The 112,843-nt window shown below is 64.1% G+C and carries 107 protein-coding genes (1 of these 107 cut by a window edge); 52 read left to right on the plus strand and 55 right to left on the minus strand.

Features of this window, described 5'->3' with window-relative positions:
* The 4 genes from DV733_RS02775 to DV733_RS02790 all read left to right on the plus strand — a co-directional run.
* A protein-coding gene (locus DV733_RS02775; RefSeq protein ID WP_049993671.1) for an RNB domain-containing ribonuclease crosses the window boundary here: on the plus strand, positions 1-1,165 show its 3' portion. The gene continues 122 nt to the left of window position 1, outside the view; only the last 1,165 of its 1,287 coding nucleotides appear in the window; its start codon lies off the left edge, out of view; its stop codon occupies positions 1,163-1,165.
* Positions 1,166-1,391: 226 nt separating this feature from the next.
* Positions 1,392-1,637 carry a hypothetical protein gene (locus tag DV733_RS02780; RefSeq protein ID WP_049993672.1) on the plus strand — a complete coding sequence of 82 codons (246 nt, stop codon included), beginning with the start codon at positions 1,392-1,394 and terminating at the stop codon, positions 1,635-1,637.
* 61 nt (positions 1,638-1,698) lie between these two features.
* Positions 1,699-3,285 (plus strand): bacterio-opsin activator domain-containing protein, encoded by a 1,587-nt coding sequence (locus DV733_RS02785; protein ID WP_049993673.1) that lies wholly within the window; start codon positions 1,699-1,701, stop codon positions 3,283-3,285.
* A 401-nt stretch (positions 3,286-3,686) separates the two neighbouring features.
* Positions 3,687-4,637, plus strand: a complete 951-nt coding sequence (locus tag DV733_RS02790) for a phytoene/squalene synthase family protein (protein WP_049993674.1) — start codon at positions 3,687-3,689, stop codon at positions 4,635-4,637.
* Between the two features lie 91 nt (positions 4,638-4,728).
* Here DV733_RS02790 and DV733_RS02795 read toward each other — a convergent pair whose 3' ends face one another.
* The 7 genes from DV733_RS02795 to DV733_RS02825 form a co-directional block, all read right to left on the minus strand.
* Entirely contained in the window at positions 4,729-5,319 is a 591-nt protein-coding gene (locus tag DV733_RS02795) for a 50S ribosomal protein L15e (RefSeq protein ID WP_049994310.1), read from the minus strand.
* A gap of 154 nt (positions 5,320-5,473) precedes the next feature.
* Entirely contained in the window at positions 5,474-6,253 is a 780-nt protein-coding gene (locus DV733_RS02800) for a PHP domain-containing protein (RefSeq protein ID WP_049993675.1), read from the minus strand.
* Between the two features lie 58 nt (positions 6,254-6,311).
* Complete coding sequence (locus DV733_RS02805) at positions 6,312-6,773, minus strand: hypothetical protein (protein WP_049993676.1); 462 nt, start codon at positions 6,771-6,773, stop codon at positions 6,312-6,314.
* 68 nt (positions 6,774-6,841) lie between these two features.
* Positions 6,842-7,192 carry a VOC family protein gene (locus tag DV733_RS02810; RefSeq protein ID WP_049993677.1) on the minus strand — a complete coding sequence of 117 codons (351 nt, stop codon included), beginning with the start codon at positions 7,190-7,192 and terminating at the stop codon, positions 6,842-6,844.
* 33 nt (positions 7,193-7,225) lie between these two features.
* The gene (locus tag DV733_RS02815) at positions 7,226-8,941 is read right to left on the minus strand and encodes an L-lactate permease (protein WP_049993678.1); all 1,716 of its coding nucleotides are present in this window, start codon (positions 8,939-8,941) and stop codon (positions 7,226-7,228) included.
* An 86-nt stretch (positions 8,942-9,027) separates the two neighbouring features.
* Positions 9,028-10,860, minus strand: a complete 1,833-nt coding sequence (locus DV733_RS02820; protein ID WP_049993679.1) for a ribosome biogenesis/translation initiation ATPase RLI — start codon at positions 10,858-10,860, stop codon at positions 9,028-9,030.
* A 14-nt stretch (positions 10,861-10,874) separates the two neighbouring features.
* Complete coding sequence (locus DV733_RS02825) at positions 10,875-11,177, minus strand: EMC6-like membrane protein (RefSeq protein ID WP_049993680.1); 303 nt, start codon at positions 11,175-11,177, stop codon at positions 10,875-10,877.
* Positions 11,178-11,341: 164 nt separating this feature from the next.
* Between DV733_RS02825 and DV733_RS02830 the strand changes: the two genes are divergently transcribed.
* From DV733_RS02830 to DV733_RS02840, 3 genes are all read left to right on the plus strand, one after another.
* Positions 11,342-11,608 carry a MarR family transcriptional regulator gene (locus DV733_RS02830; RefSeq protein ID WP_049993681.1) on the plus strand — a complete coding sequence of 89 codons (267 nt, stop codon included), beginning with the start codon at positions 11,342-11,344 and terminating at the stop codon, positions 11,606-11,608.
* A gap of 105 nt (positions 11,609-11,713) precedes the next feature.
* Positions 11,714-12,955 (plus strand): NAD(P)/FAD-dependent oxidoreductase, encoded by a 1,242-nt coding sequence (locus DV733_RS02835; RefSeq protein WP_049993682.1) that lies wholly within the window; start codon positions 11,714-11,716, stop codon positions 12,953-12,955.
* 37 nt (positions 12,956-12,992) lie between these two features.
* Complete coding sequence (locus DV733_RS02840; protein ID WP_049993683.1) at positions 12,993-13,694, plus strand: TVP38/TMEM64 family protein; 702 nt, start codon at positions 12,993-12,995, stop codon at positions 13,692-13,694.
* Here DV733_RS02840 and DV733_RS02845 read toward each other — a convergent pair.
* On the minus strand, positions 13,643-14,284 hold the full coding sequence (locus DV733_RS02845) for a metal-dependent hydrolase (protein ID WP_202594274.1): 642 nt from the start codon (positions 14,282-14,284) through the stop codon (positions 13,643-13,645). The genes DV733_RS02840 and DV733_RS02845 overlap by 52 nt on opposite strands.
* 64 nt (positions 14,285-14,348) lie before the next feature.
* Between DV733_RS02845 and DV733_RS02850 the strand changes: the two genes are divergently transcribed.
* The 7 genes from DV733_RS02850 to DV733_RS02880 all read left to right on the plus strand — a co-directional run bounded on the left by DV733_RS02850 (position 14,349) and on the right by DV733_RS02880 (position 20,160).
* Complete coding sequence (locus DV733_RS02850) at positions 14,349-14,999, plus strand: hypothetical protein (protein WP_049993684.1); 651 nt, start codon at positions 14,349-14,351, stop codon at positions 14,997-14,999.
* A gap of 51 nt (positions 15,000-15,050) precedes the next feature.
* Positions 15,051-15,464: a DUF7124 domain-containing protein gene (locus DV733_RS02855; RefSeq protein WP_049993685.1), complete on the plus strand. Its 414-nt coding sequence runs from the start codon at positions 15,051-15,053 to the stop codon at positions 15,462-15,464.
* Between the two features lie 69 nt (positions 15,465-15,533).
* Positions 15,534-15,890, plus strand: a complete 357-nt coding sequence (locus DV733_RS02860) for a hypothetical protein (protein WP_049993686.1) — start codon at positions 15,534-15,536, stop codon at positions 15,888-15,890.
* Between the two features lie 132 nt (positions 15,891-16,022).
* A complete protein-coding gene (locus tag DV733_RS02865; RefSeq protein ID WP_049993687.1) occupies positions 16,023-16,865 on the plus strand; it encodes a hypothetical protein in 843 nt (280 codons plus the stop codon).
* A 110-nt stretch (positions 16,866-16,975) separates the two neighbouring features.
* Entirely contained in the window at positions 16,976-19,195 is a 2,220-nt protein-coding gene (locus DV733_RS02870; protein ID WP_049993688.1) for a cation:proton antiporter domain-containing protein, read from the plus strand.
* Between the two features lie 71 nt (positions 19,196-19,266).
* The gene (locus tag DV733_RS02875; protein ID WP_049993689.1) at positions 19,267-19,800 is read left to right on the plus strand and encodes a DUF5815 family protein; all 534 of its coding nucleotides are present in this window, start codon (positions 19,267-19,269) and stop codon (positions 19,798-19,800) included.
* A gap of 129 nt (positions 19,801-19,929) precedes the next feature.
* A complete protein-coding gene (locus tag DV733_RS02880; protein WP_049993690.1) occupies positions 19,930-20,160 on the plus strand; it encodes a hypothetical protein in 231 nt (76 codons plus the stop codon).
* Positions 20,161-20,239: 79 nt separating this feature from the next.
* Here DV733_RS02880 and DV733_RS02885 read toward each other — a convergent pair whose 3' ends face one another.
* Positions 20,240-20,437: a hypothetical protein gene (locus DV733_RS02885; protein WP_049993691.1), complete on the minus strand. Its 198-nt coding sequence runs from the start codon at positions 20,435-20,437 to the stop codon at positions 20,240-20,242.
* A 131-nt stretch (positions 20,438-20,568) separates the two neighbouring features.
* Here DV733_RS02885 and metG point away from each other — a divergent pair, with 131 nt between their 5' ends.
* The 5 genes from metG to DV733_RS02910 all read left to right on the plus strand — a co-directional run bounded on the left by metG (position 20,569) and on the right by DV733_RS02910 (position 25,627).
* Positions 20,569-22,665, plus strand: coding sequence for a methionine--tRNA ligase (gene metG, locus DV733_RS02890; RefSeq protein ID WP_049993692.1), 2,097 nt, complete (start codon positions 20,569-20,571; stop codon positions 22,663-22,665).
* Positions 22,666-22,737: 72 nt separating this feature from the next.
* Complete coding sequence (locus tag DV733_RS17590; protein WP_049993693.1) at positions 22,738-23,067, plus strand: DUF7312 domain-containing protein; 330 nt, start codon at positions 22,738-22,740, stop codon at positions 23,065-23,067.
* A 46-nt stretch (positions 23,068-23,113) separates the two neighbouring features.
* Positions 23,114-23,680: an NfeD family protein gene (locus DV733_RS02900; protein ID WP_049993694.1), complete on the plus strand. Its 567-nt coding sequence runs from the start codon at positions 23,114-23,116 to the stop codon at positions 23,678-23,680.
* A gap of 51 nt (positions 23,681-23,731) precedes the next feature.
* Positions 23,732-24,928 carry an SPFH domain-containing protein gene (locus DV733_RS02905; protein ID WP_049993695.1) on the plus strand — a complete coding sequence of 399 codons (1,197 nt, stop codon included), beginning with the start codon at positions 23,732-23,734 and terminating at the stop codon, positions 24,926-24,928.
* Positions 24,929-25,000: 72 nt separating this feature from the next.
* A complete protein-coding gene (locus DV733_RS02910; RefSeq protein ID WP_049993696.1) occupies positions 25,001-25,627 on the plus strand; it encodes a winged helix-turn-helix transcriptional regulator in 627 nt (208 codons plus the stop codon).
* 6 nt (positions 25,628-25,633) lie between these two features.
* On the opposite strand, the gene DV733_RS02915 is transcribed toward DV733_RS02910, so the two are convergent.
* Positions 25,634-26,314: a carbonic anhydrase gene (locus DV733_RS02915; protein WP_049993697.1), complete on the minus strand. Its 681-nt coding sequence runs from the start codon at positions 26,312-26,314 to the stop codon at positions 25,634-25,636.
* Positions 26,315-26,453: 139 nt separating this feature from the next.
* Between DV733_RS02915 and DV733_RS02920 the strand changes: the two genes are divergently transcribed.
* The gene (locus tag DV733_RS02920; RefSeq protein ID WP_049993698.1) at positions 26,454-26,627 is read left to right on the plus strand and encodes a DUF5786 family protein; all 174 of its coding nucleotides are present in this window, start codon (positions 26,454-26,456) and stop codon (positions 26,625-26,627) included.
* Positions 26,628-26,660: 33 nt separating this feature from the next.
* Here the strand turns inward: DV733_RS02920 and surE are convergent, their stop codons facing one another.
* Positions 26,661-27,482 carry a 5'/3'-nucleotidase SurE gene (gene surE / locus DV733_RS02925; RefSeq protein WP_049993699.1) on the minus strand — a complete coding sequence of 274 codons (822 nt, stop codon included), beginning with the start codon at positions 27,480-27,482 and terminating at the stop codon, positions 26,661-26,663.
* 118 nt (positions 27,483-27,600) lie between these two features.
* On the opposite strand from surE, the gene DV733_RS02930 reads away from it, so the two are divergent.
* On the plus strand, positions 27,601-27,975 hold the full coding sequence (locus DV733_RS02930) for a hypothetical protein (RefSeq protein WP_049993700.1): 375 nt from the start codon (positions 27,601-27,603) through the stop codon (positions 27,973-27,975).
* Positions 27,976-28,160: 185 nt separating this feature from the next.
* Entirely contained in the window at positions 28,161-28,544 is a 384-nt protein-coding gene (locus DV733_RS02935; protein ID WP_049993701.1) for a response regulator, read from the plus strand.
* A 26-nt stretch (positions 28,545-28,570) separates the two neighbouring features.
* Here the strand turns inward: DV733_RS02935 and gcvH are convergent, their stop codons facing one another.
* Together gcvH and gcvT are read right to left on the minus strand one after the other, a co-directional pair.
* Entirely contained in the window at positions 28,571-28,954 is a 384-nt protein-coding gene (gene gcvH, locus DV733_RS02940) for a glycine cleavage system protein GcvH (RefSeq protein ID WP_049993702.1), read from the minus strand.
* Positions 28,951-30,030 carry a glycine cleavage system aminomethyltransferase GcvT gene (gene gcvT, locus DV733_RS02945; RefSeq protein ID WP_049993703.1) on the minus strand — a complete coding sequence of 360 codons (1,080 nt, stop codon included), beginning with the start codon at positions 30,028-30,030 and terminating at the stop codon, positions 28,951-28,953. The genes gcvH and gcvT overlap by 4 nt, the downstream gene beginning before the upstream one ends.
* A gap of 103 nt (positions 30,031-30,133) precedes the next feature.
* On the opposite strand from gcvT, the gene DV733_RS02950 reads away from it, so the two are divergent.
* Positions 30,134-30,538, plus strand: a complete 405-nt coding sequence (locus DV733_RS02950) for a DUF7522 family protein (RefSeq protein ID WP_049993704.1) — start codon at positions 30,134-30,136, stop codon at positions 30,536-30,538.
* 6 nt (positions 30,539-30,544) lie between these two features.
* Here DV733_RS02950 and DV733_RS02955 read toward each other — a convergent pair whose 3' ends face one another.
* Complete coding sequence (locus DV733_RS02955) at positions 30,545-32,521, minus strand: 3-hydroxyacyl-CoA dehydrogenase/enoyl-CoA hydratase family protein (RefSeq protein WP_049993705.1); 1,977 nt, start codon at positions 32,519-32,521, stop codon at positions 30,545-30,547.
* A 137-nt stretch (positions 32,522-32,658) separates the two neighbouring features.
* Here DV733_RS02955 and DV733_RS02960 point away from each other — a divergent pair, with 137 nt between their 5' ends.
* Positions 32,659-33,816 carry an acyl-CoA dehydrogenase family protein gene (locus tag DV733_RS02960; RefSeq protein ID WP_049993706.1) on the plus strand — a complete coding sequence of 386 codons (1,158 nt, stop codon included), beginning with the start codon at positions 32,659-32,661 and terminating at the stop codon, positions 33,814-33,816.
* 305 nt (positions 33,817-34,121) lie between these two features.
* Here DV733_RS02960 and DV733_RS02965 read toward each other — a convergent pair whose 3' ends face one another.
* Positions 34,122-34,409 carry an amphi-Trp domain-containing protein gene (locus DV733_RS02965; protein WP_049993707.1) on the minus strand — a complete coding sequence of 96 codons (288 nt, stop codon included), beginning with the start codon at positions 34,407-34,409 and terminating at the stop codon, positions 34,122-34,124.
* Between the two features lie 174 nt (positions 34,410-34,583).
* On the opposite strand from DV733_RS02965, the gene DV733_RS17595 reads away from it, so the two are divergent.
* The 3 genes from DV733_RS17595 to DV733_RS02980 all read left to right on the plus strand — a co-directional run bounded on the left by DV733_RS17595 (position 34,584) and on the right by DV733_RS02980 (position 37,885).
* Positions 34,584-35,315 (plus strand): ATP-grasp domain-containing protein, encoded by a 732-nt coding sequence (locus DV733_RS17595; protein ID WP_237560482.1) that lies wholly within the window; start codon positions 34,584-34,586, stop codon positions 35,313-35,315.
* Positions 35,316-35,610: 295 nt separating this feature from the next.
* Positions 35,611-37,158 carry a protein kinase family protein gene (locus tag DV733_RS02975; RefSeq protein WP_049993709.1) on the plus strand — a complete coding sequence of 516 codons (1,548 nt, stop codon included), beginning with the start codon at positions 35,611-35,613 and terminating at the stop codon, positions 37,156-37,158.
* Positions 37,151-37,885 (plus strand): hypothetical protein, encoded by a 735-nt coding sequence (locus tag DV733_RS02980; RefSeq protein WP_049993710.1) that lies wholly within the window; start codon positions 37,151-37,153, stop codon positions 37,883-37,885. The genes DV733_RS02975 and DV733_RS02980 overlap by 8 nt, the downstream gene beginning before the upstream one ends.
* On the opposite strand, the gene DV733_RS02985 is transcribed toward DV733_RS02980, so the two are convergent.
* Positions 37,882-38,544, minus strand: coding sequence for a glycerophosphodiester phosphodiesterase (locus tag DV733_RS02985; protein WP_049993711.1), 663 nt, complete (start codon positions 38,542-38,544; stop codon positions 37,882-37,884). The genes DV733_RS02980 and DV733_RS02985 overlap by 4 nt on opposite strands.
* Positions 38,545-38,689: 145 nt before the next feature.
* Between DV733_RS02985 and DV733_RS02990 the strand changes: the two genes are divergently transcribed.
* The gene (locus DV733_RS02990; protein WP_079979412.1) at positions 38,690-40,438 is read left to right on the plus strand and encodes an outer membrane protein assembly factor BamB family protein; all 1,749 of its coding nucleotides are present in this window, start codon (positions 38,690-38,692) and stop codon (positions 40,436-40,438) included.
* 87 nt (positions 40,439-40,525) lie between these two features.
* Here the strand turns inward: DV733_RS02990 and moaA are convergent, their stop codons facing one another.
* A complete protein-coding gene (gene moaA / locus DV733_RS02995) occupies positions 40,526-41,533 on the minus strand; it encodes a GTP 3',8-cyclase MoaA (protein ID WP_049993713.1) in 1,008 nt (335 codons plus the stop codon).
* Between the two features lie 160 nt (positions 41,534-41,693).
* Here moaA and DV733_RS03000 point away from each other — a divergent pair, with 160 nt between their 5' ends.
* A complete protein-coding gene (locus DV733_RS03000; protein ID WP_049993714.1) occupies positions 41,694-42,734 on the plus strand; it encodes an Mrp/NBP35 family ATP-binding protein in 1,041 nt (346 codons plus the stop codon).
* 318 nt (positions 42,735-43,052) lie between these two features.
* Here the strand turns inward: DV733_RS03000 and DV733_RS03005 are convergent, their stop codons facing one another.
* Positions 43,053-43,931, minus strand: a complete 879-nt coding sequence (locus DV733_RS03005) for a cytochrome c oxidase subunit 3 (RefSeq protein WP_049993715.1) — start codon at positions 43,929-43,931, stop codon at positions 43,053-43,055.
* Positions 43,932-44,010: 79 nt separating this feature from the next.
* Between DV733_RS03005 and DV733_RS03010 the strand changes: the two genes are divergently transcribed.
* The 4 genes from DV733_RS03010 to DV733_RS03025 all read left to right on the plus strand — a co-directional run bounded on the left by DV733_RS03010 (position 44,011) and on the right by DV733_RS03025 (position 56,125).
* On the plus strand, positions 44,011-45,390 hold the full coding sequence (locus DV733_RS03010; RefSeq protein WP_049993716.1) for a hypothetical protein: 1,380 nt from the start codon (positions 44,011-44,013) through the stop codon (positions 45,388-45,390).
* Complete coding sequence (locus DV733_RS03015; protein WP_049993717.1) at positions 45,387-45,647, plus strand: hypothetical protein; 261 nt, start codon at positions 45,387-45,389, stop codon at positions 45,645-45,647. The genes DV733_RS03010 and DV733_RS03015 overlap by 4 nt, the downstream gene beginning before the upstream one ends.
* A gap of 219 nt (positions 45,648-45,866) precedes the next feature.
* On the plus strand, positions 45,867-50,447 hold the full coding sequence (gene gltB / locus DV733_RS03020) for a glutamate synthase large subunit (RefSeq protein ID WP_049993718.1): 4,581 nt from the start codon (positions 45,867-45,869) through the stop codon (positions 50,445-50,447).
* Between the two features lie 299 nt (positions 50,448-50,746).
* A complete protein-coding gene (locus DV733_RS03025; protein ID WP_049993719.1) occupies positions 50,747-56,125 on the plus strand; it encodes a glucodextranase DOMON-like domain-containing protein in 5,379 nt (1,792 codons plus the stop codon).
* Positions 56,126-56,221: 96 nt separating this feature from the next.
* On the opposite strand, the gene DV733_RS03030 is transcribed toward DV733_RS03025, so the two are convergent.
* Positions 56,222-57,667, minus strand: coding sequence for a single-stranded-DNA-specific exonuclease RecJ (locus DV733_RS03030; RefSeq protein WP_049993720.1), 1,446 nt, complete (start codon positions 57,665-57,667; stop codon positions 56,222-56,224).
* 219 nt (positions 57,668-57,886) lie between these two features.
* On the opposite strand from DV733_RS03030, the gene DV733_RS03035 reads away from it, so the two are divergent.
* On the plus strand, positions 57,887-58,510 hold the full coding sequence (locus DV733_RS03035) for a hypothetical protein (RefSeq protein WP_049993721.1): 624 nt from the start codon (positions 57,887-57,889) through the stop codon (positions 58,508-58,510).
* Positions 58,511-58,514: 4 nt separating this feature from the next.
* Here the strand turns inward: DV733_RS03035 and DV733_RS03040 are convergent, their stop codons facing one another.
* Positions 58,515-62,114, minus strand: a complete 3,600-nt coding sequence (locus DV733_RS03040) for an Eco57I restriction-modification methylase domain-containing protein (protein WP_049993722.1) — start codon at positions 62,112-62,114, stop codon at positions 58,515-58,517.
* A 100-nt stretch (positions 62,115-62,214) separates the two neighbouring features.
* On the opposite strand from DV733_RS03040, the gene DV733_RS17025 reads away from it, so the two are divergent.
* Positions 62,215-62,376: a hypothetical protein gene (locus tag DV733_RS17025; RefSeq protein ID WP_154019523.1), complete on the plus strand. Its 162-nt coding sequence runs from the start codon at positions 62,215-62,217 to the stop codon at positions 62,374-62,376.
* Here the strand turns inward: DV733_RS17025 and hemG are convergent.
* The 6 genes from hemG to DV733_RS03070 form a co-directional block, all read right to left on the minus strand.
* On the minus strand, positions 62,373-63,638 hold the full coding sequence (gene hemG / locus DV733_RS03045; protein ID WP_049993723.1) for a protoporphyrinogen oxidase: 1,266 nt from the start codon (positions 63,636-63,638) through the stop codon (positions 62,373-62,375). The genes DV733_RS17025 and hemG overlap by 4 nt on opposite strands.
* 88 nt (positions 63,639-63,726) lie before the next feature.
* Positions 63,727-63,933 carry a hypothetical protein gene (locus tag DV733_RS03050; protein ID WP_049993724.1) on the minus strand — a complete coding sequence of 69 codons (207 nt, stop codon included), beginning with the start codon at positions 63,931-63,933 and terminating at the stop codon, positions 63,727-63,729.
* 42 nt (positions 63,934-63,975) lie between these two features.
* Positions 63,976-64,731 carry a uroporphyrinogen-III synthase gene (locus tag DV733_RS03055; RefSeq protein ID WP_049993725.1) on the minus strand — a complete coding sequence of 252 codons (756 nt, stop codon included), beginning with the start codon at positions 64,729-64,731 and terminating at the stop codon, positions 63,976-63,978.
* Positions 64,724-65,494, minus strand: coding sequence for a uroporphyrinogen-III C-methyltransferase (gene cobA / locus DV733_RS03060; RefSeq protein ID WP_049993726.1), 771 nt, complete (start codon positions 65,492-65,494; stop codon positions 64,724-64,726). Before cobA ends, DV733_RS03055 begins: the two co-directional genes overlap by 8 nt.
* Positions 65,491-66,630 carry a hydroxymethylbilane synthase gene (gene hemC, locus DV733_RS03065; RefSeq protein WP_049993727.1) on the minus strand — a complete coding sequence of 380 codons (1,140 nt, stop codon included), beginning with the start codon at positions 66,628-66,630 and terminating at the stop codon, positions 65,491-65,493. The genes cobA and hemC overlap by 4 nt, the downstream gene beginning before the upstream one ends.
* Positions 66,631-66,699: 69 nt before the next feature.
* Positions 66,700-67,245 (minus strand): CDP-2,3-bis-(O-geranylgeranyl)-sn-glycerol synthase, encoded by a 546-nt coding sequence (locus DV733_RS03070; RefSeq protein WP_049993728.1) that lies wholly within the window; start codon positions 67,243-67,245, stop codon positions 66,700-66,702.
* Between the two features lie 832 nt (positions 67,246-68,077).
* Here DV733_RS03070 and DV733_RS03075 point away from each other — a divergent pair.
* Together DV733_RS03075 and DV733_RS03080 are read left to right on the plus strand one after the other, a co-directional pair.
* Positions 68,078-68,914 carry a proline dehydrogenase family protein gene (locus DV733_RS03075; RefSeq protein WP_049993729.1) on the plus strand — a complete coding sequence of 279 codons (837 nt, stop codon included), beginning with the start codon at positions 68,078-68,080 and terminating at the stop codon, positions 68,912-68,914.
* 52 nt (positions 68,915-68,966) lie between these two features.
* Positions 68,967-69,635, plus strand: a complete 669-nt coding sequence (locus tag DV733_RS03080; protein ID WP_049993730.1) for a DUF502 domain-containing protein — start codon at positions 68,967-68,969, stop codon at positions 69,633-69,635.
* On the opposite strand, the gene DV733_RS03085 is transcribed toward DV733_RS03080, so the two are convergent.
* From DV733_RS03085 to DV733_RS03115, 7 genes are all read right to left on the minus strand, one after another.
* On the minus strand, positions 69,626-70,558 hold the full coding sequence (locus DV733_RS03085) for a branched-chain amino acid transaminase (RefSeq protein WP_079979413.1): 933 nt from the start codon (positions 70,556-70,558) through the stop codon (positions 69,626-69,628). The two genes, DV733_RS03080 and DV733_RS03085, sit on opposite strands and share 10 nt — an antisense overlap.
* Positions 70,559-70,670: 112 nt before the next feature.
* Entirely contained in the window at positions 70,671-72,095 is a 1,425-nt protein-coding gene (locus DV733_RS03090; protein WP_049993731.1) for an outer membrane protein assembly factor BamB family protein, read from the minus strand.
* Positions 72,096-72,154: 59 nt separating this feature from the next.
* Entirely contained in the window at positions 72,155-73,042 is an 888-nt protein-coding gene (locus DV733_RS03095) for an NAD-dependent epimerase/dehydratase family protein (protein WP_049993732.1), read from the minus strand.
* 59 nt (positions 73,043-73,101) lie between these two features.
* Entirely contained in the window at positions 73,102-73,776 is a 675-nt protein-coding gene (ribB, locus tag DV733_RS03100; RefSeq protein WP_049993733.1) for a 3,4-dihydroxy-2-butanone-4-phosphate synthase, read from the minus strand.
* Positions 73,763-74,458: a DUF120 domain-containing protein gene (locus tag DV733_RS03105; protein ID WP_049993734.1), complete on the minus strand. Its 696-nt coding sequence runs from the start codon at positions 74,456-74,458 to the stop codon at positions 73,763-73,765. The genes ribB and DV733_RS03105 overlap by 14 nt, the downstream gene beginning before the upstream one ends.
* A 100-nt stretch (positions 74,459-74,558) precedes the next feature.
* Positions 74,559-75,542, minus strand: a complete 984-nt coding sequence (twy1, locus tag DV733_RS03110; protein WP_049993735.1) for a 4-demethylwyosine synthase TYW1 — start codon at positions 75,540-75,542, stop codon at positions 74,559-74,561.
* 74 nt (positions 75,543-75,616) lie between these two features.
* Positions 75,617-76,576, minus strand: coding sequence for a hypothetical protein (locus DV733_RS03115; RefSeq protein WP_049993736.1), 960 nt, complete (start codon positions 76,574-76,576; stop codon positions 75,617-75,619).
* Positions 76,577-76,800: 224 nt separating this feature from the next.
* On the opposite strand from DV733_RS03115, the gene DV733_RS03120 reads away from it, so the two are divergent.
* From DV733_RS03120 to argS, 3 genes are read left to right on the plus strand one after another with little or no spacing between them, the layout of a single operon-like run.
* The gene (locus tag DV733_RS03120; protein WP_136342270.1) at positions 76,801-77,256 is read left to right on the plus strand and encodes an HTH domain-containing protein; all 456 of its coding nucleotides are present in this window, start codon (positions 76,801-76,803) and stop codon (positions 77,254-77,256) included.
* Positions 77,257-77,295: 39 nt separating this feature from the next.
* A complete protein-coding gene (locus DV733_RS03125) occupies positions 77,296-78,171 on the plus strand; it encodes an RAD55 family ATPase (RefSeq protein WP_049993738.1) in 876 nt (291 codons plus the stop codon).
* Between the two features lie 45 nt (positions 78,172-78,216).
* A complete protein-coding gene (argS, locus tag DV733_RS03130) occupies positions 78,217-79,971 on the plus strand; it encodes an arginine--tRNA ligase (RefSeq protein WP_049993739.1) in 1,755 nt (584 codons plus the stop codon).
* Positions 79,972-79,989: 18 nt separating this feature from the next.
* Here the strand turns inward: argS and DV733_RS03135 are convergent, their stop codons facing one another.
* The 15 genes from DV733_RS03135 to pyrH all read right to left on the minus strand — a co-directional run bounded on the left by DV733_RS03135 (position 79,990) and on the right by pyrH (position 94,959).
* Positions 79,990-80,397 (minus strand): hypothetical protein, encoded by a 408-nt coding sequence (locus DV733_RS03135; protein WP_049993740.1) that lies wholly within the window; start codon positions 80,395-80,397, stop codon positions 79,990-79,992.
* Between the two features lie 48 nt (positions 80,398-80,445).
* The gene (locus tag DV733_RS03140; protein WP_079979414.1) at positions 80,446-80,835 is read right to left on the minus strand and encodes a VanZ family protein; all 390 of its coding nucleotides are present in this window, start codon (positions 80,833-80,835) and stop codon (positions 80,446-80,448) included.
* Entirely contained in the window at positions 80,832-81,791 is a 960-nt protein-coding gene (locus DV733_RS03145; protein WP_049993742.1) for a phosphotransferase family protein, read from the minus strand. The genes DV733_RS03140 and DV733_RS03145 overlap by 4 nt, the downstream gene beginning before the upstream one ends.
* Positions 81,792-81,861: 70 nt before the next feature.
* Positions 81,862-82,239 carry a DUF5518 domain-containing protein gene (locus tag DV733_RS03150; RefSeq protein WP_049993743.1) on the minus strand — a complete coding sequence of 126 codons (378 nt, stop codon included), beginning with the start codon at positions 82,237-82,239 and terminating at the stop codon, positions 81,862-81,864.
* Positions 82,240-82,301: 62 nt separating this feature from the next.
* Positions 82,302-84,050 (minus strand): archaeosine synthase subunit alpha, encoded by a 1,749-nt coding sequence (gene arcS, locus DV733_RS03155; RefSeq protein ID WP_049993744.1) that lies wholly within the window; start codon positions 84,048-84,050, stop codon positions 82,302-82,304.
* Positions 84,047-85,546, minus strand: coding sequence for a tRNA guanosine(15) transglycosylase TgtA (gene tgtA, locus DV733_RS03160; protein WP_049993745.1), 1,500 nt, complete (start codon positions 85,544-85,546; stop codon positions 84,047-84,049). Before tgtA ends, arcS begins: the two co-directional genes overlap by 4 nt.
* A gap of 51 nt (positions 85,547-85,597) precedes the next feature.
* Positions 85,598-86,278, minus strand: a complete 681-nt coding sequence (locus DV733_RS03165; protein WP_049993746.1) for a phosphoglycolate phosphatase — start codon at positions 86,276-86,278, stop codon at positions 85,598-85,600.
* 37 nt (positions 86,279-86,315) lie between these two features.
* On the minus strand, positions 86,316-87,152 hold the full coding sequence (locus DV733_RS03170) for an ABC transporter permease (RefSeq protein ID WP_049993747.1): 837 nt from the start codon (positions 87,150-87,152) through the stop codon (positions 86,316-86,318).
* Complete coding sequence (locus tag DV733_RS03175; RefSeq protein ID WP_049993748.1) at positions 87,152-88,057, minus strand: ABC transporter ATP-binding protein; 906 nt, start codon at positions 88,055-88,057, stop codon at positions 87,152-87,154. The genes DV733_RS03170 and DV733_RS03175 overlap by 1 nt, the downstream gene beginning before the upstream one ends.
* Before the next feature lie 42 nt (positions 88,058-88,099).
* On the minus strand, positions 88,100-88,936 hold the full coding sequence (locus tag DV733_RS03180; RefSeq protein WP_049993749.1) for an ABC transporter permease subunit: 837 nt from the start codon (positions 88,934-88,936) through the stop codon (positions 88,100-88,102).
* Positions 88,933-89,850: an ABC transporter ATP-binding protein gene (locus tag DV733_RS03185; protein ID WP_049994313.1), complete on the minus strand. Its 918-nt coding sequence runs from the start codon at positions 89,848-89,850 to the stop codon at positions 88,933-88,935. The genes DV733_RS03180 and DV733_RS03185 overlap by 4 nt, the downstream gene beginning before the upstream one ends.
* A gap of 65 nt (positions 89,851-89,915) precedes the next feature.
* Positions 89,916-90,989, minus strand: coding sequence for an SDR family oxidoreductase (locus DV733_RS03190; RefSeq protein ID WP_049994314.1), 1,074 nt, complete (start codon positions 90,987-90,989; stop codon positions 89,916-89,918).
* A complete protein-coding gene (locus DV733_RS03195; protein ID WP_049993750.1) occupies positions 90,986-92,527 on the minus strand; it encodes a succinic semialdehyde dehydrogenase in 1,542 nt (513 codons plus the stop codon). The genes DV733_RS03190 and DV733_RS03195 overlap by 4 nt, the downstream gene beginning before the upstream one ends.
* Before the next feature lie 64 nt (positions 92,528-92,591).
* Positions 92,592-94,259, minus strand: coding sequence for a lysine--tRNA ligase (lysS, locus tag DV733_RS03200; RefSeq protein WP_049993751.1), 1,668 nt, complete (start codon positions 94,257-94,259; stop codon positions 92,592-92,594).
* 1 nt (position 94,260) lies between these two features.
* A complete protein-coding gene (gene pyrH, locus DV733_RS03205) occupies positions 94,261-94,959 on the minus strand; it encodes a UMP kinase (protein ID WP_049993752.1) in 699 nt (232 codons plus the stop codon).
* A 98-nt stretch (positions 94,960-95,057) separates the two neighbouring features.
* Between pyrH and DV733_RS03210 the strand changes: the two genes are divergently transcribed.
* From DV733_RS03210 to DV733_RS03220, 3 genes are all read left to right on the plus strand, one after another.
* The gene (locus DV733_RS03210) at positions 95,058-95,882 is read left to right on the plus strand and encodes a molybdopterin synthase (protein WP_049993753.1); all 825 of its coding nucleotides are present in this window, start codon (positions 95,058-95,060) and stop codon (positions 95,880-95,882) included.
* 283 nt (positions 95,883-96,165) lie between these two features.
* A complete protein-coding gene (locus DV733_RS03215; protein WP_049993754.1) occupies positions 96,166-96,435 on the plus strand; it encodes a DUF7123 family protein in 270 nt (89 codons plus the stop codon).
* Between the two features lie 159 nt (positions 96,436-96,594).
* Positions 96,595-97,755, plus strand: a complete 1,161-nt coding sequence (locus DV733_RS03220; protein ID WP_049993755.1) for a site-2 protease family protein — start codon at positions 96,595-96,597, stop codon at positions 97,753-97,755.
* Positions 97,756-97,760: 5 nt separating this feature from the next.
* Here DV733_RS03220 and thiL read toward each other — a convergent pair whose 3' ends face one another.
* Entirely contained in the window at positions 97,761-98,636 is an 876-nt protein-coding gene (gene thiL / locus DV733_RS03225) for a thiamine-phosphate kinase (protein WP_049993756.1), read from the minus strand.
* A gap of 88 nt (positions 98,637-98,724) precedes the next feature.
* Between thiL and DV733_RS03230 the strand changes: the two genes are divergently transcribed.
* The 7 genes from DV733_RS03230 to DV733_RS03260 all read left to right on the plus strand — a co-directional run bounded on the left by DV733_RS03230 (position 98,725) and on the right by DV733_RS03260 (position 103,437).
* Positions 98,725-99,753: a lysylphosphatidylglycerol synthase transmembrane domain-containing protein gene (locus DV733_RS03230; RefSeq protein WP_049993757.1), complete on the plus strand. Its 1,029-nt coding sequence runs from the start codon at positions 98,725-98,727 to the stop codon at positions 99,751-99,753.
* A gap of 96 nt (positions 99,754-99,849) precedes the next feature.
* Entirely contained in the window at positions 99,850-100,311 is a 462-nt protein-coding gene (locus DV733_RS03235) for a 30S ribosomal protein S19e (RefSeq protein WP_049993758.1), read from the plus strand.
* A gap of 491 nt (positions 100,312-100,802) precedes the next feature.
* A complete protein-coding gene (locus DV733_RS03240; RefSeq protein WP_049993759.1) occupies positions 100,803-101,156 on the plus strand; it encodes a DNA-binding protein in 354 nt (117 codons plus the stop codon).
* Positions 101,156-101,746: a DUF7411 family protein gene (locus DV733_RS03245; RefSeq protein WP_049993760.1), complete on the plus strand. Its 591-nt coding sequence runs from the start codon at positions 101,156-101,158 to the stop codon at positions 101,744-101,746. The genes DV733_RS03240 and DV733_RS03245 overlap by 1 nt, the downstream gene beginning before the upstream one ends.
* Before the next feature lie 96 nt (positions 101,747-101,842).
* Positions 101,843-102,274 (plus strand): hypothetical protein, encoded by a 432-nt coding sequence (locus DV733_RS03250; RefSeq protein WP_136342271.1) that lies wholly within the window; start codon positions 101,843-101,845, stop codon positions 102,272-102,274.
* Between the two features lie 26 nt (positions 102,275-102,300).
* Positions 102,301-102,981 (plus strand): V-type ATP synthase subunit D, encoded by a 681-nt coding sequence (locus DV733_RS03255; protein WP_049993762.1) that lies wholly within the window; start codon positions 102,301-102,303, stop codon positions 102,979-102,981.
* A gap of 63 nt (positions 102,982-103,044) precedes the next feature.
* Positions 103,045-103,437: a DUF6276 family protein gene (locus tag DV733_RS03260; RefSeq protein ID WP_049993763.1), complete on the plus strand. Its 393-nt coding sequence runs from the start codon at positions 103,045-103,047 to the stop codon at positions 103,435-103,437.
* 176 nt (positions 103,438-103,613) lie between these two features.
* Here the strand turns inward: DV733_RS03260 and prf1 are convergent, their stop codons facing one another.
* Positions 103,614-104,867: a peptide chain release factor aRF-1 gene (prf1, locus tag DV733_RS03265; RefSeq protein ID WP_049993764.1), complete on the minus strand. Its 1,254-nt coding sequence runs from the start codon at positions 104,865-104,867 to the stop codon at positions 103,614-103,616.
* A 125-nt stretch (positions 104,868-104,992) separates the two neighbouring features.
* Here prf1 and DV733_RS03270 point away from each other — a divergent pair, with 125 nt between their 5' ends.
* Positions 104,993-105,808 (plus strand): MinD/ParA family ATP-binding protein, encoded by an 816-nt coding sequence (locus DV733_RS03270; RefSeq protein WP_049993765.1) that lies wholly within the window; start codon positions 104,993-104,995, stop codon positions 105,806-105,808.
* Between the two features lie 34 nt (positions 105,809-105,842).
* Here DV733_RS03270 and DV733_RS03275 read toward each other — a convergent pair whose 3' ends face one another.
* On the minus strand, positions 105,843-107,099 hold the full coding sequence (locus DV733_RS03275) for a DNA double-strand break repair nuclease NurA (RefSeq protein ID WP_049993766.1): 1,257 nt from the start codon (positions 107,097-107,099) through the stop codon (positions 105,843-105,845).
* Positions 107,100-107,105: 6 nt separating this feature from the next.
* The gene (locus DV733_RS03280) at positions 107,106-107,510 is read right to left on the minus strand and encodes a DUF7522 family protein (RefSeq protein ID WP_049993767.1); all 405 of its coding nucleotides are present in this window, start codon (positions 107,508-107,510) and stop codon (positions 107,106-107,108) included.
* Between the two features lie 109 nt (positions 107,511-107,619).
* Between DV733_RS03280 and gpmI the strand changes: the two genes are divergently transcribed.
* The gene (gene gpmI, locus DV733_RS03285) at positions 107,620-109,140 is read left to right on the plus strand and encodes a 2,3-bisphosphoglycerate-independent phosphoglycerate mutase (protein WP_049993768.1); all 1,521 of its coding nucleotides are present in this window, start codon (positions 107,620-107,622) and stop codon (positions 109,138-109,140) included.
* Here gpmI and DV733_RS03290 read toward each other — a convergent pair.
* The 3 genes from DV733_RS03290 to DV733_RS03300 all read right to left on the minus strand — a co-directional run bounded on the left by DV733_RS03290 (position 109,132) and on the right by DV733_RS03300 (position 112,566).
* Entirely contained in the window at positions 109,132-110,223 is a 1,092-nt protein-coding gene (locus tag DV733_RS03290; protein ID WP_049993769.1) for a zinc ribbon domain-containing protein, read from the minus strand. The genes gpmI and DV733_RS03290 overlap by 9 nt on opposite strands.
* A 22-nt stretch (positions 110,224-110,245) precedes the next feature.
* Positions 110,246-111,490, minus strand: coding sequence for an MFS transporter (locus tag DV733_RS03295; RefSeq protein ID WP_136342272.1), 1,245 nt, complete (start codon positions 111,488-111,490; stop codon positions 110,246-110,248).
* An 83-nt stretch (positions 111,491-111,573) separates the two neighbouring features.
* The gene (locus tag DV733_RS03300) at positions 111,574-112,566 is read right to left on the minus strand and encodes an aldo/keto reductase (RefSeq protein WP_049993771.1); all 993 of its coding nucleotides are present in this window, start codon (positions 112,564-112,566) and stop codon (positions 111,574-111,576) included.
* Between the last annotated feature and the right edge of the window lie 277 nt (positions 112,567-112,843).

A 112,843-nucleotide genomic window follows, 5' to 3' on the forward strand; every position in this document is an offset into this window, starting at 1 on the left:
CGACATCCGCGACGCCTTCCCGCCCGAAGTACTGGAGGAAGCAGAAGAGCGGACGACTGACGTCCAAGCGGAGATCCAGAGCGAGGTCGACGAACGCACCGACCTCCGGGAGAAGACTGCCTTTACCGTCGACCCGATCGACGCCCAGGACTTCGACGACGCCATCTCGATCGACGTTCGCGACGACGAGATCGTCCTCTGGGTCCACATCGCCGACGTCACCCACTACGTCAATCCCGAAACCGCGATGTGGAAGGAAGCCGTCGAGCGCGGGAACACCGTCTATCTGCCCGCCTACACGATCCACATGCTGCCGCCGATCCTCGCCGAGACGGTCTGCTCGCTCGTGCCCAACGAGGATCGACTCGCCCACACCGTCGAGATGCACCTCGACCCCGACAACCTGGGCTACGAGAACATCGAGATCTACAAATCCGTCATCCAGAGCGACGAACGCCTGACCTACACCCAGGCCGAGAACCGTCTGGACGATCCGGACGCCCCGCTGCACGACGAGCTCTCGGCAGTGTGGGAGCTGGCCGACTCGATGCACGAACAGCGCAAAGAGGACGGCTCGCTCGTGCTGAATCCCAAGCGCGACCGCGCCCACACGATCATCGAGGAGTGCATGCTCAAGGCCAACAAGGCCGTCACGCACGAACTCATGTGGGACCGCGGCGTCGAAGCGATGTATCGTGTCCATCCCCAGCCCGCGCCCGAGGAGTGGGACGAAGCCCTCACCGAGATCCAGGACCTCGACGGTGTCTCGATCCCCGGGAGCGCCTGGGACGACCCCCGGAAGGCCGTCAACGCCACCTTAGAGCAGGCCCCGGGTCGACAACTGGACAAGATCCAGTGGGCCGTGATGAAGGTCATGCCGCGGGCGAAGTACATGAACGACCCCTTCGGCGGCCACCACGCGCTGAACTTCGAGATCTACGGCCACTTCACCTCACCCATCCGTCGCCTGTCGGACCTCATCAACCACTGGATCGTCTACTCCAACGACGTTCCCGAGGACCTGGTCGCGCTGTGTGATCGGGCGTCCGAGCGCCAGCAGAAAGCCGAGAAGTGCGAACGTGAGTACAAGCAGTTCCTCGAAGAGGTCGGCCTCAATCCGTCGGCGGTCAACAACCGCGGGATCGAGGTCGTCGACGAAGAATAACGCGACCCACGAGACTCCCTGAGACGCTATTCTCGCCCCGTTTCGCGACGTTCGTATCGTCAGATCCACCCACAGTACCCTTGAAAATATTCTCGTATTATTTTCCTATACTATGGTTAGTTATTCTGTGTGTTTTGAGAATTCGTCAGATATGTTCGTTCGACTATCCCGTCGAAATATTTAATATCGAATTTCACAAACAGTATCGTGAGGAGGTGCATCGACCATGGCTACTAGTGACAACGCTGTCGACGCTGTGGAGAATCGCTGGAGTGACTGCTCGCTATTTGCTGCGATGACCAGATACGACCTGATACTCGCAGTGATCCCGTCGGTATTCGTCGTCTCGATGCTGGTCGGTCACCTGTTGGACCTGTCGGCCCAGGCGTCGATCGGCGTCGCGTCACTGCTGGGCGCGTTCGCCGTGGCTGATGCCCTGTTCGTCAATCCGCCCTGTACGGGCGAGCGGTAGCGGCCACCGGTGCGTTTAGGGGAACTCGGCGAGTAGTGGGGTGTATCGGGTTGAGGAGGGAATGGAACAGCACGAACCGCTCGCACGGCTGACACTGGATACGCTCCCGATGAATATCGCCGTCCTCGACGGTGACGGGACGATTCTCTTTACCAACCGGTCCTGGGACGAGTTCGGCGAAGAGAGCGCCGATGCGACGGGATCGAACTACTTCGCTGGAATCGACATGGCCGGCGACGAGACGGCGTCGAAAGCAGTCGATGGGATTCGCTCCGTGATGGACGGCGAGCAATCGCTGTTCAGTCTCGAATACCCCTGTGACACGGCCGACGGCTCGAAGTGGTTCTTGATGCGAGTCGTCCCGCTCAGTGAAGATGGCGAGGAAGTGGTCGTCGCGCACACCGATATCACCGAGCGGAAACTGGCGGAGTTACGCGCTCAAGAGCGTGCCAGAGAGCTGCAGGCCGAGCGCCAGCGGCTGGAACATCTCATCAGTCGCGTCAACGGGCTCGTCAGAGACGTCATGGCCGCGCTGATGGGTGCTGAAACGAGCGACGACGTTCGGACAGCGGTCTGTGAACAGTTCGTGGCCGCCGAGCCATACGTCCAGGCGTGGATAGCCGACGTCGACCTGCGGACCGGTGGGCTGGTCGGCGTCGCAGGCGCTCCCGACGCACCGACCGACGTCGAGATCGGCCAGCAGACGCCGGACGATCCAGTCGCCAGAGCCACCGAAACGACGGAGTTGCAGGTCGTGTCTGCGATGGAAGAGGTGCCCGAATCGAGTGTCCATCAAAAACTCTGCCCCGACGCGAAGGCGATGGCGGCACTTCCGCTGGTCGCCGACGACTCGCTGTACGGTATTCTGGTCGTCTACGCCGACGAATCCGACGCCTTCGACGAGCGCGAGCGGGTGATCCTCGAAGCGCTCGGGCGGACAGTCGCCACCGCGATCAACGCCATCGAGCGCAAGCGCCTGTTGACTGCAGATACTGTCGTCGAGGTCGAACTGGAGATCGCCGATCGAGGGGCGTTCGTCTTCGATCTCAGCAGAGATCTGGACTGTGAACTCACCTACGGCGGGGCCGTCCCGCAGGACGAGGACACCTACCTGCTGTTTTTCACAGCGAGCGGGTGTGCTACCCAGGCGTTGCTGGAGCAGGCGAGCGAGTATCCGGAGATCAGTGCGGCCGCACACGTCTCGGATTTCGAGTCGGGATCGTTCTTCGAGTTCGAGGTGGCCGATCCACCGATCGTCTCGACGCTGGCGTCTCACGGCGGTCGGACCAGATCGATCACCGTCTCGAAGGGGGTCGCTCGCGTCGAGGCCGAGCTCGCCGGCGACGCCAACGTACGGGCACTGGTCGACGCCCTCTCGGAGACGTTCGAGTCGGTCGAACTGGTCGCCTACCGCGAGCGCGAGCGGCCCACCCAGACCCGCGAGGAGTTCGTCAGCCAGTTGATGGCCGAGTTGACCGATCGCCAACGGACCGCCCTCCAGAAAGCATTCGTCGGCGGGTTTTTCGAGTGGCCACGAGCGACTTCGGGCGAGGAACTGGCGGCGTCGATGGACATCTCCCCGTCGACCTACCATCAGCACCTCCGTGCCGCCCAGCGTAAGCTTGTTACCCAGATTTTCGATGGCTGAGCTGTCGACGGCCGGCTCGCGAACACTCTTGTGTGTGAGTAGTCCGGCCGGGAGACGTGAGATGTCGACGGCCGGCTCGCGAGCAGTCTCGTCTGCGAGCAGTCCAGCCGGGAGAAGCAGTGTCGACGGCCGGCTCGCGAACACTCTTGTGTGTGAGTAGTCCGGCCGGGAGACGTGAGCTGTCGACGGCCGGCTCGCGAGCGCGTTTGTGCGCAGCCAGTCCAACCGGAAAACGACAGTCCGATCCAAACTGATGGGGTATCGGACTTATTCTATCAGAGGCCGAAAGGACAGGTATCAGAAATCGCTTCGGGAATCGGGGATGACATAATTGGCGTGATTGATCAGCCCAACAATTAACTACGTACGCGACACAGGATAATAGGTATCAACCGACTTCGATGTTAGACGAAACCATCACCACGAGCAAAGAGATCCACAAGCGGACAGGAAAGACCTTCTACTACGCGACGCGGCTGTTGCCGGAACGGATCCGCCGGGCGACGTACGTCCTCTACGGCTTCTTCCGGGTCGCCGACGAGGTGGTCGACCAGGCCGACGCGCTGCCGGCCGAGGAGCAGCACGAGCGACTGGAGGACTTTCGGGCGAAAGCGCTGGGCGACCGCGAGGCCGACGACGACGTCCTCACGGCGTTTCAGTCCCTGCGTGCACAGTCGGACATCGCCGACGACGACGTGAACACGTTCATCGACGCGATGCAACAGGACATCGAGAAAGACCGCTACCGGACCTACGAGGAACTGGAGGGGTACATGCGCGGGTCGGCCGTCGCAGTCGGGAACATGATGCTCGACGTCATGGACCCCGAGCAGAAAGACCACGCCAGGCCCCACGCCGCCGCGCTCGCGGAAGCGTTCCAGCTGTCGAACTTCCTGCGGGACGTCGGCGAGGACATCACCGAGTACGACCGGATCTACCTCCCACAGGAGACGCTCGAACAGTTCGGCGCGAGCGAAGACGACATCGTCGAGAAGCGAGCGACCGAGGGGTTCAAGGCTGCCATGCGCGCCGAGATGGCCCGGACCGAACGACTCTACCGCGACGGCGTCGCTGGGATCAGATATCTCCCCGACGACTGCCAGTTCGCGGTCCTGTGTTCGGCCGTCCTCTACGCCGAACATCACCGCCAGATCAGAGCCATCGACTACGATACGCTGAGCCGAGACGCAAATCTCGGGCGGACGCGCAAACTCTACCTCATCGCCCGGACCTGGTGGCACTGGCGCCAGCACCGCGATCCCGAAGCGACGTTCTACGCCGTCAGTGCCGTCCCCGAGGACGCCCCCGCAACCGAGCACCATCACGAGACCGTCACCGACAACGTTGCCTAGCTCGTGGACCTGCCATCCGCTTCTCCTTCTGGACAGCAGACGGACGGCTGGCTCCAAAGTGATCGGGTCGACGAAAAGATGTCGAGAGCGGTTACTTGCCGCGGCCGCGACCGCCGTTGTTGCTCGGGCGCGTGTGCTCGGTGCCCTTGCCCTTCTGCTGGAGACCGCGGTTGGACTGGCCGGCGCTGGTCAGCCCGCGAAGCGCGCGGTTCTCCTGAGCGTCGTCACAGATCCAGTTGAGGTCGTCGTCGTTCTCGATCGCCGGGTGGTTCGGGTCGAGCAGCACGACTTCGAACCACTTCTGGCTGCCGTCTTCGCCGACCCAGTAGGAGTTGAGCACGCGGAGGTTGCGGTACTTGCGGGTCGCACGTTCCTCGGCGACGCGCTGGAGATTCTTGCGTCGGGTGATCCGGTTGACGCCCTGTCGTTTCGAGCGGCGGCCGGCCTTGTGCCGGACCTTGCGGGCGCTGCCCTTGCGGACGCTGACCCGCGCGACGACGACGCCCTGCTTGGCCTTGTAGCCGAGCGAGCGCGCCTTGTCCAGTCGCGTGGGGCGCTCGACGCGTTCGATCGCGCCCTGCTCGCGCCACTCCTGCAGTCGCTGCCACTGTAGTTCCGCCACTTTACCGTCGCCCGGGTCCTTCCAGGCCTCCCGGATGTGTGAGTAGAAGCTCTTTGCCATGATTTCACCGCGGGCGTCGAGTGGTTCAGTCGGTCGCCCGACCACATTCCAGCCTGAGCGGAGCGATCACGCTCCGTGCAGGTGCCCGCTGGAGCCCGCCACCAGCGAGTTATCGAGTCTTCTGCGTTGGCGAGTTTAAGGGCTTCGAACTGAGTTACAGGTCGTTCGCGAGCGTCGACTCCGCGACGTCGACGACATCACCGTCGGCAGTCCCGATGGCCTCGTTGTTCGCGACGAGGCTCTCGGGGACGTGGGCGTCCGACCCGCGGACGAACTGGACATCGTAGCTCGAAAGCACCTCGCGGAACTCGGATCCGGGATGGAACTGACCGTAGTCCTCGTGATAGCGGCCGGCGTTCAGTTCCGTCACCGTCCGGGAGCCCTCGAGCGCCTCGCCGATCCGATGGTAGTGTTCGTCGGTGAACAGCCCTCGAAGAGCCTCGTTTCGCTGCGGGAGGTCCAGGTGGGCCGCGATCTCAAACAGCTCGGAGTCGATCAGCGAGACCAGACGGTCGACGTAGGTGTCGATCACGGCCTCGCGTTCGCCGCGAGATTTCTCGCCGAAGTAGCGTTCGTCGTGGAGATTCCGGTTCTCGACGGTGTGGACGCTGCCGATCGCGTAATCGAAGCCCGCTTCGTCGAGAAAGTCGGCGATGGCGTCCTCGTCGGTGGGACGATAATCCATCTCGACAGCGTCGTAGATCGTGATGTCGTGGCGCTCTCTGAGGGATTCGATCCCGGCTCGGCGACGCTCGTAGGTGAGATCCAGATTGAAGCCGTAGGCCTCCCTGACCTCGGGAAACGGAGAGGTCTGGGTGACGTTGCAGTGGTCGGCGAAGCCGATGGCCGCCAGTCCGGCGGCCTCGGCGCCGCTGACCATCTCGGGCATGAGTCGGCCGTCCGAGTAGTTCGAGTGGACGTGATAGTCGTGCATAGCTACTGGTGCTCGGTCGCGGCAAAAACTCGTTTCGGTCGTTCGGACCGCCCGGTTCCTATATGGATTCGGCGAGGACGCCGCCCAGGCCGCCGAAGACAATCGGGAAGACGACTCCGGCAAAGACCATGTCGACGATTTCGAACCAGCGTGAGTCGATGATCAGAACGGTGGTCAGCCCCGCCATGAGGGCGTACCCCACCGCGACCGTCGTACCGTGTTTGAACCCCGTCGCCGGGTCGCCAGCAGTGCCGGGCGCGACGGACATTCCGCCGATTACGAGCAACCCGGCCGGGATGACCACCAGCCAGCTAATACCGGTCGCGAGCGCGCCAGAGTGTAAGTAGATGAATGCGGCCAGTGTCCCCTCGAACGGTGCGATTCGGAAGAGCAATCCGATGCCGACATCGATAGCCAAGAGCCCGACCACGAACGTCACCACGAGACCGGTGACCCAGGCGAGAGCACCCGTTGCGATGCTATTTGATATCGACACGCCGTCAGTTCGACTGTGAGCCATCTGTATTCTCGGCCAACACGAACCTGTTATTAATATGTTCCGTCGTAACGCTCTCCATCACGTGGGACTCAGATCGACGGTGTCTCGTGCAAGAACGTCTGGACCTCGAACGATCGGCCGTCGGGATCGGTCCCGAAGAAGTTGTAGATCCGGTACTCCTCGTTCTCGGTCGGTGGCCCCTCGGCGACGTCGTCGAGTCGGTCGTGCCACGCGTCGACCGTTTCGCGGTCGTCGAGGACGACTGTGAGGAGCCCCTCAGTTTCTGACGCCTCGCGCTCGCAAAAGCCCACGAGGAGATTGTCGTACTCGAGGATCGTACAGCCGGGTTGTTCGAGCCAGACCGAGAAGTCCAGTCGCTCGGTGTAGAACTCGACGATCCGCGCTCTGTCTGTGGTCCCGAAGAAGACGATACCGGACATACGACCGAAGAAGCGCGCCGGGTGGAAAAACCCTCAGAACGCGCCGGGCGCGACGACGTAGACCAGGATCGTCCCCACAGCGCCGGCGAAGAGCGCGAAGATCACCGTCGGCACGATCACCTTCCGGAGGATATCGCCCTCGCGGCCGGTGATCCCGACGACGCCACAGATCGCGGCGATGTTCTGGACCGAGACCATGTTCCCGACCCCACCGCCGACGTTCTGGATCGCGACGACGATCGACCGGGAGACGCCGACGTCGCCGGCGGCGTCGTACTGCAGCGAAGCGAACAGGATGTCCGAGACGGTGTTCGACCCAGTGACGAACGTCCCGAGCGCGCCGATCCAGGGCGCGACCATGGGCAACGCCGCGCCGGCCGCGTCCGCCACCGCGATCGAGAGCGCGTCCATCATCCCGTACTGGATGTTCTCGGCGTTGAACTGCCCGGACTGAATCATGATCTGGGTCAGTGAGACGACGATCACCAGCGTCAGCGCGGCCGGGGCGACCTGTCGAATCGACTCTCCCCAGGCTTTCCGGGTCTTCTGGCCGTTCATCCGGTAGAGCAGTCCGGTCAGGATCGCGATTGGGATGAACGGCATCGTCCCCGGGAGATAGAGATACCGGATCGACCACTCCAGTTCCTCGTAGCCCAGAACGGCGGGAATGCCGACGGTAAACTCCTGGAGCACCGGTACGAGATCCAGGGTCGGCCAGCGGGTCACCAGCAGGACCCCGCCGACCAACAGGTACGGCGTCCAGGCCAGCCACACGGGCATCTCCTTCTGTGGATCGTCGTCCTCGATACTGTCGAGGCTGAGGCCGCCCAACCACTTATCGGACCACGACTCGCGATCGGGGAACTCCCAGGTGTCGTCAGGGACCAGAATCCTGCGAGAGGCCATCACGAGACCGAGTCCGAAGACGACGAACCCGGCGACGATCGAGGGCAGTTCGGTTCCGACGAACCACGCGACTGCCCACTGCGTCACCCCGGCGACCGTCCCGAGTACGAACGCGAACGGTGCGACGGGTGCAGCCGCACGCGCCGCCCCGCGCAGTGACCGTTCGCTCTCGTCACCGAACCAGTAGACCAGCAGGAACACTCCAAGTGCACCCCAGAACACGAACGTCAGGCCGGTCATCACGCCGGAGTACGCCGAGACCAGCCCCTGGAACTCCGTCTGGGTGATCGGTTCGGACGCCTGCGCGAGCTTTTCGGGTCCGATGACCGAATTCACGCCACCAAGGATCGGCGTCCCGGCCGCCCCGAACTGCGGATTCGGCGCGTTGAAAAACAGCGCGAACACCGCAGCCCCGAGCGGCGGGAACCCGAGACCGATCAACAGCGGCGCGGCCAGTGCGCCAGGCGTTCCGAAGCCTGCGACGCCTTCGATGATCGTCTCGAAGCCGAGGCCGATCAACAGCAACTGGATCCGCCGGTCGGTCGAGATCCCGCTGAAGTGCCAGCGGATCGTCGAAATCGCCCCGCTGACGTCCAGATAGTTCATCAGCAAGATCGCCCCGAAGACGATCAAAATGATCGGGAGCGCTTCGAGTGCGCCGTAGATCGCGACTGCGGCCCACCACGACGGCTCCATCTGCCAGTACGCGAGACCGAGACCCGTCGCGACGATCCATCCCACGCCCATCGAACGCGCTGCCGACCACCGTGCGATCACGAGCAACCCGAACGCGATCGCGATCGGCACGACGGCCAACAACGCCAGTACTCCAGTGCTCGCCATACAGTGGCTGTACAATCGATGGGGTCTTTGAAAAAACCACGATTCGCAGCAACTGAGAAAATCAGCGCAGACGCTCGCTAACTTATTTACTCGGGCGCGTAGTAATATTCGCCAGCCTGTTTCTGCTCTCGGTCGAGGTTGCTCCCGGGCTTGTTGATCCGGGGGCGTCCGGTGCGCTCGTCGCGGCGGAACGTGACGTCGAGGTTCGCGAGGAACTCGTTCATGCCCTCGCGCATCCCCTGGGGCGTGGCGGCGTGGCCGTGCTCGGCGGGCTCGCCGTCGAAGACCAGCAGCCGATCGGAGAGGAGGTCGATCATGTAGATGTCGTGATCGATGACCATCGCCGTCGCGTCGTGGTTCTCCGCGTAGCGGCGGATCGCACTCGTCGCGAGCACACGCTGTTCGACGTCGAGGTGTGCCGAGGGCTCGTCCAGCAGGTAGAGGTCGGCGTCCTTCGAGAGACACGCCGCGATGGCGACGCGCTGGCGCTCCCCGCCGGAGAGGTCGGTGAGATTCTGCTCCATCACCCGCTCCAGCTGGAGGGGCTGGGCGATCTCGGTGTTCCAGTACGAGGAGCCGAAGTCGTCGGTGATCGACGAGAGGAACGCGTCGACGCGCATCGGCTGATCGATCTCGATGTACTGTGGCTTGTACGCGATGTCGAGTCTGGCGTCGATCTCGCCCTCGTCCGGTTCGAGTCGGCCTGCGAGCAGTTGCGCGAACGTGGACTTGCCGATCCCGTTCGGGCCGACGACGCCCAGCACTTCGCTCTTTTTGATCTCCCCTGCTTCGACTTCCAGGGAGAACTCGCCCTCCCCGTAGCTCTTTGTCAGGGCTGGATATTCGATCGCGACGTCGCCGCGCGTGACGTTGCGCGGGGCGTGCTGCTCGAACTCGATGGCCTCCTGGCGGATCCGCATGTTCTCGTTGTCGAGATACCCTTTGAGGTACTCGTTGATGCCGTTCTTCGTGGATTTGGGGTCGGTGATGACACCGAACGCCCCCGGCTCACCGTAGGCGACGTGCAGCGCGTCGGCCAGCAGGTCGAGGATGGCCAGATCGTGTTCGACGACCAGCATCGAGCGGTCGCCGTCCTCGGCCAGTTCCTGGATGAGCCGGGCGGCGGTCATCCGCTGGCCGATGTCCAGATAGGGCGTGATCTCGTCGAGGAAGTAGAAATCCGCGTCACGAGCGAGCGTGGCGACGAGCGCGACGCGCTGCAATTCCCCGCCGGAGAGGGTGTCGATGTCCTGGTCGACGACCGGCTCGATGCCGACCCGCTCGACGAGGGCGTTGAGTTCACCCCGTTCGTCCGTCCGCTCCAGTAGCTGGCGGGTCGTCCCGTCGAACTGGTCGGGGATCTGGTCAACGTACTGCGGCTTGCGGGCAACCTCGACCTCGTCGTCGACGAGCGCTTCGAGGTAGTCCTGCAGGGCGGTTCCGCGATACTCGTCGAGGACTTCGTCCCAGCCAACTTCGGCGGCGTACTCGCCGAGATTGGGCGTGAGTTCGTCCGCGAGAATCCGGACAGCGGTAGTCTTCCCGATGCCGTTCGGCCCGAGGATGCCAGTGACGCGGCCTTCCTGGGGGGCGGGCAGGCCGTAGAGGGCGAAGGCGTTCTCGCCGTAGCGGTGGATCGGTTCGTCGGTCAGTTCCTGGGGGAGGTTGATGATCTCGATGGCGTCGAACGGGCACTTCTCGACGCAGATCCCGCAGGTCTCGCCCAGACAGATCTCTTCGGAGATGCGGACCTGGTCGGGTCCGCCCTCGAACGGTTCGTCTTCGTCGTAGTGCTCGTCGCGCGGAACGATGCACTCCTTGCCCGTCCGGTTGGGCGGGCAGAAGTTCATACACTCGTAGTTGCAGCGGTCGGGCTGGCAACGGTCGAGGTCGACGACGGCAATGCTATCTTCAGCCATACTGTGTCACCGAATTAGACGGTCGAGGCCGTCAGAACGAGCGTCCAGGAGACGAACCACAACGAGAAGGTCATGAACGCGATGTAGAGGTAATCCTTCGTCGAGAAGTCGTCGGTGTCGATCCCGGTAGCCTTGAGGATGGGGAGCTGGACCGCGATCGCACCGAGGACGACGAACAGGGAGACGTTGCTGCTCGGGTCGACTCCGATCGCGTACTCGGAGGTCAACATCGCCACGATCCCCGCGAGCGAGGCGAGCGTGGTGACGGTCACGCTCCGGACGTGACCGCTGTCTCTCTCGACCGTCTCTGTAGCCATATCCACCAGTCGGCCACCCGGAGTGAAAAGCAGTTCGTTACGCCACGCCCGCCAGCAGCCGGCGACGGAGACTCGTTCAGAGACGAATACGCTAGTAAAACCGCTTTCGCCACAGGAATCCGTTGCCTCAATCTTTATACGGGGCCGGGCCGTGTTGTCAGCCAATGTCTGAGACCGATGGGGAGGCCATCTCCGATCTGCCGCCGAGTGCGAAACTCGTCTTCAAGGTACTGGAGTACAAGGGGCCGCTGACACAGAAGGGGATCGTCGAGGAGTCGATGCTCTCGGCGCGGACGGTGCGGTACGCGCTCGAACGACTCGAAGAGGTGGGGGTCGTCGACGAGGACGTCTACTTCGCCGACGCGCGACAGAACCTCTACGAACTGAACACCGAGGACGTCGAACAGGCCGAACAGGCAATCTCCGACTGACGGTTGCTGATTCTTCAGTGTCAGGGAGGGATACGTTGACAACCGACCAGCGTGACGATTGTGGAGATAGCAATCCACATTAAGGTCGGACACGAACCGTCTGGCATGACCACGTCGCACGTGATCCTCGGTGACGGGATCGCGGGGAGTTCAGCGGCCGAGACGATCCGCGAAGCCGACCCCGACGCGGAGATCACGGTGATCACCGAGGAGGGCGAGGCACTGTACAACCGGATCCTCATCAAGGAGTTCGCCAAGGGCAAACTGCCCGAAGCCCCAGTATCGATCCACGAACCCGAGTGGTACGACGAACGCGACATCGACCTGCGGCTCAACACCCACGTCACGGGCGTCGACACCGACGAAAAGGTCGTCCGCACCCACGGCGGCGAAGACGTCGGGTACGACAAACTGCTCGTCGCCACGGGAGGAACGCCGACCCAGCTCCCGGTCGAGAACGCCGACGCCGAGGGAATCCACCACTTCTGGACGTTCCAGGACGCCCGGGCCATCCGCGAGCACGCCGCCGAAGCTGACAGAGGGGTCGTCATCGGCGCAGGCCTGCTCGGGATCGACCTCGCCGCGATCTGTGGCGCCCAGGACGTCGACGCGAAGTACCTGATGCGTGGCAACCGCTGGTGGCGCTACGCGCTCAGTCTCGACGGCGCGGAGATCATCCACCGCGCACTCGAAGACATCGGCGTCGAGCCGGTCTTCGAGAGCGGCCTCGACCACTTCGAAGTCGACGAGTCGGGCCACGTCGACTCGGTGATCGACTCCAACGGGGACGCCCACGAGGCCGAGTTCGTCGGCATCGCCGTCGGCCTGAACTACAACACGGAGTTCCTCGAGGACACGCCGGTCGAACTGGACGACGGCATCGTCGTCGACCAGTACATGCAGACCGGCGTCGAGGACGTCTACGCCGCCGGTGACATCACCAAGTACCACGACGTCATCCTCGAAGATCAGACCCAGAACGGCGCGTGGGGCTCGGCCAAAGAACAGGGAATCGTCGCCGGCAAGAACATGGTTGCCGACGACACTGTCAAAGAGTTCCGCTACGTCCCCTCGTACTCGATCACGCACTTCGACTTCCCGTTTCTCTCGTTTGGCCATCCGACGATCGGCGACGACGAGGCCGAGCGGAAGTACTCCGACGACGAGTGGCGCCGCCTCACGTTCAACAACGGCAAACTCGTCGGCGGCGTCCTGATCGGCGATCTCTCCCAGCAGAGCACGTTCAAGAAGATCATCCGTCAGGAGCGCCCCGTCGCCGACCAGAAGGAACTCCTACTCGAGGAGGACGTCGAGCTCGACGCACTCGCCCCCTCGCCGATCGAATAGGCCACGCTTTTGTTCCGACCGGCCGCATCGACGACCGATGGATCGCCCCGTCCGGATCTTCGCCGACAGTCGGAGCCGGTGGACCGTCGCCCTTCTCGTCGTCCTCGTGATTCTCTCGCTGCTTGCGGCACGGACCATCTTCGCCCAGTACGCCGCGTGGCTGTCCGACCCCGACGCAGTGCGGTCGTTCGTGGCGGACTTTGGTATCTTCGCGCCGCTGACGTTCGTCTTCCTGCAAGCCTGCCAGGTGATCTTCGCGCCGATTCCCGGGCAGGCGCTCGGGTTCGCCAGCGGCTGGCTGTTCGGGGCCTACTGGGGAACGGTCTACAGCCTCGCCGGTGCGACGATCGGTAGTTTCGTCGCCTTCCACCTCTCACGGCGCTGGGGACGACCGTTCGTCGAACGGGCGATCACCGCGTCAGTGCTGGATCGGTTCGACGACTTCTCGTCGAATCACGGCTATCTGACGCTGTTTATCGTCTTTCTCATCCCGGGGATGCCCGACGACGTCATCTGTTTCGTCGGCGGGACGACCGATCTCGACATCAAGCGTATGACGGCCATCTCCCTGTTAGGGCGGGTTCCTGGCTACTTCCTGACGAACCTGGCCGGAGCCTCCGTCGCGTCAGAAGACTACACCGCTGCAGCCGTAATCGTCGTCGTGATGGCCGCCATTGCACTCGTCGTCTACCTCCGACGCGAGGAACTGACTACGCGGCTGTTTCCGCCCGCCCGATAACGCTCGGGGACGTACGGCAGAACCTGCTCGGGGAGCACCCCGGCGACCACAGCCGCGAGCGTCGCCAGTCGCTTTCGCAGCAGGGTGTAGGTCGCCGAAACGACCAGCGTCACACCGACTGCGACCTGGAGAAGACCGCTGGTGACCGCGAGTCCCGGCACGCCGAGTGCGAACACGAGCGCGAGGTCGTGCGGCGAGCCGTCGTAGGGGACGAGCCGTCGGGGCGCGAGCCACCGGTCGTGATAGTGAGAGTAGACAGCTCGTTGCGAGCCAGCCTCCCAGGGCCGGAGTTCGAGTCCGCCGCCGAGAACGTCACTCGCGGCGTGGAGCGCGGCCGCGAGGAGGAACGAGGCGACCGCGAGCGAGCCAGGTGTCGGCGCCACCAGAGCGGCGCCGACGGCGGCCAGCGCAGCCACCGTCCCGTAGACCGGGAAGTGAAGCGTCCGGCGGTGGCCCCAGTAGAGATCGAGGTCGGGTGCCAGCCCCCCAGCTAGCCCCGCTGCAAGCAGGAGCGACGTCTCACCGGGTGCGACCGCGGCGAAGACGGCCCCGACGAGCAGACCGGCCAGACCGTGGGTCGTCGCCATCATGTGCACCGGAGTATGTGATCACACCGTAAATCCGTATCGCCCAGCGCGACGATCCCGTATCCATATGTCGCCAGGGACCCTCACCGTCGAGCGTGACTGTGCCGTGAGACGGTTCGTTCTCCCCACGGGCGGCCCTCGCCGGATCGTGCTGGCCCTCCAGGCGGCACTCGTGGTCGTCCTCCTGGTGGGGATCGGCCTGCGAAACACCAGCGTCGTCGTCAACGCGACGTTCTCGCTGGCGGTGACGCTGTTGCCGGCGCTGCTGGCCCGGGACTTCGGCGTGCACTTCGATCCCTGGCTCGTCCTCTGGATCACGCTCGCAGCGCTGTTGCACTCGCTGGGGATGGTCGGCGTCTACGAATCCGTCTGGTGGTGGGATCATCTCACCCACGCCTTCTCGGCGGCGCTGGTCACCGCGATCGGCTACGCCATCGTCGTCGCCGTCGATCGCCACAGCGAGACCGTCCACCTCCCGCGGGCGTTCCTGTGGCTGTTCGTCTTCCTCCTGACTGTCGCAGTCGGCGTCGTCTGGGAGACGATGGAGTTTCTGACGCGCGAACTCGCTCGCGTGGCCGGAATGCGTCCGGTATTGATCGTCTACGGAGTCGAGGATACCATCCTGGATCTCGTCTTCGACTGTGTCGGTGCGCTCCTCGCTGCGGTGTTGCTCCACTTCGGGGGCGGGCGATCGCTGGTCGCCCGCCTGCGGCCCTGAAAACGGCGCTGGACCGACACCGTTTTGCGCGCGCCACCGCGAGAGGCGAGTATGGACGGCGGTGGCAGCGGCGAGATGACTCTCGCCTTCGATCTGGAGGCACTGAAACGACTGGCCCGCCCGGACGCGGTGTTCACCGACGCGCGCCAGTGGAGCGAGTACGTCGGCGTCGTCTCCGAGAAGCCGACCTACGTCGTGACTAACTTCACGCGCAAGCATCGCATCCGACAGGACTTCTTCTCCGGTCCCCGGGGCCGCAAGGAGAGCCTCGAAAACGTCAAAGAACAGTTCGACACCCCCCGACACGTCTACGTCGGCACCACCGACGAGGACGCGGACCTCGCCGAGCGCGTCGGCTGGGAGTTCCTGCACGTCGAGGATGCGGCCGAGGCCGCCGAGTGGGAACTGGGCGAACCCGAGAGCCCGGCACAGGAAGACGAGCAGGCCCGCGAAGACTGGCCGTAGCAGCCCGGGAACGAACGCGGTCGCACGCGAGGCCGGATTTTTTGTCGTTGGTCTGTGAAGAGAGGATCGATGTCTGATCTCAACGTCGACGTCGAAGTAGAAGTCGAAGTGGACGAGGACGAACTCGAAGTCGAACTGAACAATCCGACGACCGCCGAGGCCGAACTGCAAGCCCCCGGACTGGAGATCGAAGTCGAAGTCGAAGCCGAGATCGAGGGGACGCCGGAACTCGAAGACGAGGACGAAGCGCCTGAGGCCGACGAGGAAGAAGAAACCGCGCCTGAGGCCGACGAGGAAGAAGAAACCGCGCCTGAGGCCGACGAGGAAGAAGAAGCCGAGGAAGAAACCGACGAAGAGACTGAAGCCGACGAGGAAGAGGAAGCCGACGAAGACGACACAGCCGGAGCCGAAGACGACGAAGCGTAGAATCCGGCACGGAGACGAGCAGTCCGGCCGGAGGCGCCGACGGAGGATCACCGGGAGCAATTCGCGTGGTGCCGATCCCCTGTGTGACCAATACTGGAGCTTTTATTTCGGTCGTGGCCGAACGGTCGCACAATGTCAGTCGACGACGAGTTCGACGATCCGACCGAGACGACATCACTGGACGTCGCCGACCCGCTCTCAGAAGGCCTGGACTCGCTGCTATCGGCGACGGGTGCGCAACTGGTCGCACTGCTCACGCTCGTCGGTTTCGGCAGCACCGTCCTCAGCCAGTCGCTGACTGTTCAGGTCGGCAGAGACGTGCTGGAGTACATCCGCGAGACTGCCGACATGTCCCAGCCAGAAACTCAAGAGGCGGTCGCGGAGTTCGAGCGGTTGCTCGATAACACGGGATTCGCCCTCGACGTCTCGATTCCGGTGCTTCTGGCGGGACTGCTCGTCCTCGCACTCGTGAGTGAAGCCGTCTTGATCGTCGCGGTCCGGGTGTTCGCCAACGCCGAGCAGGACGGCATCCCGGTCGATCTCGCGACCCGTCGACTCCCGATCGCGACCCTGTATGGTTTCATCGGTGGCATCCTGCTGGGAATCGCGGTCGTATTCGGTCTACTCCTGTTCATCGTTCCCGGGATCCTGATCTTCATCGGGACGCTGTTCTTCCGCCAGGAGATCGCTCTCGCCGACAAGGGCCCGATCCAGGCGATCTCCGGAACGTGGGCAGTGACCAAGGGCAACCGCTGGACGCTGTTGCTGCTGGTCGTCATCCTGTGGGCGATCGGTTTCGCCATCGGACTGGTGCCCGGCTTCATCCCCGGAACGGTCGGGCTTGTCCTCACCGTGCTCGTCTCCAGCGTGATGAGCGTCTTCACGATCGCCGTCGTCACGGACGCGTACGTCCGCCTGAGTGATCAGCCGGCTGAAACCGACCAGTCCACCGAGACGAGTACGGATATGCTGTGATCGAGCCCCCTGCCACCTAACTCGGTGTTCTTTTCGGCGTCTGGGTAGTGGGCGAGACCACATCCGCAGGACCCTCCGGTTTCATTTAGTATCGGCTCGAATCCAGAGACGTGTCGGGGTCGTTGTTACCAGTCGTCGCGGCGATCCTGGTCGTCGGGATCGGCGCGCAGCTACTCGCCCGGCGGCTCCGAGTGCCGAGTGTCGTCTTCTACCTGGTCGCCGGCCTCCTGCTCGGTCCCGACGGCGCGGGGATGGTAACACTGGAGACGTTCGGCGACGGACTGGAAGTCATCGTCGGACTGGCCGTCGCCATCATCGTCTTCGACGGCGCGTTCGCGTTGCAGTTCGGCCGTATCCGAGAAGCCTCTCGGACCTCCCTGCGACTGGTGACGGTCGGCGCGGTCGTGATGTTCGCAGGCACCACCGTGGCCGTGCGGGTCCTGACGGGGTCGACGTGGGAGATTGCACTACTCGTTGGTGCGCTGCTGGTCGCGACCGGTCCGACGGTCATCACGCCGATCCTCGAAGTCGTCCGGGTTCGCGAGCACGTCGCCGCGGCACTGGAGACGGAGGGTATCGTCAACGACGTGACCGCAGCGATCGGCGCGGTCGTGATCTTCGAGACGCTCTTGCTGGATGACCTGGGACTCCCTGCGACGTTTCTGACGTTCATCGAGCGGCTCGGTATCGGCGTCGCCGCCGGACTGGTCGCGACGGCGATCGTCTACGCGCTACTCGAAGCCGACGACGAGATCGATCCCGACAGGCGCGTCGTCAGTATGCTCACCGCTGCCAGCGGCCTCGGCTCGGCCGCACTGGCGGGCATCCTCGCGTTCGAGGCCGGGATCGGGACGCCCGACTGGGCGCTGGTGGGGCTGGCGACAGGGGTCGTCGCAGCCGCCGTCACCGCGGGACTGCTGCGCTACGACATCGGACCCGAAGCCGATCGACGGGTCGGGTTGGCGTTCGGCCTCGCCGGCGGTGCCGGGGCAATCGCAGTGACGTGGGTGCTGACCACCGAAACGCTCGCCGGCTCCGTTCGCTCCGGGCTCGCGCTCCTGGCAGGCGCCCTCGTCGCCTGGGCCGTCTTCGAGCTCTTCCGTAGCGACGTCGCGCCCGGCGAGGAGCCACAGGCCGCCCGGTTCCTGACGATCGCCGCCGCCGTCGGCTCGTTCGCGCTCGCCGAGACCGTCGCCGCCGAGGCCGGGATCGCGGCGGCGGCCACAGCCGGCATCGCGCTGGGCAATCTCGACCTGCCACAGCGAGAGTTGATGGAGGAGTTCGGCCGCGACGCGACCCTGCTCGTGCTGGCGTTCGTGTTCGTCTCGCTGGCGGCGCTGATCGATCTCAGCGCGATCGCAGACCTCGGCGTCGCCGGCGTAGCACTCGCGGCCGTCGTCATCCTCGTGTTGCGCCCGCTCGTCGCAGCGATCGCAACCGTTGGCGTCGATCGGTTCTCCCGGCCGGAGCGGCTGTTCCTCGCGGCGGTCGGCCCGCGCGGGATCATCCCGGCCAGCGTCGCGACGCTGTTCGCGATCGAACTGGCGACGGCGGGCAACGAGAGCGCGGCCCAGGTCCTCCTCGGGACGGTCTTCGTCGTCATCTTCGCGACCGTCTCGATCGAGGCGGGACTGGCGCGGCAGATCGGCGACTTACTCGGAGTGACACCAATGCGCACCATACTCGTCGGCGGTGGCCGGGTCGGCCGGGCGCTCGCCACACGACTCGACCGGAGAGGAGAGTTCGTCGTCATCGTCGAAGACGACGAGAACGCGGCCGCCGAGGCCAGAAGAGCGGGCTTCACCGTTCACGAGGGCGACGGCACCGAGAGCGACGTCCTCCGGGCGGCCGGGATCGAGGACGCCAAGATCGTCGTCGCGGCGACCGGCGACGACGACGTCAACGCGCTGATCACGCAACTGGCGTCGACGAAGTTCGGCGTCGGGAAGATCTACGCGCGAGTGAACGACCCCGAGAACGTCGAGGCGTTCGACTCGGAGGTGGTCACGGCGATCGACTCCTCGATGGCGACCGCCTACGCCATCGACAACGAGATCGAGCGGCCCGAACTGGCCCACTGGATGAACGACCTGGGCGACGGCCACGACATCCAGCAGGTCACCGTGACCGCCGAGGACCTCGTCGGCAAGACCATCGAGGAACTGCGCAAGGAGATTCCACGCGGGTGTCTGGTCGCGGAAGTCGGCGAGGGCAGCGAGGCCCACGTCCCGGAGCCCGACCACCGGCTGGCCGACGGCGAGGTCGTGACGTTCCTGGGAGACAGCGACGCCGTTGCCGAGGCTGTCAGGCGCTTCCACCCGCGGGAGTGAGCCGACATGCCATCGCGGTGAGTTGGCCCACCATCGCGGAATTTAACCGCGCGCTCGCCCAAGCCGGCCCAATGGCAGAACCACGCGTCCCTGGCGGCCCCGGCGCGGACCTCGAACTACCCTGCGGCGAGACCGTCTCCCTGCGGCAGTTCGACCTCGGTATGCGGGAGTTTTCCTGTGACTGTGGCGACACCCACGCCATCGTGATGGACGTCCACCCGCTGGCGAGGTTCGTTCCCGAGGACATCGTCGCCCAGTTGCGATCCGTGATCGACACCGACGACGACTACGAGGAGTTCTCGATGCCCCACCTCATGGGCAGCGTCATGGAGGAGTTCCCCGAAGAGATCGCCGTCGCAGACGTCTCGGACGACGGCCAGGTCGGTGCGGCGCTGGTCTGGATCAGTGATTTCGACGCCGAGCGCCTGCACTACGTCGTCGTCGAGTTACTAGTCGAACTGATGGAACACGCCATCAGCCACGTCGAGAACGACGACATGGCCCGTGAATTCGAGACTCAGATGGCCGAATTCGACATCGAGGGCTTTGTCCAGGCCTACCGCGCAGAGCGTAACCTCGAAGACGAGTTCGACCAGCCAGTGTGACACGTCCACACACCATCGTCTGACATCGATTCTCATGGAGGGGCGGACGGCGTCGTGCGATTTTCGCTGAGACGCCGTCTGACGGATGTCTGACGCCGTTTAATGGGGGAGTAGGCCTATTGTAAGCGTATGCGCATACGTCACGGGGAGTTCGAGCGGATCCGGTCGGTGTTAGAGCAGGCCGACGCCGACGAACCGCTGACAGCGCGCGAAATCCTCGACTTGCTTGAGCAGCACGGCGAGGAGTTCGACAGCGCCCACCGCATCGCCACCGTGCTCGGGCGGCGCGCCCAGCGCGGCGACGTCGAGGTCATCCGTGACCAGCCCTACCGCTATCGCTTCCGGGACGTCAACAACTAAACAGCGGTATGGCACTCTCTGTCGAGAGGTTGTGAGTGGCGTCTGGACGTCTGCTCTTTATTCGATCCTCGTATCTACGCTATCCGAGGAAGTACGAGATGCCGCCGAGAAACAGCACACCGCTGGCGATCAGCATTATAATCATGAGCAAGACAAGGAGGTCGCCACCCCCTAGTACTACACTGCCAGCTACTGGTACGGCGATAAGGATATACAGTGCTACAAGGAGCAGGCCGATTCCGTTGAGTTTCCGATGAATTGCTTCATTCGTCTCCACTCGCCGACCCTCCCTGTCTCTGCATACGCGTTCCGTCTCGTGTCTCTGGGTTAGTAGTTACGACGAAATCGTTCAGTACACGTTCGCCCGAAACCAGCGGGTTTTTGACTCGTTTCACAGTAACAGAGGGTATGAGCCACGAGGACTTTCCGACCGAGGAGCCCGCGGTGGTGACCTGCGGGTTGCCCTACGCCAACGGCGACCTGCACATCGGCCACCTCCGGACGTACGTCGGCGGCGACGTGTTCAGCCGCGCCCTGGAGAACCTGGGCCAGCAGACCGCCTTCGTCTGCGGGTCGGACATGCACGGCACGCCCATCGCCGTCCAGTCCATCCAGCAGGGCGTCGACCCCGCCGAGTTCGCCCTGGAGTACCACGAGCAGTACCAGGAGACCTTTCCCAAGTTCGCGGTCGAGTTCGACAACTACGGCCACACCCACGACGAGACCAACCGCGAGCTGACCCACGAGATCGTCCGCGCCCTCGAATCGGAGGGGTACGTCTACGAGAAGGAGATCAAGGTCGCCTGGGACCCCGAGGACGACCAGCCCCTCCCGGATCGCTACGTCGAGGGGACCTGCCCCTACTGTGGCGCACAGGCCCGCGGCGACGAGTGCGACGAGGGCTGTGGCCGCCACCTCGAACCCGGCGAGATCGAGGACCCCATCTCGACCATCTCGGGCAACCCCGCGGAGTACCGCGACCGCACGCACAAGTTCTTCGAGGTCTCGGAACTCTCGGAGTATCTCACCGACTTTCTCGACCGCCTCGAAGGCACGAGCAACGCCCGGAATCAGCCCCGCCAGTGGATCGAGGACGGCCTGCAGGACTGGTGTATCACCCGGGATCTGGACTGGGGCTTTGACTACCCGGAAATTGAGGGCGACGAATCGGGCGCTAGCGACGACCTCGTCTTGTACGTCTGGGTCGACGCCCCCATCGAGTACATCGCCTCGACCAAGCAGTACACCGAGCGCGTCGGCGCCGACATCTACGACTGGGAAGAGGCCTGGAAAGCAGATGGTGAAATCGTCCACATCATCGGGCGGGACATCATCCAGCACCACACCATCTTCTGGCCGGCGATGCTGAAGGTCGCGGGCTACGACGAGCCCCGCGCCGTCATGGCCAGCGGCTTCATGACCCTCAACGGCAAGGGCTTCTCGACCTCCCGGAATCGGGCGGTCTGGGCCCGCGAATATCTGGAGGAAGGGTTCCACGAGGACCTGCTGCGGTACTATCTCGCGACGAACGGCGGCTTCCAGCAGGACGTGGACTTCTCGTGGGCGAAGTTCCGCGAGCGCGTCAACGGCGAGTTGGTGGGCACAGTCGGAAACTTCCTCTATCGGTCGCTCCTGTTCGCCCACCGCAACTTCGACGGGACGCCGGACGCAGAAGTGAGCGAGGAAGTCGAAGACCGCATCGACGAGGCCGTCGAAGAGTATCAGGCCGCGCTCAACGAGTACTCCATCCGGAAGGCCGGCGGTGCGGCGGTCGACCTCGCGGCGTTCGGCAACGAGTACATCCAGCGTAACGAGCCCTGGAAGTTGACTGACGACGATCCCGAGCGGGCGGCCCAGGTCATCCGGGACTGCGTCCAGATCGCGAAAGCGCTGGCCATCTTGCTGGAGCCCTTTACTCCCGGGAAGGCCGCGGCGCTGTGGGACCAGCTCGCAGAAGACGGGAGCGTCCACGAAGCCACGGTCGCGGACGTCCACGAGGCCCCGCCAGGCGCGTTCGACGAACCCGGCGAACTCTTCGAGAAGATCGAGGACGAACGCGTCGAACAGCTCAACGAGAAGCTGCAGGCCCGCGTCGAGGAAGCGACCGAGAGCGAGGACGATGGAACCGAAAGCGACGAAGGCGCCGACAGTGAATCAGAGAGCATGGATATCGAATCGCTCGTCGAGGATCGGATCAGCTTCGAGGATTTCCAGGGAATCGACATGCGCGTCGGGCGGATCGAGACCGCCGAGGACGTCGAGGACTCGGACAAGCTCCTCCGGCTGGAAGTCGACATCGGCGTCGAGACCCGACAGGTCGTCGCTGGCCTGAAACAGCTCCACGACGTCGAGGAGCTCCCCGGGACGAAAGTCATCCTGTTGGCGAACATGGAGCAGGCGGAACTGTTCGGCATCGAGTCCAACGGGATGGTCCTGGCTGCGGGCGAGCAGGCCGACCTGCTGACGACCCACGAGGACGCGCCGGTCGGGACGCGCGTGAAGTAGCGCTCGGCGGTTCGCGACGACCCTGCACGACCAGAGCGCCACGCATTTTGGGACGCAACCCAGAGAGAGGGTATGGCAGACGACGAGGACGACGGGTGGTCGTTCGAAACAGGCGAGGTTGGAGCAGACGCCGACGCGGCAGCTGACGACGACCAGTCTGCGAACGCCGAGCAGCCCGGTGACGAAGACGGCGAGTGGCGCTACTCGCTGTCGGATCTCGAAGACGACGAGGCCGACGAGACAGAACAGAGCGCAGTAGGCGGTAACGTCTTCGGCTCGTTCTCCAGCGACAGCGAGGCCATCGAGGCCGGCTCGCCGTCGGTCGAGGGGACGCTGTTCGTCGTCGCGGGCGCGGTCCTCGCACTCCTGTTCTTCCTGCAGTTCTACCTCCTGATGGGGTAGCGGCGTCGACCGAAGGATTATCCTGCCGGCGACCGAACGCGGAGATATGGTAGAGTTGCTCGGACTCGATCTGCCGACGCTGTTGTTACTGGCGGGTGCCGGGCTCGTCGTCGCCGAGGCCTTCGCACCGGGCGCGCACTTCATCGTTCTGGGAATCGCCCTGCTCGGGGCCGGCCTGGTGGGACTGGCCCTGCCGGCATCGCTGGGCCTGTTCGCGACCACACTTGTCCTCGCCGCGACGGTCATGATCCTCGGCGGTGTGGCGATGTACGGCTATCGCGAGTTCGACTTCTACGGTGGCAAGGGGACCGCCCAGACGAGTGACTCGGACTCGTTGCGGGGCAAGACGGGGCGAGTGACCGAACGCGTCACCGGAACGGGCGGGCAGGTCAAACTCGACGAGGGTGGCTTCAACCCGAACTTCCAGGCGCGCGCGATGGACGAGCCGATCCCGAAAGGCACGCAGATCATCGTCGTCGATCCCGGTGGAGGGAACGTCCTCACAGTCGCTAACTACGAAGATCTCGACGAAGTAGACGAGATCGATCGCGAACTGGCACGAGAGCGCGACCGTGCCGACGAGGAGCCCGAGCAGGATCTCGACACTGCCTGACAATTGTATTCACCGAACACTTTTAGTTAGGAACCCCGAAGCCCCGGATGTATGCTCGAACTGGTCCCGCTGCAAGTAGGTGGGTTCGACAGTCTACTACTGGTCGGCGTCGTGCTGCTGGCGATCGCCGTCGCAGTAGTCTGGCAGATGGTCGTGATCACCGACGCGACGGAGAAGAAGGCGCTAACTGTCCTCGGGGAGTACCGCAAGCTTCTGGAGCCGGGGATCGCGTTCGTCCCGCCGTTCGTCTCGAACACGCACACTTTCGACATGCGAACGCAGACGCTGGACGTGCCCCGACAGGAAGCGATTACTCGTGACAACTCTCCCGTTACGGCCGACGCGGTCGTCTACATCAAGGTCATGGACGCCAAGAAGGCGTTCCTGCAGGTCGACGACTACAAGCGCGCCGTCTCGAACCTCGCCCAGACCACGCTGCGCGCAGTGCTGGGTGACATGGAACTGGACGACACGCTGAACAAGCGCCAGGAGATCAACGCACGCATCCGGAAGGAACTGGACGAGCCCACCGACGAGTGGGGCGTCCGAGTCGAGAGCGTCGAAGTTCGGGAGGTCAACCCGAGCAAAGACGTCCAGCAGGCCATGGAGCAGCAGACTTCCGCCGAGCGCCGCCGCCGTGCCATGATCCTGGAAGCCCAGGGAGAACGGCGCAGCGCCGTCGAGGAGGCCCAGGGTGAGAAGCAGTCCAACATCATCCGCGCCCAGGGTGAGAAGCAGAGTCAGATCCTCGAAGCACAGGGTGACGCCATCTCGACCGTGCTCCGCGCGAAATCCGCCGAATCGATGGGCGAGCGGGCTGTCATCGAGCGCGGTATGGAGACCCTCGAAGAGATCGGGAAGGGCGAGTCGACGAAGTTCGTCCTCCCGCAGGAGCTGACGTCGATGATCGGCCGCTACGGCAAACACCTCACCGGCAGCGACGTCAAGGATAACGGCCACGTACTCGAAGGACTCGACTTCGACGCCGAGACCCGCGAGATGCTCGGTCTGGACGACATCGAGGAGATCCTCGGCCAGATCGACAGCGAGGCCGAGGTCGACGTCGAGGAGATGGAAGAGCAGGCCCAGGCCGTCAAACACGGCGCCGACGACACGAACATCAAGGATCCGGACGAGGTCATCGAAGAGATGGACGCGGACATGCCCGGCTCGGAGACGTTCAACGAACAGGACGGGACCGGGCAGAGCGACGACGGCAGTTCCGACGACAGCCCGCGATCGAGCTAGACGAGCGACACCCCCGCCGTCGGGGTCTGTATTGCGAAGTTATTTTAGGCGTGGATCGCTTACAAGGGTGCAATGAGCGATCAGGGGGTCGACGAGAGCAAGCGGGCGACCCTCCGACGATTCGCCGCGTTGGGGACGGCCGGATCGTTCGCCCGCTTCGCCGGGGGTGCAAGTGCTGAATCCGACGACGAGTCGGACGCACGCGCAGCCATCGCCGGTTACCTCGAAGCGACTCCCGGCGCGCACTTCTCGAAGGTTCGCGACGACCTCCAGTTGGGGACCGGCGAGACTCAGCACCACCTCCGACAGCTACTCGAGGACGACCGGATCGAGAGCTACAAAGACGGGGACTACCGCCGATTCGTGCCCGCTGGTCGATTCGACGACTTCGAAAAAGCGGCGCTGTCGCATCTTCGCCGGAAGACGCCGCGCGGGATGATCCTGACCCTCCTCGAAGACGCCGACGCGGCCGGCGGCGACATCGCCGAGGCCGTGGACGTCTCGCGGCCGACGGTCAGCAAGTGCGCGGCGGAACTGGAGTCCGCGGGTTTGCTGACGCGAGAGTCCGGATACAGGCTGGTCGACCCCGAGCGTGTCCTCCTGCTGGTCGTTCGCTATGCCGACTCGTTCGGCCCCGACGCCGTCGCGCTCGCTGAAGACGCCGCCGACCTCGTCACAATGGGCAGCCGCGAGCAATAGCTGTCTTCAGGGTGTCCACAGCCGGTCGAATCGATCGGCAATGTCGGGATACGATTCCTTCAACAGCGAGACGTCAGTTTCACCGGCGACGTTGATCACGTGGATCTCGCCGCGTCGGCCGTCGTAGACGTCCTGAAAATCGTAGACGACACCGACGACGTCGACGTGATCGGGGACGTCCGGGCTTTCGAGTAGGGCATCGACCTGCCGGTCGACGTTGTACTCGACGAGTCGGTTGATCGCCGCCGCGCGGGAAACGTCGTCGGCAAGCGCGTCGACGCCGGCTTCGAGGGCGGGCGCGAGCAAGCCGATGCAGTGTTCGATCCCCGGTGCGTCCGAGAGCCCGCTGGTGAGATGATCGTAGGTCGCCGTAACAGCGCCACAGCCGGTGTGACCGACGACGATGGCGGTGTCAGTTTCCGTGTGGACGAGCGGATAGAGGACGTCACCGGAGACGACCTCGCCGTGGTCGGTACGCTGGATCACGCGGTTGCCGATATTGGCGCAGGTGAACAACTGTCCGGGCTCGTCGTTTCCCCAGATGTGGTCCTGGAGGACCCGAGAGTCAGAACAGCAGACAGTGACGGCGTCGGGATACTGGGCGTCCTGAACGTGGTCGAATCGCGAATCGAACGCGGCGGCGTGGGCGTCGTTCGCGGCCAGGAGGTCCCGAACGGTGTCGTTCATACTGGGACACGGACGCGCCGCGAAATGAGTGCTCCGGACTGCGCCAACAGCCATCACGGCCCTGTCCGAATGTCAACGCTGGTCACACGCCGCGAGAGTCACACCCCTTTTGGTGCTGGCTCGGGTAGCTGTACTCACAATGGGCTTTGGGAGCTACGACGAATCCGAACAGGAGAACCAGCAGAGTGACGCAGACTACGACGACGACGAAGCCGTCAACGTCCACGAGAACGACCACGACGGCAGCATCGACTTCGAGTCCGACGCCGACCAGAACGAACTACTGGACAAGCTCCAGCAGATGAAAGACTAGCCGCCGGCGTCTATTCTTTCGTTTTCGAACGGTTCACCAGGCGTCCGGATACGTCTCGGCCAGCGCGTCCAGTGCCTCGTGATGCTCAGTCGTGTGCGGGGCCGTCAGTGGCGAGACACTAACCTTCCCGTCGACGACTGCGCGGCGGTCGGTTCCGTCCCGATCCGGAATGTCGCCGTCGGCCATCCGTTCCCAGATACGGTCGTGCAACTGGACGTGGTCGCCCTCGCGGACGGCGTCCATCTGATAGACAGTCGACGGTTCGGTGATCTCGATAGGGGCTCGTTCGCCGTCTTTCAGGGGCCCGTGCTCGCCGCCCGCCATCGGCGCGTTGACGTTGAGGTAGTCGGCGTGGTCGAACACGCCGGCCCCGAAGGCATGTTTCGCGAGATATTCGGTCGCGCGCGCGGCCTCGCTGTAGGCGTCGTACTCCGCCGAGATCGACTGGAAGGTGACGTCCTCGCGGACTGGAATGTACATCGAGACGGCGATTGCCGGCACGTCGAAAAAGGCGGCTTCGACGGCCGCGCTCACAGTGCCGGAACGGCCCAGCACGTACGCCCCGAGGTTCGCGCCGTCGTTACAGCCCGCGACCACGAGGTCGACGTCCGGGACCAGTGCCTCGACGCCGGCGACGACGCAGTCGGCGGGCGTGCCGGCGACGGCGTAGCCGAGTTCGTGTTCCTCGACCGAGACCGAACTCGACATGGCACGCCCGACAGCGCTCTTGTCGCTGTCGGGCGCGACGGCCGTGACGTCCCCCACGTCGCTCAAGGTATCGTAGAGAACGCGAAAGCCAGTCGTGTCGATCCCGTCGTCGTTCGTCAGAAGGATGGTCGGCGCGGCCTCGTCCATACGCTCGCTGAGGCGGGCGACCGCAAAAACACCACGGTCGTTCTTTCATGCAGGTATCCTTCTGAACCAGCCACCCACTATGATAACGTAGTACGGCCCTATTTCGACTATAGATTTCATGGAGTATACGAAGAGAGAATTTGTGGTGTGTGCTGCGGGTGTGATCTCGCTGAGTATTGCTGGCTGTACAGGAACAGATGCCGAGGGTACAATCCCGATCTCGATAGACAATAAATCGACACAGGCCCACACACTCGCGATCATCGTAACTGACCAAGATGGGAATACGGAGTATCACGCCACCACAGCAGAGATACGAGGAGAGACTGAGAAGACACTGGAAGAGAGGATTGTCCTTCCGGACTCAGTTCCGAAAGACGTGTCCGTGAGAGTGTTACTGGACACGGGAGAATACCTCGAATTCACGTCGACGTTGGACACCGACGCGAGAATAGCGGTCGAAATCTCGGAGTCGGACGAACTGTCCGAGTAGCTATTCGAAGTGAAAAGGAAGGCAGAGGCGGTCAAACCCCCTTGGACGTTCGACTCGGGGTCCGCCCAGGCTGGATACGGTCCGGATCGACCAGACCACGCTGCGGTCGGGAGGACGATGTCTGGAATCTGAACACGCCACGGAGGGTCAAACTACAAGTCCGTCCTTCCCCTACTGGACCGTAGATGGCCGACACGATCACCGTCTTGCTCGTCGACGAAGATACGGAGGTCCTGGAGTTGACCCAGACCTTCCTCGAACGCGAAGACGACGCACTCGATGTCGAAACTGTCACGAGTGCACCAGCGGCGCTGGAGGAACTCGAAGCAGCGTCGTTCGACTGCGTGGTCAGCGACTACTCGATGCCCGAGATGACCGGTGTCGAGTTTCTCGAAGCCGTCCGCGAGCGCTCGCCGGGACTCCCCTTCTTCTTCTTTACCGGCAAGGACAGCACGGAGATCGAAGCCGTCGCCGAGTCGGCCGACATCACCGGCTACGTCCAGAAGGGAACGGGAACGGAACGGTACGGCGATCTCGCCCGGGAGATCAGAGCCGCCGTGGAAGGATAATCGACACGCACCGCGAGAACAGACAGCTACTCGATCTGCTCGGCGTAGGCGTCGGCGTCGAGCAAGTCCTCGAGTTCGCTCTCGTCTGTGAGGTCGATTTCGACGAGCCACCCCTCGCCGTAGGGGTCTTCGTTGATCAGTTCGGGTTCGTCGAGCAGCGTCTCGTTGACGGCCGTCACCGTTCCGGAGACGGGCGCGTAGATGTCAGAGACCGCCTTAATGGACTCGACGACGGCGAAGTCATCGTCGGCACTGATCTCGTCGCCTTCCGCGGGAAGTTCGACGAAGACGACGTCGCCGAGTTCGTCCTGTGCGAAGTCGGAGATGCCGATCGTTGCGCTGCCGTCGGTCGTGCGGACCCACTCGTGGGAGTCGAGGTAGCGCAGGTCCGCGGGGATTTCGAAGCTCATCTATCTACGAATGGCGTGGTCCTGATACGTGCTTTCTTCGGTTCGTCCCGGACGACGACTCTGACCAGCGTGTCCGCGCTCGCGTGCTCGCTATCGACGTAGCCCAGTCCGATGGGATCGCCCAGGGTCGGGCTCATCGTGCCGCTCGTCACGTGGCCGATCTCCTCGCCCGCCGGGGTGGTGATCGGATGGCCGTGTCGCGGAATCCCGCGGTCGATCAGTTTCACGCCGACGAACTCCGCGGTCGGGCCCTCCTCGTAGACGGCTTCCAGCGCGTCTCGGCCGACGAACTCGGTGTCGAGATCGACGACGAACCCGAGCCCGGCACTGAAGGGATCACGGGGTTCGTCCTCGGGGTCGAAATCCTGCCCGGAGAGGAGAAAGCCCATCTCCATCCGGAGGGTGTCACGCGACCCGAGCCCGCAGGGCTGGCAGTCGAAGGCGTCCCACACTGTAGGGGCGTCCCCCCACGGAGCCAAAATCTCGAACCCACGCTCGCCCGTGTAGCCCGTCGACGCGACGAGGCAGTCGACGCCCGAGAGCTCGCGCTCTCCGATCTCGAATCGGCCGAGGTCGAACGGGCTGCCGGCCACTGCCTCGAAGCGGTCGATCGCGTCGGGCCCCTGGACGGCGAGCATCGCCCAGCCGGTCGTGGCGTTGTCGACTGTGGCCTCGAGGTCCCACTCCTCGCGGATCCACGCACAGCGCTCGGCCATCGCCTCGTCGTGGCCGGCGTTGGGAACGAACAGGTAGGTCTCGCCGTCGGGGAGACGGTAGACCACCGTGTCCTCGAGCATGATCCCGTCCGCGTCGGTGATCGCCGTGTACTGGGCCTCGCCGGGGTCAAGTCCCGAGACGTCGTTGGTCGTCAGTCGCTGGAGGAGTTCGGGCGCGTCCGGACCCCCGAGTTCTATCTCACCCATGTGCGAGACGTCGAACTTCCCGACGGTCTCGCGGACGCTGTCGTGTTCGTCGCGGATCGAGTCGAACTCGACGGGCATCTCCCAGCCCCCGAAGTCCGTAAAGCGCGCCCCCCGATCGGTGTGGCGCTGGTAGAGCGGTGTCTGGCGGGACATACCGAAAGCGGGGACGGGCACGGAGGTAACTCTTTGGTCGTCGATCGTCTCCGAGACCGACAGCTTGCGAGAAGAGGATAAACGCAGGGCGCGTAGAGTATGCATGTCAACAGCACCCGCACGCCGGAGCGACAGCGTCGTCAGTGCCGCGAGAACGACCCTCGGTGACTCCCTGCGGAGCGTGATCACTTTCACGCCTAGCGACCACGAAGTCGTCTACCTCCGTCGTGACCTGGCCGACGATCCGGTCGGCCGCCGGACGCGCTCGGAGTTCGTCGACGTCGAGCGCTTCGGCTTCGCCAGCCAGGGACGGTTCAACAGGCTCTCGGCAGAACACGGGACCGAACCCGAGATCGGCGAATATGTGGCGACGATCCGCGTGTGTTCGAACGGCTTCGTCGCGCGAGTCATCGTCGGCGACCACGGGGTTCTCGTCACGACCGACGAACTCGACATCGGTTCGTTCGAGGAACTCGCGGTGACGCTACGAAAACTGCTCGCCGCCTGAGCGTCCCTACTTCCCTTCGAACTCCGGCTCCTCGTCGCCGAAGAAGGCGTTGATGCCCTCGTGGACGTCCTCGCTGCCGACGACGTGGCCGAAGCCCATCGACTCGACTTCCAGGCCGGTCTCGTGGTCGTCCCAGCCTTTGCTCATCGCGCGCTTGGTGTAGCGCATCGCCAGTGGCGGGCCGCCGGCCAGTTTCGCGGCGTACGCCTGGGCTTGCTCCTCGAACTCAGCTGGCTCGTAGACCTCGTTGACGAAGCCGAACTCTTCCATCTCCTCGGCGGGGTAGCGCTCGGCCGTGAAGATGATCTCCTTGGCACGGCCCATCCCGATGATCCGCTGGAGGCGCTGGGTGCCGCCCCAGCCCGGCAGCAGTCCGAGGTTGAACTCCGGCTGGCCGAACTCGGAGCGAGTCGTGGCGACGCGAACGTCTGCACAGGTCGCTAGCTCCATCCCGCCGCCGAGACAGTAGCCGTCGATGGCGGCGACCACGGGCATCTCGATCTCCTCCAGTCGGCCGAAGGTCTCCTGGCCGAACTTCGAGAGTTCGACCGCCTCGAATGGGTCCGCACCGCTCCCGGCGATGCTCATGAAGTCCGCCCCGGCGGAGAACGCCCGGTCGCCAGCGCCCGTCAAGAGTAGCGAGCGGACCGAGTCGTCGTCCGCGACGACGTCCAGCGCGGCGTCCAGCTCCTCGATGAGCTCCAGCGAGATGCTGTTCATCTGCTGGGGGCGGTTCAGTTCGATGTGTGCGACTTTCTGTCCGGGATAGCTCAGCGTGATCGTCTCGAAGTCGACGCTCCCCTCCTCGTCACCCGAATCGTCGTAGAAGCCGCCCTGCTCTGCGAACTCCGCGAAGTGTTCGTAGGGTTCGTATCGCGGATGGCCGCTGGATTCGTGAGCCTCCTGGATCACGTCGTAGAGCTCGGCGAGTCCGTACTCGTCGGCCATCTTCGCCGGCCCCTTCGGCCAGCGGCCGCCGAGTTTGACCGCGGTGTCGATCTCTTCGGCGGAGGCGACGTCCGCCCCGATGAGGTAGGCCACTTCGTTGGCGAGCGCGGCCAGGAGCCGGGCTTTGACGGTCTCGTCGGCCTCGTCCATCGGGACGTCAGCACCATCGCCGTCCTCGTAGTCGTAGAAGCCCTCGCCGGATTTCTGGCCGTACTGTTCGGCCTCGACTTTCTCGACCATCAGCGGACAGGGCTCGTAACGCTGGCCCAGTTCGTCGTTCATGTAATCGAGGACGTGGTAGCCGACGTCGATGCCGACGTAGTCGGCCAGTTCGAAGCTTCCCATCGGGAGCCCGATGTCGAACTTCGTGGTCGAGTCGACCTCGGCGATCGAGGCCACGTCGTCTTCGACCAGCCACGCCGCCTCGTTCATCAGCGGCACCAGGATGCGGTTGACGATGAACCCGGGAACGTCCTTGCGGACGCGAACCGGCGTCTTGTCCATCGCCACGGCGAGGTCTTCGATAGCGTCGAGCGTCTCCCCCGAAGTGTGCGCGCCGGAGACGACCTCGACCAGGTCCATCCGCACCGGGGGATTGAAGAAGTGCATCCCGCAGAACTGCTCGGCTCTGTCGGTGACCTCCGAGAGGTCGGTGATCGAGAGACTGGAGGTGTTGGTGGCGAAAATCGCCTCCTCGGGGGCGTACTCGTCGATTTCGGTGTAGACCTCCTTTTTGATGTCCATGACCTCCGGGACGGCCTCGATCACGACGTCCGCGTCCGAGACTGCCTCTTCGAGGTCCACCAGCGGCGTGATCCGCTCGATGGCCGCCTCAGCTTCTTCGTCGGTCAGCTGGTCCTTCTCGGCGAGTTTGTTCAGGCTCCACTCGATCTGCTCGTAGCCGTCCTGCACCAGTTCCTCTTCGATGTCCCGCAACACGACGTCGTAGCCCGCCATCGCCGCGACCTCCGCGATGCCGTGGCCCATGTTTCCGGCACCCAGTACCGAGATTGTAGTGATATCGTCGATGTCCATGATTCTCCATTCGGATTCACATCTGGGGGACGGTTTAACGTTTCTCTCAGGGGGGAACCTGCCAGCCGTTTATGAACGCGTTGTAGATTTATTTGTGATTACAAACCATTATGGTTTGGTGATTGTAACACACCCACATGGATTTCGAACTCGAGGATCACCAAGAACAGGTTCGCGAAGAGGTACGGAAGTTCGCCGCAAACGAGATCGAGCCGGTCGCCACGGAGTACGACGAGGCCGAGAAGTTCCCCCACGAGATCGTCGACAAGGCCGCCGAGATGGGGCTCACAGGAGCAAACATCCCGATGGAGTACGGCGGGGCGGGCTACTCGACACTGGACGTCGCGATCATCACCGAGGAACTGTTCGCAGTCGATCCCGGGATCGCTCTCTCGATCATCGCCGCCTCGTTCGGCTCGGACGCCATCATGGGCTTCGGCACCGAAGAACAGAAAGAGCGCTGGCTCGAACCGGTCGCTGCCGGCGACGCCATTATGGGCACGGCCATCAGCGAGCCCGATACCGGTAGCGACGTCTCCTCGATCTCGACTCGCGCCGAGAAAGACGGCGACGAGTGGGTCATCAACGGGAACAAGATGTGGATTACCAACGGCACAGTCGGCGACTACTTCGTCGTCATGACCAAGACCGACCCCGAGGCCGAGGGGCGGTACAACGGCTTCTCCCAGATCGTCGTCGAATCGGATCGCGACGGCTTCGAAGCCGAGAAGATCACCGGCAAGCTCGGGATTCGCGCCTCCGATACCGCTGAACTGATCTTCGACAACGTCCGCGTCCCCGAGGAGAACCTCGTCGGCACGCGGGGCGGCGGCTTCCTCCAGCTCATGCAGTTTTTCGACGAGACCCGGACCGCCGTGGCCGCCCAGGGCGTCGGGATCGCCAAAGGCGCGGCCGAGGCCGCACTCGATTATGCCCAAGAACGCGAGCAGTTCGGCAAGCCCATCGGCGAGTTCCAGGCCATCCAGCACAAGCTCGCTGACATGTACACCCAGACCGAGGCAGCCCGCCAGCTCACCTACAAATCGGCCTGGAGCGTCGACAACAAGAGCGATCAGCTCACCATGCTCGCCTCGATGGCCAAGGAGTACGCCTCCCGCGTGGCCGTCGAGGTCGCCGACGAGGCCGTCCAGATCCACGGCGGGGCGGGCTACGTCAACGACTTCCCCGTCGAGCGGTTCTACCGCGACGCCAAGATCACCCAGATCTACGAGGGCACCACCGAGATCCAGAAGAACATCATCGCCCGCGAACTGATGGGCAAGGGGATGTTCTAGAGACCACTTTTTCCCGCTCGGGTTTCCTCGGGCCGTCTTCGACGGCCCTGCGGGAACCCATCGCGGCAAAAACTTGGGGAAAAGGCCGGACTCGCCGTTGGCGAGTCCGGGGAAACGCGGCGCTATGCGCCGCGTATGCTTGTCGTTGTTCAAACGGTATCCGGGAATTGATCACAGAGAGACACATTCCATCAGAATCTCGTCACACTCGCCGTGCAAGATATAGAGAGTGAAGCCAGCACAGAGGCTACATTTGTTCCAGACCTGTACCCCTGAATCAGCTGCTCAGCGTGCGTCCGAAATGACTACTCGATTTCTAACTGTCCACTTCCGCCACCCTCCTGACCGTCGTTTTCGTCCCATTCGAGTTCGAACTCGATACTTCGTTCAGTCATGTTGCCAGCCGGGCCTTCGCGTTCAGCTTTGACTTCGAAGGTCGGTCGGGCAGGGGGATTCAGCGTTACAGATTCGGAGCCTGCTTTCAGCTTGAGAGCGTTACCGCTGTCGAGATTGTCCGCGACTTTCCGAAGGTACGATGCAATCTCTTCTCGACTCTGGTCGCTCTCTGATTTGAACAGAACTTCTTCAGGCATACAGGAGACGGTACACAACCTGCACAAATAAATGCGCCCGCCGTATTGAGTGGATAGGACTGGCCAGTGTGTTCACACCTGTTTGGCCATCCCCTATTCATGATGCCTGTTACTGAAATCGCTACACACCCGAATGCTATTCAAATTCGCGCTTGAACACTACTGTAGAGCCGTATGGAAAGGAATCGCGGTATCGGTATCCTGTGTCAAAAGAGCAAGCCGGTGTTCCGCGACGTAGGCGAGCGTCTTCGGAATGCAGGCTTTCAGGTTCGATTCTTCCATCCCCAATCACCCCTCTCACCAGAACAGATCACCGATCTCTCGTTGATTGTTAACAAGAAGACACTCCCGAGTGCACTCCCAACTCTCAGGCATGCTCGACGGACGGGAATAGTGCTGTGGAACAACTTGCAGGCGTTGATTTTGTTCAGTTCACGGCTTGTCGGTCTTCGGGCGCTTTCGGAGATGGGATTTCTCACACCAGAAGTCTCCTTCGAGAAACCTGATGGCGAGTACGTCGCTAAAGGCTACTACATCTGGAACCACGAACCCGAACTCAACGGCGAGGGTGATTTCTATCAGGAACTGATTCCGACGGAACCAGTCGATTACAAGTATTATGCCGTCAACGACGGGTCACAGATACACGTCGCGGGGCGGCGCGTCACCTCGAAGCTCTACGGGGAGAAACAGTTCATCGGCCAGATAGAGATCAGGCCAGAACTTGCAGCGTCGCTCCGAGAACTTGTTGAACGATTTGACCTTCGGGGTGTCGGGGTTGATCTGGTCAAAGATGACAATGGTCAATATTGGGCTGTCGATGTCAACCTCGCAGCTGGATACCGGGACACTGGACTGGAGCCTGCCCTCACCGAATCGATTATTGCGAGTTTGTCAAGCAAGTGAAAAAAGTAACTACGACTTCGGGAGGACGGCCACTGTGGTGAATTACTGGCTGAAATTGTAACTCATAGTGGCTTTCAAAAAAGCAGTTTGACCAACCGATGAGTATTGCTTGATTCACGCCGGGACAACCGACGTGGTTTTGCTGTAGACGCGCCCTGTATCTTGCACGGCACTCAGGACATGATGCCTGGTTGTTAGACTCCCCAGTACAACCAACCGACGCATCGTAGAACTACCTGTCAAGGGGATGTTTTAATACCCCCCTTCCACCTACATCAATGCAGCAAGGTGTGCAATGGGATCGCAAGGTGTCGACGACGAAGCGGCCGCTCGTGAACGGATCGCAGCACTCGTCCGCTCGCCCGCCGAGAGCCGTCGTCTCCTCCCGGGAGTGGTCGGACTGCTCGAAGCCGAGGACGACCATCTCAGGCTCAGTGCCGCCTGTGGCATCTGTCTGGCAGGCCGTGCCGACCCTGAGCTGTTGCCGTATCTGATCCGTCGCCTTCTCAACCGGCTCCACGCCGATTCGGTCCGCGCTGAGGCGATGTTCGCCTTCGAGTATCTGGCCTCACAGTTTCCCGAAGAAGTCGACGAAATCGTCGACGAGCTACGCGAGGAGAACGACGGACGCGAACCGCTGTCGTACGCCCGGCCCGGCGGATTCCGGCGGAGCCACATCTACTCGCCGTCGAGCAATCGACACGACGTCGGCCGGACACGCCTCGCGGGCGACCGTCGAGACCCCGGCCCCCAACAAGTCTACAACGACGACGGCGAGCCGGTCAAACGCCAGCCCGGCCCGAAAACGGCCGCCGAAGAAGGCGCGCATGAGACTGACGACGACGAATCCGACCCAGACACGAGCGCTGACGAGGAGTCCAGCACAGACGCGACAGATGACGACACAGCGACGCCGGAAGCGCCCGACGGGCAGTCAGGCGGAGTCCACGCTTCCCCGGACGAGCGTCCAGACTGGATACTAGACGAAGAGACACTAGAAGCGATTCTCGCCGAAAGCGCCTTCGAAGACATCACGATTCTCGCGGGGCACGAACAGGGCCTATTTTCCGAGAACTACCGAACGCTGGCTGTCGCCCGCGGGACCGAACGTGCAACGGCGCTGCGACTGTTTCGCCAGCCTGAGTCGAACACCGACGGCTTCGAGCGGTATCTCTCGGTCGCGCTCGACCGGTGGAACCGGGTCAGCGCAGCCAGCAACGTCATCTCACTGTACGATTACGGGCAGCGACCACAGCCGTGGGCTGCCGTCGCCTACACCGAACAGACGCTGGCCGATCGCGACCGGCTCCCGATCGGCGAGGCGCTCTGGAACGCGATTACACTCACGCGGACGGTCGAGACGCTACACGACAACAACGTGATTCACGGCGGCCTCGATCCGGGTAGCATCGCCTACACTGGTGCGATCATGGACGAGAACGAACGCCTGACGCCGCTGATCGATCACGTCGGACTTATCGAAGCGTTTCGCTTTCACTTCGACCCCTCCGAGTATCTCGATCCACGGTACGCCGCTCCGGAGTACTTCGACGCCACGTTCGGCGAGATCGACCACGCGACGGATATCTACCAGCTCGGGGCGATCCTGTACCGACTCTTTACCGGGGAGGCCCCCTACGACGGGGACGACCGTCCCGTTCAGCGACAGATACTCGAAGGGTCCGCTGTGGCTCCGTCCGAGCAGGTCGAAACGGTTCCCCGGTCGGTCGACAACGTCATCTCGAAAGCGATGGCCGCCCAGAAGCTCACGCGGTACGAGACAGTAGCGCACCTGGAGCAAGATTTACTGCAACTGCGCGACCATCTGGTGACAGATGGCTAGTGAGTGGCTCGGCCTCAACGAGATTGCCGGCAGTGCGAATTTTACGTTCGTGGCGTTCATCACCTACGTCCTCCTGACCGTGATCGGCCTCCGGTTCGGCCTCTATGCCTACTGGAACGGCCGAGCCACCGAGTCCGACGCCCAGATCACGCTGTGGGGCTATCTCCTCTTCATCGGGGTTGCCGCGATTCTGTCCGGCGTGGTGGGCATCCTCAGGATCGTCCTCCGCGTCTTCGGCGACGTCTTGCTCAACCTCGTCGGGGGGTTCATACTGGTCATGGTCCTGTGTCTCGTGCTCGCGCTCCGGGCGGTGTACATCAGCAGCAGCGGAGTTTCGGCACCGAGCGACCGACTCCTGATCGGCGTCTTCGTGGTCGCGGTCGCGGTCTCGACGCTCGGGATGCTCGCACTCGATTCGATGCGAACGCCCTTCGCGGGACTCCAGGGAGCGACCGGGGTGGCGCTCCTGGCCTACGGCTATCGGTTCGGCTCGCGCCAGCTCGCGAACACCCGCGTCCAGGGGACGCTGCTCGATACCCTCCTGCGCCACCTGCTCCCCGTGCTGTTGTTCGGGTCGATGATTCCCGTCTCGGAGCTTGCGGTCGTCGCCGGACTGGATCGAGCGATCGTCCTGCACGTCCAGATTGTCTTCGTCATCATGACCGCGACGACGTTGATGACGGCGACGATCAAACTCCGGCAGAACCTCGTCGGGATGGGCGGTTAGTCCAGACAGGCCGCCGGCTCCTCGGCGATGATCCCGTCGACGCCCATCTTCTCGTACTCGCGGGCCTTCTCGGGATCGCTGACCGTCCAGACGTTGACGTTCAGGTCCGAGCGGTGGGCCCGTTCGAGCAGCGCGAAATCGACCAGCCGCCAGTGAGGGTGGATGGCCGCACAGTCGAGACTGGCCGCGCGTTCGATCCCCGCCTCAGAAGAGGAATCGACCAAGAGTGCGCGATCGACGTCCGGGTCGGCCTCCCGGGCAGCCCCCAGGGCGTCGATATCGCGTGAGGACAGCAGAATCTCGGTGTCGAAGTCGCTAGTGAGATCGATCACCGACTCGACCAGGTCGCGCTCTTTAAGATCGATGTTGAGCCCGACGCCGTCAGGCATAGCCCGGAGGACGGCTTCCAGCGACGGGACGCCCTCACCCGTGCCGAGGACGTCCATCGACTGTAGCGTCGCCAGCGAGATGTCCGCGACGGGTCCAGTCTCGTCGGTCACGCGGTCGACCATCTCGTCGTGGATGACGACCGGATCGCCCGAGCGACACTGCCGGACGTCCACCTCGATCATGTCCGCCTGCTGGCCGGCCTGTCGCACCGCTGTCAGTGTGTTCTCCGGATACAGCCCCGCGAAGCCGCGATGGGCGATACAGCGCATATGCAGGGCGACGAACGGGGGCCAAATAGGGTTTTGGTGGCACTACCGTGGTAGAGTCGCCTATGAAGATAGTGTTGACAGATAAAAAGAAATATGTGGATACATATAAAATCCACATGCGAGTTCACATAAGAGGGCGATAGATATGAGATATGAAGATATATTCACTTCTGGAAGCACAATTACAGAGCCCTACCAGACTGGCGATTCGTTAGTGTGTACTTTCCAGACAGGCGATAGTATATACTCGATAGATAGTCAGACTGGTGAAAAAAATGGGGTAGCAAATCAATTGGGCGAGCTTACCACTAGTTTTCGGTATCAGGGAACTGTGTACGTCGGAACAAACAGTGGAAATGCGTATGCGATAGATGCGAACACAGGCAATAAGCAATGGTCCTACACGGAACCAGCGAATCGGATTTTTGTATACCCGCCTTATCTAAATGATAATATACCTATATTTAGTTCAAACACTTTGTACATTGTTGATCGGAGGACAGGGACAGAGCAATGGCAATGGGCTAATACGAACGGGGGTAGCTGGTTCCCCGATAATGACACAGTATACATTGGTGATAATAATCTATATGCAGTCGACGCAACAACAGGCGCAGAACAGTGGACTTATGAAGAACCACTTGGCCCCATTGGACAAATTGAGGTAGTGAACGGAACTGTCTACGTAGAGGATGATGTACATGTTTTGTATGCAGTGAATGCAACGTCCGGCACTGAAGAGTGGAGATATGACGTCTCAAACGATTTTCTCATTGATGGATTTGATGAGGAGTCTGGAATTCTCTATTTTGTTACTCTCCCCGACGATAGCCAACATGACGTATATGCCATTGATATGGCCGATGGCTCAGAATTGTGGGCTGCTGATGGATCAGGTCAGGCTCAATTGCGAGGGATTGTCAATGGAGCGTCATATCTGACTATTGATGGCATGGTATTGGCTGTGGATGGAAAGACGGGTAATATTCAATGGACCTACTCGAAGCCCAGTGCGGATGTAATCTTTGGCGAAGATCATATCACTAACGGAACAGTATATATGGATGATAACAGTAATGTGTATGCAGTAGATGCAGAGACAGGGAATGAACGGTGGGTTTATACTGGACTTAGTGATAGTGGGAGTAGTTACATTAGAGAAGTTACTAACGAAACAGTATACGTCGAGGAGAATGTTGATAACAGTGAAAACGCTTATGCAGTGGACGCAGAGTCTGGAAACGAACAGTGGTCTGTCACTGGATCAAGTGATGCTTCGATTGGCACGGTAATTAATGGATTTGCATATGTAAGTCTCGATGAAATTGTATTCAAGATTGCTCCAGATCAAGACCCAAGTTGGTCATATACTGCTTCAAATGAACCGTCCGCCGTTGACGTCGTAGACGGGACTGTTTATATTCGCGATAATGGAACTGATTCGGACAGCTATCTATATGCAGTGAACGCAGAAACGGGCAACGAAGAGTGGAACTATGGCATCCTCAGTGAATTCATAAATAATGTAAATATCAAACCAATAATCACTAATGAGGGAATTTCTGTGAATTCTAACGGCGATATTATACAAACTGGTGGACAGGCAACGATAGATATTTCAGCACTACAAGTGAACGAAATTGAAATTGAAGGTCTTTGGACTGACTGGGATAGCTTAGTCAATAAAAATCTGGATGGTGGGACTGCAAACAATAACATAGCAAATGATGGTATCTTTAGGATTGAATGGGGCAGCACTCAAGGAGAAGTGACGCCGTCAATAGTTATTGCACCACCACAGGACACCTATATTGGTGGTGAATACGTAGTGACAGTTACCGGAACGGATGGAACGAACTCTGACACCGATGAAGCGATCATCGAGATCGCGTAAATGAGAGACGGACTCGCAAGAGTGAGTGAATAAAAGCGACGTGGTATAGAACCAGAAAATCATCACCGACAGAGAAGTTGACCTCCTCTAGTCGTCACCGGGTAACGGCTGCTCCGTCACCGCCGGCTCGCCCACGTACTCCTCGTTCAGCACCCACTCGCCGTCTTCCTCGATCATGTACTCGCCGTAGTATGGCACCCGGTCGGCCACCACCTCGCGGAAAGCCGCCCGAATCTCGGGTTTGGTCATCTCACCCATCGGATGGACCCGCGGCCGGTTCAGACAGCCCTTCAGCGATCCGTCGTGGGTCACCCGCACCCGGTGGCAGTTCGCACAGAAGTCGGCGTTCTCTACTGGGTCGACAATCTCCACCATCCCTTCGCCACTCCCGGACTCGTCGCTCACGAAGTAGCGCTTGCGGTCGTGCATCTCGCGGGTCTCGATTCGGTCGGCCTTCCCGTCGAGCCAGTCGTGGACCCGCTGGATGTCGATCGCCCACTCCGGATGACCCGCGATCTCGGGCATGTACTCGATCAACTGGAGCTGCAGGCCGTCGTTTGCAGCGACGTGCTCGACCATCTCGGGCACGTAGCCGGCCGTGGCCTCGAAGACGACCATGTTCACCTTCACGGGAGCCAATCCTGCATCGAGCGCCGCCTCGACGCCCTCGATCACCCGGTCGTACGCCCCCGATTTGGTGATCTCCGCGAAGGCTTCGGGGTCGATCGCGTCCTGAGAGACGTTCACCCGTTCGAGTCCCGCATCCACGAGGTCCTCGGCGCGGCCCGGCAGGAAGGTCCCGTTGGTCGTCAGCGAAACCTCTATTGAGTCAGGCGCGCGCCGGACGATTTCCTCCAGATCCTGGCGGAGCATTGGCTCCCCGCCGGTGAGCTTGACCTTCTGGATGTCGAACTCCGCGGCGATCTCCAGCAGCCGGACGACCTGCTCTGTCGACATCTCCGCGTCCTGAGCGGCCATCGGCCCACGAGTGTCACCCAACCCCTCGTTGTGACAGTAGACGCAATCGAAGTTGCACCGATCGGTCAGCGAAACGCGAATACCCGACACTTCGCGACCGAAATCGTCGACGAGCATCAATTAGTAGATGATACTCAGAGCCCACGCTTAAACTACCTGCCGAATACCAGTTCGTGGTAACCCTCGATAGTTACGCCCAGAACAGTTTCGGACGGGAATCGATCACGCGGAGACGACTGTCACAACCCTTATCGCCCGCCGAGAGCCACACTAGTGTATGGACGAAGCCGCCATCCGCGAGACGCTGTCGGCCGTCGAGGACCCCGATCTTGGCGACGACATCGTCTCGCTCGGACTGGTCAACGCGATCAGCGTCGAGGACGACCACGTCGCGATCGATCTGGCACTGGGCGCACCCTACTCCCCAAACGAGACGGCTATCGCCGACGACGTTCGGGCCGTCCTGGCACAGGAATATCCCGACGTCGAAGTCGAGCTGTCGGCCTCGATCGACAGCAGTCTCGACGCCGACGAGCAGGTCCTGCCGAACGTCGAGAACATCATCGCCGTCGCCTCCGGGAAAGGCGGGGTCGGCAAGAGCACCATCTCGGTGAATCTCGCCGCCGGCCTCGCAGACATGGGCGCACGGGTCGGCCTGTTCGACGCCGACATCTACGGCCCGAACGTCCCGCGGATGCTCGGCTCCGAGGAGACTCCCCAGGCCACGCCCGACGAGACGATCATCCCCCCGGAGAAGTACGGGATGAAACTGATGAGCATCGACCTGCTGATGGGCGAAGACGCCCCTGTGATCTGGCGCGGCCCGATGGTCCACAAGGTCCTCACCCAGCTCTGGGAGGACGTCCAGTGGGGCAGTCTCGACTACATGATCGTCGACCTCCCGCCCGGGACCGGCGACACCCAGCTCACACTCCTGCAGAGCGTGCCCGTCTCCGGGGCCGTGATCGTCACGACCCCCCAGGAGGTCGCCATCGACGACGCCCGCAAGGGCCTGCAGATGTTCGGCAAGCACGAGACCCCCGTTCTGGGAATCGTCGAGAACATGAGCCGCTTCAAGTGTCCCGACTGCGGCGGCGAGCACGCCATCTTCGGTGAGGGCGGCGGCCGAGCCTTCGCCGAGGAGAGCGACATGCCGTTCCTGGGCGAGATCCCGCTCGATCCGGCGATCCGCGAGGGCGGCGACGAGGGCAAACCGATGGTGCTGGGCGAGGGCGAGACTGCCGAGGCGTTCCGGGACTTCGTCGAGCGAACTGCGAACAATCAGGGGATCATCCACCGGCGACGCGTCTCACGATAGAGCGGGCACCGGCAGCGCGTCTCGCGATTGAACAGGGATACTCACGCTCTCGAAACGAAGAGAACGGGAGTAGTGCGCCAGAAGATCTGACGCGGGGTGATGATGGATCGGAATCGAGATGTCGTGGTGCCACCCCCAAGTGGTCACGTGCGGCCGCCGTTCCCCCCAGAACGACGGTGATGATCCTTTCCCCCGCTTGCGACACTATCCCGTGATATCGACTGTTTCGGATGAAGTATAAAATAGTTACGGATAATTGCTACACAGTTCTATCGAGCCGGGCAGAAGCAATACGAAAAGAGAGCGCTCGGCGTCAGACTACAACTCAGCGCCGACGTACAGCGTGACGACGAGGAAGACCCACACCAGGTCGACGAAGTGCCAGTACATCGAGACCGTCGTGACCGAGGTGTGTCGCTCCGCGGAGTACTGCCCGTAGATGCTGCGGACGAAGACGATGCCGAGCAGGAGTGCGCCGAGGGTGACGTGAGCGCCGTGGAGGCCGGTCAGGCCGTAGAAGGCGCTGCCGAAGACGCCGTCAGTGAGCGTGAAGCCATCGTGGACGATGAACTCGTAGTACTCGTAGATCTGCCCGCCGATGAAGACGATTCCCAGCAGGAGGGTAATCCCGAGCAACCGGATGTAGCGCGTGCGGTTGCCGTTTCGAAGTGCGACGTGCGCGAAGTGCAGCGTCACACTGGACGCCAGCAGGATCGTCGTGTTGATCAGGATGAGACTCCCCAGCAGCTCGGGGAACCCGTCGGTACTCCAGGCTCCGGCCCGGATGAAGAAGTAGTAGACGAAACCGGCCCCGAAGGTGGCGATCTCCGAGCCGAGGAACAGTACCATCCCGAACCTGAGGCCGCTGCTCCCGTGACCCTCGGTCCCGTGCTCCCAGTAGTTGACGACGAACGCGTGATATAGCCAGCCGTAGATTCCGACCAGCAGCGTCAGGACGCTGAGTGAGACCACCGCACCACCGACGATCTGCATGGTGACGGCCGTCCCTCCGATCGAGGTCAGCGTCATGTTGTCGTTCATACCCCAGACCAGCAGGGCAGCACCGACGTAGATCATGCTGCCGCCGACGGCGGCCACGAACGGCCACCAGCTCGCCTCGCCGAACCCGCGGGGCCAGTCCTCGACCGCCGGGAGGTGGTGATCCCCGTGGTCGTCTGTTTCTGCAGCCATATCCATGCGTTACGAGTCGACCGCTAAAAACCCTCCCAACTTCGCTTCGGAACATACTCGGGTCCGGGACCCCCAGGACCGACACATGCACAGCCGGCGAGTACGTCGCTGGGAGACGCTCGCGTCGTGGCTCGCGCTGCTGGTCGTCGCCGTCGGCCCGGCGGCCGCCCACGGCGCGTCTCTCGGCGGATCGCGCGAGACTGTCTCGATCCCGGCGTGGCTGTTCCTCCTCACTGGTGGCGCGGCCATCGGCGCGTCGTTCCTGCTGGCGTCGCTGGTCACCGACCGCGCTCTCATCGACGCCATCCACGGCTGGCGGCGGCCGATCCCGCTCCCCGGCGAACGCCTGCTTCGCGGGCTCCTGCAGCTCGTCGGCGTCGTCGGACTCGGTTTCGTCCTCGTCGTCGGATTTCTCGGCCCCGATCGGGGGACCGCCAACGCGGCCGTCCTGCTGGTGTGGGTCGGCTGGTGGGCCGGCTTTACGGCCACGACGTACCTCGTGGGCTCGATCTGGACAGCGCTGAACCCCTGGCGGACGATCGCCGAGCTATTGCCCTCGCTCGATCGGCCCTATCCCGAGCGACTCGGTGCCTGGCCCAGCGTGGCCGGACTCCTGGGACTGGTCTGGCTCGAAGTCGTCAGCCCCGTCGCCGACGCGCCGGGCGTGCTGGCGACGGTCGTCGCCGGGTATACAGTCTTCACGCTCGCTGGCGCGCTCGCGTACGGCTCGGAGATCTGGTTCGAGACGGTCGATCCCATTTCGCGGGTCTTTCGCTACTACGGGCGACTCGCGCCGCTGGCACGGGAAGACGGGAAAATCCGAGTTCGACTTCCGGGGACGGCGCTCTCGGAGACGCGGCTGGTCGACGGGCTCGACGAGGTCGCGTTCGTGATCGCGCTGGTCTGGGTGACGACCTACGACGGCTTCGTCGCGACGCCGACCTGGCGCTCGCTGGCCGACCCGTTCGTCGCGGCCGGCGTCCCGCCGCTGGCCCTCTACCTTCTCGTCCTGCTCGCCGGGTTCGGCCTCTTCTTCGGTGTCTTCATCCTTGGCGCACGCTACAGCCGCCGACTCGCGGGGACGTACCTCTCCGCCACGGCGTTGACCCGTCGGTTCGCCCCGCCGCTGCTCGCGATCGCCGCCGGATACCACCTCGCGCACTACCTGGGGTACTTCCTCACGCTGGCCCCGTCGCTGGCAACCACGGCGGTAGCACCGTTGACACTCCTCGATACTGTGCCGGTGCTCGCGCTACCGGGGTGGTTCGACGGGATCGCGCTGGCGAGTGTCCTGCTCGGCCACGTCCTCGCGATCTGGGCTGCCCACGCGACGGCGTTCGACCTCTTTCCCGGACGGCTGCAGGCCATCCGAAGCCAGTACCCCTACACTGTCGTCATGGTCGTCTACACCATGTCCAGCCTCTGGATCGTCTCCCGACCGACCATCCCGCCCCCCTACGTATGACCAACGACCGCTACGACGTTCCGGCCGACGCAGAAGTCCACGAATGTCCATTCTGCAGCAGACCGTTCGCCGACTCGAAATCGCTGACGCTCCACGAAGGCCTCGACCATCCCGACCAACTCGGTGACGACGAACGAGTGGCGTTCGAGCGCGTCTACGACGAAGAGACCGACGATCTCCGGCGCTATCAGCTCATCGCGATCGGCGCGATCGTCCTGCTGTATTTCAGCCTTCTCATCGTCTACGCACTCATTTGATCGAATATATTCCATTATACACTACGTTCGTGAAATAGGTCCGTTTCGAGAGTCGTCATTCCAAACCATCCGGCCAAATGTCGACCAGTCGATAGAGCCTCCGAAACGACGTTTCTCGATGGAAAATAGCCAAGAATATTAATACCCTTATTTGGCTTTAATACTCCCTTACCCCTTGAAGGATACCCTCTTATTACTGGAGACGTAAGTGAGGCGCACATGGCTGGACATCGATCAGGCGATGCTCCGGGCGGAGCCGGACCCGGGGTATCACAACTGGACGAACGGTCGAATTGCGGCGTCGGGGTCGTGATGGACCTCGACGGCGGTCGCGACCACTGGGTCGTCGCGGACGGCCTCGAACTGCTGGAGAACCTCGAACACCGCGGGACCACCGGCGCCGAGGAGAATACGGGCGACGGCGCAGGGATCAAACTCCAGATCCCGCACGAATTCTTCGCCGACGAAGTCGACGCCGAGCTGCCCGACCCTGGGGCCTACGCTGTCGGGACGATCTTCTTCCCCCAGGACGACAGCGCGAGAGCTGAACTCCAGACGCTCGTCGAGGAACAACTCGCTACGGAAGGACTGGACGTGCTGGCGTGGCGAGAGGTCCCCACCGTCAACGGCGACCTCGGGGCGACCGCACTGGAGTCCGAGCCGGCCGTCTGTCAGGTATTCGTCGAGTCTTCGCTGGGCAACACTGGCGAGCAACTCAGCCGCCAGCTCTACGTCGGTCGCCGCGCCGTCGAGAACGGAATCGAGTCCCTCGCCGGCGACCAAGAGGGCGTCGAGCGCTTCTACTTCGTCTCGCTGGATCACAAGACCGTCGACTACAAGGGTCTGCTCAAGGCCGAGCAACTCCCCGTCTACTACCCCGACCTGACCGACGAGCGCTTCGAGTCGACGTTCGCGATGGTCCACGCCCGCTTCTCGACGAACACGCTCGGTGCGTGGCACCTCGCTCACCCCTACCGGCGGATCATCCACAACGGCGAGTTCAACACCATCGAGGGCAACATCAACTGGATGCGTGCTCGGGAAACCGACCTCGACAGCGATGTCTTCGAGAGCGCGGTCCCGGACGACGAGACGCCGGCCATCGAGAAGATCAAACCCATCATCGACGATCCGGACCAGTCCGACACCGCCAGCGTCGACAACGCGCTGGAACTCCTGCTGGAGTCGGGTCGTGATCTCCCCCACGCCCTCCGGATGTTGATTCCCGAGGCCTGGCGTCACGAAGACAACGACGTACCCGAGAAGCGCCGGGAGTTCTACGACTACCACGCCTCGCTGGTCGAACCGTGGGACGGTCCCGCACTCGTCGCGGCGACTGACGGCGAGCGGATCGGCGCCGTCCTCGATCGCAACGGCCTGCGGCCCTGTCGGTACGACCTGCTGGAAGACAACACGCTGGTCATGGCCAGCGAGATGGGCGCACTCCAGTACGACGAGAGCGAGATCCGCGAGCGCGGCCGTCTCCAGCCTGGCCAGTGTTTCCTCGCCGATCCAGAGGAAGGCCGGATCGTCCCCGACGAGGAGGTCTTCGAGGGGCTGATCGACGACAAATACGGCGAGTGGGTCGACCAGGAGCAGGTTCGGCTCCCCGAGATCGCCGCACAGGAAGATCACGGCCTTCACAACGACGTCCCGGGACTGCGTAACCAGCAGGCCCTGTTTGGCTACACCTACGACGAGGTCGACCACCTGATCGAGCCGATGGCCGAGAAGGGCAAGGACCCGATCGGCTCGATGGGCGACGACACGCCGCTGTCGGTACTCAGTCAGCACAACCGCCCCCTGTTTAGCTACTTCAAACAGCTGTTCGCACAGGTGACGAACCCGCCGCTCGACTACATCCGCGAGGAGGTCGTCACCAGTCTGGAGTCACGCATCGGCTTCCAGCGCAACTTCCTCGACGAGACCCAGGATCACGCCCGCCAGCTCGTCGCTGACTCGCCGATCCTCACCGACGCCGAGATGGCCGCGATCAAAGAGATCGACGCCAACGGGATGGAAAGCGCAGTCGTCGACATCACCTTCGACCCGGAGACTGACCTCCGGACGGCCGTCGAGGACGCTCGCGAGGCCGCGACCAACGCGGCCACCGAGGCCGACATCCTCGTGCTCTCGGACACGGACGCCGGCGACGATCGTCTGCCGATCCCGAGTCTGCTTGCGGTCGGCGCGATCCACCATCACCTCGTCCGCAACGGCCTGCGCAACCACGTCGGACTCGTGCTGGAGTCGGGCGACCCCCGGACGGTCCATCACCACGCGACGCTGGTGGGTTACGGTGCCGACGCGATCAATCCGTATCTGGCCTACCAGACCATCGAGGATCTGGTGGCCGGGCCGGACGGCGCCGAGTTAGAGGAGGCCATCCGGGCGTACGTCACTGCGCTGGAGGATGGCCTTCTCAAGACGATGGCCAAGATGGGGATCTCGACAGTCGAAAGCTACCAGGGCGCCCAGATCTTCGAGGCCGTGGGGCTCTCTTCGGACTTCGTCGCGGAGTACTTCGAGGGGACGACGACCCGGACGGAAGGGATCGACGTCGCGGACGTCGAGGACGATCTCCGCAAGCGCTACGCGGTCGCGTTCGCCGAGGACGCCGACATGGAACGCCAGGGCGAGTACGAGTTCCGCTCCGGCGGGATCCACCACCAGTGGAACCCCCAGACGACGGGCGCGCTCCAGCAGGCGGTCCGGATGGGCGACTACGAGCGCTATCAGGAGTTCGCCGAGATGATCAACGACCAGCAGGAGAAACTCCAGACCCTCCGGGGCCTGCTGGAATTCGACACCGAGGGTCGCGAATCGATCCCGATCAAGGCGGTCGAGCCGATCGAAGATATCGTCGATCGGTTCGAGTCGGCCGCCATCTCGCTCGGTTCGATCTCGCCCGAAGCCCACGAGAACCTCGCGATTGCGATGAACCGACTCGGTGCGAACTCCAACACCGGCGAGGGCGGCGAACCGCCCGAGCGCTTCCACACCGAGAAGGAATCGAAGACCAAGCAGGTCGCCTCGGGCCGGTTCGGGGTCACCTCCGATTACCTCTCGGCCGCCGAGGAGCTCCAGATCAAGATGGCCCAGGGTTCCAAGCCTGGCGAAGGCGGCCACCTCCCGGGGAAGAAGGTCAACGAGATGATCGCCCACGTCAGGTACGCGACCCCGGGCGTGGCGCTGATCTCGCCCCCGCCGCTACACGACATCTACTCCATCGAGGACCTCAAGCAACTGATCCACGACCTGAAGGCCGGCAATCCCGAAGCGGACATCAACGTCAAGCTCGTCGCCGAGGACGGCATCGGGACCATCGCGGCGGGTGTCGCGAAGGCCAACGCGGACGTGGTTCACATCTCCGGGGACTCCGGTGGAACCGGGGCCTCCCCGAAGACCTCGATCAAGAACGCGGGCCTGCCCTGGGAACTCGGCCTCGCGGAAGCGAACCGGATGCTCCGGGCGACCGGACTCCGATCTCGGATCAAGGTCACGACCGACGGCGGGCTGAAGACCGGCCGGGACGTCGCCGTCGCCGCCCTGCTGGGCGCGGAGGGCTACGTCTTCGGAACCGCGCCGCTCGTCACGGAGGGCTGTGTGATGGCCCGGCAGTGTCACGAGAACACCTGTCCTGTCGGCGTGGCAACCCAGAAGGAGAAACTGCGCGAGCGCTTCCCTGGCCAGCCCGAGCACGTCATCAACTACATGACGTTCATGGCCCAGGAATTGCGGGAGATCATGGCCGAACTCGGCTTCGCCGAGCTGGACGAGATGATCGGTCGGACCGAGTTACTCAGCCAGCGCGAGGACGTCACCCATCCCAAGGCGAAGAAACTCGACCTCTCGGTGATCACCGAGTCGCCGCCAGACGGCGACGACCGGATCAAGACCCGCGAGCAGAACCACGACGTCGACGAGCAGTTGGACTGGGACCTGCTGGACGAGATCGGCGATTCGATCGAGACGGGCGAACCCGTCGCACTCGACACCGAGATCAGCAACGTCGACCGTGCCGTGGGGGCGACGCTGTCGAACGCGATCTCGAACGAGTACGGCACGGAGGGGCTGCCCGACGACACGATCCACGTCGACTTCGACGGGACCGCCGGCCAGAGCTTCGGCGCCTTCTTGCAGGACGGCGCGACCTTCGAACTCACGGGCACCGGCAACGACTACGTCGGCAAGGGCCTCTCCGGCGGGAAGCTGATCGTCCACACGCCCGAGCAAGCGCCCTACGAGCCGACCGAGAACGTCCTGATCGGCAACGTCGCGCTCTACGGCGCGACTCAGGGCGAGGTGTACGTCAACGGGATGGCCGGCGAGCGCTTCGCCGTGCGCAACTCCGGTGTGAAAGGCGTCGTCGAGGGCGTCGGCGACCACGGCTGTGAGTACATGACAGGCGGCGCGATCGCCGTCATCGGCGACACGGGCAAGAACTTCGCCGCGGGGATGTCCGGCGGGGTCGCCTACGTCTGGGATCCCGCTGAGGAGTTCGAATCCGACGCCAACACCGGGATGGTGACGCTCTCTGACACCCTCGAAGAGACGGATCGGCAGCTGCTCCGGCGACTGCTGGAGAACCACGTCGCGTACACCGACTCCGCGCGCGCGGAGGCGCTGCTGGAAGACTGGGAGCAGACTCGCTCGGAGTTCGTCCGCGTCATGCCCGACGCCTACGCGGAGATCATCGAGGAACGCGAAGGCGACGACGTCAGGAACGAACTCCCGCCGGCCGCGACGCCTGTTGTCAGCTCTGACGGCACCGACTTCCAAGCGTCGAGCGACGACTGACCGACGGCATATTTTTCGTTGTGATGCAGCGTCTGTTGAAGGGATAGTTTGCCCCTATATCCTTGTTAGGGAGTCTCTAGGGAGGAGATTTGCGGTCGACTACCCCTGAAAAATGAGGAACAAATACCACAATACTTTTGCACAGGTGGCAAAACTCTTCGGACGTGCGATTGGACATACTCGGTGGCGACACTACGCGGACGGTTCACGGCGAGCGAGCAGGAGGCGGGCACAGACTGGCGAACGCGACCAGAGGCGAGCGAACGCAACCGAGTACGGCCAATCGTTATGAGTAATCCATGAAACGAAGAGAGTATCTTACAGGACTTGCAGGACTTGGCGCACTGTCGGCAGCGACAGGACAAGTTGGGGCTGAGACGGGAGTCCGACGGCTTGGGCTCAGTGCAGTCGGCGACAGTCACCACCCGGGGCCGCCCCGGTTCGGGCACGTCGGAGAAACGTTCTACGACCGGCCAATCACGGACTTCAGCGTCGACCACGCGGGTGGCAAAGACCGTGACAGCTTCGCGCCGCGAATCGTCGATTCGATCGACGAGGACCCGGAGAACTACAGTGCAGAGGACTTCTCGTGGTCGATCGTCGAATCACCCGATGACAGCTCGGCCGCTCTGGAGTATCGCCCGCCGGACGACAACGCGGGCGTCGAGCAGTACGATCCGGGCAAAAACAACGTCGCGGAGTTCGCGCCCGACGTTCCGGGACGATACGTCTTCGAAGTCGACGCACCCGACGGGACCCACCAGCAGGTCCTCCACATCTTCCCGGAAGACAGTGGCGAGGGTGGACCACCACGACTCTCGCTCGACGGGGAGTACGACAGCGAGGCCGGCGCGTTCGTGATCGAATCCAACGCGATGCTCGCGCCCAACAGCCCGCGGTCGCCGTCCGATATCGAAGTCGGGTGGATCGCGGACAACCGCGACGCGCTCGCGGATGCAGACGTTCAGATCAGCGACGACACGCTGACCGCGACCATCCCGGAGAGCGCACTCGACGGGGAGACGGCGCGCCTGCACGCCTGCCCATACGACGGCGCGAGAGCGGGCCACAGCGACACGATCAACCTCGATCCCGAGAACCAGACGATCGAGCATCCCACGCATCCGCCCGAGTGGATGCAGGACGGGATCATGTACGAAATCTTCCCGCGGTCGTTCGGTGGGCCGCCGGAAGAAGGCGAGTGGCCCTTCGAGAACTCCAACGGGAACTTCGCCACGATCGAAGAACGGCTGGACCACGTCGAGTCACTGAACATCGACGTCATCTGGTTCACGCCCGTGGTGCCCGCGGAGAGTTCCAACTGGAAGCCCCAGGCGTACCTCGACGGCGACGAGCGCTCCCGCTTCAAGTTCGTCGGCGGCGGCCCGCACGGCTACGACGCGCTGTCGTACACCCAGATCGCCGAGGACCTCACCTCGGAGTACTCGATCCAGGACTACTACGACGAGCCGTGGCCCTACGAGGAAGGCTACGACCCTGACAACAACGTCCGGGAGGACGCCCGCGCGAGCGCGCTGGAAGAGTTCAGGAGCTTCGTCGAAGAGGCCCACAGCCGTGACATCAAGGTCTGCTTCGACTTCGTGATCAACCACTGTGGGCGCCACCACGAGATGTTCCAGAACACGATCGGAGCAGAAGGCGACTTCACGCCGGAAGGGTGGACCTACAGCTCCATCGAGTCGTGGAACGAGGACTCGAAGTACTTCGACTGGTTCAACCGCACGACCAGTCCGAACAGCACTGACGACGGCACCGTCGTCGATCCGGCACCGGCTCCGACCGGATTCTCGGGGCTTCGCGTCATGCCCGAGTGGAACTACAACAACGTCGCCGCACGCGAGCACATCCTCGCGACAGCCGACTTCCTCTCGAACGACGTCGGCATCGACGCGTTCCGGTGTGACATCGCCTACGGTGTCCCCCACAGCTTCTGGAAGGAAGTCCGAGACGTCGTTCGGTCGAACGACAGCGACTTCATGATGCTCGACGAGACGATCCCGAACGACCCCGACTTCGCCGAAAACGAGTTCGGCGTCCACTTCGACACGGCGGACTTCATGAAGACTGCCGGACACGGCGTCGTCAACGGCGGCGACCCGATGCAGCTGTACGACGCCGTCGCCAAGCGCAAGCGCGAGGGCTGGCCGGACCACACGCTGCTGATGAACACGACGGAGAACCACGACGAGCAGCGACTCTACAAAGTCGCCAGAGACGGGACCCGCGAGGACCCGGCGAAGGCCCAGCGTGCAGTCTGGGCGGCCGGTGTCACCCTCCCCGGCGTCCCGTTCATCTACTACGGCCAGGAACACCTCATCACCGAGCACGGCCACCAGCGCTACGACTTCGACGGCTCGGGCGAGGACGGCCGCACCGGTGACGTCAGTTCCACCGTCTACAAGCGTTCGTTCATGAACTGGGCGGACAACGGCGACGAGGTGCCCGAAGACCACCTCGAGTTCTACCAGAACGTCACCCAGTTCTACAAGGACAACGAGATTCTCCACCCCCACGTCGACGCCCAGAAGACGTGGTTCCAGTCCGACGACAGCGTGCTGGTGTTCGGCCGGTCGATGGAGACTGACGACGGCGAACAGAACGTCGTCGTCATGGTCCACTTCGATCCCGGGACTGCGCAGATCGATCTGCTCCCCGGGACGGAGACGACCGACATGTTCACGGGCGAGGACATCAGCGTCGACACCGACAGCGAGGGCGTCTCCCTCGAATTCGACACGCTCGCAGTCGTCGAGACCGACACGCTGTTCAGCGTCGGCGAGAAGATCGCCGAATTCGACGAGCCGACCGGTGACGACACCGGACCCGGCAGCTACACCTACCCGACCGGCGACGCCTACAACGACGGTGCGTTCGACATCTCGGCGATGTCGGTGCACACGAACGCGGAGTCGGTCCAGTTCCGCGCCGCTATCGACGGCAACCTGACGAATCCCGAGGGATACAGCGGTGGTATCACCGCCCAGCACCTGCAGGTCTACATTCGCGATCCCGAATCGGACGAAGGTGCCACCCAGGGACGGACGGGCACGAACGTCACCTTCGAAGACCCATACCATTACCGCGTGGTCGCAAACGGCGAGAACGGAGTCGTCGTCGAAGATCACCAGGGTAACGAGGTCGCCGAGGGGACGCTCATGGCCAACCAGGTCGCCGACGAGATCGTCGTCGAGATCCCCCAGGAGATCCTCAGTGGATCGCTCCGCTCGTATCAGGTCGCGCCGCTGCTGTTCGGCTATCACCCCGACGGCGACGGTGGCGTGATGCCTGTCCAGTCCGAGGCCGGCGAGATGGCCTTCGGTGGAGCCGAGACGCCCGAGAATGCACCACGTGTCATCGACATGGTCGTCCCGTCGACGTCCTCGCAGTCCGACGCGCTGAGCTACTCGGGCGATTCGATGGCGACGCTACCGTACACGACACTGGCCAGCGAGTACGAACAGATCGGCCAGGCCACCGATCCGGAAGGCGACGACAACGGTCCCGGGAACTTCCAGTACCCGTCCGGGCCGGAGAGCGAACACTACGAGGGAATGTGGGACATCACGAGCGTCCAGGTGTACGAGAGCCGATCGCGGACCCGCTTCGAGTACACCATGGCGACCGAGATCCAGAACGTCTGGGGTCTCAACGGTATCTCCCAGCAGTTCCCGCAGGTCTACATCCGCGACCCTGACGCCGGCGAGGACGTACCGTCCTCGACAGAGGCTCGAGACGGACTCAAAATCTCGTTCGACGAGCCGTACCACTACCGCGTCGTCGTTCACGGCGAAGGGACGACACAGGTCGAAAACGCCAACGGCGAGGTCATCACCGGGAACGTGAACCTCGCGGCTCAGGGAAGCAACATCATGTTCGACTTCCCGACGAGCGCGATCGGTGGCTCGGTCGAAGGAGCACAGATCGCGGCGCTGGTCGCCCCGTACGACGGCTACGGGACCGCCGGTGTGCGTCAGTCTTTCGCCGCCGAACCCGCCGATTACACGATCGGCACGAGCGGCGAACCTACCGAAAATGCCCCGCGTGTCATGGACATGGTCACGCCCGACGGGACCAGCCAGGAACAAGCGCTCGCGTACACCGAGTCGGCGACCGCACAGGTTCCGCTCGCCGGCTGGGAGAGTACGTACGTCCAGACCGAGGGACTCCCCTCGATCACCGATCCCGAAGGGGACGGCAACGGTCCGGGCACGTACACGTATCCGACTTCGGATCAGATTCCGGAAGGCTGTTACGACGTGTCTGAAGTCGAAATCGAGAGTACGACCCAGTACTGGAACTTCACGGTTCACATCAACGGCCCCCTCGAGAACCCGTGGGGCGGCGAAGCCGGGTTCAGCGTCCAGGCGATCCACGCCTACATCCAGGATCCCAACGCGGGCGAAGACGTAGAGTCGAGTGCGTCCCCGCGTAGTGGTGTCGTCTCGTCGTTCCAGGAAGGATACCACTACCGCGTCGCCATCCACGGCGAGAACGGTCCGAAAGTCGTCGAGACCGCCACCGGGGAGACGCTCGCGGAAGGGATTCCGGCCGAAGCCAGCCAGGAGAACGACACGATCAGCTTCAGCGTCCCCAAGACGCACTTCCAGACCGAGAACCTCAGGGAGATGAAGATGACGATGATGATGCTCCCGGTCGACGGCTTCGGGACCGGCGGCATTCGACAGAACTTCGGCCAGGAAGCCGCACAGTGGGCGTTCGGCGGCGCGAAGGCCGACACGTCCGAAACCGCTCCGCGGATCATCGACCTCATCGGGCCGGAGGACGTCGTCAAACAGGAAGAGGCGCTCTCGTACTCGGCTGATTCAGCACCGACGATCCCGCTGTACACGGTCGAGTCGCTCGTAACGGGCGAAGTCGAGAGCAGTCTGCAGGCGCTCGCACCCCCCGTCGGAGACGTGTGGGCTGGCCAACAGGCCCAGATGGACGCGTCGAACTCCTCGGATCCGGACGGGCAGACGCTGACCTTCTCCTGGACCCAGACCGGCGGTCCGAGCGTCGAACTCTCGGGCGCCGACACGGCCCAGCCGACGTTCACCGCACCCGACGTCGACGAAGAGACCTCGCTCGGGTTCGAGGTCACCGTCACAGACCCCGATGGCAACAGCGCGAGTGCGACGACCTCCGCGACGGTCGTCCCGCAGTCGGCAAACGACGCCCCGGTCGCGGAAGTTGCCAACGGCGATCGAACGGTCGACCCCGGCGAGATCGTCCTGCTGGACGGTGCGCCTTCGGACGACCCCAACGGCGGCGAGTTGAGCTTCCAGTGGGAGCAGACCGGCGGCAGCCCATCGGTCGAACTGTCCAACGCCCAGACGTCGGGCGCGGCGTTCACCGCTCCCGAGGTCGACAGCGAGACCACCCTGACGTTCACGCTCACCGTCGACGACGGCCAGGGCAAGACAGGGTCCACCGACGTCAACATCACCATCGCCGGCAGCGGCGGTGGCACCGAGACCGAAGACGGAGACGGCGGCGATACCGGCTCCGGATTCGGTCCCGGCTTCGGTGTCGTCTCCGGTGCGCTCGGCACCGCTGGCGGGGCGGCCTACGCTGCCAAGCGCCTCCTCGGTGAGGACGGCCCCGCACAGCCTGACGACGTCGACGTCGACGACGTCGAAGAACCAGCCGACGACTAACACGGCAGTCGCGCTTTTCGGTCTTTTTTCAGTAGCTAGCGAGTGAGGACCCAGCCGGAACCGAAGACAGCGTCGCGACCGAAGCGAGCAGAGCCTTCAGGAGAGTTGCGCGGCGACGATCGTGTCGGCCTCGTCGAGGAACGCATCCTCACTGCCGGCGGGAATCGTCGCGCCCGCGGCGACGTCGTGACCACCGCCGTCGCCACCGACGGCGCGCGCGGCCTCGCCGACGACGACCGAGAGATCCAGCCCCTTCCCGACGAGGACGCCCGTCCCGCGGGCCGAAACTTTCACCTCCTCGTCGTTCTTGGCCGCGAACGCGACGATCGGCTTCGATCGAGAGACGCCCTCGCTACCCAGCGCCATCCCGGCAACGATGCCGACGATCGTCTCGCGGATCCGGTCACCCGAATCGAAGTACTGGACGTGCTCGCGCTGGGAGACGCCCTGGTCGGTGACCCACTCGATCCCTTCCGAGAGGTTTCGTCTGTGGTTCTGCAGGAGTCTCCGGGCCCGTTCGAGCGGCTCGCCACGCTCGCCCAGACACACAGCCAGCCCCACGTCGGCTCTTTCATATCGCGCTGTAGCGTTTAAGAGCGTCGAGAACTCGCTGGCGTCTCGCAGTTCCGTGCCTTCGGGTTCGGCCGGAAACGTGTACGTCGTGGCGACGAGCCGGTCGATCTTGTTCGCGGGGACGCCACGAGAGACGGCGCGTTTGACGAGTGCGCTCGCGACGGTCTGTTTCTCGCTATCGGTGAGATCGACCCAGCGTCGCCACTCCGAGCCCTCCCTGAGGTCGAGGCCCAGATCCTCCAGAAACGCGATCGCGCCGGATTCGTCGTTGGATATCCCCGGGATATGGACGTCGCTGGCGTATTCGAGAAGCTTCGGAAGCGGGCGCGTCTGTTTGCCGTAGAGCGCGAGATCTCTGGTTTCGGTGACGACGCCCGCCTCGACGCCGTCGGCGACGATTCCCTGGTTCGCGCCGACGAGTTCCCCGCCCGTCGCCTGCATGTCTCCGACGGCACCGACGACGGCGAGTGCGGCGAGGTCACGATTGGACTCTCCGCCGAGTGCGCGCGCGAGGACGTAACTCGCGCCTGCCCCCGAGAGTTCCGACGCGCCGTCGATCCCTTCGAGCAGTGGGTTGAGGTGACACTCGAAGTCGGCGTAGCCGTCGGTATCGCTGACGACGGACGCACAGTCGTCGGGGTCGGCCGGCTGATGGTGGTCGGCGATCACACAGTCAAAGTCACCCGACGCGACGTGCTGACTGATGCTGTCGAGCTGTCCACTGCCGAAGTCAGTAAAGAGGACGGTTTCGTAGTCAGTTGCGGCGATCGAGGCGATTTCCGTGGCGTCGAGTTGCTTCTTGAAGATAACCTCGTGAGCCAGTCCAGCGCGCTCGAGCGCCGTCGAGGCGATCGCCGCACTGGTCAACCCGTCGGCGTCGATGTGGCTCGCGAGCAGGACGCGATCGGCCGCCCGGAGACGGTCCGCAGCGGCCTGTGCGCGCTCGTCGAGTTCCGGTACCGGTCCCATCGTCCCGGGGTTGGGGCGGGATCGGGTTTAAGCCTCCGGACCCATTGATACACTGTATTTCGCGATAGCAAATCGACCAGGTGGAGTCGGGACCCTACGCACTGCGGAACTGGCGTCAAGTGGAGTCTATCGAGGTTCGAACGTCGTCCCCCCACACAGCACAGATTCCGAACCAGTGGATGCGTAGTATTATGGCATTTCACCTGTATCTTTCAGAGAGTGCCAAGTAAGAAACTAGCCAAAGAGGACGCCACAGAGGTGCTCTTCGTCAAGGAAGCGCTGGGAGACGATCCCACCTACGGCGTGAACGTCGAGCGGGTGTTGAACCATCCAGAGATGGGGTGGGTCGTATTCGAATTTCTGAAGTTGGGAGGGCCGTTCACCGATCCGCCGTACAAGTGGCGCGATCGCCTCGCTGTTCACGAGAGCCATCCGAACAACTACTGGCACAGAAACGGTCGGAAGTTCGTCTCACTCTGGCAGCTGACCCAGGCACTCGACGGCGTGCTGTTTCTCGTGAACTACTCGGTCAGGGAAACCGAGACCGAAGCGGAGGTTCCAGACGGCTGTGTTCCCCAGCCATACGTGCGGATTCCGCCCGGAGCCGACGACGAAGAACAGGTGTACTATTACATCGACAAAGACAAAGGTGCACACGTGATGGCAGTCGACGACGTCGACCTCGATGCCGACTTCGATCGGGCGACCGCAAGTCCGATCGATACCCACCCCCTTCCCCGATCGAAGGGTGGGATGGACTGGGAGACGTTCAGTGAGTGGTTCAGGAAGATCAACCGCGAAAGTCGGAGTGACCCCCGGACGCTGTGGCGTCCGGACGAGTGACTGGTCAGAGGATGTCCTCGACGACCGCGACTTCGTGGGCGTTCGAAATCTGTGCAGTGTTCCACTGAGCGACGGTTTCGACCGTCGAGTTCACGATTGCTTCGATGTCGTCCCAGTACTGTTCTGGAGTGCCCTCCGCAGTGGCGAATCGTTCGGTGTAGAATCGTTCGAACAACGCTCGAACAGTCGGAACGTCCGTACCGTCGAGGGTGTCACACCAGCGCTCGGCTGCCTCCGTGTGAATATTCAGATACAGTGCGCTGAGGATCGCGTTCAGGCCAGTCTGGAGGGTCTGCACCTGTTCGGAGAGCGCGCGATCGGAATCGAAGTCGAGCTGTCTGGCCAGTGTGAGCGTCCACGCGAGCCGTGCCACTGCGGTTTCGGCGGGAGCGGACACCTCGGGGATCGGAATCGGTTTCGAGTATTGTCCGTCCATCACTCGTGCGCTCTCGGTCGTCTCCGAGAAGATCGCTTTCTGCAGGTAGTACGACGCACACGGATGATTGAGAGCCGCGTACACGAACGCGATTTCCTCGGGACGACTGTCTTCGAGCGGGACGTTGACGAGCTTCTCCGTCCCGACCACCTCACCGTTTGGGTCGAGCCACGCCCGGAGTCGGGTGCCCCGGAGTACCTTCAACATGACGCGCGGGACGGCGTATTCGGTGACGGACTCCCGGTAGTCGCTGAGGTCTCTGTGCCAGATGTCCTCCAGGTAGAACTCCTGGACCCAGGGGTTCTTGTTGATGTAGTGGTCGTCTCCGTCGTCCAGCTGCTGCTTGTTGCTGTCGGGGATGTACAACTGTCTCGTGGTATCTCCGGTCGACATCACGTCGCCGAGACGACGGCCGTGAGCGCGCAGGCGTTCCAGCACGTCGCTCTGGTCGTCGGTGATCGGTCGGAAGATGATCGTGTTCGAGTCCAGCATGAACGCCTGATCGACCCACCCGAGGTGGACTGGCTGGTTCGCGGTCGTGTTCCGAAGATCGCTACTCCGATGCACTGTCGGGGAACTCGACCGGCCGTCACTGCCGAGGGTGTGGACGAGCGCGATGGTTTCGAGATTGACACCGACGAACCCGAGACCGACGTCGAAGACGTGCGTGAGTTCGGTTTCTTCCAGCAGTCGCGCTCGGATGTCCGACCACGAGCTGTAGAAGGCGATGCTCTTGGTGACGATGTACGAGACGACACCGTCGTCGTGAACGAGATCGAGGGCCCGTTCGTAGAACCACTCACAGGAGTCACTGGTCCCCTGGCACTCGTAGTTGGCCGCGTTGTTCAACAGGGGTTCGGCTTCGGGACGCAGTGACGCCCCGTAGGGAGGGTTGCTGATGACGACGTCGAACCCGCCGTTCTCGAGGAAGACGAGCGGGAATTCCAGCGGCCAGTGACACGCGTCCAGGTTCTCTTCTCGGAAGTCCCAGCCGGCGTACTCGCGTTCGACGAGAACACGCCAGTCGTCAGGGTCCGAGAAGTGCTCACGAAGGGTGTCGAAGATCGACCCGACACCGTGCTCGTCGAGTGTCGGGCTGTCCAATCGCGCCTTGTACGTGTAGGTGGTGAACCCGCGGCCGTCGAGATAGTCGTCGATCGGGTCGGGAATCCCGCCAGGAATTTCGACGCTGAGCGTCGTCGAAGACCGCGGCGTTACGTGCAGGCTCTCCCAGGCCGCATCGGCGGTCTCGACGGAGTCGGGGATCGTGAGCGGGCTGTCGTCCGAATCGCGCTGCGTGTTGGCGTAGCGCTCGTCGAGCGTCTCTTTCAAGCTCTCGTACCGGCGGTCGAGGTCTCGCTGTGTCTCTCTGGGAGAGCCGCTGGCGTCGCGTTGCGCTCGAACGTCCTCGCCGTACTGGCGGAGTCGACTCTCTATGGCGGAAGATTCCAGGGCGTGTTGCTGGCCAATCTCGGTGAGTCCGAGGAGACTGTCGCCGGTCCGGATGTTGAACGTGACGTCCGGGAGCGGTGGAATCTCCGCACGGTCGGTGACGGGTGCGCCGTCGGCCGTGTCGACTGACGTCGCGCTGAGCACCCATAGCCACAGCCGAAGCTTGCAGATCTCCGTCGCGCCCTCCAGAATGTCGACGCCGAAGACGTTCCGGGTGACGATCTGTCGACGGAGGACAGACGCGTCCGTCTCGGGCCGGCACATCGAGCGCCACTCGAACAGCGTGTTCGCCACCGCGAGCGCGAACGAGCCACTCCCGACTGCGGGATCACACACGCGCAACTGTCGGAGCTTCGAATCCAGGTACTCCAGGACGGCTGGAGACGAACTGTACGCCTCGTAGAGGACGTCGAATCCGTCCTGCTGCTCGGATTCGACCGCTTCGTGTCGATCCTCGCCGGGCCGGTAGAGATCCGCGGGGTCGAGCGCTGCCGGGGCGGTGCCGTCGTCGAGGTCGTCGTCTATCTTCTCACGAAGTCCTTCCCACAGCGCACGGCGAGCCTTGAAGTCGGTGATGTCGTCGCCGGTGTAGTACGCGCCGACGTCGCTGTTGCCCTCCGAGAGGAGGTCATCTCGCTCCGAGGCGTCCAGATCGCCGAGGGTGACGTCCTCGCCGATCTTACTCACCGAGATCACGAACTTTTCGAAGATGTATCCCAGGACGGCAGGGGTGAGGGTCCCAGCCGTCTCAGCGTCGTCTTCGTCCACCTGTTCGAGCCCGTCCAGACGCCAGTCGTACTCGTTGAGTTTGCTGACGAGCGCGCCCCAGTCGAACCCCTCGACGAGGAGGGCCTGGTCCTCAGAGACGACCGTCCCATCCGTCGTGGTGAGAGCAGCAGGCTGGAAGAGCCCGCCGTCGAGGTACGGGACGTGGAGGCGGGAGGTGTCGGTCAACGGGACGTCGTCGGCGTTGCGGTCGGTCAACCGCTCGAAGAAGACGGTCCGAAGCAGCGCCCAGACGTCCTCGTGTTCGCTCACGAGCGTCTCGAAGATACTGTCCGTTCGCTCGGGGACCATCTCACCGGCGTCGTCGACGGGGACGACGACACCACGATCGACGAGGAAGTAGAGGAAGACGAGACGGTCGATGATCCGCTGGGCAGCCAGCAGTGCCTCTCGCTCGCCGAGTTCGTCGCCGGTCGTCGTCGTGAGCGCGTCCGCGAGGTGTGACCGGTGATCCCAAAGTTCCCGGTAGAACCGGTCGACGACCGCCGAGTAGTCGAAGAGGGCGTCGATGTCATCGGGGACACGGTCCAGCTTTTCGAGTTTGCGCTGGGCCGTCGCCCCCGTGTGAACCGCGGGCGTGTAGCTGAACTGGAAGTTGCCGCGGGAGGCACGAAAGACTCGGACACGACGGGTCTCCGGGTCGGAGAACCAGACGTATTGCAGACGAGTGTGTCGCTTCAGTCGACGGACGATCGTCGCCGGCATATCCTGCGGAACGTCCGCCATCGGGAGTTCGAAGTACGCGATTCGAACGGGGCCACGACTACTGCGGCGGTACTCGACATCGTAGTCGGAGCCGTACGATACCGTATCCGAAGACGGGTCGTCGAAATAGCCGGCGTCGACGAGAAACTCATAGTTATAGCCGTCGGTGGCGGCTTCCGTTGGCGTCGCGTCCAGCGTGTTCGGATCGTTCGTGGCGTCAGTCATCGGTAGTCGGGAAGCGCCGCCAGTCCACTAGCAGCGGGCTTGGAGTCTCTTTCTCCGACGCTCGATTAATCGTTTCCCATTCCGGAGAGTGATCACGACCATGGCACCCGACCAGGCCGCCGGCGACGGCAGTTCCGGGCGTGTGCTCCTGCTCGTCGTCGTGGCCGTGCTGGCAGTCGCAATCACGGCCGTCGCGCTGTGGCTCCGCGCGAGAGAAGATTCGGAAGACGAAAGAGACGACGGCGAGTCGAACGACGACTAGGCGTCCAGCACGGCCTCGGCCGTCCGCTGGGCGTCCCGAAGACGGCCCGGAATGCCGGCCCGTTCGGCGAAGGTGGCACACACGTGGACGCCCTCGGGGAATGACGTGCGCTCCAGTGCGTCCCAGGTTCGATCGTAGGCCGGCATCCCGGGGTCCCAGCGTGCGACGTGCAGCGGTTCTGCAGAGACCTCGGTGATCGCCTCGAACTCACGGGCGGCCAGCTCACCCAGTGGTTCGTCGCTCTCCGCGACGATCTCGGGCGAGCGCGACCCGCCGAGATAGGAAGTGAAGACGCCCTCCCTGTCGAGCATGCTGGCGTTCCAGGTCATCCCCAGTGTCTCGTAACCCTCGCTGTCGAGGATCTGACAGCCGTGGCCCTCGCGGTCGTACGCGGATTCGAGGTGCACTACCGCCAGGGGGTTGTACGTGAGATCACCGATGACGTCGGCGAGGCGGCTGTCGAGTGGGTCGAGGATGTCGGCGGTGACCGGTGCGGGTGTGGTCACGACGACCCGATCGACCGCGGTGGTCCCGTCGCTTGTCTCGATCTCGAACCCATCGCCGTCCTCGCGGACGGCTTCGACGGGCGTCTCGAAGTGGATCGAGTCGCTGTAGCGCTCGGCGATGGCTTCGGGGAGGATCTGGAGGCCGTCCTCGAAGGAGACGATCGGCGGCACGTCGATTCCGTCGATCAGCTTGCGAGCGATCGCCAGCAGGATCGAGCGATCGATCCCGTGGCGGTCCAGTGCCTTCCCGACGGAGTGGCGGACCAGCATCTTGTCGGCGTTCGCGCCGTAGAGGCCGGTGTAGAGCGGGCAAAACAGCGTTCGAGCAGCCTCCTCGCCGAACTTCCGCGAGAACAGCGACTCGACGCTCTCGTCAGCCTGAGCCGGCGCAGTGAGGGGTTCGGCCAGGAGCCGGGCCTTGCCGCGCCAGGAGATGAGATCGGTCGTGATCGCCTCGCGTATGGAGAGGGGAGCGACCCGTAATTTCCCGTCGCGCAGGATGTAGAGTGGCTGGTCGTCGTGGCCCTCGAAGCGCTGCCTGCGGAGGTCGAACTCGTCGATCCAGTCCTCGATGAGTTTCGACCCGCGCAGGCGCTGCGGGCCGAGTTCGAGGAGGTGTCCGTCGACCTGACAGCTCTGCATGACGCCGCCCGGCTCTCCCGTGGCCTCGAAGGTCTCGACGCCCGCGCCGCGCTCGCGGAGTTCGTGTGTCGTTGCCAGTCCCGAGATGCCCGCGCCGATTACACCGACGTTCATGGATTGAGGGGGTGCGCGGTCGGTCGCCGACCGCGTCGTTGGTCCCCGGGAGTTCGGGGCCGACGCTTATTCGTGTGTCGAGACGCGCTCACGAGGACCGCCTGCTGTACCAGTCGTACCCGACCAGCAGCAGGACGATGGCGGCGACGCCGGTGGTGTACCAGGCCTCGACTGGTGGCGCCCCGATCTGGGTCACCAGCAGCGCCACGAGGACGGCGAAGACGGCGACGGCGAGCGCGGCCACGGCGACGGGCGAGTCACGGACCCGCTCGATGTGGCCGGTCGAAGTGGGCATACAGTGACTCGAGCCCGGATCAGCAAAAGCAGTGGGACGGATTCAATCGTGAAAGGTCGGCGAAGCTTGCTCGACGGCCGCACAGGCCAGTTCCTCGAAGTCCGCATTCTCGGGAACGACGTCGACGTCGATGCCGTGGCTCGCGGCCGTCTCGCGGGTCGGAGCGCCGATCGTTCCCACGACGGCCTCGTTCAGGCCGGCGACGGCTGCCTCCCGAACCCCCCGTTCGGCCGCGGCCTCGAGGAAGTGCTCAACGGTGAGCGATGACGTGAACAGTGCGACGTCCAGGTCGCCCGCGGCCGCGAGGGCGGCCGACTCGCCGGCCCCCTCGGGACGGACCAGACGATAGAGCACTGTCTCGTGGACATAGGCGCCGGCGTCGAACAACCCCTCGATCAATACGGTGCTGCCGTGGTCGCTACGGGCGACTTCGACGAGTTGTCCGTCGACCCTGCCGTCGAGAGCCGCGACCAGCCCCGCAGAGGTGTAGGTCTCGGGGACGATGTCGACGGTGTAGCCGGCCGCTCGGAGTGCGGCGGCCGTCGACTCGCCGATGGCACAGACGGTCGACTCGCCGGGCGTCCACCCCGAATCGGCGACGAGTTCGACGCCGGTCTTGCTCGTGAAGACGACGAAGTCGGCATCATCTCGGGGGGAAGCGTCGGCGGGCCGGACTTCGAGCATCGGGTCGGCGACGGGTGTCGCGCCCAGTGAGTCGAGCAGTTCGACAGCGTCTTCGAGTCGGTCGTCGTCCGGTCGAAATACCGCAACGCGGAGTCGTGGATCTGGGTCAGTCATCGTTTCCCTCCAGGGAATTGCGTACGTCTTCGCGGATACCCGCGACCCCGCCGATGATCGTCAGCGCAGGTGGAGTGATCCCCACCTCGTCGCGGGCCTCGACGATCGTTTCGAGTGTGCCAGTGGCGACCTGCTGGTCGGGCCAGGTCGCACGTTCGACCATCGCCACCGGCGTCTCGGGGTCCATCCCGGCGTCGATCAGCGCCTGGGTGTACTGTGGGAGACGGGTGACACCCATCAGGACGACGATGGTACCGCCGGCCGCTGCGAGTGTCTCCCAGTCGACCGCTGACTCGTCTTTCGTGGGGTCTTCGTGGCCAGTGACGATCGTCACGCTGGAAGCGTAGTCGCGGTGGGTGATCGGGATGCCAGCGACCCCGGGGCCGGCGATGGCCGAAGTCATCCCGGGGACGATCTCGAAGGGGATGCCGTGCTCGGCGAGGTAGGTCATCTCCTCGCCACCGCGGGCGAAGACGGTGGGATCGCCGCCCTTGAGTCGGACGACAGTCTTGCCCTCGCGGGCGTGTTCGACCATCGCGAGGTTGATCGCCGACTGGGGCGTGCGCTCGCCGTGGGCGCGCTTTCCAACGTCGACGCGGGCGTGCTCTGGAATGAGCGCGATGATGTTCGGACCCGGGAGCTTGTCGTGGAGGACGACGTCGGCCTCACGGAGCAGGCGGCGCGCCTTCACCGTGAGGTACTCGGGATCGCCGGGACCGCTCCCGACGAGGTAGACTTTGCCTCGCTCACCGGCGTCGCTCATTCCTCGTCTGCCTCCCCGCCGCGGGCCGCAGTGTCCGTCTCCTCGGCTTCTCGGGTGGCCTGTTCGATCAACTCGGCCGCGCCCTCTTCGCGGAGGTCGTCGGCGAACTCGCGGGCTGCTTTCGGATGGCGATGGGCCGGCAGGTCCCTGGTCGCCGCGACCTCCTCGCTGCCATCCTGGCTCAAGACCCGAGCCGTCACACGGACGACACTCCCCTGAAGGGTCGCGTGGACGCCGATGGGCGCGATACAGCCACCGCCCAGCGTCGCCAGAACCGTGCGCTCGACTGTAGTCGCGACTCTGGTCGGCGGGTGATCGATGGCGTCGTTGATCTCCTCGGCCGTCTCGCCGTCGAGTGCGGTGACTGCGAGTGCGCCCTGCCCAGGCGCGGGGACGAACCGCTCGGGATCGAGTTCCGTGGCATGGACGTGGTGGCGAAGGCCGATCCGGTCGAGGCCCGCCGCGGCGAGGACGATGGCGTCGTACGCGACGTCGACATCGCGTTCGAGCGCGAGCCGTTCGATCTCCGCGAGGTCGTCGAACCACTCCTCGACCGTGCGGTCGTAGGGGAACTCGTAGTCCTCGTCGTCGACCTTTTCTTTACCTTCCTTGTCGGCGTCGCTCCGGTCCTCGTGTTCGCGCTGGAGCCCCGGCGCGAGCAATTTCTGGAGTCGCGTGTCGACGTTGCCCCGGAGCGGTTCGATATCGAGGTCGGGCCGTTCGGCCTGCAGTTGTGCGCCGCGGCGCAGGCTGGACGTCCCGACGACTGCGCCTTCGGGGAGTTCGTCGAGGGTCTTGCCGTCGGGCGTCACCAGCAGGTCGCCCGCGTCGGCGCGGCCGGGGACGCCCGCGACGACGAGTTCTTCGGGCATCTCGGTCGGCATGTCCTTCATCGAGTGGACGGCCGCGTCGACCTCGCCGTCCATGACTTTCTGGTCGAGACTGCGGACGAACGCGCCGGTCTTGCCGAGGCGGTGGATCAGTTCGTCCCGGACCTGGTCGCCCGTGGTCTCGACTTCCACGAGTTCGACCGAGCGGCGTCTGGTTTCGAGTGTCTCTTTGACCGCGTAGGCCTGCCGGAGAGCGAGATCGGAGCCGCGAGTCGCGAGTCGAAGTGTCCTGCCGCGAGAGGTCATTGCATGGGTGTCCGCGGCCAGGAGTGAAAAGCCCACCAGTTCGCGATTTTCGACGGCCGCTTCGATCGACTACCAGGGTTCGTCTTTGAGCCCGAGTCTGTACGCGATCACGTTCGTCCCGACGTGCAAAATCGGGGTCACCACGATCACGACGACCAGCACCGGGATTGTGAACGTCTCGCCGAACCAGCCCGGGACGGCGAGGGCAGTCGGGAGGAGGGCGCCGACGACGAAATCCAACTGGTCGAGTCCCGGGAAGGCCGCACCGCGCTCACGGCCCGACCGGCGCTTGAGAAACGAGGCCGTGATGTCTCCCAACATTGCCCCACCAGCCAGCGTGATCGCGGCGACGATCGGGAACTCGGGAATCGCGAAGCCGAGGGTGTCGGCTGCGCTGGGCTGGATCGCGTTGAGGCCGAGGGCGAGGGCGACGCCCGTGAGGGTGCCGCCGAGGGTCCCGCGCCAGGTCTTGCCGTCACCGAGGAGACGGCGGTCGCCCCAGGTTCGGCCGGCGTCGATCGGTCGGCCGCCGCCGAAGAGGACGGCGGCGTTGTTCGGGACGTAGGCGGGCAACATCGCCCAGAACGCGACGACGACTGTCTCGATAGGCTCCATCTAGCACGTTCGTTGGCGGGGGTCGACTTAATCGGCCGGGGTTTCAGGTGCGTCTCTGGAAGATGGTCGCTATGCAACAACGCCGCCGTCATCAACAACGTCTCGAAAGCCCTCTCCACGCTCGCTAGGAGTCGGAGACCATCCCGCCGCTACTTCTTCGAAAGCCCTCACCACGTTCGCTAGGAGTCGGAGACCATCCCGCCGCTACTTCTTCGAAAGCCCTCACCACGTTCGCGGTCGCTGAGCGACATATCCTCGCTCCCTGCGGTCGCTTCGGATAGGGGCCGCTCAGACGACTCCACTCGCTCACGGGTCGCTTCGCTCCCCGTTCGCGTTGTCGAGACGTTCCCTTGGGTCACGTCTCGCTTTCGTCGCGACTAGTGAGAGAGCAAAGCTCTCTCAGACCATTCGAGCGGGCCGGCGGCCCGCTCGAAGACGTGCTTCGCCCTTTCATTCCTCCAGGGACTGCACCACAACAGCAGTCTTGTGGCCGGGAACGAGTGTCGCGCGCAGAACTGCGCGCGGCCGAGTGACCCGGGGAAGGGCAGGCCTGCTGTGCGGTCGCAGTGCGGTAGTAGCCTGGTGGACTGAAAGGGCGAGACTCGCCTCGGGCCGGAGTGGAGTCGCTAAGCGGGCTCTATTCGAGTGAACGAAGTGAACGAGAATATCCCGCTTAGCGGCCCCGAGCGAGTCGAGGGCTTTCCATGCTTGGTAACGCTGCAGTCACCGGTTCCTAGTCAGCGAGTCGGGGGCTTTCCAAACTCGTCGTCTCCACCAGCCGGACACGATTCTAGTGAGTATCCCTATACGGAAGCGGCCCCAAGGGCGAGTCATGATACCGCCACTCGCGCGGCGGTTCGTCGCGGGCGAGACGGAAGCGACGGCCCTCGAACACGCCCGACAGTTGAACCAGCGAGACGTCGGCGCGATACTGAATCTCCTGGGCGAACACTACCACTCCAGACCGCCGGCAGACAGAGACACTGACACCTACTGCCGGCTCGTCGAGGACATCGGGAACACGAATCTGGAGGCCTGTATCTCGGTCAAACCCTCGCAACTGGGCCTCGATATCGAGGCAGGCGTCTTCCGGGCGAACCTCGAACGGATCGTCGAGACAGCAGCGAGTGAGGGCGTCTTCGTCTGGATCGACATGGAGGATCACACGACGACCGACGTGACCCTCGATGCGTTCGAGACACTGGCCCGCGAGTCCGACGCTGGCGTCGGCGTCTGCGTGCAGGCCAACCTCGAACGCACCCCGAAAGACCTGGAAGTGCTGGCGACTGTCCCCGGAAAAGTCCGACTGGTCAAGGGCGCGTACGACCCGCCCGAAGGCGTCGGCTTCACCGAGAAATCCCGGGTCGACGAGGCCTATCGGTCGTGTCTGGAGACGATGTTCGAGACCTTCGAGGAGGGGATCGCCGTCGGGAGTCACGATCCGGCGATGATCGACTACGCCGCCGAGTTGCACGCGGAGTACGGCACGCCCTACGAGGTCCAAATGTTGATGGGCGTGCGCGAGGACGCCCAGACCGATCTCGCCCGCGAGCGGGCGGTCTGGCAGTACGTCCCCTACGGCGGGAAGTGGCTGTCGTACTTCTACCGGCGAGTGCGCGAGCGAAAGGAGAATGCACTGTTCGCGGCGCGAGCGCTCCTCTCGGGATGATCCCGGTGCGAAGAAACAAGGCTCATTACTGGTCCGCGAGAGGGGTCAGGTAATGTCGGCGACTTGGAAGCGTGATTTCGCGAGCGGACTGGTGATCCTGGTCCCGATCATCGTCACGCTCTACATCATCGCGTACCTCTACGGCGTCATCGCGTCGACGCCGTTTCTGGTCCTCATCGACGCGGCGCTACTCGAACAGTTCCTCCCGGCCGGCCTCGTCACGCCCCGGACGGTCACGTTCACGCGGGTATTGCTGACCGTCTTCGTGTTCATCCTGATGGTGTTCTCGGTGGGCTATCTCATGCGGACCGCGATCGGAACCCTCGTCGAGGCCGGGATCGACGATCTGATGAATAGATTACCCGGTCTTCGAGTCGTCTACAACGCCTCGAAGATGGCCGTCGAGACGGCTCTCGGCGGGACAGACGAACTCCAGGAGCCGGTGAAAATCGAGACCTGGGACGGCCTGCGGATGACCGCGTTCAAGACCGGGCAGCGCGCCGCAGACGGCCGCGAGTTGCTCTTTCTACCCACAGCGCCGAACATCACGACCGGATTCGTCATCGAGGTCGAACCCGACCAGTACGAAGAGACCGACGAGACCGTCGAGGACGCCCTGACGCGGATCCTCAGCGCCGGCTTCGGCGAAGCCAACGACAAGGAAGTCTCCCTGGAGATGCTGGCCGGCAAAAGCGACGACGACAGCGGCGATCAGACGTAGTCGAACCAGCGTTCGGGCTCGCCTTCCTCGACGACCTCGAAGAAGCGCGTCTGAATCTCGTCGGTGATCGGGCCCTTCGTGCCCTTGCCGATCTCGTTGTCGTCGACAGTTCGGATCGGTGTGACCTCCGCCGCCGTGCCCGTGAAGAACAGTTCGTCGGCGGTATAGAGTTCGCCACGGGAGATGGTGGCGTCGTCGTGAACGGTGTATCCCATGTCTCGGGCGAGTTCGATCACGGTACGGCGGGTGATCCCGTCGAGGATCGATTCCGCGAGTCCAGTCGTGTAGATCTCGCCGTCCCGGACGAGAAAGAGGTTCTCGCCGGGGCCCTCGGCGACGTTGCCCTCCTTGTTGAGGACGATCGCCTCCTCGTAGCCGTTGCCCTTGGCTTCCAGGCTGGCGAGGACGCTGTTGACGTACGTCCCCGTCGTCTTGGCGTTGGTCGGGATCTGACTGGAGGCGTACTTTCGCCACGAAGAGATGGCGGTGTCGACGCCCTCTTCGAGCGCTTCCTCGCCCAGATACGCGCCCCACGGCCAGACCGCAATGGCGACCTGCTCGGGGGATTTCCCGGGATTGAGCCCGAGCGGACCGTATCCGTAGAATGCGATCGGGCGGATGTAACACGATTGCAGCCCCTCACGGTCGATCAGTTCGCGCGTCGCCTCGTCGAGTTCGCGTTTCGAGAAGGGGATGTCGATGTCGTAGACCTCCGCGGAGTTGAACAGGCGATCGAGGTGTTCCTCCCAGCGGAAGATCGCCGGCCCCTCGGCGGTGTCGTAACAGCGGACGCCCTCGAAGACGCCAGTCCCGTAGTGCAGCGCGTGGGTCAGGACGTGGACCTGCGCGTCCTCGAAGTCGACGAACTCGCCGTCCATCCAGATCTCCTCGACGCCCTCGAACATCTCGGGTCGGTCTGTCATCGATTGACCCCCCGACTGTACGCTCCAAGCGATGTCGTCTCGCCGTGCATACTCTCCCCAAAGAGGGGGACCGTTAAGAACGTTCACGGTCCCGGGTGAGCGAGTGGCAGGGTCAGGATAGATCGAACGCGAATACCGACCCATCACGAGCGGTGGCGTACGCTCGATTACCGGTGACGATCGGTTCGTGAAGGAACCGATCGCTCTCGAAGCGCCAGCGTTCAGCCCCATCTGAGCCATACGAGAGCAAGACAGATCGCTCCTCGCTCGACTCGAACACCAGTGGCCCATCGGCGGTCGCGATTGGGGCGGCCAGATCAGGGACCGACTGTCGCCAGCGCTCGCTCCCGTCGGCCGGATCGAGCGCGTACAGGGTCGCGGTGTCGTCGGTGACGTAGACCGATTCGCCGACGATCGGACCGGCGTTGTTCGTCGCCTCCATCCCGAAACGCCAGCGTTCGCTGCCCGTATCGTCGAGTGCGAACACCGTCCCGCCGTACTCCGTACAGACGATCGAATAGTCCGCGTCGGCTGGCGTCGGCAAGGCTGCGACTGCGGTCGGGACGAAGTTGTCGGTCCACGGCGGATCGTAGCGCCACTGCTCGGCCCCGGTCGCGACCGAGCGGGCGATGATGGCCCCCTCGTCGTCGAGTTCCGGCGGTGTGACGAAACAGTGACCGCCAGCGACGAGCGGCGGTTCGTTCGGTGCTCGAAGCCCCCGGCCCTCCCGTTGCCAGTGTCGATCCCCGGTCGCGGGATCGTATGCGGCCATCGCTTGCACCCCGGCTCGATAGAGCAATCGTCCATCGACGAGTTGTGCGCCCATCGCATCGCCGGCCTCGGATTCCCACTCGATAGAACCGTCGGGAGCGAGTGCGTACAGCGTCCGGCCGCTGGAGCGGGGCGCGTCGGTACTGTCGCCTGCGAACACTGTCCCGTCCCGCCCTGCGACGAAGTGAGGCGTGAAGAGGTCAGTTCGTTCCCACTGCCGAGTTCCGCCCTGGTCGAACGCGACGACTCGGGGCCGATCACGGTATGAATTACTCGCCGTGGTGAGGTGGACGCGTCCGTCGTGTACGAACGGCGGATTCGCGACGGGTGCTCTGGTGACCGACCGCCACGCGACGGTGCCGTCCGTGCTTTCGAACGCCACGACACCGCCGAACGGATCGGGGTCATCAGAACCAACGGGTGCGAACGATGGGGGGCCTGCCCCGACGTAGACCCGGCCGGTTCGCGGATCGTGAGCCGGCGGATGTTGAACGGGTTCGGAAAGTTGCATCGACCAGCGGAGACGTGGGTGTCGAGCGGTGCGCCGCTGGACGTCGATCTCCTCATCGGGCAACGGGCGTGGTGTGTCCGTTGGTTCGGGTGTCTCCTGGGGCGTGGAACGGGCTGTCGGTCGCCGGGTCGTCGGTGTCGGCGTCTCTGACAGCCTTGTGGTTCGATCGGAGGTGGGCGGCGACTCTCGTTCCCCGGTCGAACAGCCAGCGAGAACACCTGCAAGCGCGAGGAGATACGATCGTCGGCTCGACATGAGTCGATACTGGACAGACGATCGGTAAAAATCCAACGGGAAACAGTAGAAATGAATAGCTACAGCTCCCGCCAGGAGTTCCGAGGCTCCCACCCCAGCACCTCCTCTGCCCGCTGCGTGTCGATCAGCGCCTCGTGGCCCCCGAAGTCCGTCCGCACCTCGGCCCCGGGATAGCGTCGCTCGATCACCTCGCTCGTCGGCGTCTCACAGGAGGTATTCGGCGCAGAGAGGAAGATCGGTTCGTGGCCCTCGAAGTCGGCCTCGGCGGCCAGCCGGACCGCGCGGGCGGCGTCGTCGATATCGAGATACGAAAAGAGCGTGTTGTGGTCGGCGTGCATCCGGCCCGCGGCCTCGATCCCCTGCAGTCGGCGGTCGGCCTGGACGAACGTCTCCCACTGCTCCTCCCGGGAGGTCACCCACGGGAACCGCAACGAGGTGACCGTCCGCGGCGACCGATCCCGACGGCCGAAGCCAGCAGCGACCGTCTCCAGAGTCTGCTTGCCCATTCCGTAGGGGTTCGAGGGCGTCAGATCGATCGACTCGTCGATCGGCAGAAACGCGGGTGCCAGCGGCTCGGATTCGAAACCTGCGCCCATCGCGCTGAGACTCGACGCCAGCACCACTGACTCGACGCCGAGCGCCTGGACAGCTTCGAGTACGTAGTAGGAACTCATCGCGTTGCTCTCGAAGACCGCGTGTTCGGGATGGTGATCCGGCGTCGGGAGCATCCCCAGGTGGACCACAGCGTCGGGTTCGGCGGCGGAGAGTGAGCCGTAGACCTCTCCTGGGTCGGTGAGATCCGTGGTTCGATAGGCGTCTTCGGGCCCGCCCGAAGGTTTGCCGCGGTTGCAGTTCACAGTCTGGAAACCGTGGTCGTTCAGTTCGGCGAGGGTGGCCTTCCCGATCGTACCGCTGCCGCCGGTGACGACGACGGTGTCGATAGCCATAGCGACGAATGCCGACCCGGAGAAATGAGAGTGACGGCCCGAATCAGCTCGGGACCCGCTCAACCAAGCTGCTCGACCAGATCCCGGCCCTCGACGTAGACGAGATCGTGTTCGGCCGCGTATTCGCGGGCGTCGGCGGGCGAGCGCGCGAGGCCGGTCTCGTCGTCGAGCATCTCACAGACGACGACCGCCGACGGCAAGCCAGCAGCCTCGGCGAGCGCGATCCCGAGTTCGGTGTGCCCTTTCCGGTCGGCGAGCAATCCGGGCGCGGCCCGGAGCAAGTGGACGTGGCCGGGCGAGCGGAACGACCCCGCAAAGTCGAAGTCGGCGGGATCGGCCGCGGCGTCGGCGAGTGCGGTGATCGTCAGCGCGCGGTCCTCGTCGGTGATTCCAGTGTACGTATCGCGGTGGTTGACCGTCAGCGAGAACGACGAGCGCTCGTCGTAGCCGAGTTCGTGATCCGCCGCGGTCGGATGGTCGAGCAGCTCCTGGGCGAAGGGCAGATCGAAGGTCGCGGCTACGCTATCGGCGAGCGCGACACAGACCAATCCACCGGCGTCGTTTCGCATCCGGGCGACCGCCTCGGGTGTCACCGCGCCGGCGGGGTAGATCAGGTCAGTCTCGCCCTCTCGGTCGGCGGCGTCGTGGACGAGGACCGGCTGGCCCTCGCGGAACGCGGTGATCGCGTGGTCGATGCTCGCTGCGGCGGTGGGGAAATCGTCACTCGTGGACATGGATAGTGATGGTGTCGCCGTCGTCGGCGTCGAATTGCTCGCGGAGTTTGTCGGGCGCGATCACTTCGAGCTGGTCGTCGCCGTGATGGGTGCGCTCGGGTGCGATGACGTGGGCCTGGTCGTAGGTCCCGGCGTCGAACTCGACCGTCGCGGGGTAGCAGTAGGCCGGCCCGTAGGTTCGTTCCTCGTCCTCCCAGCCCTCGATGACGGTCGGATCGAGTGCATCCATCCGAGCACGCTCGCGGACGCTCTCGGCGTCGAGATCGACGTTCAGCGTCCCCGCAAACGGTTCGTAGCCCAGCTTTTCGGTGAACTGGCGCATATAGCCAGGCAGTGTGATGTAGTGGCCGCCCTCGTTCATCCCGCTCGTGAGCGCGCCCGTGAGCGTCACGCCGACCTGGGACTCGAAGATGCGCTGGTAGTGTGCGTACTCCCGCTGGAGCAGCGCCTCACCTTCGCTGGTGATCGAGACCCACTGGCCGTCGCTGACGATCTCGCGCTCGACCAGCCCCTCCTCGTCGAGACGCTGGAGACGCCGTGAGGCGGTCTGTGTCGAGGCGTCGAGTTTGCCAGCCAGTCCCGAACAGGAGACTTTCGACTCCCCGCCCAGCGCTCCGGCCAGTGCCAGCATCTTCAGCGTCCGGAGTTCGTCATATCCGACAGTCCGTCCCGACAGGTCCATACTCGAACTGGGGAATCGCCACTCATAAGCATACCGGAGATTGTACGCTTCTCAGAATTGGAATGGGAGATCGTGAGGGATTTCGGGGATAATTTCCGAATCAGTCGCCGTATTCCACGAGCGGGTCGTCGGCCCAGAAGTCGCTCTGCTTTTTGAGTTTCGGGACCCAGGTGTCGTTTTCAGTCGAGAGCATCGCGACGCGGGACTCGGGGACCTCCTTGATCTCGTCGTGGGCGGGGAGGAATCGCTGCATCTCCTCGGCGAATTCGACGACGTCGTCGTGGTCGAGCATCGAATTCCTGTCCAGTCGACCGCGGGAGTGGCCGATGTGCATGTAGGCTTTGAGTTCGACGAAGTCCGCGTTCGCGCGGTCGCACATCGCGGCGTACCACTCGGGGTGGTGGACGTTCTCGCCACCCACGAGAGTCGTCCGAATGACAGTCCGCGTGTCGTCCTTTGCAGCGAGGACGTCCAGCGTCTCGATCAGGCGTTCCCAGAGGTCCTCCTCGACAGGCTTGACCGTGTTCTCGAAGGTGCCTCGGTCGGGTGCGTCGACCGAGACGTATAGCTGGGTGGGATCACAGCGCTCGAGCACCTCGGGGTTGGTGCCGTTGCTGACGAGGAAGGTCGTGATGTCCCGCGCGTGAAACTCCTCGATGAGTTCGGGGAGATAGGGATAGAGCGTGGGTTCGCCGTCGAGACTGATGGCGACGTGGCGTGGTTCCATCGCCTGCTCGAAGACGTCGTCGGGGACGTTGTCGTTACCGCCGTAGCCCGACAGGAGTTTTCGCTGGAGGTCGATAGAGGCGTCGACGACGGCCTCGGGGTCGTCCCACTCGACATCGCCGAGTTCGTAGGCGTGGCCGGCGTGATCGCGCCAGCAGAAGACACAGCGCTCGTTACACTTGACGACGGGCGTCATCTGCATGCAGCGATGGCTCTCGATACCGTAGAAGACGTACTTGTAACATTTGCCCTCCCCCTGGAGGGCGTTGTCGGTCCAGCCGCAGGTCTGGGCCGCAGTGTGGTTGACACTGTGGTAGTCGGGGTCGTCGACCTGTTTCGGCCCGTCCGACTCGCTCATACGCCTCTCAAGAATGCCAACACGCAAAAACAGCAGGGTATCGGAACGGCGAACACGGACGTAGTGTCGAGTACCTACGACGACGCGTCGGACTCATCGACCCAGTCCGGTTGTGTGATCGTGACGGCGTCGTAGCCGACAGTCAGATCGCTGCCGTACGTCCCGCTCGGCGTTTCGAACAGGACAGTAATCGACTGAATCCGTCCATCAGCGGTGACGACCATCTCGCCATCGACCGACTGGATTCGATCCTGATCGAACTCGAGCTCCAGATTCTCGTTGCTGTTCAACGCGGTCTGGTTCAGTGAATCGCTCTCGTAGACGTAGGCGGTCTCTCCATCGACCGACGTGGTTCCAGTCTGGTCCCACTCGACGATTCCAGCGTACGCGATGCCACCGATGATCGTGAACGCAGCCAGGAAATTGACGCCGACACCGACGTTCCCGCCGCGCTCACCGTAGCGAATCTCGCCACTGGTGCTGTTCCGGTAGGCGACGTAGTCGGGCGTCGTGTAGAGCGCTAACTCCTCACCGGACGGTCTCGAGACTCGGAGAAACTCCGTATTGGTTCCTGAATCGTTTTGCAAGTGGAGGCCGATTTCCTGGGATCCGTTGTACAGCGTCAGGTCCAACTGGGTAGCGTTCGCGAAGGGGTCGGAAGCGTTGAGACCGGACACGACGCTCGATGGCTCCGGTTCCGAATCGTCCGTCCCGTCGCCCGGCTCCGGCGTGTCCTCCGGCGTCGGCGTGTCTTCCGGCGTCTCATCTGAATCGTCCGGCGTCGGTGTATCCTCTGGAGTCGGTGTATCCCCCGGTGTCGGCGTGTCGTCTGAATCGTCCTCGTCCGGCGTCTCATCTGAATCGTCCGGTGTCGGCGTGCCATCCGGCGTCGGCGTGGAATCCATCGCCGGGTCGTCCGTCGTCTGTCCGTCCATCGGCGACTCTGTCGGTGACGCAGTGCCGCCACCACCGCCCCCGCTACAGCCCGCGAGCAACACCATCACGACGGTCAGAATCGTGAGTGTCTTTCGCATGCAACGATATTTCAAAACACACTACAAATAGATGATGGAAAAGGTAACATTTCACTAGTCGATCTAGTCGGAAAAGCCGATAGTCGCTCCGGTGAGACGCGAACGCGGTCCGTGCTCGGGGCCGCGAGGACGACTGTCGAAGATTCGCCGGTCGGAGCAGTGGCGTTTCGGCACGCGAAGAAACGGAGAAAACGTTTTCAACCGAGTCTATGAACATCGATACTGTGAGTCCTGCGAACGAACAGGCGCGTGTGACACTCGACGTCTGCCTTCGCTCGGCAGTGGCAGGCGTCACCGAAGCGCGACAGGAGGAGGTGCTGGATCGCGTCCAACAGCTCAGTCGAACCGGGATCATCGACGAGGTGACTGTCCACTACTGGGGCGGCCGCGTCGCGGCCCCGAACGACGGGACGCGCAACGACAGCGGCACGCCGGACATCGTCACGGAGTTGTACGACGTCACCGAAGACAGTGACATCACTCTGGAGCCGTTCTTCCGCGAGAAGGCGGGGGACCGCGAAAATCGGACGGTGCTCTTTTTGCCCGTCGTCTGCCTGGTGGTCCGTCGCGACGAGGAGATCGCAGCCGTCTATCCCTCGACCGACGGAGACGAACACCGGACCCTGCAGGACGGACTGGCAGCGCTCGCCGAGGACGAGACGTGGGCGAATCTGGCCTGACGCGAAGGCTTATCAAGACGGACCGAAATTACTGCCCCGATGCCGTACCATCCAGCACGGGCCAGGGAACTCAGCAACAGCATCGGACGGATTCCGTTCGGGTTTCCGACGCTCGATAGTCGGTTCGACGGACTGCCGGCCGGAACGGCGACGTTGCTCGTCGGCGCGCCCGACGCCGGGACCGACGCCTACGCTTTCACCCACGCCGCACAGCTGCTGTTGTTGAAACACGCCCCGCGGTACACGGACCGGAAGATCAACGACGCTGTCCGCCAACGCATCCCGAGTTCAGTCCACTACGTGACACTCAACCACCCGCCTGAACGCGTCCTCGACGGGATGGACGCGGTCTTGTCGGCCCGGCAGTTCAACATCCTCGCCGAGCACCTGGAGATTACGGACTTCTCGGACGACTTCTTCGATCTCGCGCCCGTTCCCGACCCACTTCGTCGAGCAGCCCACGAGAAAGAAGCCGAGGACCTCCCCGAGGAACCGGCGACCGAGGCGTCGTTCGAGCGACTCCTGAATCGTCTCGCCGAGCACCTCGAAGGCGTCGGCGACGACACGCTCATCTTCGTCGACTCGCTGACCGCCTTCGAGCGCGGTCGCCACTTCGGCGTCGAGTGGGGAGACGTGCTGGGCCTGCTCGAGGGACTGCGCCACGCCGCCTCCGAGTGGGGCGGCCTCGTGAACGTCCTCTATCACGCTCGTCCGGAGAAAGTCCGCAGCGACGAGACGATCAACACCGCGCTGGACGGCTGTCTGTACTTCTACGTCAACGACCGCGGGACAAACGCTCGAAAGACGATGCGGATCGGCGACTTCAACGGCGCGCTGAGTCGCCGCCACCAGGTCGTCTACGAGACCAAAGTCGGCGACACCGGCTTCGGCGTCTCCTCCAGTCGGAACGTCTGATCCCAACCCGTTACCCCTATACCCGCCGCTGGAAAACGACTGGATATGTTCATCTCCTTGCGCGCGGAGGTCGAAGACGCCCTCACGGCGGCGCTTGCGTCCCTCGACCTCCCGACCGACGACCTGGGTATCGAACGCCCGCCCGAGGACGTGCCCGCCGTCCTCGCGTCGAGTGCGTCCTATCGCCTCGCTGGCGAAGCCGGCGCACCGCCGCCGAAGATCGCTGCCGACATCGCCGCCGCGATCGATTCCGACGAGTACGACTTCGTCGGTGAGGTGACCACCCAGGGGCCGTACGTCAACTTCCTGGCGAGCGACCAGTACCTCGAAGCCACCGTCGAAGCCGCCCAGAGAGAGGACTTCGGTCACCTGCCCGACAAGGAGACCAGCGTCGTCGTCGAACACACCTCGGCCAATCCGACGGGGCCGGTCCACGTCGGCCGCGCCCGCAACCCGATCATCGGTGACGCGCTGGCGCGAGTCCTCGAGTACGCGGGCTACGACGTCGAGACCAACTACTACGTCAACGACGCCGGTCGCCAGATCGCCGTGTTCACGTGGGCCTACGAGACCTTCGACGACAGCGACCTGCCGGAACCCGAACGCGACTCACCCGAGTACGAGATGGTCCGGTACTACCGCAAGGGCAACAGCTACCTCGAAGACGCCGGCGAAGACGCCGGCGAACAGGCAGAAGCCGAGATCGCGGCGATCCTCCAGGGACTGGAAGACGGCGACGAAGAAACCTTCGAGCGCGTGAGCGAGGTCGTCGACACCGTCCTCGAAGGGATGACGGGCACGCTCGAACGCCTTCCTGCGACGTTCGACGAGTTCGTCAAGGAGACGCGGTTCATGCGCGACGGGAGCACCGACGACGTGGTCGCCCGACTGAAGGAACTCGACTGTGCCGTCTACGAGGAAGACGCCTGGCAACTCGACCTGCCGGACTTCGAGAAGAACCTCGTCTTCCTGCGCGCGGACGGAACGTCGCTCTACACCACGCGAGATCTGGCTCACCACGAGTGGAAGTTCGAGCACTTCGACCGTGCGGTGACAGTGCTCGGTGAGGATCACAAACTCCAGGCCGACCAGCTCTCCTCGACCCTGGAGTTGCTGGGCCACGACACCGACCAGCTCGAACAGGTCTTCTACTCGTGGGTCAACCTCCCGGAGGGCGGGATGAGCACCCGAAAGGGGACCGGTGTCGATCTGGACGACCTGCTCGACGAGGCCATCGACCGCGCCCGCCAGGAGGTCGAGGACCGCCTGGACGACCGCCTGCGTGGGGACGACCTGAGCGACGAAGACGTCGAGCGCATCGCCCACCAGGTCGGAATCGGCGCGGTGCGGTACGACATCGTCTCCAAACAGCCCACCAAGGGGATCACCTTCGAGTGGGAGCGCGCGCTGGACTTCGAGGCCCAGTCCGCGCCGTACGTCCAGTACGTCCACGCGCGGTGCTGTGGAATTCTGGACGAAGGTGTATCGGCTGGCCACGAGGTCCCAGACCGGGTCGACGCCGACGCGCTCGACGCCGAGGAGAGCGCCGCGTTGATCCGCGAGATCGCCCGGTTCGAAGAGGTCGTCGAGCGCGCCGCCGACGAACATCGCCCGCACGTCGTCGCGACGTACACCCGCGACATCGCCGAGACGTTCAACACCTTCTACCGGGAGTGTCCCGTTCTCACTGCCGACGATCCCGAGACGCGGGCGGCACGACTGGCAGTCGTGGCCGCTGCGAAGACCGCGGTCGCGAACGCGCTAGACGCGCTGGGCGTCGCCGCGCCCGAGTCGATGTGAGGGTGGCGATACGAGGAGTCACGCAGGTGGCAACCGGATCGCGCGCCGGCCGGCGTCCCAGACGAGCGTCACACCGATCGAACAGGCCGCCGCGGCGACCAGATCGACCGCTTCGAACGTCGCCACACCGGTGAGTGCCTGTCCGGCTTCGAGAAGACAGGCCAGCGAGAGCACGAAAATCGGGACGAAAAGTGGCGAAATCGTTCCGGAACTGCTGGCCGGCGAGATCGCGTACAGGAGTGTCAGCGTCAACACCCCGTAGGAGGCGCCTTCGACCCAGGTTCGTTCGTCCAGCAGTCCGAGCGGGCCAGGTCGAGTGACGGCCGACTCGGGCCGCCAGAACGCCGCGACGAGCACGAGCCCCAGGACGATGGCCACAATGAACCAGCGGACGACGCCCGGCACGTATGCCTCCTCGCTGGACATGTCACCAGATACCACGCCCAGCGACATAACGGTATCCCGGACGACAGGTCAGCGCAGGCGGACGACGAGGGACCAGCAGATCAGTGCGAAGACCACACCGACAGCGTTGGCCAGTGCGTCCGCGAGACTGCCCGTTCGGTAGGGAACCAGCAGTTGAACGCCTTCTAACAGGAGGCCGTAGCCGACGACAGCCACCGGCGTTGCCCGGATGGGAAGCGGTGGATCCGAGTCACCGGCAATCGCAGCGAGGGCAGTTACTTCCAGGGCGGCATACCCGATCGCGTGTAACCAGAGATCGAGCCGGATCCCGAACGGCCCAGTGCGAGCCACGGTATCGCCAGTCGGAAGGACCGCCGCCACCAGCAGGGCCGCCGCCACAGCACCGACCAGCAGCCAGCGCGGGCCGATCGGCCGATAGCGTTGTCGGACCATACTCATCGAATAGTCGCCAGCAACCGAGACATCTCCGCGTCGATCCATGCGGCCAGTTCGTCACGGGGTTCGTCGTGGAACTCGGCGATCCGTTCGACGTGCCCGGAGATTCCCAGATGGTTGACGGCCTCGTAGACCGGCAGCCGGTCGTCGAATCCCTCCGGAAGGCCTCCGGCCTGCTCGCGGTAGCCGTCGTAAAAGGCGGTCACGAGTCTCTCGGGACCGGACGATCTGAGCGAGTCGAAGTGCTGGTCGCGCGTGTACTGGAGGTCGCGAACGGGGTCGCCGACGTGGGCGATCTCCCAGTCCAGAAAGCCGATCCGCTCGTCCGCCCGGAAGCAGTTCGGGACGGCCGTGTCGCCGTGCAACAGCGCCGCCGGGGCCGAATCCAGTAGATCACGGGCGTCCTCGACGGCCGCGATGACGTCGTCGAAGTGGTGATCGAACTGGTCGTCCGGCGTGATCTCGCGGAGGTCCTCGATCGTGTCCACGAGGACGTCCGTCCACGGCCCGGCGTCGAGTTCGAGTCCGGCGGCCCCGCCGCCGACGACGTGTCCGTGCCGGTCGAAGCGCTGGTCGTGCACTCGTGCAAGACTCTCGCCGACCTCCCGGGCGAACTGTTCCCGCTGGGCCTCCCCCGCGTCGTCCCACCGGGAGAGAAAGTCCGCGGCCGGCACGGGAGCGGTCGCCAGATACGGGATCTCGTGCTCGGGGTCACTTGCCAGCACCGTCGGGACCGGAATCCGGTAGTTGGCCCCGACGTACGGGATCACCGCGCTCTCTCGGACGACGCCGGACGGATCGCCGTCGACGGCGAGCTTCAGATAGATCGTCTCGCCGTCGGCGAACGTGACCTGGACCGTCCGGTTCTGCTCGTTCCAGGACGGCCCCGGCGGCGACGTCTCGGCGACCTCGCGGTCCGGAAAGGCCTCGTCGAGGACGCTCGCAAGCCGACTGTCCATACAGGGTGCGCGACCGACGGATGGAAGGCTCTTGTGGTGAACCTGGGACAGCGGCGGTTCGACGCGCCAGTCACCTGTCGTCGTTCGGCGAGACCAGCGCGCCGACCAGTCCGCCGAGCGCGCTGTCGATCGCGAAGACGAACGCGATCACGATCCCGACGACGAAGACGCCGAGCCCGCCGAGGAGACCCCCGACGGGGCCCACAGTGACGCCGCCGATGAGGCCGGCGATCGGGACGATCAACACGACGATGACGAGCCCGTCGAGCGCCCCCGCGAGGAGTCCGTGCCACGCACCGCTGCGGAAGCCACCGCCGGCGAGATAGCCGGCGACGAAACCCGCGATGAGTCCCGCGCCGACGTGTCCGACGACCGGGATCACGAACGCGAGCAGACCTGCGACGATCCCGACCACGAATCCCCACAGCACTGCAGACCAATCAGTCATACCTGTCGAGAGGAATCCCAGACTGAAAAGGCGTTTCCGGCGGTGCTGACAGGTCGAGCGGTCTACTTCTCCTCGGTGTGGCGGACTTCGCTGGCGATCCCGCGCGTGCTCTCGGCCATCTCCGGGCCGGACATCTCCGCGCGGCCGATCGAGAGGGCTCTGGGCCCCTCGAAGACGACCTCGTCGCCGGGTCGGATGTCGTCGTCAGCGTCGACGATGCCCGGCGCGAGGACGCTTCCCTGCGGGACGAACGCGTCGATCTCGGCGGTCTTGGTCGGGAGGTCGCTATCGAGCCAGCGTTTCGCACCCGCGATGGTCAGCGACAGCGTCCCGTAGTTGGGGACGAGCGCCGCCAGTTGCTCGCCGTCGCTGTCGTGGGCCCGGAGTTTGGGATAGCGACTCTCTATCTGGAGATCGTGGAACAGTGCCTCTCCAGCGCCTTCGCCGAACTGGTAGTCCGCGATCGCTTTGATGGTGTTGTGCTGGCGCTCGCGTTTCTGATACCGTTGCTCGCCCGCGAGCGTGCTGGAGAGATTCGCCAGCGATTCGGTGTCGGTGGGATGGTCGACCACAGTGTACTCGAAGTCGATTCCTAAACTGCGCTCGACGCGCTCGACGATCGGCTGGTAGTCCTCGGGGAGATGGGCGATGTACCGCGGGTACTCGTTGCGTTCGAGATAGGCTTCGAGCACGTCCGCGACGAACTCGATCTCGGTGGCGGTCCAGCGGCCCGTCACGACCGAGTCGTAGTGCTGGGCGGGGTAGGTGAGTTCGAGTTCCTGCGGGACGACGCCGATGGGAGAGGTCATCGAGACGGTGTGGCCGCGGAACTGGATCGAATCGTGAAACTGACCGTGGCTGTTGGACTCGCTGTAGGGCTTGCGAGCCGAGCACGGAACCAGAACGAGGGGGTTGTCGAAGCGGTTGGTGTAGCGGCCAGTCACGCGCTCGGCGAAGCGCTGAATCTCGACGCGTCGGAGGGTGTCGTCGCTGGCGGCCGTGAGTTCGGCCCCGCGGACGATCGGCGTCCGTTCTTCGAGATAGCCGTACTGCTGGTCGAGTCGACGGAAGGTGGCAGTGAGCCACTGCTCGTGGCGGGCCTGGCCCTCGATGTAGTCACGCAGGCGGCCGGCGCGAATCCGCTCGCGGACGCGGGCGAGTTCCGCGCGGAGGGCGTTGACGTTGTGCTCGACGCAGTCGGCGCGCTCGACCGTCTCGGCCGGTTGCTGGCAGGCCGGACAGGCACACGGAAGCTCTTCCAGATCCTCCAGAAAGACCTCGCCGTCGCTGGTGAGGTACTTGCCCTGGGTGCCCTTGATGACGGCGCGGTCGGTGTCGACGAGGTCGACGCCGGCGTAGACGAGCGTCGCGACGTTGGCGGGCGTGGCGATTCCGGGGAGATAGAGTGCGCTGTCAGCCGGGATCGACTCGCGAACGTCGATCATCGTCTCGACGAGGGCCGCGGCGTGGCCGGCGATCCCCTGTGCCCCTGACAGGACGTAGGCGTCCGCGCCGAAGTTCTCGACTGTGTCCGGCGAGACGACGACGGCGTTGGGGTAGTCGACCTCGGGGTAGTCGGGGGCGAAGGCGTCGGCGACTTCTTCGGGGGTACCGCTGGGGAGGCCGCGATGGGGCAGGATCGTCAACTCGTTCTCGTCGCCCTCGGGCAGCTCGCGGGCCTCGGGCCACTCGCTGCCGGCGTCCACAGTAATATCGTCGGCCAGCGTCGGCGTCCGCACCGGATCGGCGAGACGGAGTTCACCCACTCGCGCGGCCCCGTCGCGGTGGTGGACTTCGAAGTAGTCGGTCATACCGATTCCTCCGTCTTCTCGGAGTAACTGTCCGTCGATTCGACCCGTATGTCGTCTGGCAGCGTCTCCAGCACGTCGTCGGGCCAATCCCACAACGCCACGGTGAACTCGGCATCGGGATTGACAGCGACCAGCCGCCGGATTCCCTCGGCGGCGGCCGCGTAGGCCTGCCGTTCGAATCGCTCTGGAACCTCCGCCGTCAGCGGATAGGCCTCCGAGAGCGCGGGCGGGTAGGGACCAAAGGGCGGCGTCACGGCCCATCGCTCGTCGAACTCGCGGTCGAGCGCCCCACGGTCGGTCGCGAGCAGGATCTCACCGTCGAGATCGAAGCGGTCGAGGCGTTCGTGGTGGCGAACGACTTCGGGCCGGCGCGAACTCTCGGTCGAGACGTGGAAGAACGCGTCCTTGCTCGCAGGGTCGCTCGCCTCCAGGCGGTCGACACCGTCGAGGAGGGTGCGATAGCCGTCGAGCATCGTCGGGTGGTTTCGCGCGCGCTGCTCGACGAGTTCGAACAGGCTTCCCTCTTTGATGGCCTGCTTGATCGTCCGCATCTCACCGAATGAGACGTGGAGGTTGTGCTCGGCCAGCAGGTCCTCGGCGGCCTGGTCGTCCATCTTCCGGAGTTCCGCGGGCGTGTAGTCGCTACAGATCGGGCAGTGACACGGGAAATATTCGAGGTCTTCGAGGTGTTCGGTCCCCCTGACTGTGAGATAGCGTTCATCCCGTGCATAGAGGGCGTAGGCCGCCGAGTCGAACAGGTCACATCCCATCGCGACCGCCAGCGCGAACATCATCGGGTGGCCCGCACCGAACAGGTGGACCGGGGCGTCCCCGCCGAGGCCGCGCTTGACCGAATCGACGATCTCGGCCACGTCGGCGTAGCGATAGCTGTTCAGGAGGGGCACGACCGCGCCGATCGGGAAGACGTCCAGAGAGGTACTGTAGGCGTGCTCGGCTGCCTCCCGTCGCAGATCAGTATACGTCGAGCCCTGGATGGGCGCGTTGACCAGCATCTCGCCCACGTCGACGCCTTCTGCGATTTCGAGTCGTTCTTGCGTCGTGTTGAGTTCGGATTCGGCCTGCTCGCGCTCGACGTCCGGCGGCGTCGGGATGTCGACGGGCGTGCCGATGTCGCTGCCGATGTCGTGCTGGAACTGGAGGATCTCGGGCGTGGTGACGTCGATCTCGCCGTACTCGGCCAACTGAAAGGAGCCAGAGTCGGTCATGATCGCTCCGTCGAACCCGAGCATGTCGTGCAACCCCTCTTCGAGGACGGTGTCGCGGAGGTCCCCGCTACCGTGGAGGATGTAGCTGTTGGTAATCATGATCTCCGCGCCGAACTCCGACTGGAGTCGGGACGGCTCGAGGGTCTGGACGTGCGGGTTGACGACCGGGAGGAGAGCGGGTGTCTCGACGGTCACGTCGGCCCGGGGGACCGTCAACTCGCCCAGTCGGCCGGCCCCGTCGTAGGTCCGCACTTCGAAGACGTCGCGCATTAGTCCTGCTTCGGGCGAGCGCGTCACTAAGGCTTGCGTTCCGTCGAGCGCCTACTCGCGGTACTCCTCGACTGCTTCGAGAAAGCCGTCGGCGTAACTCGCGTCGGTCACGCGGTCGGCCGCGGCCAGCGCGGCGTCGTCGGCGTTTCTGACCGCGATGGCCTCGCCGGCGATCGCGAACGTCGAAACGTCGTTCGCGGAGTCGCCGACCGCCAGGAAGTCCGCGGGATCGAAACCGAGTTCGCTCGCGGCGGTCCGCAGGGCGTTGCCCTTGCTCATTTCGGGGTCTTTGACGTGGTAGGCGTAGCCGGTGTCGACCACTTCGAGGCCGTGGTCGGCGGCGATATCTTCCAGCGGTTCGAGTGGCTGCTCGCGGGCGACGGCGACCTCGGTCTCGCGCCAGCGATTGACGAAGTCGGTCTCGCGCCAGCCCGGGCTGTGGCCTGCCGCGACGTACTCGTCGAGGACTGCCTGGGCGGCCTCGCGGTCGCCATCGTAGACGATTGCGTCGGTGTCGGCGATGGCGGTGACGCCGCCGTTCTCGGCGATCACTCTCGTCGGGATCCCGGCGAACTGACAGAGCGCGACCGGATACGGCAGCGATTTTCCGGTGGCGACGACCACAGGTGCGTCCCAATTCCGGAGGACAGGCAGGACGCGGGGGTCGACGGCCTGCTGGCCGTCGGTCAGCGTCCCGTCGACGTCGACGGCCAGCGGCGGCGTGTCGGTCATAGAATAGCGTCGGGGGTGGAGTGCTATCGGACTTGCGTTAGAGGTCCGCGCCACGGAGTTTGAGATAGCCCGCAGTCACGGGCAGGACGACCCACGCCAGCACGACGAGCGCCCCGAACCAGGGTTCGGTGTAGACTGGTTGTGACTCGGGGATCGAGTTTGCAAACGCCGACAGGGCAGGGGCGAGATCGGGGAACACGTCCACGCTCAGGTTTCTGAGGGCTGCAATCGGCTGGAGATGTCCCCAGGCTTTCGCCCAGGATGGCGTTGCACCGGTCGGACTCGAAAAGCCGTTGAGGACGTACCGCACGATTCCAGGAAGCTGTCCCCACAGGAACAGGACGACGATGAAGATTCCGAAGGAGCCTGCGGCCGCCCGTGCGGTGTTCTCCGACCCCGCCGAGAGGCCGACAGCGAGGCTGACGAAGACGCCCAGCAGCACGCTCGCGAGAACAATCGCGCCTAGTAGCGGCGCGACGCCGACGGGTGCGCCTCTGAGAAACGCCAGTCCGGCCGCAACGACCAGCGTGACGATTGACATGGTCGCGAGAAGTGCCCATCGTCCGAAGAACGAGCCGTATACGACGTCTCGCCGCGAGAACGGGAGGCTGAGCAACACCCGAAGCTCCCCGGAGCTACGCTTGCCGACGATCTGGTTCTGGGACAGCGCGACTGCCGCGAGCGTGCCGATGAACGTCAGACCCGCAAGCGAGCCGAACGCCACCGAAGCGCCGTCGGCCTGCTCTGGACTTCCCCCGACGATGTAGCCGATTGCCAGCCCCAGCAGCAGGAACAGCGCCCCAGCGACGTACAACTCGCGGTCTCTGGCAGCGTCTCTGAAGTCCTTCCGTGCGATCTGCAACAATCGATTCATCAGGCTCCACCTCCCGTGTAGGAGACGAACAGATCCTCCAGCGAGGCCTCGCTGGTCTCGACGTCCTCGACCGTTCCGGCCTCGTAGCAGCGGTGGACGACCGCGCCCTTCGCGGGGTTCTCACACCCTGCGACGAGCGTCCCGTCCGTGATCGAGACGCTATTGACGCCGTCGAGGCCCTCGATCGTCTCGATCAGCCCGTCCGGAACGGCATCCATCGTCACTCGGACCTGCCCGGTCGCGCCGGCGGCCTCTCGGAGGCCGTCAATGGTGTCGACGGCCGCGAGGTGGCCCTGATTGAGGATGCCTACGCGATCACAGACGGCCTCGACCTGTTCGAGGATGTGACTGGAGAAGAAGACCGTCGCGCCGCGGTCGGCCTCTTCCTGGACGATCTTGCGCATCGTCCGCGCGCCGTTGGGGTCCAGCCCGGTCGTGGGTTCGTCCAGGATGAGCAGTTCGGGATCGCCGGCCAGCGCCATCGCGAGCATGAGTCGCTGTTTCATCCCCTTGGAGTAGTCGACCGCTCGTCGATCCGCCGCGCCGGTGATCCCGACCCGTTCGAGCAGTGCGTCGGGGTCACCGCCTGCGCCCTTGGCTTCGAGCGCGAACTCAACGTGCGTGCGACCGGTCATCTGTCCGAGCGGCCCGTAGCCTTCGGGAAGGACGCCCGTGCGCTCGCGGATCGAGACGGACTGGTCCTGGGCGTCCATGCCGAAGACGCGCGCCGAGCCGGCCGTCGGTCGGACGTGATCGAGCAGGATATCGATCGTGGTTGACTTGCCCGCGCCGTTTGGCCCGAGAAAGCCGAACACTTCGCCGTCCTCGACCGTGAGGTCGAGGTTCTGGAGGGCTGTGACGCCACCGAACTGCTTGGTGACACCACTGACGTCTATCGCAGCCATAATTCCGCGTTCAAAGGGGCGTGTGAAAGGTATTGCCTTTCGTCAGAGGTCGGCCTTCGAGAAGCGCCAGTAGCCGAGAGCGGCGGGGACGACCAGCCAGAACAGGAGGACGACCGCGCCGAGCCACGGCGTCGCGTAGAAGGCGTCGATGTCGGCCGCGTTCCCGGAGGCACCCGGGACGAGGGCGTACAGGAACGTAGTGTACGCGCCACTGGGCGGGACCTGATTCACGACGAAGATCCAGTCGGGATACGCGGCCGTACTCTGGGGGAGACTGAACCCGTTCGAGGCCCAGACGATCCCGATAGAGACGATCCCCCAGAGGAACTCGAACAGGACGAAGAAGCCGATGGTCAACATCGACGCGCGAGTCGTCGACCCGGTGATCGCCGACAGCCCCACGATCACGCTGACGTACGCGAACGTGAAGACCAGCGAGACGACCAGGAGTGCGAGCAGTGCCTGGGCGGCGACCTCACCGAGCATCGCGCTGCCCACGACCGCACCGATCGCGAGCGCGACGACGACGGGAATCGCGAGGACGGCTCCGCGGCCGAGGACCTTCCCGAGGAGGACGTCCCGGCGAGTGTGCGGGAGCGACAGCAGGATCTTGAGCGAGCCGCTCTCGCGCTCGCCAGCGATCGACTTGTAGGCGATGACCAGCGCCGTGATCGAGACGAACAGCGTGATGTTGCTCGCCAGGAAGAACACCAGCCCCTCAGCAGTGACTTCCTCGGTCCCCAGCTGGTCGGCGCTGAACGACCCGTAGACGTACGCGATGACGACCGACAGCAGGATGAACACCACCGAAATCGCCCAGATCGCCCGCGAGCGAAGCGCGTCCGTGAAGTCCTTCTTGGCGACGGCGCTCCAGCTCATGCGTCCACCTCCTCGTCGGTGTAGGACAGGAACAGCTCTTCGAGGGAGGCTTCCTCCGTCTCGAAGTCGTTCACGGCCACACCGCGGTCTTCAAGCGTCGTGAGGACGCTCGTCTTCGATCCGTCGGCGACCGAGACGATCAGTTCGCCGTCGCGTTGCTGGACCTCCGAGACGCCCTCCAGCGCGCGGACAGCCTCGACGTCTTCGGGTTCGTACTCCCCGACACTGATCCGGAGTCGTGCCTCGGTCCCGGCGGCGTCACGAAGCCCCTCGACGGTGTCGACGGCGACCAGTTCGCCTTTGCGGAGGATGCCGACGCGGTCACAGACCGCTTCGACCTGACTCAGAATGTGACTCGAGAAGAAGACCGTCGTTCCGCGATCCGATTCCTCCTTGACGATCCGCCTGACGTCCTGAACACCCGAAGGGTCGAGTCCGGTCGAGGGTTCGTCCAGGATGAGCAGGTCGGGGTCGCCGACCAGCGCCATCCCCAGCGTGAGGCGCTGTTTCATCCCTTTAGAGTAGTCGCCGGCCTTTCGGTCGGCGGCGTCTTCGATCCCGACGCGTTCGAGAATCTCGTCGGCGTAGTCGTCGGCGTCCTTGGACTCGATCACGAACTCGACGTGCTGGCGACCCGTCAGACGGCTGTAGACCGTGTATCCCTCCGGGAGGACGCCGGTTCGGCGCCGAACCTCCTGGGTGTCGTCCTGGGCGTCCAGCCCGAGCACGCGGGCCGACCCCCCACTCGGCCGGACGAAGTCCAGCAGGATGTTGATCGTCGTCGACTTCCCGGCCCCGTTCGGCCCCAGAAATCCGAATATCTCACCATCTCGGACGTCGAGATCGATTCCCCGCAGCGCCGTCACGCCCCCGCTGTACTCCTTGGCGAGGCCGTCCAGCTCGATTGCTGCCATATCCGGTTCGTTTCGCGCGACCAGCATATAAAAAGCGGGCGACTTTCAGGGTCTGAAACTCGTGCTCACTGCATCGCGCCCGTCCGGAGGTCGGGATTCGCCCTGAGGTACGCCACCAGTGCGTCGACGTACGAGCCGAGCGGCGGACACTCGATACACGATCCAGCCAGATCCCGGCGCGTGTTCGGGCAGACGTACTGCGTCGGGTGCGAAAAGTACGGAACAGTGTCGGGATCGACGCCCGTCAGTGCCGCCGCGCCCGGAATCCACCGCAGCGACCCCTCGACGAGCCGCCGGGGCAGTGGGACTGTGTGGACCGTCCGCCCGGTCGCGTTCGCGAACAGGTCGACCGTCTCCGCGACCGTCGGCGGGTTCGGGTCACAGAGCTGGTAGACCTCACCTGCCGAGCCGTCGAGACCGCTCAGGTGCTCGATCGCGTCGACCACGAAGTCCCGCGGGACGAGGTTGACCTCGTACGTCTCGGCCCCGGCCATCCGCGGCAGGACCGCGTGGCGAGGCTGGCACAGTAGAAACCGAAGGATTCCGTAGGGACCGTCGTACTTCTCGGTCGCGCCCGTCTCGCTGTCGCCGACGACGATCGCCGGCCGGTAGATCGTCGCCTTCAGACTGTGCATCCGTTCCTTCACACGCTTCTCGGCCTCGAACTTCGTCGCCTCGTAGTGGTTGGTGAACGTCTGGCCGACGTCCAGATCGGCCTCGGAGAAGACGCCGTCGTACCGGCCGCTGACGTAGCAGGTGCTGACGTAGTGCAGGCGCGGCGTTTCGCAGCCTTCGACGAAATTCAGCACGTGTTCGGTGCCGTCGACGTTGACGGCCTCGGCCACCGCCCGGGAGACGCCGAGATCGTAGACGGCCGCGAGATGGAACGTCTCGACAGTACGGTCCTGGATCTCCCGGGCTGTGTCGGCGTCGAGGCCGAGATCCGGCTCGGTGATGTCGCCCACGTGGAGCGCGATCCGCTCGGGCCAGTCGTCGCCGGCAATCTGCTCGGCCCGCCGCTGGGCCTGCTCGCGATACCGGGCCTGGATCAGACAGTCGACTCGATCCGTGCGCTCAAGCAAGCGCTCGACCAGCGCCGAGCCGAGAAAGCCGGGAAACCCGGTCAGAAAGACGCTCACGGCCACCACCGCGAGAGTCTGTTCCAGGCTCGGAGCGTCGCGTTCATCGTGCGGGCCCACAGCCCGTTCGAGGCCCACGAGGGCTTCAGTGGGAGGCTGCGCTGGACGGCGACAGTCTGGCTGTCGGTGTACTTCTCGATACCCTGGCGGCCGTGTCGGCGACCGATCCCCGAGTCCTTGCGCCCGCCCATCGGCGCGTCGACGCTCACCCACGCGGTCCGATAGGTCCCGTTGACGCTGACAGTCCCACACTCGATCTGTCTGGCGAGTTGCTCGCCCCGCTCGCGGTCGCCGCTCCAGACAGTGGCGTTGAGTCCATAGGGGGTGTCGTTGGCCCGCTCGACGGCCGTCTCGGCGTCCGGGACGGATTCGAGTCGAACCACCGGCCCGAACGTCTCCTCGTCAGTGAGGTCGGCGTCAGTGGGCACGTCGGTCAGCACCGTCGGTTCGTAGACGAACGGCCCGACGTCGGGGCGGTGGCGACCCCCAGTCAGCAGCGACGCACCACGGTCGAGCGCGTCGTCGACGTGAGCCTGCACGCGCTCGAGCTGGTCGGCCGACTGCAACGACCCCACGTCGACGTCCCAGTCGGTCCCGACACCGAGTGTCAGCTGGCGGGTCTCCGCGACGAAAGCGTCCCGGAACGCCTCGAAATTCGCCTGTTCGACGTAGATGCGCTCGATCGAGACACAGAGTTGCCCCGCGTTGGCGAAACAGTCCTCGACGGCCTGGGCGGCCGCCGTCTCGGAATCTACGTCGGCCAGTACGAGCATGGGATTCTTCCCGCCGAGTTCTAACGAGGCCGGCGTCAGGTGTCGCCCGGCCGCCTCGGCGACGACCCGGCCCGTCTCCGTGCTCCCGGTAAAGCCGATCATATCGACAGCCTCGATCAGTGGCTCCCCGAGCGTCGAGCCAGTTCCTGTGACGACCTGGAAACAGTCTTCGGGGAGGCCCGCTTCGCGGAGGAGTCGCGCCGCAGCCAGGGCAGTATAGGGCGTCGACGCTGCGGGCTTGCAGACGACGGCGTTGCCCGCCAAGAGTGCGGGTAGCGCGTCCGAGAGCGCGAGTGTCAGCGGGTAGTTCCAGGGGACGATCAGCCCGACGACACCCTTCGGGTAGCGGTGTTCGACCGTCTTTGTCGCCAGCGGGACACCACCGCGGCGTCGCGTGGGGCTGAGCAGCGAGTCGGCCTCGCTGGCGTAGTAGCGGGCGTTGATCGCGACGTCGAACACCTCCTCGACGGCGTCGACTCTCGCTTTGCCCGTTTCTGCCTGCAAAACGTCCAGCAGCCACGACTGTTCGTCGAGGACGCGGTCCGCGACGTCCCGCAGGACGGCGACTCGCTCGTCCAGGGGTCGATCTGCCCACGCTCGCTGGGCGTCCCGAGCACGCTCGACGGCAGCAGTGACGTCTTCGGGCTGGCCGCGCGGGACGTGTCCCAGCCGCTCGCCAGTCGCAGGCGCGATCACCTCGCGCTGTTCACGCTCGGATTCGGTGGCGATCGCGGCACCCAGCGACTCTGTCTCGACCGTCGGCATATCCCATCCAACGTTACGGAGGCGTATAAACTATGGACGCGAGGATCGTTTCCAGCTCCGGGAGCTATCGTTTCTGTCGGAGGCGGCCGACGACGAACTCCCGATCGAGTTTCGCGAGGAACGGCCCGAGTTTCGGCCCCTCTTCGAGGTCGAAAAACAGGCGGTAGCCCGCGCTGAACAGGTCTGCGACCCCGACGTCGTGGTCCTCAGCGGCCTCGTAGATCGCTGCCTGAATCGTGTCGCCGTCACCACCCGACTCGACGACGGCGGCGACATCGTCGAGGGCTGCCGCGGTCGCGTCGTCGAAGTCGACCGCGGGAATCGACCCGCGTCTGAGTTCGTAGTTGAACTCGTTGTCGGTGCGTCGCGCCCAGTTGCGCGCTCGCTCGACTCTCGCGAGCGCTCCCTCGACAGCCCACTCGGGGGCGTCCTCGGGAATGTGCCCCTCGCGCCGGGCAATCTCTTCGCGGAGGTCGGGGTCGTCAGTCATCCCCAGCACCGCGGCGAAGGTGTACGGAATACGGATCCGATCTTCTCGAATCTCGTCGACGACCATGGGATAGGCTCGTTCGGCCAGTGCTGCCTCGCGCTCGGTGAGTTCGGCCTCGCGGTCGCTTCCCGAGTCCTGTTGGCCGAAGTAGACGCGCTCGAAGCGATCGAACTCGTCGACGAGCTGGTCGAGGTGCTCGATCGAGAAGTCCCGCGCCTTCGTCGGGTTCTTCACGAAGAAGTACCGCAACACTTCGACTTCGAGCAGCTCCAGCACTTCGTCGACAGTGACGATGTTACCCGACGACGACGAGAGCGCCTCGCCGTCGAGCGTGAACCACTCGTAGACCATCGGCACCGGAGGTTCGATCTCGAAGACGTTTCGCGCGATATCCTCACCGGAGGGCCAGGAGCCTTCGGCGTGGTCCTTGCCGAAGGGCTCGAAGTCCACACCGAGAATCTCCCACTGGGCGGGCCACTCGAAGCGCCACGGCAGTTTGCCCTCGCGGATCGAGACTGTTCCCTCGTGACCGCAACCCTCGATGGTGTCGTCGCCGGCCTCGACGTCCTCGCAGACGTACGAGACGGTGCCCGCGTCGAGATCCACACTCGTTATGCCCTCCGTGAGATTGCCACACTCCTCGCACTGGGCCTGGAAGGGGACGTAGGTCTCGTCGACCTTGTCTTGGTACTCGCTGAGTACCTCGCGTGCGCGACCCTGGTTCGCCAGCACGTGCTCGATGGCGTCGTCGAACTCCCCCGATTCGTAGAGGTCGGTGTTCGAGACGAACTCGATGGGAACCCCGAGGGCCTCGGCGCTGTCCTGCAGGATTGTCGTGAAGTGCGCTCCATAGGAGTCACAGCAGCCGAAGGGGTCGGGGATGTCGGTGTAGGGTTTGCCCAGATTCCGCCCGAGTGCACCGGCGTCGACCTCGCCCAGACCGACGATATTCCCGTCCAGATCCGCGAGTCGGCGTGGAATCTTCCGCAGGCGGTCTTTGTCGTCGCTCGTGAAGACCTGCCGGACCTCGTGACCGCGTTCGCGCAGCGCCTCGGCGACGAAGTACCCACGCATAATCTCGTTGACGTGGCCCAGGTGCGGGACGCCCGACGGCGAGACACCACCTTTGATCACGATCGGGTCCTCGGGATCACGCGCCTCGATCACGTCGGCGACGGCGTCGGCCCAGAACGCCTGCTCGCTGTCTCGCCCCACCTCGTAGGGGTCGATCGGTTCGCTCATCTCACACCCCGTCCGGGACGATCCGGGTCCCGTCGAACTCGCCGTCGAGCAGCGCACGCTCGACTGCGCTCGGATCTGTGCCGTCGAGCACGATGGCGTCGATGCCCGAGCGTTTGATCACCTTCGCCGCGAGCAGGTCGATCGGCGCGTTCGAGCCGGCCGAGCCGAGCGACTCGCCGCGGGCGATCAGGTCGACCAGTTCGCTCGCTTCGATCTCGTCGTAGCGTTCGGCGTCGGGGTCCTCGTTCGGGTCGGCGTCGAAGACGCCGGGGACCGATGTCGCGAAGACGAGTCGGTCGGCGTCGACGTATTCAGCGAGTGCGGCGGAGACGGCGTCGGTCGTCTGTGCCGGGACGACCCCGCCCATGACGACGACGCTGTCGCGGTGGAGTGCTTCGGCGGCCTGTTCGTAGTTCTCGGGGATCGAGGGGGCGGCCAGATCCTCGTCCAGCGCCGCGAGCAAGAGGCGCGCGTTCAGGCGCGTGGTGTCGATTCCGAGCTGGTCGAGCTCGCCCTCGTTCGCGCCGAGATCGCGGGCCGCGCCGATGTACTGTCGTGCGACCGGGCCGCCACCGACGACGATTCCCAGGTTCTGGCCAGCCTCGGCGAGCGATTCGACGACGTCGGCGAACTCCTCGACCCGGCCCGCATCGAGGTCGGGCACGAGCACGCTCCCGCCGATAGAGACGACTGTCTTCATTGGGTCGGGGTAGCCGCGAGCCACTCTTAAGAATTGTCAACCCTGTCGCGCACCCGCGAGGCCGAACTCTCAAGCCCTCTCCCGTCCTCTCCTCGGGTATGTACGTACTGGGTGCGGTCGGTCACTCCGACACGGGGAAGACGACCCTCGTCGAGCGACTGGCCGACCGTCTCGAATCACGGGGCCGCGTCGCGACGATCAAACACCTCCACGACTTCGACGTCGACACCGAGGGCAAAGACACCGCGCGCCATCGCGCGGCCGGCGCGGATCGAACCTACGGTCTCACCGACCGGGGCGAGTGGTTCGCCACAGGTGAGAATCGGACGCTTCGCGGGACGCTCGAAGATCTCGCGCCCGAGTTCGACTACACGCTCGTCGAAGGGTACAGCGACGCCGCGATTCCGCAGGTGGTCCTCGGCGGTCGCGAGCACGCTGGCGAGGCGATCGCGAACGCGCCGAACGCGGACGCGGTCGACATCGAGGCGGTCATCGAGGCATTGCACGATACCGACCCCTTCGAGACGCTCGACTCGCTCGTTCAGTCCGTCAAACGCGACCCCGTAGCAGCAGAGGCGGGTGCGATCGCGACTTTTACAGGGCAAGTGCGCGCAAAAGACCACCCCGAAGACGACCGGACCGAACATCTGGCCTTCGAGAAGTACGAGGGCGTCGCCGAGGATCGGCTGGAAGACATCGAAGCGGAACTCACTGGCAGAGACGGCGTGAAAGCCGTCCGACTCCACCACCGTACCGGCGTCATCGAGGCCGGCGAGGACATCGTCTTCGTCGTCGTGCTCGCGGGCCACCGCGAGGAAGCGTTCGAAACCGTCTCGGACGGCATCGACCGACTGAAAGACGAAGTCCCCATCTTCAAAAAGGAAGTCACCGTCGAAGACGCGTTCTGGGTCCACGAACGATGATATTCGCCCTCCACAGTCGCCACTTCGATACCTGAGAACGCTGTTTGATTCTCTCCCAAGCGGCCCTAAAACAGCTTTCGGCAGTGAATTGTCAGACAATATACCAACTATGATATTTTGAGAAATAAGTACAGAGAGACAGTTTTAAAATATCTAAAGGATTCTCGTGCAGTGTTGAAAAATTACTTCGACCCTCACCAGTCGCTAAAATCGGTCGAAGCAGTCCAAAGCTTCTCCCCTTTATATGACCCTCCGGCAGATAAGGGTGAGTGAGGTGACTCAGATGAGCGCGACGACACAGCCCTCCACCGAACGTGCCGACGCCGAATCGACTGACTCCAAAGAGGAGCGCCTTCGCTCGTACCTGCGGGAGAAGGCGACCAACGACGGCGGTGAACTCTACTTCAAGAGCAAGTTCATCGCCGACGAAGTCGATCTCTCCCCCAAAGAGATCGGTGCACTGATGGTCAAACTCAAAGATTCGGCGACAGACATCGAGGTCGAGAAGTGGTCGTACACGAGCGCGACCACCTGGCGAGTCGAGGCTGCGTAACGATCCTCTGGCATGGTGTGAACGTATCGGGTCCCCGCCCGCGCCGACCCGGTCGCTTGGGGCGGTCATCGAGACGGCCACCCTGGCTGGGTCACCCGTTCCCCCTACTTCGCCCGTACCGTCGGGATTTTATGAACCACTGTCCAAACAGGGACACGAATGCCTCCGAGCGATCCGTTGGACGACGCGCCCGCGCCGGAGGCTCTGGCATCCTTCTACGACGTGACTGCCGTCCACCGTGACGGCGATCGCCTCCTCTACATCGGCGAGCCACAGGTCCCCCCAGTCGAGGTCGAACGCGAACTCGAACCACTGTTCGACGAACGAGGCTACGAGATCCAGTTGCAAGCACGCTACCACGACGGCGGTGTCCTCCCGGCGGCCGAACACGTGCTGGTCGCTCGCGAGCGCTCGATCGGGATCGACGGCATCCCCTGGAAGATCGACGGCATCCCCTGGAAGAACGTCGCGCTCGCGCTCGCGACCGTCCTGACGACGCTCTATGCAGGCACGGTCTGGTATCACATCGACGTCGGCGAGGACCCCCTGAACATGCTCCACGCCTGGCCGTTCTCGCTCGCGGTCCTGACGATCCTCGGGATCCACGAGTTCGGCCACTACGCCATGAGCCGGCTCCACCGCGTCGACGCCAGTCTGCCCTACTTCATCCCGATCCCGCCGCCGTTCGGGACCGCCGGCGCGATCATCCGCATGCGTGGCCGGATCCCGAGTCGGAAAGCCCTGCTCGATATCGGCGCTGCCGGGCCGCTGGCCGGGATCGTCGCGACCGTCGTCGTCACCGTGGTCGGACTCTTCCTGGGGCCGATCTCGGTGCCGCCACCCTCGCCCGGCAGCGACGCCGCGCAGATCCAGTTCGCCGAGCCGCTACTGCTTCGTGGGCTGGCGGTTCTGACCGGCCAGCCGCTCGCCTATTCGGATCCGACCCAGCAGCTCAATCCGGTCGTCTTCGCCGGCTGGCTCGGCATGCTCGTCACGTTCCTCAATCTCCTGCCCGTCGGCCAACTGGACGGCGGCCACGTCCTGCGCGCGCTGATCGGGCCACGACAGGAGACCGTCGCCGCGCTGATCCCGGCCGCGCTGTTCGCCCTCGCCGGCATGCTCTTTCTGTGGGGCGACGTCACCGTCGAGATCGGTATCTGGATCGTCTGGGGGCTGTTCGCGACGGCGCTGGCCTACGCCGGCCCAGCAGACCCGATTCGTGAGACACCACTCGACCCGAAACGGCGGGCGATTGCGCTGCTGACGTTCCTCGTCGGCATCCTCTGTTTCATGCCGATCCCCTTCCGTATCGTCGCCTGAGCCGTTCAGTCACCACGATGGGTGTACCCGCGGTCGGGCATCGGATCGCCATCGAGCGTCACGCCGCTGTCGACGACGGTCCCGATCCGCGTCAGCGGCGTCGGAGAGGCGTCTCTCACTTCTGAGAGGCGATCCTCGGGGATCGTACAGACGAGTTCGAAATCCTCTCCGAAGTACGCACCCAGATCCAGCCGCTCGCGCTCGTCTGTGGCGACGTCGTCGACCGCCCCGTCGATCGGTAGCGGCGTCTCGACGGCCATCCCACAGTCGCTGGCTTCCGCAAGCTGGTGGAGCGACCGCGCCAGCCCGTCGCTCGAATCCATCATCGCGCTCGCGTGTGGAGCGAGTGCTCGTCCGGCCCCGATGCGAGGCTCGAACCGAAAGAGGTCGTTCGCGCGTTCGGTCGCGCCTTGCTCGAACAAGCGCAAGGCAGCCCCGCTGCGGCCCAGCGCCCCCGTCACACAGACCGCCTCACCAACCGCCGCCCCCGAGCGCAGGACCGGCTCGTCGGTCCGGCCGACGGCCGTCGTCGCCACCGTGAACTCCTCGTGGTGGTCGAGGTCACCACCGACGTATTCCGAATCGACCGCCTCGCAGACGTCACAGGCCCCGTCGACGAAATCGATTACTTCACTCTCTTCGAACCGAGGGGCGCCGTAGACCGCGACCGCAGCGACGGCGTCGGCTCCCATCGCCGCGACGTCCGACAGGGAGGCCCCGACGGCCCGCCAGCCCGCCGTGTAGCGGGTCGTCCCCGGCGGGAAATCCGTCGTCTCGTGGAGCATGTCCGTCGTCACCACGAGATCCTCGATTACGGCTGCATCGTCACCGGCGTGGGGAAGCCGGCCGGCGAGCACTCCCAGCGCCGTCCGTTCGTCCATGCGGGCCGGTTGGCCTGCCAGTACAAAAAGCCCAACATCAGAAATCGACCGGAGGCTTCAAGCCGTCGTCGCCCAAGACATCAGTCGCATGGACGGCGACCGCTGGATCACGATCGCCCTGTTTATCGCGGCACTGCTCGTGCTCGGGCTGCTCGTCTGGCTCGCTGGCGTCGAGGAGACCATCTCCGCGCTCGAACGTGCCCGGCTCTCGCTGGTCGCCGTCGTCCTCGCACTCGCAGTCTTCTGGCTCGCGTCCTGGGGGATGTCGTTGTACGTCGTCCTCGACGCGCTGGGTCACCCAATCTCGGCCGTCAAGTCGATCCTGGTCTTCTCGGCCGCGATGTTCGCCAACAACATCACCCCCTTCGGTCAGGCCGGCGGGGAACCAGTCAGTGCCTTCCTCATCTCCGAAGCCGCCGATACCGAATACGAGAACGGGCTCGCGGCCATCGCCAGCGTCGACACGTTGCACTTCATGCCCTCGATCGGCATGGCCTTCACCGGCGTCGCCGTCTTCGCGCTCGACGCGACGCGACTGAGCCGAGACCTCTACCTGTCGGTCGCCGTCCTCGGCGTCTTGCTCGCCGTCTTCGTCTTGGTCGGCGTGTCAGGCTACCGCTACCGCCACCAGATCGAACACGCGATCGCCGTCGTCGTCACACCCATTCTCAGACTCGTCGCACGGGTGATTCCCGGTCGGGAACCGCCGTCGCCGGAGGCGATCGAACATCGGATCGACGGCTTCTTCGGCGCGATCGAACGCATTGCGAGCGACCGCGAGGCGATCCTGAAAGCGACCACGTTCTCGGCCGCAGGCTGGGTCGCGCTCTCGGTCGCGCTGTGGGTCGCCGTCTCGGCCGTCGGCGGCTCTGTTCCGCTGGCGGCTGCGCTCATCGCTGTCCCGATCGGCTCGATCGCCGGCGTCACGCCGCTTCCGGGCGGCTCGGGCGCGATCGAGACCGCCTTCGCCGCCATCCTCGTCTCGATCGGCGGCATCCTCCAGGGGACGGCCGTCGCCGCCGTGCTCGTCCACCGCATCGCGACCTACTGGCTCCCGACGATCGTCGGCGGCCTGGTCGCCGCCAGTCTCGGCGCGAGTCGCGCTCGCACGGAGTGACGTGACCGACCCGAACCGGCGACGGCGTCGGTCCCCACCAGTCGTGATCGAGTCGAGACGACGCCCTTAAATGAGCGAGTGCAGTATGCCTCTCCAATGACGACACTCTACGACGTGCCCGCCGACGACCTCATCGAGGCCGTCGCGGACCGACTCGCCGACGACGGCGACGTCGAAGCACCCGACTGGATCGAGTTCACCACCACTGGCGTCGGTCGCGAACTCCCGCCCGAGCAGGAGGACTTCTGGGCCACCCGCACCGCTAGCCTCCTCCGAAAGATCGCCGTCGACGGGCCGGTCGGCGTCGGCGCGCTCGCCACCGAGTACGGCTCCACGAAAGGCGGCTCCAACCGCTATCAGGTCCGCCCCCCGAGCCAGACCGACGGCTCCCGGAAGATCATCCGCACCGCCCTCCAGCAGCTCGAAGACGCCGACTACCTCCAGACCGAAGGCAACGACGGTCGCGTCGTCACCGCCGACGGCCGCCAGCTGCTCGACGAGGTCGCCGACGACGTGCTGGAAGAGCTCGACCGACCGGAACTCGAACGCTACGCCTGAAAGCCCTCGCAGCCGACTGGCGTCGGCTGCTCGCCCTTTTCATGTCCGCCGCGAGAGCTTTGCTCTCGCTAAGGCCCGCCGCGAGACGGCCAGCGGTCGCTGGCCGCTCGTATGGGCAACGCCAGCGCTTTCCGCAGTCGCGGGCAATTCGCCCGCGACAAACCGTCCGCAACTACACAGCTACCGCCTTATTGAGGCCCCAAACCTCCCCGGTCGCGCGCAGTTCTGCGCGCGACACGCTTCCTGACCGCCGCGCGGTGGCCGTGAGCGCCTTTCATGGCGCGAGCCGGGGAAGGGCAGGCTAGCCGTTCGCGACTTCGCGAGCGGCTACAGAAAGCGTCGGCGTAACCCACGCGGATGCCGCGCCGATCGGCGCGGCTCCCGCAAGGCGGTCCTGGCGGAATACTAAGGGCGAGCGGCGAACGCCAGTTCGCCGCGAGGGCTTAGTAGTAGTAAGGCTTTCAGTGGCGCGGCCAGTACTACCACGTACCATGAGTGGCGAGCCATCAGACGACGAACTGGAGAAGCTCCGACAGGAGAAAATGGAACAGATGCGCGAACAGGCCGGCGGCGAGGGGCAGCAAGAGGCCCGCAAGGCACAGCAGGAACAGGCCGAGGCCCAGCGCAAGGCCGTCCTCCGTAAGCACCTCAGCGACGGCGCGCGCAAGCGACTGAACACCGTCAAGATGTCCAAGCCGGACGTCGCCGAGAAGGTCGAACAGCAGGTCGTCGCGCTGGCCCAGAGCGGCCGCCTCGGCGGCGAGCAGATCGACGAAGACCAGATGCGCGACCTGCTCAAAGAGCTCACGCCCGATTCGAAGAGCTTCAACATCCGCCACCGGTGATGGACGCGGCCGTCTGCTTCAGCGGCGGGAAAGACTCGACGCTGGCGGCGCTGTTACTCGATCCGTTCTACGACGTGACGCTCGTCTGTGCGACCGCCGGCGTGACCGACAGCGCCGAGCACGCCCGCAGGGCCGCCGAATCGGTCGGCTTCCCCTTCCAGGCAGTCGAACTCGACGAGCAGGTGGTCCACGACGCGACCGAACAGATCGTCGCCGACGGCTTCCCACGCCACGGCATTCAAGACCTCCACGAACACGCACTGGAAGTCGTCGCCGGCCTGGAGTACGACGCCGTCGCCGACGGCACCCGCCGGGACGACCGCGTCCCGACGATACCCAGAGCCTTTGCCCAGAGTCTCGAAGACCGCCACGGGATCGACTACCTCGCGCCGCTGTCAGGGTTCGGCCGGAGAGCCGTCGATCGACTCGTCGACAGTCATCTCGACGTCGAGACTGGCCCGAGCGAGCAGATTCCCAAGGGCGACTACGAGACAGAGATCCGGGCACTGATCGCCGACGAACACGGCGAAGACGTCGTCAGCGAGTGTTTCCCCGAGCACACCCAGACGCGAGTACGCGGACGGCGATGACGTTCTCGAAAAAATCAGAGTAGTACCTATAGTTTCGATGGTGGCGATACTATCAGGGTAGTACCTACCAACCGCTTCTCTGAAGACTGAGGTACGATGCGACCGAACATCAAACGGCAGTCAGGCCACGGACAGCACTTCCGAGCGGCGAACCCGGTACCGCAATCGTCGACGCAGACCACCAGATCCGCACCGCCAGGGGTGAAGATCATCGCCGGACTGGGGTTTATCGGCAGTCTCTTCGGGCTATTCGGTGGACTCGCACTACTTCAGTCCGGTGCTATCGGGGGACTGCTGGGCCTGGTCGTGGTCGGGATCAGCATCCTGCACGTGTTCGTCATGATCGGGCTCTTGTCGATGGAAGTGTGGGCACACGGGCTCGCGTTGCTCCTCTATGGGAGCGGGTTTCTGATCGACCTGGTGATGGCCAACTTCCTCGCGCTGGTGGTCGGGGGCGTGGTCATCCTCTACCTCTTTGCCATCAGCCACCGTTTCCATAGTACCAGCCGGCCAAGTGGAAAGGTGTAAGTCGGCGTAGCCGGAAACCTCGCGTAATGGCCAAGGACGTCAAACCCACCCGGAAGAACCTCATGGCGATCGAGGACCGGATCGAGCTCTCCGAGCGTGGGCACGACACCCTCGAGAAGAAACGCGACGGACTCATCATGGAGTTCATGGACATCCTGGACCAAGCCCAGGACGTCCGGTCGGATCTGGAGGACACCTACGAGCAGGCCCAGCATCGCATCAACATGGCCCGGGCGATGGACGGCGACGTCGCCGTGCGTGGCGCGGCCGCCGCGCTGAAGAACCACCCCGAGATCACCACCCAGTCGAAAAACATCATGGGCGTGGTCGTCCCGCAGATCGAGTCCACGAGCGTCCACAAGAACCTCGACCAGCGTGGCTACGGCGTGCTCGGGACCTCCGCGCGGATCGACGAGGCCGCCGACGCCTACGAGGAGCTGCTCGAACAGATAATCCTCGCGGCGGAGGTCGAGACCGCGATGAAGGAACTGCTCGAAGAGATCGAGACGACCAAGCGTCGCGTCAACGCTCTGGAGTTCACACTGCTGCCGGAGCTCCACACCAACAAGGAGTACATCGAGCAGAAACTCGAAGAGCAGGAACGCGAGGAGATCTTCCGCATGAAGAAGATCAAAGACAAGAAAGAGGAAGAAGAGCGCGCCGAGCGAGAAGCCGCCGAAGCCGAGCCGGTCACGGCCGACGATTGAGAATGTCGGCCGGCAGTGCAGCCGGACGACTGACTTTTTACGCGCTGCGGTCGCAGTCCTCGTATGGACTGCCCCGAGTGTAGTCACGCCGTACTTCGATTCGCAGTGCCGGACGATCTCACCGAGTATCTTCCTGGTGACGAGCCGGGTGTCGGAATCTGCACGCACTGTCTCGCGCTGTCTCCAGTGACGGACCCGCCCGCAGAGACGCCCGACTTCCAGCGGATCAGTGACGCACTCCCCTCCAATCCCGACGCAGCAGTGCCGATGGTGCTGGCGCTGGGGTTGCTAGATCGATTCGCCCTCTACCGCTCGGAGATCGGAGCGCTGTTCGAACACGTCGAGCGAGCGGGAGCCGACCCGATGCTCGTCGTCGATCGACTGGCCAGCGACGAGACTGTCGACAGCCACGTCGACCTGGCAGGTCGTCGCCGTCAGCTCGAACAGTTGCTCTAGCCTATCTACTTTGGCTAGTTCGTTTTATACTATCGTGACGAGCAAATAGATGCGGTGTCAGAACCGCTACGATCCCCCGAGCGCGAACGCGAATCTGCCCTGTTCAGCGACGTGCTGGCTGTCGGCCCGATTCCCGAATCCACACCCCTCGCGTGCCCGGTCCCGGCACGCGATCCTTACACGCCAGTCGAGTACCGCAGAATGCCCGCGACGCCACCGAACGCCGTCAGTAGCTGCTCGCCCTTCTCGAAGTCCGTCGAGATGAACACCGTCTCCGTGCCGCGCTGTTCGGCCAGTTCCATCAGGTGCTCGATCGCGTCCTCGCGTTCGGCCGATTCGGCCGAGACGGTCTCGCCGCAGGTCGAACAATCGTGGGCCTCGGTGTCTGCGTTCCGGTTTATCAGTTCGTAGTCGGTGTGGCCGTTGGGACACTCGTAAGTGACGGCATCCTTCCGCAAGTCTTCGCTGAGAAGGAGTTCTTCGACCGCACCCATGTTGAGGTTCTGGCGCGTCTGGTCGAACCCGTAGGTCGCCTTGTCGCCGTCGTGTAGTTGCTTGAAGAACTCCTCCATGACCTCCTTGTCCTGGAGGATCTCGTGTTCGGCCAGGACCTCGCTTGCGGCATCGACCAGATCGTACAGGCCGGACTCGTCGGTATAAGAGACGTCGAACTTCCCCAGCACCATGTCTTGCAGTTCGTGATGGAGATAGTCGCCGTCGAGGAACTCGTCTTTCGTGGGCGAGGGACCACCGACGAGGATTCCATCGAGATCGTGGCGCTGCTCGACGAACAGATCGTTGGCCATCCCCGCGACCTCCTGATAGAAGTTGTCGATCGCTTCCAGTCGGAGCCGGGCGAATCGCTGGGCGGACTGACCCCCTTTGCGCTGTTTGCCCGGGACCAGCGAGGAGGCGGACTTGACGGGCTCGACGCGCTTGCCCTTGAGCCAGCCGACGTTTGCCTCCCGGCGGTCCAGCACGATGAGCCCAAAGAGGCCCTTGTCCAGCAGCATGTCCTCGAGGGGCTCGGTCAGGAACTCCGCGTCGCAGTGATAGCGGAACGATTCGATGGGGTCGGGCGGGCTTTCGAGGACGCGCGTGATCATGTCCGTCTGGCCGCCGCCGGCGTCGACAGCGCCCGAAAAGAGGACGACCCCGTTATCTGGCGGATAGACGTCGAAGTACCGGAGTCGGTCCTTGATCGACTTCAGGGCGTCCTGAACGTTCGTGCGGGTCTCCTTGGACTTGATGTTCGACGCCTCGCTGTGCTCCTGGGTGACGTGGGCGACGACGTCGCTGATCTGTTTGTCCTCGGGGATGTAGATGGTGACCAGTTGGGTTCCAGAGCCGCGGTAGTCCTGGAGTTCCTCGATCACCTTCTGGAACTCGTATTTTTGCCGATCAGATTGCTCGGCGTCCTGCTCACTCATTGAGACCTACTAGTCCGATGGACCGTAAGTATGCTACGACCGCGTGCGCCGGCCTGACGTACCTGCTGACTGACACTGGACGGACGGCTTTATATGGGTGCCAACTCTGTACCCAAACAGACCAAATGACGGGACACGTCTTCACGATCGCAGGTGGCAAAGGCGGTGTCGGGAAGACGACGACCGCCGTCAACGTCGGTGTCGCGATGCAAGACGCCGGATACGACGTGGTCATCGTCGACGCCGACCTCGGGATGGCCAACCTCGCGGCCATGCTCGAGATCGACTACGACACCAGTCTGCACGAGGTGCTGGCCGAACGCGCGGCGATCAGCGACACCCTCACGGAGGGCCCCGGTGGCGTGACGCTCGTACCGGGCGAACAGAGCCTGGAAGCGTTCGCGGACGCGGACCCAGCCAAGCTCCGGAAGGTGATCAAGACGCTCTCGAACGCCTACGACGTCGTCCTCATCGACACCGGAGCGGGGCTGAGCCACGAAGCGACAGTGCCGCTGGGGCTGGCAGACAGCGTCCTGCTGGTCACGACGCCCGACAGCGTCGCGATCGGTGACGCCGGCAAGACCGCCCAGCTGGCAAAGCGCGTCGACGGCGAGGTTATCGGTGCGATCCTCACCCGGGCAGAGGCACAGGAAGAGATCGACGAGGTCGAGCGAGAGGTCGCCCACCCGCTGCTCGCGGTCATCCCGGAAGATAGCGAGGCGACGACGAACGAGCCGCTCGTGTTGAACTTCCCTGACAGTCCCGCTGCGGAAGCCTACCGCCGGCTCGCGACCGCGCTCGAACGGATTCTCAACGGCGAGCCAGTCGACACGATCGTCGAGGAAGAAACCGAGTGGTTCCCCTCCGGGGACGAGGTCGACGAGAGTGAGGACGACGAAGACGACAGTGGCGGCGGCGTCCTCGGACTGTTCGGCGGGTAAGGTTCAGCGTGTCCCCGTTCGACGCCTCTTCTGCCTAGATCGCGTCTTCGAAGGTGACGCCCCACCGTTCGTCGTCGTAGCTGCGCTGGCGTTCGCTCTCGAAGCGGTGTTCGATCGTCTGCCGGAGCATCTCCTTTCCCTCGCGATCGATCCGGGCGAGTTCGTCCGCCTTCGCCACAGGCAGGGGCGGGCCGCGCTCGGCGGCGATTTCCCCGAGCACGTGGCGGGTGAGGTTTTCACGGACGGTCTCGTCTTTCGTGACGGCGTAGGGGGCTTCGATCCGGTAGGTCAGATCGAGCCGCGGGTCGTAGACGACGAAAAACGTCACTTCGTAGGCCTCGGGATCGAGTTCGAACGCCAGCTCCAGGCCGTCGCCCTGCGGCGAGAGCACCCGATCGGTGCCCAATCGCGAGCGAAACCAGTTCGTGCAGGTCAGTGTGTCGGTGATGCGCTCGCCGTCGTCGTCGCGTCGTTCGAGGATCTGCCCGAAGAAGGCCGAATCGTTGGCCCAGGGAGCGTTGGTCTTCGAGCGCGCGACGCGAGTGATAGCGTTGCTCGCGCTGTTTTTGACGAATCCCACCAGGGGAACGTCCTTGGCGACGAAGCGCTCGACGAGGTCCACGTAGTTCTGGATGACACTCCGAGGGCGCTCGTGATCGTGCAGCAAGTCCGCCAGTTCCGGGTGGCGGTCGGCCCACTTCAGCAGGCCCGTGGGATAGATCGGTCCGTCGAGAATCAGGAGGTCATCGACGAGGTCGGCCTGCAGTTTGGCGTGGTGGCTCTCGGCGAGGTAGAGCGCGAGCGCGTGCACGACAGTCTGTGCGTAGCGATCGACTCGCGGGACCTGGATGATGCGCTGTTTCGTGTAGCCTTCGTCGTAGCCCTGCCAGTCGTCCTCGTCGACGTCGATGGTCGCGTCGTTGGTGTGGGCACTGACGACGACCGTCCGGCCGCGGTGGAGATCCAGATCGGAGGGGACCGAACTCATCGCGGCCTGGGCGACGTCCAGCACGAGGCCGTTCTTGAACGTCGTCGGGTTGATCGTCCCCGAGTCCAGCCCGTGCTGTGTCTCGAATGCAGACTCGGTGAGTGCGGCGTCCTCGACGTCGATCACGCGGCGGCGCTGCTCGTCGAGGGGTTCGAGGACGGCTCTGCCGTCGACGACGAGCGGGTCGAGGAACTCCTGCCAGACCGTTTCGGCGAGGTCCCGGTGGTCGGTGTCGCTGACGCCGTCGCTGAGGCGGCCGGCGAGTCTCGCGATCCCGTCGACGTGCACCGGGTCGAGTGTCATGCGGTGCTACTGGTGTTCCCGGGACTCGACGTGTTCGTTGAGGATGCGCACGACGGCCTCGGCGACCTCCTCGAAGTCCTGCATGGTCACGTCGTCCGTGGTAAGAAGGACGCCGACGCGCTCGGTCCCCACGCGGAGAAGGTAGCCGTTCTCGAAGGCACGAATCGTGAAACGGTAGGGCCCGAGTTCCGTCTCGGAGGTCTGATAGGCGTTGTTCGTGTCGCGAAAGCCCCGCCACTCGTGGCCGACGAAGGTGTCGAGGTCGGCGTCGCGTTCCAGATCGTCCCGGAGATAGAGCTGTTCGAAGTTCGAGCGATTGAAGTAGATCACCGAGCGCAGGCTGTCGCCGATGCCCGTCCGAGAGATCGCGACGAGTTCCTCGGCGAGCGTATCAGACAGGATGTTCGCCATGTCCGACTCGAAGAGGGCCACCTACAAATATCTCCCCGTGGCCGCCCAGCACCTGCCAGTGCCTCCAAGATATGAAAACCTAATACGCCTCCGAGTACATTTTTTAGATATGGACATCGGACTCGTGATTCTGGACGGCTGGGGACTCAACGACGACGAAACCGTACGCGACGCCGTCCGCGCGGCGGACACACCGAACTTCGACACGTACTGGAACGCTGGTGCGCACAACCGCCTCGACGTCTCGGGCCGGCGGGTCGGTCTCCCCGAGGGCCAGTTCGGCAACAGCGAGGTGGGCCACCTCAACATCGGGGCGGGCCGCGTGGTCAAACAGGATACGACGCGGATCACCGACGACATCGAAGACGGCACCTTCTTCGAGAACGACGAACTCGTCGCCGCGATGGACTACGCCGACGAGCACGACGGCCAGGTCCACCTGATGGGGCTCGTCTCCGACGGCGGCGTCCACTCCCGACAGACTCACCTCCACGCGCTGATCGAGATGGCCGCCGACCGCGGCGTCGAGGCCGTCACCCACGCCTTCATGGACGGCCGTGACACCTCCCCGAAAGGCGGGGCGGGCTACCTCGTCGAGTTGCAGGACGTGATCGACGAGCAGGGGACTGGCGACGTGGCGACCGTCACGGGTCGGTACTACGCGATGGACCGTGACCAGAACTGGGAGCGCACCAAGCGTGCCTACGACGCGATCGTCTCCCGGGAGGGTGACCACCACGCCGAGACGGCCGTCGAAGCAGCCAACGAGTCCTACGAGCGCGAGACGACCGACGAATTCATCGAGCCGACGACGATCGAAGGCGGGGAGACGCTGGACGACGGCGACGCGGTGATCTTCTTCAACTTCCGCTCGGACCGCGCCCGGCAGCTGACACGGATGCTCAACAACGTCCGATCCGACGATTGGGAGTACGAGCTGTCGCCGCCGGAGACCCACTACGTCTGCATGACCCAGTACGACAAGACCTTCGACCTCCCGGTGGCCTACCCGCCGAACCAGCCCGAGAACACGCTGGGTGAGGTCGTCTCGGCGGCCGGACTGACCCAGCTCCGCCTCGCCGAATCCGAGAAGTACCCCCACGTCACGTACTTCCTGAACGGCGGCCGCGAGGTCGAGTTCGAGGGCGAACACCGCGAGATCGTCGAGAGCCCGGACGTGCCGACCTACGACCTCCAGCCCGAGATGTCCGCCGAAGAGGTCACCGACACCGCCATCGAGTACATCGAGACGGAGGATCCGAACGTGCTCGTGCTCAACTACGCGAACCCAGACATGGTGGGCCACACCGGCGACTTCGACGCTGCGGTCGCCGCCGTCGAAACCGTCGACGCCGAACTCGGCAAGCTCGCGGAGGCGATCATGGCCGCCGGCGGCCACCTCCTGATCACGGCCGACCACGGCAACGCCGACGACATGGGCACCGAAGACGATCCCTACACGGCTCACACGCTCAATCCGGTCCCGATCATCTACCTCGACGACGAGGGGGCCGACGGCGGGCGCACAGTCAGAAGTGGCGGGACGTTGGCGGACATCGCGCCGACGATGCTCGAACTCCTGAGGATCGACAAACCGAGCGAGATGACCGGCGAGAGTCTGCTAGAATAGCGGTTCACGGGAACCGATCGCACCGGCGATACCGCCGATGATGACGGGATAGGCGATACCCATGAGCAACAGCGCCGGGAGTAGTTCTGGCTGGATCGACAGCGAGCCACCGCCGTAGTTGTTCGTCACGTCTACGGAGAAGACCGACAGCGCACCGAGCAGAGTCGCGGCCGCGTATCCGCCGGCCAGTGGGACGCCGACTGCGGCCCCGTCTTGCCACCGTTCGGGGGTCGGCCGCGCCCGGCGTACGACAGCCAGCCCGGCGAGATAAAGGACGACCATCGGGACGAGATAATAGAGGAAGTCGGGGACGGTCGTCGACGTGGAACTGTAGGCCTCGACGAGGTAGTTGGACGTCTGGCTCGTCATCCCTCTCGTGCTCGAGGTCGTCTCAGCGATCTCGACCTGGTGGGCGTTGTAGAGAAACCAGCCCGCGAACTCTGTCACGCCGTAGTAGGCACTCTCACCCCGATCGGGGAACTCGACGATCAAGAGTACGAAAAACAGGGCGAAATTGAGGGCGTACGCCGCGACGCCGGCCAGCACTGCCGGAACGACTGGCACACGTTCGAGAGAGGTACGCGCCGCCGCGAGCGACTGCTGTGCCTGCCGATTCCTCTGGGTCCAGGCTGCTCGTCGCCCGGAAGTACCCGGCCGAGTCTCAGGTGTGCCGGATTGAGGATCGCGTGTCCCGGACTGCTGGGTCGGTTGCCCGCCCTGAGGCTGTTCGGTCGCCCGCTTGGAGGTGTCTCCAGCGGACCCCGACGCCGGCGCACCGACCGTCGGTTGCTGGGTAGCCGGCTCCGACGGCTGTTGGCTTGACTCGTGCTGTGTCTGCCCAGTTTCCCCCTGGCGGCCGGCCGTCGTCGACGACTCCGGGTGCGGTGGCAGGACCCGCTCACGGAGTTTTTCGATCTTGAGTCCGCACTCGGGACAGGCCGGGGGCTGTCCGTCGAGTTCGACCTCACAGCGCGGACAGTTCCAGTCCCGAACCACGTCCCTGAGCGTCCCGATCGGGAGGCCACAGGATCGACAGTAGTTCACGTCGTGCCCGATGTCGGTCTCACATCGAGGACACTCCATCGTCTATAATATACAGGAGCTGTCACTTAGGTCTGCTGCCGTCAGTCGGCGTCGAGCGGTCCGCGATGGGACGCGATCGACCCGACATCGACGGCCCCCCGATCCAGACGCCAAATGTCAGTAGCGCGAATCCGCCGCCGGCGACCGCCAGCGCGTCGAAGGGGCCCACGAGGTCGGTGACCTGCCCGAGGCCGATCGCCAGCGGTGCGCCGGCCGCCGAGACGGCCATCGAGACGCCGCTGAGCGTGGTCGCCCGGCCGGTCGTCCCGATGCAGTCGTTGACGTGCTGTTTCAGGAGCGGGTCGAGCGCCCCGCGAACGCCCCGGAGCGCGAACAGCGCCGGCATCGCGACCAGCGGGAGGGCCAGACTGGCTATCGAGAGTGTCGCCATCCCCGCGACACCGATCGCGAGCCAGCCCCACAGGCCGACGTTCGTTCGGATCCAGTCGGCTCTCGCGCTCGCGAGTGCCGCGACGCCGGTGAAGCTGGCGTACAACAGTCCCAGATGGGGGACCGCGAGCCAGCGCAGACTGATCGGCTGGGTGAGTCGCGACATCGCGCCCAGTAGGCCGAGCGTGAGCGCGGCCCCCGCGACGATCCAGCGGAGCGAGGGGGCAGCGAGTTGCCCGAGGACCGAGCGCATCTCGCCGACGGTGAGTCGGTCGTCGGCGTCGACGGCGATCGTCGGCAACGCGAGTAGTGCCACGAGGCCGATAGAGCGGACCGCAGCCGTCGCGAAGAACGGATAGGCGAGTCCGTAGGCCGCGATCGCACCGCCGACGATCGCCCCGACGGCGCTGGCGCTCAACTGCAATGCTCGGCCCCGGCCCTGGACGCGGACGAACTGATCGCTGTCGAGCCGCCGGTCGAGCAGTTCGTACAGCCAGGCGTCGCGACTCCCGGACTTCAGCGTCGCCCCGAGCGCCCACAGGAGGTAGATCCCCGCCAACGGGAGGAAGGCGGTCGTCAGACCCATCGTGAGCACGCCCACGATGGTCAGAGCATGGCCGACGACGAGGCTGTTTCGCCAGCCGATCCGGTCGCCGACGAAGCCGGTGGGGAGTTCGCCGGCGACGATCCCGATCCACCAGATCGCGTCCAGCGTCATGATCTGGCCGTAGCTCAATCCCCCTGATCGGAGGTAGACGACCCAGATCGGTGCCCACATGCCGACCGTGCCCGCAGTCATGTAGAGGTAGTAACCGCCGATCGGCCCCGGCGAGAGGCGACGACGAAGGGCGGCGAGTGACTGCTGGACATCAGTCATTCGAGACAGTCGATGCTACGTCTCGTACCGGCAAAAGTGATTTCTGAAGCGTGTTTTGGTAGTTGAAGTGGTAGGTTGGTACCTTACCAGCGGTGATGAACGAAGTCGTGGACGTGCGCCTCGTAGATATCCCGGACCGCGCCGTGCGTCTCGTGAGAGAGAGGAGCGAGTTCGGCCGCCGCGATATTCTCGCGGACGTGCTCGGGCGAGGTCGAACCCGGGATCACAGTGGTGACGGCGTCGAAGTCCAGAACCCAGCGCAGCGTGAACTGGGCCATCGTCGCCTCGTCGGGGACGAGCCGGCGCATGTCTTCGACGGCGTCCAGGCCGGATTCGAACGGTACCCCGGCGAAGGTTTCGCCACCTTTGCGGCCGACACCGGCGTCGACGCCCTCCTCGGCGGCGATCCGGCGATGATCGTCTTCAGCGAGATTCTCGACGTCGTGGATGGCATCCGCGAGTAGCCCCGACGCCAGCGGGACGCGGACGATAACCCCGACATCTTCGTGTTTCGCGCGTTCGAAGAAGCGTTCGGCCGGGCGCTGGCGGAGCGGGTTGAAGATGATCTGGACGGACTCGACGACGTCGTACTCGATGGCCTTGGTGGCTTCCTCGACCTTCTCGACGCTGACGCCCGCGTGGGCGATCTCGCCTTCGTCTTTCAGGTCTTCGAGCACCTCGAAGGTCTCGGGTTCGTAGAACGCCGCCGTTTCGGGACAGTGTAGCTGGAGCAGATCGAGCGTGTCGACACCCAGGCGGGCTTTCGAGCCCGCGACGGACTCGCGCAGGCCGGCTTCGGAGTGGCGGCCGTCCTCGTCAGGCCGGGCTTTCGTCGCGACGAAGATCCGATCCGCGTCCTCGCGATCCTCGAGGGTCTCGCCGATGAGTCGCTCGGCACGGCCCTCGCCATACACCTCGGCTGTGTCGACGAAGTTCGAGCCCGAATCGAGCGCGGTGTTGATCGATTCGGTGACATCCTCGTCGGCGACGTCGCCCCAGACCGGGCCGACGTTCCAGGTCCCGAGGCCGATCTCTGTCAAGTCCATGCCGGTCGAGCCGAGTGTGCGCCGTTGCATACTCGGACCGAAGGCCAGTGTCGTGAAAAAGGGTCATGCTACGTCCTCCCGCAACCACTTTTTACTGCGTCGGGTGACCTCACTGCGTTCGGTCACCACTCTCTGCTCACGAGCGCGGAGCGCCCGTTCGCACGGCTAGAGAGGGAGCAAAGCTCCCTCTGACCATGCGAGCGGGCGAACCCGCGAGCAGACAGAGGGACGCCGCGGCGTCCCTCTCGGCTTGCAAAAACCTGGGGAAAAGCACCTCCGCGCTCACTTCGTTCACGCGGAGTGAAAC

The sequence above is a fragment of the Halapricum salinum genome, from assembly GCF_004799665.1.
Classification (GTDB): domain Archaea; phylum Halobacteriota; class Halobacteria; order Halobacteriales; family Haloarculaceae; genus Halapricum; species Halapricum salinum.

What these genes read in the sequence shown, in the direction of transcription:
- DV733_RS03030 (WP_049993720.1), bottom strand. Translation starts at nt 57,667, where the DNA reads ATGGGACCGGTACCGGAACTCGACGAGCGCGCACAGGCCGCTGCGGAC.
- DV733_RS03210 (WP_049993753.1), top strand. Translation starts at nt 95,058, where the DNA reads ATGTACGTACTGGGTGCGGTCGGTCACTCCGACACGGGGAAGACGACC.
- DV733_RS03095 (WP_049993732.1), bottom strand. Translation starts at nt 73,042, where the DNA reads ATGGCTATCGACACCGTCGTCGTCACCGGCGGCAGCGGTACGATCGGG.
- DV733_RS02830 (WP_049993681.1), top strand. Translation starts at nt 11,342, where the DNA reads ATGTCTGAGACCGATGGGGAGGCCATCTCCGATCTGCCGCCGAGTGCG.
- DV733_RS02905 (WP_049993695.1), top strand. Translation starts at nt 23,732, where the DNA reads ATGCTCGAACTGGTCCCGCTGCAAGTAGGTGGGTTCGACAGTCTACTA.
- DV733_RS02975 (WP_049993709.1), top strand. Translation starts at nt 35,611, where the DNA reads ATGGGATCGCAAGGTGTCGACGACGAAGCGGCCGCTCGTGAACGGATC.
- DV733_RS02820 (WP_049993679.1), bottom strand. Translation starts at nt 10,860, where the DNA reads ATGGCTGAAGATAGCATTGCCGTCGTCGACCTCGACCGTTGCCAGCCC.
- DV733_RS03005 (WP_049993715.1), bottom strand. Translation starts at nt 43,931, where the DNA reads ATGGATATGGCTGCAGAAACAGACGACCACGGGGATCACCACCTCCCG.
- DV733_RS03255 (WP_049993762.1), top strand. Translation starts at nt 102,301, where the DNA reads ATGGCCAAGGACGTCAAACCCACCCGGAAGAACCTCATGGCGATCGAG.
- DV733_RS03135 (WP_049993740.1), bottom strand. Translation starts at nt 80,397, where the DNA reads ATGTCCAGCGAGGAGGCATACGTGCCGGGCGTCGTCCGCTGGTTCATT.
- DV733_RS02915 (WP_049993697.1), bottom strand. Translation starts at nt 26,314, where the DNA reads ATGAACGACACCGTTCGGGACCTCCTGGCCGCGAACGACGCCCACGCC.
- DV733_RS03195 (WP_049993750.1), bottom strand. Translation starts at nt 92,527, where the DNA reads ATGCCGACGGTCGAGACAGAGTCGCTGGGTGCCGCGATCGCCACCGAA.
- DV733_RS02795 (WP_049994310.1), bottom strand. Translation starts at nt 5,319, where the DNA reads ATGGCAAAGAGCTTCTACTCACACATCCGGGAGGCCTGGAAGGACCCG.
- DV733_RS03295 (WP_136342272.1), bottom strand. Translation starts at nt 111,490, where the DNA reads ATGACTGATGTCCAGCAGTCACTCGCCGCCCTTCGTCGTCGCCTCTCG.
- DV733_RS03270 (WP_049993765.1), top strand. Translation starts at nt 104,993, where the DNA reads ATGACGGGACACGTCTTCACGATCGCAGGTGGCAAAGGCGGTGTCGGG.
- DV733_RS03250 (WP_136342271.1), top strand. Translation starts at nt 101,843, where the DNA reads ATGCGACCGAACATCAAACGGCAGTCAGGCCACGGACAGCACTTCCGA.
- hemC (WP_049993727.1), bottom strand. Translation starts at nt 66,630, where the DNA reads ATGACCTCTCGCGGCAGGACACTTCGACTCGCGACTCGCGGCTCCGAT.
- DV733_RS02965 (WP_049993707.1), bottom strand. Translation starts at nt 34,409, where the DNA reads ATGCCTGAAGAAGTTCTGTTCAAATCAGAGAGCGACCAGAGTCGAGAA.
- DV733_RS02960 (WP_049993706.1), top strand. Translation starts at nt 32,659, where the DNA reads ATGGATTTCGAACTCGAGGATCACCAAGAACAGGTTCGCGAAGAGGTA.
- DV733_RS03175 (WP_049993748.1), bottom strand. Translation starts at nt 88,057, where the DNA reads ATGGCTGCGATAGACGTCAGTGGTGTCACCAAGCAGTTCGGTGGCGTC.
- tgtA (WP_049993745.1), bottom strand. Translation starts at nt 85,546, where the DNA reads ATGCGCGACGTCTTCGAAGTGCGGACCTACGACGGGGCCGGCCGACTG.
- DV733_RS03070 (WP_049993728.1), bottom strand. Translation starts at nt 67,245, where the DNA reads ATGGAGCCTATCGAGACAGTCGTCGTCGCGTTCTGGGCGATGTTGCCC.
- DV733_RS03245 (WP_049993760.1), top strand. Translation starts at nt 101,156, where the DNA reads ATGGACGCGGCCGTCTGCTTCAGCGGCGGGAAAGACTCGACGCTGGCG.
- DV733_RS03015 (WP_049993717.1), top strand. Translation starts at nt 45,387, where the DNA reads ATGACCAACGACCGCTACGACGTTCCGGCCGACGCAGAAGTCCACGAA.
- DV733_RS03125 (WP_049993738.1), top strand. Translation starts at nt 77,296, where the DNA reads ATGCCGTACCATCCAGCACGGGCCAGGGAACTCAGCAACAGCATCGGA.
- DV733_RS03235 (WP_049993758.1), top strand. Translation starts at nt 99,850, where the DNA reads ATGACGACACTCTACGACGTGCCCGCCGACGACCTCATCGAGGCCGTC.
- DV733_RS03150 (WP_049993743.1), bottom strand. Translation starts at nt 82,239, where the DNA reads ATGACTGATTGGTCTGCAGTGCTGTGGGGATTCGTGGTCGGGATCGTC.
- DV733_RS02930 (WP_049993700.1), top strand. Translation starts at nt 27,601, where the DNA reads ATGGAGTATACGAAGAGAGAATTTGTGGTGTGTGCTGCGGGTGTGATC.
- DV733_RS02865 (WP_049993687.1), top strand. Translation starts at nt 16,023, where the DNA reads ATGTCAGTCGACGACGAGTTCGACGATCCGACCGAGACGACATCACTG.
- DV733_RS02875 (WP_049993689.1), top strand. Translation starts at nt 19,267, where the DNA reads ATGGCAGAACCACGCGTCCCTGGCGGCCCCGGCGCGGACCTCGAACTA.
- DV733_RS02920 (WP_049993698.1), top strand. Translation starts at nt 26,454, where the DNA reads ATGGGCTTTGGGAGCTACGACGAATCCGAACAGGAGAACCAGCAGAGT.
- twy1 (WP_049993735.1), bottom strand. Translation starts at nt 75,542, where the DNA reads ATGAGCGAGTCGGACGGGCCGAAACAGGTCGACGACCCCGACTACCAC.
- DV733_RS03140 (WP_079979414.1), bottom strand. Translation starts at nt 80,835, where the DNA reads ATGAGTATGGTCCGACAACGCTATCGGCCGATCGGCCCGCGCTGGCTG.
- DV733_RS03080 (WP_049993730.1), top strand. Translation starts at nt 68,967, where the DNA reads ATGTCGGCGACTTGGAAGCGTGATTTCGCGAGCGGACTGGTGATCCTG.
- cobA (WP_049993726.1), bottom strand. Translation starts at nt 65,494, where the DNA reads ATGAGCGACGCCGGTGAGCGAGGCAAAGTCTACCTCGTCGGGAGCGGT.
- DV733_RS03170 (WP_049993747.1), bottom strand. Translation starts at nt 87,152, where the DNA reads ATGAATCGATTGTTGCAGATCGCACGGAAGGACTTCAGAGACGCTGCC.
- DV733_RS03220 (WP_049993755.1), top strand. Translation starts at nt 96,595, where the DNA reads ATGCCTCCGAGCGATCCGTTGGACGACGCGCCCGCGCCGGAGGCTCTG.
- ribB (WP_049993733.1), bottom strand. Translation starts at nt 73,776, where the DNA reads ATGTCCACGAGTGACGATTTCCCCACCGCCGCAGCGAGCATCGACCAC.
- DV733_RS02835 (WP_049993682.1), top strand. Translation starts at nt 11,714, where the DNA reads ATGACCACGTCGCACGTGATCCTCGGTGACGGGATCGCGGGGAGTTCA.
- DV733_RS02785 (WP_049993673.1), top strand. Translation starts at nt 1,699, where the DNA reads ATGGAACAGCACGAACCGCTCGCACGGCTGACACTGGATACGCTCCCG.
- DV733_RS03185 (WP_049994313.1), bottom strand. Translation starts at nt 89,850, where the DNA reads ATGGCAGCAATCGAGCTGGACGGCCTCGCCAAGGAGTACAGCGGGGGC.
- pyrH (WP_049993752.1), bottom strand. Translation starts at nt 94,959, where the DNA reads ATGAAGACAGTCGTCTCTATCGGCGGGAGCGTGCTCGTGCCCGACCTC.
- DV733_RS03165 (WP_049993746.1), bottom strand. Translation starts at nt 86,278, where the DNA reads ATGACCGACACGCCGCCGCTGGCCGTCGACGTCGACGGGACGCTGACC.
- DV733_RS03230 (WP_049993757.1), top strand. Translation starts at nt 98,725, where the DNA reads ATGGACGGCGACCGCTGGATCACGATCGCCCTGTTTATCGCGGCACTG.
- DV733_RS03215 (WP_049993754.1), top strand. Translation starts at nt 96,166, where the DNA reads ATGAGCGCGACGACACAGCCCTCCACCGAACGTGCCGACGCCGAATCG.
- DV733_RS02790 (WP_049993674.1), top strand. Translation starts at nt 3,687, where the DNA reads ATGTTAGACGAAACCATCACCACGAGCAAAGAGATCCACAAGCGGACA.
- DV733_RS03090 (WP_049993731.1), bottom strand. Translation starts at nt 72,095, where the DNA reads ATGTCGAGCCGACGATCGTATCTCCTCGCGCTTGCAGGTGTTCTCGCT.
- DV733_RS03260 (WP_049993763.1), top strand. Translation starts at nt 103,045, where the DNA reads ATGGACTGCCCCGAGTGTAGTCACGCCGTACTTCGATTCGCAGTGCCG.
- DV733_RS02780 (WP_049993672.1), top strand. Translation starts at nt 1,392, where the DNA reads ATGGCTACTAGTGACAACGCTGTCGACGCTGTGGAGAATCGCTGGAGT.
- DV733_RS03275 (WP_049993766.1), bottom strand. Translation starts at nt 107,099, where the DNA reads ATGACACTCGACCCGGTGCACGTCGACGGGATCGCGAGACTCGCCGGC.
- DV733_RS03075 (WP_049993729.1), top strand. Translation starts at nt 68,078, where the DNA reads ATGATACCGCCACTCGCGCGGCGGTTCGTCGCGGGCGAGACGGAAGCG.
- DV733_RS02855 (WP_049993685.1), top strand. Translation starts at nt 15,051, where the DNA reads ATGGACGGCGGTGGCAGCGGCGAGATGACTCTCGCCTTCGATCTGGAG.
- DV733_RS02955 (WP_049993705.1), bottom strand. Translation starts at nt 32,521, where the DNA reads ATGGACATCGACGATATCACTACAATCTCGGTACTGGGTGCCGGAAAC.
- DV733_RS17590 (WP_049993693.1), top strand. Translation starts at nt 22,738, where the DNA reads ATGGCAGACGACGAGGACGACGGGTGGTCGTTCGAAACAGGCGAGGTT.
- surE (WP_049993699.1), bottom strand. Translation starts at nt 27,482, where the DNA reads ATGGACGAGGCCGCGCCGACCATCCTTCTGACGAACGACGACGGGATC.
- DV733_RS02850 (WP_049993684.1), top strand. Translation starts at nt 14,349, where the DNA reads ATGTCGCCAGGGACCCTCACCGTCGAGCGTGACTGTGCCGTGAGACGG.
- DV733_RS02840 (WP_049993683.1), top strand. Translation starts at nt 12,993, where the DNA reads ATGGATCGCCCCGTCCGGATCTTCGCCGACAGTCGGAGCCGGTGGACC.
- DV733_RS02825 (WP_049993680.1), bottom strand. Translation starts at nt 11,177, where the DNA reads ATGGCTACAGAGACGGTCGAGAGAGACAGCGGTCACGTCCGGAGCGTG.
- DV733_RS02815 (WP_049993678.1), bottom strand. Translation starts at nt 8,941, where the DNA reads ATGGCGAGCACTGGAGTACTGGCGTTGTTGGCCGTCGTGCCGATCGCG.
- DV733_RS02805 (WP_049993676.1), bottom strand. Translation starts at nt 6,773, where the DNA reads ATGGCTCACAGTCGAACTGACGGCGTGTCGATATCAAATAGCATCGCA.
- argS (WP_049993739.1), top strand. Translation starts at nt 78,217, where the DNA reads ATGTTCATCTCCTTGCGCGCGGAGGTCGAAGACGCCCTCACGGCGGCG.
- DV733_RS02880 (WP_049993690.1), top strand. Translation starts at nt 19,930, where the DNA reads ATGCGCATACGTCACGGGGAGTTCGAGCGGATCCGGTCGGTGTTAGAG.
- DV733_RS03000 (WP_049993714.1), top strand. Translation starts at nt 41,694, where the DNA reads ATGGACGAAGCCGCCATCCGCGAGACGCTGTCGGCCGTCGAGGACCCC.
- DV733_RS02800 (WP_049993675.1), bottom strand. Translation starts at nt 6,253, where the DNA reads ATGCACGACTATCACGTCCACTCGAACTACTCGGACGGCCGACTCATG.
- DV733_RS02900 (WP_049993694.1), top strand. Translation starts at nt 23,114, where the DNA reads ATGGTAGAGTTGCTCGGACTCGATCTGCCGACGCTGTTGTTACTGGCG.
- DV733_RS03280 (WP_049993767.1), bottom strand. Translation starts at nt 107,510, where the DNA reads ATGGCGAACATCCTGTCTGATACGCTCGCCGAGGAACTCGTCGCGATC.
- thiL (WP_049993756.1), bottom strand. Translation starts at nt 98,636, where the DNA reads ATGGACGAACGGACGGCGCTGGGAGTGCTCGCCGGCCGGCTTCCCCAC.
- DV733_RS03180 (WP_049993749.1), bottom strand. Translation starts at nt 88,936, where the DNA reads ATGAGCTGGAGCGCCGTCGCCAAGAAGGACTTCACGGACGCGCTTCGC.
- DV733_RS03240 (WP_049993759.1), top strand. Translation starts at nt 100,803, where the DNA reads ATGAGTGGCGAGCCATCAGACGACGAACTGGAGAAGCTCCGACAGGAG.
- DV733_RS02950 (WP_049993704.1), top strand. Translation starts at nt 30,134, where the DNA reads ATGTCAACAGCACCCGCACGCCGGAGCGACAGCGTCGTCAGTGCCGCG.
- DV733_RS17025 (WP_154019523.1), top strand. Translation starts at nt 62,215, where the DNA reads ATGGCACCCGACCAGGCCGCCGGCGACGGCAGTTCCGGGCGTGTGCTC.
- DV733_RS03010 (WP_049993716.1), top strand. Translation starts at nt 44,011, where the DNA reads ATGCACAGCCGGCGAGTACGTCGCTGGGAGACGCTCGCGTCGTGGCTC.
- lysS (WP_049993751.1), bottom strand. Translation starts at nt 94,259, where the DNA reads ATGAGCGAACCGATCGACCCCTACGAGGTGGGGCGAGACAGCGAGCAG.
- moaA (WP_049993713.1), bottom strand. Translation starts at nt 41,533, where the DNA reads ATGCTCGTCGACGATTTCGGTCGCGAAGTGTCGGGTATTCGCGTTTCG.
- DV733_RS03300 (WP_049993771.1), bottom strand. Translation starts at nt 112,566, where the DNA reads ATGCAACGGCGCACACTCGGCTCGACCGGCATGGACTTGACAGAGATC.
- prf1 (WP_049993764.1), bottom strand. Translation starts at nt 104,867, where the DNA reads ATGAGTGAGCAGGACGCCGAGCAATCTGATCGGCAAAAATACGAGTTC.
- DV733_RS02910 (WP_049993696.1), top strand. Translation starts at nt 25,001, where the DNA reads ATGAGCGATCAGGGGGTCGACGAGAGCAAGCGGGCGACCCTCCGACGA.
- DV733_RS02810 (WP_049993677.1), bottom strand. Translation starts at nt 7,192, where the DNA reads ATGTCCGGTATCGTCTTCTTCGGGACCACAGACAGAGCGCGGATCGTC.
- DV733_RS02860 (WP_049993686.1), top strand. Translation starts at nt 15,534, where the DNA reads ATGTCTGATCTCAACGTCGACGTCGAAGTAGAAGTCGAAGTGGACGAG.
- DV733_RS02935 (WP_049993701.1), top strand. Translation starts at nt 28,161, where the DNA reads ATGGCCGACACGATCACCGTCTTGCTCGTCGACGAAGATACGGAGGTC.
- DV733_RS02990 (WP_079979412.1), top strand. Translation starts at nt 38,690, where the DNA reads ATGAGATATGAAGATATATTCACTTCTGGAAGCACAATTACAGAGCCC.
- DV733_RS03040 (WP_049993722.1), bottom strand. Translation starts at nt 62,114, where the DNA reads ATGACTGACGCCACGAACGATCCGAACACGCTGGACGCGACGCCAACG.
- DV733_RS02985 (WP_049993711.1), bottom strand. Translation starts at nt 38,544, where the DNA reads ATGCGCTGTATCGCCCATCGCGGCTTCGCGGGGCTGTATCCGGAGAAC.
- DV733_RS03145 (WP_049993742.1), bottom strand. Translation starts at nt 81,791, where the DNA reads ATGGACAGTCGGCTTGCGAGCGTCCTCGACGAGGCCTTTCCGGACCGC.
- DV733_RS02845 (WP_202594274.1), bottom strand. Translation starts at nt 14,284, where the DNA reads ATGATGGCGACGACCCACGGTCTGGCCGGTCTGCTCGTCGGGGCCGTC.
- DV733_RS03085 (WP_079979413.1), bottom strand. Translation starts at nt 70,558, where the DNA reads ATGACAGACCGACCCGAGATGTTCGAGGGCGTCGAGGAGATCTGGATG.
- DV733_RS03290 (WP_049993769.1), bottom strand. Translation starts at nt 110,223, where the DNA reads ATGGAGTGTCCTCGATGTGAGACCGACATCGGGCACGACGTGAACTAC.
- hemG (WP_049993723.1), bottom strand. Translation starts at nt 63,638, where the DNA reads ATGAACGTCGGTGTAATCGGCGCGGGCATCTCGGGACTGGCAACGACA.
- arcS (WP_049993744.1), bottom strand. Translation starts at nt 84,050, where the DNA reads ATGACCGACTACTTCGAAGTCCACCACCGCGACGGGGCCGCGCGAGTG.
- gpmI (WP_049993768.1), top strand. Translation starts at nt 107,620, where the DNA reads ATGGACATCGGACTCGTGATTCTGGACGGCTGGGGACTCAACGACGAC.
- gcvH (WP_049993702.1), bottom strand. Translation starts at nt 28,954, where the DNA reads ATGAGCTTCGAAATCCCCGCGGACCTGCGCTACCTCGACTCCCACGAG.
- gcvT (WP_049993703.1), bottom strand. Translation starts at nt 30,030, where the DNA reads ATGTCCCGCCAGACACCGCTCTACCAGCGCCACACCGATCGGGGGGCG.
- gltB (WP_049993718.1), top strand. Translation starts at nt 45,867, where the DNA reads ATGGCTGGACATCGATCAGGCGATGCTCCGGGCGGAGCCGGACCCGGG.
- DV733_RS03055 (WP_049993725.1), bottom strand. Translation starts at nt 64,731, where the DNA reads ATGACTGACCCAGATCCACGACTCCGCGTTGCGGTATTTCGACCGGAC.
- metG (WP_049993692.1), top strand. Translation starts at nt 20,569, where the DNA reads ATGAGCCACGAGGACTTTCCGACCGAGGAGCCCGCGGTGGTGACCTGC.
- DV733_RS03025 (WP_049993719.1), top strand. Translation starts at nt 50,747, where the DNA reads ATGAAACGAAGAGAGTATCTTACAGGACTTGCAGGACTTGGCGCACTG.
- DV733_RS02980 (WP_049993710.1), top strand. Translation starts at nt 37,151, where the DNA reads ATGGCTAGTGAGTGGCTCGGCCTCAACGAGATTGCCGGCAGTGCGAAT.
- DV733_RS17595 (WP_237560482.1), top strand. Translation starts at nt 34,584, where the DNA reads ATGGAAAGGAATCGCGGTATCGGTATCCTGTGTCAAAAGAGCAAGCCG.
- DV733_RS03105 (WP_049993734.1), bottom strand. Translation starts at nt 74,458, where the DNA reads ATGGACCTGTCGGGACGGACTGTCGGATATGACGAACTCCGGACGCTG.
- DV733_RS03050 (WP_049993724.1), bottom strand. Translation starts at nt 63,933, where the DNA reads ATGCCCACTTCGACCGGCCACATCGAGCGGGTCCGTGACTCGCCCGTC.
- DV733_RS03115 (WP_049993736.1), bottom strand. Translation starts at nt 76,576, where the DNA reads ATGCGAAAGACACTCACGATTCTGACCGTCGTGATGGTGTTGCTCGCG.